Below are 101,651 nucleotides of genomic sequence, written 5' to 3' on the forward strand. Positions count from 1 at the left end.
GTGCAGAGCGCCTATCTGCTGGCCGAAGAGCACGACTTGGCGGGCTGCGCCTGTGCAGGGCTGCCCCGCACCGAAGAGATCCGGGAACTGGGCTCAGTGGTGCGCCGGGCCGCCCGGTGTGCTGGCGGGGTCGTCGCCCGCGGCGGCGGCCTCTTCGCTGTAGATGTCCGGTTCCAGGTAGACCACGCGGGCGATGGGGACCGCCGCGCGGATCCGGGACTCGGCGGCGTCGATCGCGCGGGCGACCTCGACGGCGGTGGCCTCGCGCGGCACCGCGATCTTGGCGGCGACCAGCAGTTCCTCGGGGCCGAGGTGCAGCGTGCGCATGTGGATGACGCGGGTCACGGACTCGCCGTCGACGGCGGCGGTGCGGATCCGGGCGACCTGCTCGGGGCCGGCGGCCTCGCCGAGCAGCAGCGACTTGGTCTCGGCGGCCAGGACCAGGGCGATCAGGACGAGCAGGGCGCCGATGCACAGCGTTCCGACGCCGTCCCAGAGGCCGTCCCCGGTGGCCATCGTCAGCAGCACGCCGCCGAGCGCGAGCACCAAGCCGACGAGGGCGCCGAGGTCTTCGAGGAGGACGACGGGCAGCTCGGGGGCCTTGGCCGTGCGGATGAAGGAGCCCCAGGACTGCTTGCCGCGCAGGGCGTTGGACTCCTTGATGGCCGTGCGGAAGGAGAAGCTCTCGGCGATGATCGCGAAGGCGAGCACGCCGACCGGCCAGTACCAGTTGTCCAGTTCGTGCGGGTGCTTGATCTTCTCGTAGCCCTCGTAGAGGGCGAAGACGCCACCGATGGTGAACAGGACGATGGAGACGAGGAACCCGTAGATGTAGCGCTCGCGGCCGTAGCCGAAGGGGTGTTCCTCGCTCGCCTTCTTCTGCGCCTTCTTGCCGCCGAGCAGGAGCAGCGCCTGGTTGCCGGAGTCGGCGACCGAGTGCACCCCTTCGGCGAGCATCGACGACGAGCCGCTGAACGCGAACGCGACGAATTTCGCCACGGCGATGGCCAGATTCGCGCCGAGCGCGGCGACGATGGCCTTGGTTCCGCCTGATGCACTCATATGTGCGTGTTGTCCCTTCCGCCCCTGGAGTTGCTTTGCATTTCCTTTACGGCGGGACATTGTTGCAGCCGTCGGGCCGGGCCGCGCGTCAGGTCGCAACCGTGGCGCGGAAGACCGTGGCGCCCTCCCCGGTGAGCTCCACCCGCTCGTCGGCGCGGACGAACGCGGACTCGCCCTGGTGGAGCGGGAGCTCGGTGCCGTCGGGGGCGTGCACGAGAGCGGTGCCCGCGGTGCACAGGAGGATCTGCGGAGCGCCCGCCTCCAGGGTGACCGGGGCTTCGGCGGGGGCGAGGGCGTACCGCGAGAGGCGGAACTCGTCGATGGGGGCCGGGTAGACCTCCTCGCCGCCGGCGTCGGCCTCCGGGCGCAGGACGGCCGGGGCGGTGCTCTCGAAGCGGACGACGCGCAGCAGTTCGGGGACGTCGATGTGCTTCGGCGTCAGGCCGCAGCGCAGGACGTTGTCGGAGGTGGCCATGATTTCGACGCCGAGGCCGTCGAGGTAGGCGTGGGGGACGCCGGCGCCCAGGTACAGGGCCTCGCCGGGGAGGAGGCGCACGTGGTTGAGCAGCATGGCGGCGATGACGCCGGGGTCGCCCGGGTAGTGGCGGGCGATGTCGGCGTAGGCGGCGTACGCGGCCCGGTGCGGCCCCTCCTCGGCGGCGAGGCGCTCCGCGGCGGCGGAGGCGGCGGCGACGGTCTCGGCCATCGCGCCGTGGTCGGCCGTCAGGACCGCGGTGAGGACCTCGCGCAGGGCGTCCGCTTCGGGCTGGGCGTGCAGGAGGTCGACGTAGGGCTTGAGGGAGTCCACGTCGAGTGCGGCGAGCAGGTCGGCGGTGGCGGCGGGGGCGCGGAAGCCGCAGAGGCCGTCGAAGGGGGTGAGGGCGCAGATCAGTTCGGGCTTGTGGTTGGGGTCCTTGTACGTGCGGTGCGGGGCGTCGGCGGGGACGCCGCGCCGCTCCTCGTCGGCGAAGCCCGCCTCCGCCTGGGCGCGGTCGGGGTGGACCTGGAGGGAGAGGGGGGAGGCGGCGGCGAGGAGCTTGAGCAGGAACGGCAGCCGGGGGCCGAAGCGGCGGACGGCCTCGGTGCCGAGCTCGCCCTCGGGGTCGGCGGCGATGGCCTCGGACAGGGGGCGCGGGCCGGAGCCGCGGTCCACGTGGGACGGGGCGCCGGGGTGGGCGCCCAGCCACAGTTCGGCCTGCGGCTCGCCGGTGGGGGCGGTGCCGAGCAGCTCGGGGATCGCGGTGGTGGAGCCCCAGGCGTAGGGGCGCACGGTGTTGGCGAGGCGGTCCATGGGCGCTGTGGTTCCTGACTGTTCGGACGGAGGGGTTCCGGTTCGCGGCCGGGACGGTGTTTCCGCTCTGTGCTGCTCTGTGCTGTGCTGCGTTTCTCGCGGTGCGGCGCTGTCGCGCCACCCGTTCTACGGGGTGGAGGCGAGCGCCAGGTAGACGGCGGCGAAATCCGTGATGGCGAGGAGCTCCGCGGCGGTTTCCAGGGGCGTGTCGCCCTCGGCGGGCTCCAGCTCGCTGATGGGCGTCTCGCGTTGCAGGGCGAGCTCGCGGGCGGCGGGGCCCGGTGAGGTGATACCCGGCTCCTGCTCGCGGAGGAGGACGATCCGGGCGTGCAGCGCCTCCGGTTCCTCGACGCGGTCGCGGAAGAACTCCTCGGGGTCGGCCCCGGCCGCGAAGGCACCGGAGAGCAGGGTGCCGTGGGCGGTGAGCGCCTCGGGGAGCTCGGCGGCGAGCGCGGGGCGCCCGGCGAGGGCGGGCAGGACCATCGCGAAGTGACGGCCGGCCGCGGCGGCGAGCTCGCCCTCGGTCCAGATGAGCGGGAGGGTGTCCGCCAGCTCGGCCGCCAGGGTCTTGGCGGGGTTGCTGTAGGTGGCGACGGCGGGCCCGCAGCGCTCGGCGACCTGGTCCAGGCGGTCGGCGAGGGCGTCAACCGCGGCGGCGTCCGCGCTGAGCAGGCCGATGCGGTCGGCGAGGGCCAGCAGCGGGGTGAGCAGCGACCAGAGGGTGCCGGGGCCGACGGGGAGCGCCGCGCGGGCTTCCGCCGGGGCCTCGCCCGGTGTCCGGGGCTCGCTCGGGGAGTCGGTCAGCGGGATCGCGAGGCCGCGGGCCTGGGTGGTGGCGTCGGCCAGGGGCGAGCCGGCCGGAGTGACACAGACGACGGAGCAGCCCCGGCGGTACGCCTGTTCGAGGAGGATGGCCAGGCCGGGTTCGGTGCCGTCCGGGGTGGCGACGAGGAGCAGGTCCAGGGGGCCCGTCCAGCCGGGGAGCGTCCACGTCAGGGCGCCGGGGGCGGGGGCCACGCCGGTCGGCCGGATCAGGCTGACCGGGGCGGTGCCGGTGGCCAGCGCCGCGAGGAGGTCCGCGACGCAGCCGGCGGCGGGGCCGGGGCCCGCGACGAGGACCGCCCGGGGGCGGCCGTCGGGCCGCAGGCCGTCGACGCCCGCCTCGGCGGTGTTGCGGGCGGCCGTGCGGACCCGTGCGCCGGACTCCGCGGCGCCCCGGAGCAGGCCGTGGACGTCGGCGCGGGACAGGGCGTCGGGGTCATCGAGGAGTGACTCGTCGAACACCGTGGATCAGCCTCCGATCGCCGTGGCGTAACGCCGTGCGGGGTGCCTGGCCGGGCCGGCGGTGACGGGCCAGGCGGGCGGGGTCAGGCGGGGCGCCGGGCCTCGTCCACGAGCAGGACGGGGATGTCGTCACGGACGGGGTAGGCCAGGCCGCAGCTCCGGCTCTCGCACACCAGCTCGGGAGTCTCCTCGGAGGCGTTCTCCTCACGGAGGGGCGCGTGGCACGCCGGGCAGGCGAGGATCTCCAGGAGACCGGCTTCGAGCGGCATGGGGGTTCCCTTTCGGCGTGTGTGATGCTGTCGGGCCAGCCTAGTCGCTCGCGCTGGGCGGTGGTGGGGATGTGGGGGTGCCGCTGCGCGGCGGGCGGCCTGCCGGCGCCTCGGTGGCACAGCCGCGGCGGGCGGGCCCGAACCCGGCCGGGAGACGAGAGGGCGCACACCCGTCAGAGCCCCGCCGCTCCGCCGCAGGCGGCACGCGGCACGCGTAGGGCGGAGATGTGGGGCCGCCTGCCGGCAGGCGACAGGGTGCCGGGCTCCGGGCCCGGCAGCCCGCGCGGAACAGCTGCGGCCGGTCCCCGGCCCTGCCGGGTAGCTCCGGGCGCCTCGGAGCCCCAGCCAGGGCAGGAAGACCCGCGCCCGTCGAAGCCTCACCGCCCCACCGCACGCAGCACTCGAAGGGGCAGGGATGTGCGGATGCCGCCGCACGGCAGGCGGCCTGCCGGCCGGAGGCCCGGCCCTGCCGGTGGCAGAAGGGCCCCACCCGTCAGAGCCCCACCGCCGCGGCACGCGTGCAGCGGGGATGCCGCCGCGCGGCGCGCGGCCTGCCCGCCGGCGGTGCGGTACCCGGGCCCCGGCCCGGGAGCTCGCGGAACAGCCGCGGCCGCGCGCCTCCGGCGCCCCGGCCGGCAGGCCCGGCCTGCCGGGGCAGGAGGGCACCCCCGCCCGTCAGACCCTCACCGCCCCGCCGCAGGCGTCACGCGCGGACGATCGCCAAAACCTCGTCGCGGACGCGCCGCACCGTCGCCTCGTCCCGCGCCTCGACGTTCAGGCGCAGGAGCGGTTCGGTGTTGGAGGCCCGGAGGTTGAACCACCAGTCCGGGGTGGTGACCGTCAGGCCGTCGAGGTCGTCCAGCTCGGCGTTCTCCAGGCCCTCGTAGGCGGCTCTGACGGCGGCGGCCCTGCCCGCCTGGTCGGCGACCGTGCTGTTGATCTCGCCGGAGGCCGCGTAGCGGTCGTACTGGGCGACCAGCTCCGAGAGCGGGCCGTCCTGGCCGCCGAGGGCCGCGAGGACGTGCATGGCCGCGAGCATGCCCGTGTCGGCGTTCCAGAAGTCGCGGAAGTAGTAGTGCGCGGAGTGCTCGCCGCCGAAGATCGCGCCGGTGGTGGCCATCTCCTGCTTGATGAAGGAGTGCCCCACGCGCGTGCGGACCGCTTCGCCGCCGTTCTCCTTGACGACCTCCGGCACCGACCAGGAGGTGATCAGGTTGTGGATGACGGTGCCGCCGGGGTGCTTGGCCAGCTCGCGGGCCGCGACCAGGGCGGTGATCGCGGACGGGGAGACCGGGTCGCCGTTGCCGTCGACGACGAAGCAGCGGTCCGCGTCGCCGTCGAAGGCCAGCCCGATGTCGGCGCCGACCTCGCGCACCCGCGCCTGCAGGTCGACGAGGTTCTTCGGGTCGAGGGGGTTGGCCTCGTGGTTGGGGAAGGTGCCGTCCAACTCGAAGTACAGCGCGTCGAGTTCGACGGGCAGGCCGTCGAGCACGGTGGGGACGGTGTGGCCGCCCATGCCGTTGCCCGCGTCGACCACGACCTTCAGCGGCCGGATGCCGGACAGGTCGACCAGGCTCCGCAGGTGCGCCGCGTAGCCGCCGAGGACGTCCCGCTGGGTGATCGTGCCCGCGCTCGCCGCCGGCTCGGGGGCCCCGGCCTCCAGCCAGCCCTCCACGAGGGCCCGGATGTCGGCGAGACCGCTGTCCTGGCCGACCGGTGCCGCGCCGGCCCGGCACATCTTGATGCCGTTGTACTGGGCGGGGTTGTGGGAGGCCGTGAACATGGCGCCGGGCAGCCCGAGGGCTCCGCTGGCGTAGTACAGCTCGTCGGTGGAACACAGCCCGATCTCCGTGACGTCCACGCCACGCGCCGCGGCGCCTTCCGCGAACGCGCGGGACAGGCCGGGCGACGACGGGCGCATGTCGTGCCCGACCACGATCGCGTCCGCGGCCGTCACCTGGGCGAAGGCCGCGCCGAACAGCCGGGCCATCGGCTCGTCCCACTGGTCCGGGACGACGCCACGCACGTCGTACGCCTTCACGATCTGCGACAGATCAGCCACGGCCAACCCCCTCCTGGAGTCCTGTACGGGAAGACAAACCTACCCGGCACCACCGACAACGCGGCCACGGGAGGAGTGACGGACGGGACCGCCGTTGACGGCGGACGGGGCCCACCAGGGCTCGGGGCGTCAGGAGTCGGGTGAGCGGAGCACCCTGAGGTGGCCTCGGCGGGCGACCTCCATCGGATCGGCCTCGCGGCCGTTGGGCCCGACGGCGCCGGGGGTGCCGCCGCCCTGGCCCGCGAGACGTTCCTGCGGCCGGGCCGCCTCGCGCACCGCGTTGGCGAGCGCTTCGAGGTCGTCGCCGCTGGGCCGGGCGGGGCCCGTGTCGACGGCGAGACGGACGACGTCCCACCCGCGCGGCGCGGTCAGCCGCTCGGAGTGCGGGGCGCACAGGTCATAGCAATGGGGTTCGGCGTAGGTGGCGAGCGGGCCGAGAACGGCGGTCGAATCGGCGTAGACGTACGTCAGCGTCGCGACGGCCGGGCGGCCGCACGCGGTGCGCGAACAGCGACGTACAGGGCTCACGAGGTTGGACGGTACCGCACTCTTGAGCGGTCCGCGACGACTCACCCCCGGCTCACCCCTCCGTGTCGTCCCGGTTCAGCCCGCGAAACGGCCTCCGTACCGCCTCGTTGACCTGCGCGGAGGCGTCGGAAGAAGGTACGGACGGGGAGCAAATCTGTCACCAACCTGCCCGCACCATGTCATTCACCCTGGGTCATCCCGTCCTGGACATGGCCGTAATCGATCGCATAGGCGGCAGGAACGTTCATCGAGCGACATGCGGTGGTTGTGCGATCACTAGGTGCGCACGGCCGGCCGGCGGATACCCTCGGGAGTGATGGACAGCCCCGTACCTCCTCGTCACACCGGCCCGCGACCACGCCACCGGGACCGCCACGGGCGCGGCATGCGCGGACCGATCGCCCCGCCCCAAGTACCGCTGTCGGTCAGCCGCGGCGAGGCGTTCATCGATCTGGTGCACGACTCGGCGGAGCGGCTGGAGCGGCGCTGGCCGCAGCTGTCCGCGGTCGACTTCGTCGTCCGCGAGGTGCCGGTCACCAGCCGCGACGCGCCGAGCCCGGTGGGCGATCCGGAGGGCCTGGACTCCTTCGACTTCGACGGCGACTCCGTGCCGCTGGGCCGGTACGTGGCCGCGCACGGCGACGCCCCCGACCGGATCGTGATCTACCGCCGGCCGGTGGAGATCCGCACGAAGAGCCGCGACGAGCGGGCCCTGCTCGTCCACGAGGTCGTGGTCGAACAGGTCGCCGAACTTCTCGGGCTCGCACCGGAGTCGGTCGACCCCCGCTACGGGCAGGACTGAGCACGGCCGGCAGGGCCTGCCGGCCGGCGTCAGCGGTTCAGCATGGACAGGTCCTGTTCGGCCTCCGGGACGGCCACGGTGGAACGGTCGTCCGGAAGCGGCTGGATCGTGAACATGGGAACGCCGTCCTTGGGCAGGGCGAGCATCCGGGACGCGTGCACCGGGCCCCCCGAGACCTTCTCCACGGTCACCGCGTACGTCCCCTTGAGCCCCGCCGGCTGCGGCGGCTCGACCGTCGTGGTGGTGCCCGCCTTGACCGTGTACGTCTTGCTGACGGGAGTGCCGCCCTCGCTGCCCGCCGAGGAGGTGACCTTCACCCGGGCCGCCTCCTTGCCGGGGGCGACCAGGGCGAGGGTGCTGCCCTTGGGGCGGTTGTCGGCGGCGGTGCCCCGCCCTTCGACGCGCGGCGTCCCGGGGATGAACGCCGTCTCCTGCTTGTCGTCCTTGCCCCGTGTGATCCGCAGCCCGGCGACGACCGGCGCGCTCTTGCCGTCGGCGGTCAGCAGGAGCGAGCCGGCCTCGCCCTTGGCGACGTCACCCAGGTCGGCGGACGCCGTCATGCCGCTCTTGACGTGAAGGGTCTCGTGGCCGGCCGGGGTGATCGAACCCGTCGGGCCGGCGAAGCGCAGCTTGAGGTCGGCGTCGTCCGCCCCGGGTGCGAAGGCGACGAGCCGCACGGAGGTCGCGTCGGCCGGGATGCCCGGGAGGACCACGTCGTGGGACGGCTCGGCGGACGGCGGCAGCCAGTCGCCGCCCAGCTTCTCGTCGGCCGCCTGAAGGCCGGCGCCCACCCGGCCCGAGCGGGCCGCCACATGGAGCGTCACATCGTCCGCGGGGGCGTCCGTGAGGGTCGACAGGAGCACCGGCACGGTGGAGCGCGGCGGGAGATTGACGCCCTCTCCGGCGGCGGCCTTGATGCGGCCGTCCTTGCCGTAGAGCTCCAGATCGACGACCGCGGCCGCGGTGTCGGGGTTGGTCAGGTGGATGTAGTCCTGACGGCTCTTGGCGGTGCTCGCGCCCGGGAACCAGAAGGACGCGCCGGGGGCCGCACAGGTCAGCCCGTGCAGTCCGCGGCCGCTGCCCGCGCTGACGACGGTGCTCTGCTGCACGGTCCAGCCGGGGGCGAGCGCGCCGTCCGCGGTGCCGATGAGGGCGGGGGCGTCGGAGCGGCCGGTGGTGGCCGTGACCGGCTTGCCGGGCTCCTTGGCGGAGAGCACCGGGGTGCCGGGCGCGACCGCGCCCTTGCCGTCCGGCTTCTTCTCCGTGCCGCTCTTGTCGCCCTTGGCGCCCTGTTCGCCCTTGGCGTCGTTCTTCGCGGCGCCCGGCGTCTGTCCGGCGGCCGCCAGGAGGTCCGCGGCGGCCTTCCGGCCCGCCGGGGCGCCGGTGCCGCCCGCTGGGGTGAACGCCGTGTAGGCCGTCTCCCCCACGTCCGAGGAGGTGGGCGCCGGGCAGAGGGCCATGGAGCGCTGCACGGGCAGCCGGGCGGGTGCCTTCGCGGCCGTTCCAGCGGTGCCCTCGGGCGCCTGGAGGGTGGCGAGCCCGGCGATCGCGGCGAGGGCCGCGACGGCACCGGACAGGGACAGGGTGGTGCGCTTCACTGCTGCTCGCTCCCGTCGCGGTGGGGCCGGTGCGGGCCGCCGTCGCCGTACGTCGTGTCATAGGGCCGCTGCGGGTCGTCCGTGCCCTGCCGGCCGTAGCTGTACGGGTCGTAGGCGCCCCCGTCCTGCGGGTAGGCCGCCTGGTACGGAGCCTGCTGCTGATAGCCGCCGTTCCCGTACGGGTCCTGCTGCGGGTAGGAGCCGTCGTAGGTCCCGGCGTAGGGGTCCGCCTCGTAGGGCTGCTGTCCGTAGGGCGGGTAGCCCTGCTGGTCGCTCCCCCAGCCGTCGCCCTGCGGCGTGCTCTGCCCGTACTGCTGCTGGTGCGGCACCGCGGCGTACGGGTCGGCCGTCTGCGGGCCGTACGGGTCCTCCAGGGGCTCCGCGGCCGGCGTCTCGGGTGCCGCCGGCCCGGCCGGCTGCCCGGCCGGCTGCGCGGCTTCGGCGGCGGCCCGCAGCCTGCGGGCCCGGCGGCCCTCTCCCGCGGCGGGCTGCGCCGGTACGGACGGTGCCGCGGGAGCGGCCGCGGCGGCGGAGGGCGGGCTGCCCGGCTCCGGCAGGTCGTCGTCGACCTCGCGCCGGCGGCCCGGCAGGGCGAGCACCACCAGGACGGCCGCGAGCAGCCCCTGGGTCCACATCCACGCCGTGTGCGGCAGGGGTGTGGCGTACGTCAGGACGAGCTTTCCGCCGCTCGCCGGGAGGGTGAAGCCCTGGGCCCAGCCGTCGACCGTGGTGCCCTTGAGCGGCTTGCCGTTCACGGTGGCCTGCCAGCCGGGCGCGGCCTTGTCGGCGATCCGCAGCACGCGGCCCTCGGGGCCGCCGGGGATCGTGGCGCGGGCCCCGACGGGCCCGGCCGCGACGGCGGCCGGCGCGGCGTTCCGCGCGCCGCCCGTGACGGTGATGCGGGCGACCTCCCGGTCGACCCGCCACAGCGAGCTGCGGTCCTGCCGGCTCAGCCGGGTGAGGCCCGGCGTGGTGTCCAGGACGCGGGCCATGTCCTTCGGCGCGCTGTCGCGGACGAGCACGTAGCCGACGGCGTAGCCGCCGAGGAGGCCCGCCTGGTCGGCGCCGGAGCCCGCGACGAGCCCGGCGACGACGGAGTCGAGCTTGGTGTCGCGGCCCGCGGCGGCGGCCTGTTCGGCGTCGCCGAGCCGCGCGCCCGAGCCGCGGACGAGGGTGTAGGTGACGCGGCCGGTGTCCCCGTCGAGGACGAGAGTGCGGGCCCGGTCGCGGGTGGCGGCCTCCTCCGCGACGAACGCGGGGACCTGGTCCGGGGAGCGGCGCGCGAGCGGCCCGTCCGCGCCGTCGGCCGCCCAGGCGGCGACGGCGGCCAGCGGGGCCACGGCCGCCGCCACGGCGATGAGGGCGGCGACGGGCTGCCGCCAGCCGAAGCTGAGCGCCGCGACGCGCTCCCGCGCGCCCTCGGCGCCCACGGCGGCGGCGGCGATGAGGGCCAGGCCGTAGACGAGGGTGGCGGGCCCGGCCCAGCCCGAGGTGTTGGCGAACACCGCGCACAGCAGGGCGCCCAGGGCCACCGTCCAGGCCGCGCGGACCGCGAGCTGCCGGTCGGCGCGCAGCAGGGCGGCCAGCGCGGCCAGGACGACGCCGGTGAACAGCAGCCCGCCGAAGGTCTTGGGGCCGCCGGGGTCGCCCGCCAGCAGGTGCAGCGCGGAGGTCCCGCCGTGCCCGTAGTCGATCCCGGCCTCTTGGAGGAAGCGGGAGGGGTGCGCGAACAGCCCGAGCGACCAGGGGGCGAGGACCGCGACGGGGGTGAGGACGACCGCGAGGAACCGCGGCCCGTGGACGGCCGCCTGTCCGCCGCCGCCCCGCGCGCAGTGCAGGGCCAGCACCCCGAGGCCCAGGACGGCGGCGAGCGGCCACACGACGGGGGTGAAGGCGGTGATGACGGTGAGCAGGAGGGCGTAGGCCCAGGAGGCGCGCCAGGAGGGCCGTGCGCCGGGGGCGCGGAGTCCCGCCGCCGCGACGGCCGCGCGGGCGGTCAGCGGCAGCAGGACCGCCAGGACGGCGGTGCCCAGCCTGCCGGTGGCGAGGGCGCCGGTCGCGGCGGGCAGGAAGGCGTAGGCGACGCTCGCCCAGGCGCGCAGCAGGCGGGAGGAGACCAGCGGCCGGGAGGCGAAGTAGGCGGTGAGTCCGGCCAGGGGCACCGAGCAGACCAGCAGCAGGGTGAGGGTGAAGCCCGTGGAGCCGAGGAAGAGCGTCGACAGGGCGGCGAGGACCGCCAGGTACGGCGGTGCGCTGCCGGTGTTGCCGACGCCGACCGGGTGCCAGCCGTCGGTGTAGCGGGCCCAGAGGTCGGAGGCCCCCTCGGGGGCGGGCAGCAGGGCGCCGCCGGAGAGGGAACCGCCGCCGAACAGGGAGCGGCAGGCGACGACCGAGACGAGCAGCAGGAGGGCGAACAGGACGGGGGCAGGTTTTCGAGCGATGCGCTTGAGTCGCGCAAACTGTTCGATTTCCAGGAAGTCCGCGTCGTCGCCGCCGGGTCCGGACTCGACGGCACCGTGGCGTCCGGCGGAGGAGAGTTCGGCGTCGGAGCGGCCGCCGAGGCTGCTCGCCAGTTGCTCGACGGTGGCCCGGAGCGTGGCGCCGGGCGGTGGGAACAGCGGCCGCAGTTCGCTCGCGGCGACGGCGGGTGCGCCGCGTCTCTTGCGGGCGGCCCGCAGCCGGCCGGGGCGCAGCAGGGTGCCGAAGAGGCCGGTGATTTCGTCCAGGGCCTGTGCGGGCGCCTTGCCGAGGAGGTAGCCGGCGGTGCGCAGGAGGGTGCCGACGACGAGCCGGAGCATGACGTACGGCAGGAGCGCGCCGCGGGTGTTGGCGAGGAGGGTGTAGACGGCGCCGGCCTTGTCGACGCGGTGCGGGTTGACGGAGGAGCGGCCCGCGCAGTCGACGGGGCGGCGTTCGCGGGCGGCGGCCTCGGCGTGGCGCAGTACGGCGTCGGGGGCGACGAGGACGCGGTGGCCGGCGGCGTGGGCGCGCCAGCACAGGTCGACGTCGTCGCGCATGAGGGGCAGCCGGGGGTCGAAGCCGCCGAGCTGTTCGTAGACGTCGCGGCGCACCAGCATGCCGGCGGTGGACACGGACAGCACGGAGCGGATCTGGTCGTGCTGGCCCTGGTCCTGTTCGCGGCGTTCCAGGCCGGTCCAGCGGCGGCCGCTGCGGGCGATGGACACACCGGTTTCCAGCAGTTGCCTGCGGTCGTACCAGCTGCGCAGCTTGGGGCCGATGACGGCGGCGTCGGGCTCGGCGTCGGCGACGCGCAGGAGTTCGTGCAGGGCGCCGGGCTCGGGGGCGCAGTCGTCGTGGAGCAGCCACAGCCACTGGACGGGGTCGAGCTGCCCGTGGCCCCTGCTGGACTGCCCGGGCTGCCCGGGCTGGTCCTGCTGGTCGTAAGGGTCCTCGCTCCAGGTGCGGCTGACGGGGTCCCAGCCGCTGGAGCGCTGGAGGTACGGCAGGGTCTCGGGGTCCGGGGCGGGGGCGGCGCGGACGGCCTCGTCGACGGCGGCGCCGAAGCCGGCGCGGCGGGCGAGGTGGAGGACCCGGTCGTCGCCGAGGGCCTCGGCGAGGAGCCGGGCGGAGTCGTCGGTGCTGCTGGTGTCGGCGCCCACGGCGTTCTGCACGGGCCGTTCCTGGCCGAGGAGGCCGGCGAGGGCCTCGGGCAGCCAGCGCGCGCCGTCGTGGGTGACGAGCACGGCGGTGACGACGTGGCGGGGGAAGGCCGGGGGGACGGCGGGGTCGAACGTCGCAGAGGTGGCCGGGTAGTGGGCCGCCGTATTGCTGTGCACGGACATCGAGGTACGGGCCCTCCGGCCGGGGTCCGGGGCGGCACCCCGGAAGACTGCTGGACTGCGTCGGACGGTGCGCGCCCTTCGGGGGCGGGCGGTGCGTCGCGGACGGGCCCCCACACTAGTGGCTGTGCACACAGCGGTCCGCCTCCTGTGGGCGGTACCCCGGAGACGGACCGGTCGTCATGGGTGAAGTCATTTCAGGGACGTGGGCCGGTGGCGCCCTTCGGTTCCCTCGGGTCTTCAGTTACCCGGGCCGGTCTTCCATAAGACCGTTCATCAGATCCCCAGGATCTGTGTGACCTATCTGATCTGTCTGATTCGTCAGACCAATCGACCTATCAGACCGCGGCCTTTTTGAGGCGGCGGCGCTCACGCTCGGACAAACCTCCCCAGATGCCGAAGCGTTCGTCATTGGCAAGGGCATATTCAAGGCACTCCGAGCGGACCTCGCAGGCGAGGCAGACCTTCTTCGCCTCACGCGTGGACCCGCCCTTTTCGGGGAAGAAGGACTCGGGATCGGTCTGGGCGCACAGCGCGCGCTCCTGCCAGCCGAGCTCCTCGTCCGCCTCCTCGACCAGCAGTTGCTGAAACAGCTCGGTCATGTGCGCCCCTCGTCTGTCAATTGCGTCCCCGTGATGCCTTCATCAAAGCGGCAGAACGACACGGGTGAAATTACAAGTGTGCCGATCCGGGCCAGTCAAGCCGAGGTCTGCTATTGGGCCCCTTATTCACTCTGCGGAACCAAAGCTAAGCAGAAAGTGCCCAAAACATTACAAGTCTGGACACATCCATACGCCCGCCACGCCAGTCCCGCTCCTCTCCGTAAGGAGGAGGACGCCGCACGCGCCCGTCCCGTTGCACCGTCCGGCCGAACGATGTTTACGGTCCCGGCTGGAGCGCCACCTGTCCGCGACCCCCTACAGACAAACCTTTCAGCACCCACAGTAACCGGATGAGGTGAAAGATTACCCCCAAATCGGACACGAGGTTGACAGAGCGCGGTCGCGCCCGCCACCTTGGTCACATGCCAGCAACCGCCGCCCTCAGCCTGACCCGCTCCTACGGGTCCCGCTGCGCCGTGCAGGCACGCTGTCGCTGTTCCAGCTGTTGATGCCCCCGCGCTCCAGCTGAATTTCTCCGCTCCAGAACGCTCCGCCCCGCTTTGCCCGCAGAGCCCGCGCTTTTCGCGCGCGTCGACGCGCATTCCGTGTCACCGCTCTGTCCGCCACTGCGCCCCCAGCACTCCTGCCGAGGAAACCCCGCACATGAACAGCGATGTCCAGATCGCCGGCGACCCGCTCGCCGTCCCGCACCTGATGCCGCCGGTGCCCGCCCACCCCGCCACCGTCGCCGAGTTCGCCGGCCTGGCCCGCGCCGTCGCCGCCGACCGCTCGTCCTGGGCGCACCTCGTCCGCTACGACGCCGCCAGCCGCTGGTACCACCGGCTGCGCACCGGCCCGGGCTACGAGGTGTGGCTGCTCAGCTGGGTGCCCGGCCAGGGCAGCGGGCCGCACGACCACGGCCCGTCCTCCGGCGTGCTGACCGTCCTGGCGGGTGAACTGACCGAGATCGCCGGCAGCACCGGCTCGCCGGGCGGCGCGCGGCGCACGCTCCGCGCCGGTGCCCAGCGCGTCTTCGCGCCCGGCTACGCCCACGAGGTCGTCAACGACTCCCTGGCCCCGGCCGTCAGCCTGCACATCTACTCCCCCGGCCTGACCGAGATGCCGATGCACCGGCCGCGGCAGGTCTCCGCCGCCCTGCCGCCCGCCACCCGGAGTGTCGTACCCGGCTGAGAGACTGCGCCCATGCAGCGCATTGTGGTTCTGGCCGGCGGGATCGGGGGCGCCCGCTTCCTCCGCGGCCTCAAGTCAGCAGTCCCCGACGCGGACATCACCGTCATCGGGAACACCGGAGACGACATCCACCTGTTCGGGCTCAAGGTCTGCCCCGACCTCGACACCGTGATGTACACGCTCGGCGGAGGCATCCACGAGGAGCAGGGGTGGGGCAGATCCGACGAGTCCTTCGCGGTGAAGGAGGAGTTGGCGGCGTACGGCGTGGGGCCCGAGTGGTTCGGGCTCGGCGACCGTGATTTCGCCACCCACATCGTCCGCACCCAGATGATCGCCGCCGGCTTCCCGCTGAGCGCGGTCACCGAGGCGCTCTGCCGGCGCTGGCAGCCCGGGGTGCGTCTGCTGCCGATGAGTGACGACCGCGTCGAGACGCACGTCCTGATCGACGACCCCGACGGAGAGGGCCGCAAGGCCGTCCACTTCCAGGAGTACTGGGTGCGGCTGCGCGCGGCCGCCGCCGCGCACGCGATCGTGCCCGTCGGCGCGGAGCAGGCCAAGCCCGCGCCCGGGGTGCTGGAGGCCCTCGCCGAGGCGGACGTCATCCTCTTCCCGCCGTCCAACCCCGTCGTCAGCGTCGGCACGATCCTCGCCGTCCCGGGCATCCGCGAGGCCGTCGCCGATGCCGGGGTGCCGGTCGTGGGCCTGTCCCCCATCGTCGGGGACGCGCCGGTGCGCGGCATGGCCGACAAGGTCCTGGCCGCCGTCGGCGTCGAGTCCACGGCCGCCGCCGTCGCCCGGCACTACGGCTCCGGCCTCCTCGACGGCTGGCTGGTCGACACGGTGGACGCCGGGCGGGTCGGCGAGGTCGAGGCCGCGGGCATCCGCTGCCGGGCGGTGCCGCTGATGATGACCGACACCGAGGCCACGGCCCGGATGGCCGCCGAGGCGCTCCGGCTCGCCGAGGAGGTGCGCGGATGAGCACGCCGCCCGGGTACCGCGTCTGGGCCCTGCCCGGCATCCCCGAGGTGCGGCCGGGGGACGACCTCGTGAAGCTGCTGTCGGCCGCGGCCACCGCGGACGGGACGCCGGGGCTCGCCGACGGCGACATCCTGCTCGTCACCTCCAAGATCGTCAGCAAGGCCGAGGGCCGGATCCTCCGGGCCGCGGACCGCGAGGCCGCCATAGACGCCGAGGCCGTCCGGGTCGTGGCCCGGCGCGGCGGGCTGCGCATCGTCCAGAACCGGCTCGGGCTGGTCATGGCCGCGGCCGGGGTCGACGCCTCCAACACCGAGGCCGGCACGGTGCTGCTGCTGCCCGAGGATCCGGACGCCTCCGCCCGCGCGCTGCGCGCGGGGCTGCGGGAGACGCTCGGCGTGGACGTCGGCGTCGTCATCACCGACACCTTCGGGCGCCCCTGGCGCAGCGGGCTGACGGACGTCGCGATCGGGGCGGCCGGGGTGCGCGTCCTGGACGACCTGCGGGGCGGCGAGGACACGCACGGCAATCCCCTCAGTGTCACGGTCGTGGCCACCGGTGACGAACTGGCCGCCGCGGGCGACCTGGTCAAGGGCAAGACCGGGGGGCTGCCGGTCGCCGTCGTGCGGGGGCTCGCCCACGCGGTGACGGGCGGGGCCGCCGGTGCAGCCGCGGGCGAGGACGGCCCGGGGGCGCGGGCGCTGGTGCGGAGCGCCGAGGACGACATGTTCCGCCTGGGGACGTCCGAGGCCGTGCGGGAAGCCGTCTCGCTGCGGCGCACGGTCCGGGAGTTCACGGACGCCCCCGTCGACGGGGGCGCCGTGCGGCGGGCCGTCGAGGCGGCCGTCACCGCCCCGGCACCGCATCACACGACGCCGTGGCGGTTCGTCCTGCTGGAGTCGGAGGAGTCGCGGACGCGGCTGCTCGACGCCATGCGGGACGCGTGGATCGCCGACCTGCGCGGGGACGGCTTCAGCGAGGAGAGCATCGCCAAGCGGATCCGGCGGGGGGACGTGCTGCGCAAGGCGCCCTACCTGGTGGTGCCGTGCCTGGTCATGGACGGCTCGCACACGTACCCGGACGCGCGGCGCAACGCCGCCGAGCGGGAGATGTTCGTCGTCGCGGCGGGGGCGGGCGTACAGAACTTCCTCGTCGCGCTGGCCGGCGAGCGGCTGGGCTCGGCATGGGTGTCCTCGACGATGTTCTGCGCCGACGTCGTGCGGGACGTGCTGGACCTGCCGCGGGAGTGGGACCCGATGGGGGCGGTGGCGGTGGGTCACGCGGCCGCACCGCCGAAGCCGCGGGCGGCCCGGGGGGCCGACGCGTTCATCTCGGTGCGCTAGCCCCTCCGGGGCGGGTTTCGTTGTCACCGCGGCGCCGCCGCACGGGCGGCGGGGCCGTGGTGACCGCCGTGCGGCTCCTGTTCGCCGGGTATCGGGGCCGCCTGGCCCCGCCGACGCCCACGGCCACGGCGGTGAGGCGGGCAGCCCGCGGCCCCGGTGGCCGCGCGCCTGACCCCCGCCGACACCTGCGGGCACGTCCGTGGGGCGGGCGGCCTGCGGCCCCGGCGGCCTCCGCGCCGCTCCCGCACACCCGGTTCCGGACATCTGTCGCCGATGCCGACGGCCAGGGCCGTGAGGCGGGCATCTCAATGCCGCTCCCGTACGCCGGTTTCGGGCCCGATTGTTCCCCGCCGACACCAGTGGCCAGAGCCGTGAGGCGGGCGGCCTGCGGCCCCGGCGGCCTCCGTGCCGTTCCTTACGCCGGGTTTCAGGCGCCCGTCCCCACCGACGCCGACGGCAAGACGAACGGCCTGCCGCCCTCGTCACCCCGCGCCGTTCCCGCCCCGGGTCTCACCACCCCCTGATGTCGTTCACCGAGAACCGCGGCGCCCTGCGGGGCTGCGGGCGGGACGTCAGGAGGATCAGGCGGCACGCCCGGTGGCGCTGGCCCGCGTACGGGGTCAGGAGCGTCAGCATGCCCGCGTCGTCCGTGCCGCGGGTGCCCGTGAGGGCGTAGCCGACGGTCTTGGGCAGGTGGAGGTCGCCCACCGTCACCGCGTCCGCCGCGCCGTTGCTGCGCTGGAGGGTCTCGGCCGCGGTCCACGGGCCGATGCCCGGCACCGCCCGGAGGCGGGCCGCGGCCGCCGTCTCCTCCATCGCGGCCGCCTCCTCCAGTCGGGCCGCCACCCGGGCCGCGCGGACGATCGTCGCCGAGCGCTTGCCGTCGACGCCCGCCCGGTGCCACTCCCAGGAGGGGATCAGGGCCCAGCCCCGGGCGTCCGGCATGACCCGCATCCGGGTGGCCGGGCCGGTGCCCGGGCCCGGGGCGGGCTCGCCGTGCCGCTGGAGGAGCAGGCGCCAGGCCCGGTACGCCTCGTCGGCGGTGACCTTCTGTTCCAGGATCGAGGGGATCAGCGACTCCAGGACCAGCCCGGTGCGGGCGAGCCGGAGGCCGGGGTGGCGGCGGTGCGCCTCGTGCAGGAGGCGGTGGCGCGGGGTGAAGGCGGCGGGGTCGTCCCGTTCCCCGAGGAGCTCCGGGAGGTGTTCGAGCAGCCACTCGCCGCCCGGGCCCCACGCCTCGGCCCGGACGCGGCCCTCCGCCGCCCGCAGGTGCAGGGTGCCGGGGCCCTCGGGGGTCCGGCTGGCCCGCCAGAACGAGCCGTCCCCCGGGGCCTGGAAGGCCGGGTCGCCGGGGCCGCGCGCGAGGACGCCGAGCGTGCGCCCCAGGTCGTACGGGCCCGGCGGGGCCCATGTGCGCGTCGCCATCCGGCCAGGGTACGTCCGGACAGTGACAACCGGAGGGACTCGTTCCGGAGCTCGGCCCCCGATGACGGGAGGGCCGCACCCGTCCGGATATTTCACCCGGACGGGTGAGCCGGCCCTACTGGTCCGAGGAGAACCGGATCGACTTCGGCGGGAGCTCCGCGCCGCACCAGATGCGGGCACCGCCCCGCAGTTCGTTGTCGGCCCCGACCCGGGCCGCGTCACCGATGACCGCGCCGTCGAGGACCGTGCGGGCCCCGATCACCGCTCCCGCGCCCACGAGCGAGTCGCGGATGTCGGCGCCCGCCTCGATGACCGCGCCGTCCAGGACGGTGCTGCCGTCGATCCGCGCGCCCGCCGCCACCCGCGCGCCCGCGCCGATGACCGTGCCGCCCGTGAGCTTGGCGTCCGGGGCGACCTCCGCGGTGTCCAGGACCAGCCGGTCGCCGCAGCGGCCGGGCACGGCCGGGGACGGGGCACGGCCCAGCACCAGGTCCGCCGAGCCGCGGACGAACGCCTGCGGGGTGCCGAGGTCGAGCCAGTAGGTGGAGTCGACCATGCCCTGGAGGTGGGCCCCGGAGGCGAGGAGTCCGGGGAACGTCTCACGTTCGACGGAGACGGGGCGGCCCGCGGGGATGGAGTCGATCACCGAGCGGTTGAAGACGTACGCGCCCGCGTTGATCTGGTCGGTGACGATCTCCTCGGGCGTCTGCGGCTTCTCCAGGAAGGCCGTGACCCGCCCGTCGGGGTCCGTGGGCACCAGACCGAACGCCCGGGGGTCCTCGACCCGGGTGAGGTGCAGGGAGACGTCCGCGCCCGCCGAGCGGTGGGTGTCGACCAGCGCCTCGATGTCGAGGCCGGTGAGGATGTCCCCGTTGAAGATCAGCACGGGGTCGTCCGGGCCGGAGCGCAGCTTCTCGGCGACGTTGCGGATGGCTCCGCCGGTGCCCAGCGGCTCAACCTCGGTGACGTACTCCAGGTGCAGACCCAGGGCCGAACCGTCGCCGAAGTACGGCTCGAAGACCTCGGCCAGGTACGACGTGGCGAGCACGATGTGTTCGACCCCTGCCGCTCGTGCCCGCGCCAGCTGGTGCGTGAGGAACGGGACGCCGGCCGCCGGAACCATGGGTTTGGGCGTGTGCACCGTGAGCGGGCGCAGCCTCGTCCCCTTGCCACCGACCAGGAGGATCGCTTCAGTCACCTTGTCGTCTCTGCTTCCTGCTGGGGCCGGGCCGTAATCGGCGGCCAGTGTATGCAGACCGGCGGGGCCTCCGTTGCCCGGTCAGCGGCCCTGGAGGCGGGCGGCGGCCGTGCGGGCGGCGCCGAGCCTGCCGTAGAGCCGGTCGCCGGGGCACTCCGTGGCGTAGCCGTCACGGTGTCCGGAGATGACCTTGAGCTTGACGGAGGTCCCCTTCTTGAACAAATTGCCGCCGGCGGACACCAGGGTGGTCGTGCCGAGCGGGTTGGCGCCGAAGAGGCCGAGCTTCCATGCGGTGAGGGAGGCCAGGGCCTTCACGGTCGCGGCGGGCGGGTTGGTCGTTCCGAATGATCCGAGGACGGCGATGCCCATGCTGTTGCTGTTGAAACCGAGGGTGTGGGCGCCCAAGACGGCCTTGGCCACGCCACCTGCGCGACCCTCGTAGATCGACCCGCACTTGTCCAGGAGGAAGTTGTAGCCGAGGTCCCGCCAACCGCTGCTCACGACGTGGTAGCGGTAGATACCTCGGATGACCGAGGACGACTGCGCACAGGTGTAGCGGTTGCCGGAGGCCGTGTGGTGGACGAAGGCGGCCCGCACCCGCTTGGTGTAGGAGAAGCCCTTCTCGCGCAGCGACTCGTCGGCGCCCCAGCCGGCGCGGGTGACGATACGCGGGCGCGGGCCGACGTAGCGGCCCCCGGCGGCCACGGAATCGTCCTGCGGATCGGCTCCCTCCGCGCTGTCGGCGGCCTCTTCGACGAGGTCGGTGACCCGCGGAATGGTGAGCTCCCCGAGGTCGGGGATGTCGGAGAGGCCACCGGTGCCCGTGGTGTCCGTGGTGTCCGTGGTCTCGGCGGGGTCGTCGGTCCGCCGCCCCCCGGTTCCGGCGGCGGCGATGTCGGCCTCGGAGGCGGGCTTGTCGAGCGCCGGGATCTCCGTCGCGCCCAGCGGCGCGAGCGGGAGATTGGCCGTGGAGCTGGCCAGTTCCTCCTCGGTGAGGTCCGGGGGCGCGGCGGCGCGCGCGCCCCGCGCCGGGGCGGGGTCCACGCCGGGGTCGACGAGCTCCAGGCGCAGGCCGGCGGGCAGGGACCGGCCTTCGGGCGTCCGGTCCGCCAGGGCGTCGGGGCGGACCCGGACCTGGATGGCGTCGGAGGCGCCGACCCACAGCGGTGCGGTGGAGCCGCGCAGGCGTCCACCGCGTGCCTCGGGCGAGCCGAGGTCGGGGCGGTCGTCGTCGTGGGTCTGCACGTCCTGCCAGCCCGACCAGGCGCCGCTGCCCACCGCGCGCGTGCGCACCTGGGCGCGGCCGCGGAGTTCGGCGGTCGCGTCGTCCCAGACGATGCCGACGAGCGAGAAGGGTTCGACCTCCTGCTGCGGCAGGCCCTGCTCCTTGGCCGGCCCGCCGACCCGCGCCCGGTCCGCGGTGCCGAGCGTCACCAGGGGCAGCGACTGCGTCGAGCCGGGCACGGACACGGGGCGGAGGGCCGCCGGCACGGAGCCCCGCGCGCCGGGGCGCTCGGGGGAGGTGGCGGGAGAGGCGGGGGAGCTGGCGAGGAACGGCAGGGTGAGGGCGGCGGCGCAGGCGGTCACGGTCGAAGAGACGAGGATTCCACGCATGAGACGATCCTGGTCATATCGTCTCAACTCTGTCCATTCTCAACATGACGGCCTGTCGGTCGCCCCACCCGTCCGGCCCCGCCGCCCGGACGGCCCGTCAAGGCCCTTCCGGCGCCTCCCCGCGTACCCTGAGGCCGATGAACGCCACCGATCGCACCCCCGCCGACCTGCTGCGTTCCGCGCTCGCCGCGGACCCGGCCCGCCCGCTCGTGACCTTCTACGACGACGCCACGGGCGAGCGCGTGGAATTGTCCGTGGCCACCTTCGCCAATTGGGTGGCGAAGACCGCCAATCTGCTCCAGGGTGACCTCGCCTCCGGGCCCGGGGACCGCCTCGCGCTGCACCTTCCCGCCCACTGGCAGACCGCCGTCTGGCTGCTCGCCTGCTCCTCGGTCGGCGTGGTGGCCGAGGTCGGCGGCGATGCGGCCGACGCCGATGTGGTCGTCAGCGGTCCGGACACCCTGGAGCAGGCGCGCGCCTGCTCCGGAGAGCGCGTGGCGCTCGCCCTGCGCCCCCTGGGTGGCCGGTTCCCCCAGTTGCCGGAGGGCTTCGCGGACTACGCCGTCGAGGTACCGAGCCAGGGTGACCGCTTCGCCCCCTTCGCCCCGGTGGACCCGGACGCCCCCGCCCTCACCGTCGGCGGACTGGAGCTGACGGGCGCGCAACTGGTCGAGCGCGCCCGCACGGACGCCTTCCAGCACGGTCTCGGGGCCGGCTCGCGGATGCTCTCCGGCCTGCCGTACGACACCTGGGACGGGCTCTCCGCCGGGCTGTTCGCCCCGCTCGCCGCGGGCGGGTCCGTCGTGCTGTGCCGCAACCTCGACCGGCTCTCCCAAGGCGGGCTGGAGAAGCGCCGGGAGAGTGAGCGCGTCACCGTGACGGCCCTCTGACGCTGCCGCATCGCCCCGACCGCGCGATGATCGGGGGATCAGGCCGATCCCCGGCACAGCAGAGCAGGCAGCGCGCGGCGCACACCGCGCGGACCAGGCCCCTACGGAGGCACGTACCACCCGGTGAGGGAGGGCGCAGCCGTGAACCAGACCTTCGACGCGCTCTCCACCGCGCCGCGCCCGCCCCGGCGCCGCCGGCTGCGCTGGCTGGCGCTGGGGCTCGCGGTGCTGCTGGTCGCGGCCCTCGCGGTGGGGTGGGTGCTGTACCAGCGGCTCGACAGCAACATCACCACCGACACCGCCACGGCGAACGAGCTGGCGCGCTACGAGAAGGAGCGCCCCACCGCGCTGGTGGCGGGCGCCCAGAACGTCCTGATCATCGGCTCCGACACCCGTGGCGGCCCCGGCAACGGCGCGTACGGCGAGGACAGCGGCACCCAGCGCTCGGACACCACGATCCTGCTGCACGTGGCCGCCGACCGGCGCAGCGCGACCGCCGTCAGCCTCCCGCGCGATCTGATGGCGAAGATCCCGGCCTGCCGGCGGCCGGACGGCACCGAGACCAGCGAGCGGTTCGCCCAGTTCAACTGGGCGTACGAGCTGGCGGGGGCGGCCTGCACGATCCGGACGGTCGAGAACATCAGTGGCATCCGCGTCAACCACCACGTGATCGTCGACTTCAACGGCTTCAAGCGGCTGGTGGACGCGGTCGACGGGGTCGAGGTGTGCCTGGAGCAGCCCATGGACGACCCGGAGGCCCGGCTGAAGCTGCCCGGGGGCCGGCAGGTGCTGCACGGGGAGCAGGCGCTGGGGTACGTCCGGGCCCGGTACAGCCTGGGCAACGGCAGCGACACCGAGCGGATGGGCCGACAGCAGGCGTTCCTGGGCGGGCTGTTCAAGGAGATGCAGAGCAACGGGGTGCTGCTGAACCCCGCCCGGCTCTATCCGGTGCTCGACGCGGCGACCTCCTCGCTGACCACCGACGCCGGGCTGGACACGCTGCGGAAGATGTACGACCTGGTGCGCACCGTGCGGGGCATCCCCAGTGAGCGCGTGCAGTTCCTGACGGTGCCGCGGCGCCCCTACGAGCACAACCCGGACCGCGACGAGCTCGTGCAGCCGGACGCGGACCAGCTCTTCAAGCAACTCCGTGAGGACCGGCCGGTGTCGGTCAGCAAGCACGTCAGGGCGGCGGGCGACAAGCCGGGGGGCGCGGGTCCACGGGGGCTGAGGTCCGAGGACGAGCCCGCAGAGCCCGTCGAGCCGGAGGCGACAGAAGTGACGGAGGGGGGCGAAGCGTCCACCGAGCCGGGCGCCTCACCGTCCCCGCCGGCCTCGCCGCTGCCCACCACGCCCCCCACGTACGAGGGAACCACCGCCGCACACGGCAACTGCGGATGAACCGCCCGAACCGTATGATCAGGTTTTTCGGCGCGGCGAAAGGATTGGGCAGATTGCCCAGTTGTAGGGGAGTGCAATTTGTCACCGGCGTCGCTCGACGCTGAACTGGGCGGATAGTGTGAGCGATCCGGTGCGCACGGCCGGCAGACCGCGCACTGCAAAACGACGTGACCGAGCGCCTCATGGGGGGTAGGCGCCGCGTGGCACCGACGGAGGATTCAAGCGACCGTGGACGCGCAAGGCCGTGGGCGGGCGGGCGGCATCGACCCCGCCGACCAGTGGGTCTTCGACCCTGAAACCGGCAGCTACCAGCTGCGTCTCGAGCAAGCCGAGGAGTCGGAGAAAGCCCCCGGGGCAAGCTCATCCACCACTGCCGCACCGGCCGCTCCCGCTCCGCGACGACGGGTCACGGAGGCCGAGCCCGGCCGCCGTGCCGTGCCCGGACAGCGCGGCGGCGGCCGCCGCTCGGGGGCCAGGCCGACCACGGGCCGGCGCAAGCCGAAGCCGAAGCAGACCGCCAAGAAGAAGGTCATGCTGTGGACGGGCGGCACCCTCGCCTTCGTCCTGGTCGGCGGCTCGGTGGGCGCGTACCTGCTCTACCAGCACTTCAACAACAACCTGAACAAGATCGACGTCGGGGTGGACAACGCCGCCGTCACCAAGGGCCCGGTCAACATCCTCGTCATCGGCACCGACAAACGTGACGGCAAGGGCAACCAGGGCTACGGCGACGAGGGCAGCGTCGGCCACGCGGACACCACGCTGCTCTTCCACGTCTCCGAGGACCGGTCCAACGCCACCGCGCTCTCCATCCCGCGCGACATGATCACCGACATTCCGGACTGCCCGACCAAGAAGGACGGCACCACCCGGACCATCCCCGGCTCCAAGGGCGTCCGCTTCAACGAGAGCCTGGGCCAGGAGGAGCGGGACCCGGGCTGCACCTGGCGGACCGTCGAGCAGCTCACCGGCCTGAAGGTCAGTCACTTCATGATGGCCGACTTCAACGCCGTCAAGCAGATGTCGTCGGCGGTGGGCGGTGTCGAGGTGTGCCTGGCCAAGGACATCGACGACCCCAAGTCGCACCTCAAGCTCGGCAAGGGCCGGCACAAGATCGAGGGCGAGGACGCGCTCGCGTTCGTCCGCACCCGGCACAGCGTCGGCTTCGAGAGCGACCTGGACCGCATCAAGCTCCAGCAGCAGTTCCTGAGCTCGATGATCCGGGAGATGAAGTCCGACGACACCTTCACCAACCCCAAGAAGCTCTACAAGCTCGGTGACGCGGCGACCAAGTCGCTGACGGTGGACACCGGAATAGGGTCCGTCAGCAACCTGACGAAGCTGGCGAAGGACCTCAGCCGGGTCAACCTCAAGAACATCTCCTTCGTGACCGTGCCCGTCATCGACAACCCCGTCGAGGGCAAGAACCACCGGACGGTCGTGCTCGACAAGGCGAAGGCCGAGCCCCTCTTCGCCATGGTCCGCAAGGACGTCTCCCTCACCGAGGTGAAGGAGAAGGAGAAGAAGGCCCAGGAGAAGCAGGACGCCGAGCAGGAGGCGCTGCTCAAGGGCCCGAAGGCCGCGGCCGCCACGGTGCGCGCCAAGGTGCGCAACGGCAGCGGTCGCATCGGTGCCGCGCAGGAGGCCGTCGCCTGGATGCAGAACTCCCAGGGGATGCGGCTGACGAGCAACGGCGGCAACGCGCCCGGCGGCAGGAAGCTGGACAAGACGGTCCTGGAGTTCGCCCCCAACCAGGCCGATCAGGCGCGCAAGCTCGCCGAGGCCATGGGGCTGCCCGTCGAGGCCCTCAAGCAGGGCTCGGCGGACGCCGCCCCGACGGTGGAGATGACGCTGACGCTCGGCGCCGACTTCAAGGCCGCGGGCACCCCGATTTCGGTGCCGACGCCGGAAAAGGCGCCGGAAGGCATTCAAAAGGTCGAAGCGGACGACAAGAACATCTGCGCCAAGTGAACCTCGCCCCCGTCCGGACGCATCTCACTATCGGACGGGCGGCCGCGTGAGCGCGGCACGGCCGCGCCGTCCGCACCCAGCCATCCGTCGGTACCGCGCTACGAGTTTCGACACGCCTGCCCATCGGGCCGGACGCACCAGTTAGGGGAGGCCCGATGCGGCAGAGCAGTGTGCGGGGGCCGCGGGCGCGCGGCCGCGTCCCGGGGGCCCGTGGGGGCCAGGACGGCAGCACACCGGAGAAGGGCGCGAAGCCGGAGGCGGCCGGAGGCGACGGCGCCGGGAAAGGCAAGGGCGGGGGCAAGGGGCCCGGGGGCGGCAAGCCGTCCGGCCGGCGCTCGCGCGCCGCCCGAATAGCCCGCTGGGCCGCCCTCTGCCTGGCCTTTCTGATCCTGGGCACGGCGGCCGCGGGGTACTTCTACTACGAGCACCTCAACAGCAACCTCAAGAAGGACCCCCTCAACCTCGGCGACAAGAAGCTCGACCGGAGCGCCGCCAACGCCGCCGGGCAGCGCCCCCTGAACATCCTCCTCCTGGGGTCCGACAGCCGGAACTCCGCGGAGAACGTCGCCCTCGGCGGCGCCCGAGAGGACGCCGGGCGCAAGCCGCTCGCCGATGTGCAGATGCTGGTGCACGTCTCGGCCGACCGCAGCAACATGTCGGTGATCAGCGTGCCGCGCGACACCCGGGTGACGATCCCCAAGTGCACCGACCCGGAGGACGGCAAGGTCTACCGGGAGACCAGCAGCCAGATCATCAACACCAGCCTGATGAACGGCGGGCCCGGCTGCACGGTCGCCACCTGGGAGGCGCTCACCGGCATCCCCGTCGACCACTTCATGATGATCGACTTCTCGGGCGTGGTGAGCATGGCCGACGCCGTCGGCGGCGTCCCGGTCTGCGTGGACGGCAACGTCTACGACAAGCTGTCCGGGCTGCGGCTGGAGAAGGGCGAGCACAAGGTCAAGGGCGAGCAGGCCCTGCAGTGGCTGCGCACCCGCCACGGCTTCGAGGACGGCAGCGACATCGGCCGGACCCACGCCCAGCACATGTACATGAACTCGATGGTCCGCCAGCTGAAGTCCGGCTCCAAGCTCAGCGACCCGGGCCAGTTGACCAGCCTGGCGGACGCCGCGACCAAGGCGCTGACCGTGGACAAGGACCTGGGGTCGGTCAAGAAGCTCTACGACCTCGCCAACGACATCAAGCGGGTGCCGTCCGGCCGGATCACCATGTCGACGATGCCGTGGGTGTCCGACCCGCAGAACCCCGACGCCCACGTCGTCCCGAAGCCGGGCGACGCGGACAAGCTGTTCTCGCTCGTCCGCAACGACATCGCGCTCGACGGCAAGGACAAGAAGAAGGACCCCAAGACGCTGCCGTCGGCGTCGGCCGCCCCCAAGAAGGACATCGCGGTGACCGTCTTCAACGGCACCGGCACCGTCACCCGCCCCACGGTCACCGGCCGGGGCTCCACCGTCGCCGCCTACCTCGTCGAGCAGGGCTTCACGAAGGCCACGTCGGACTCCACCCCCCGGGCGCAGGCCGATACGACGCTCAGCTACCCGAAGGCGTCCCAGCGCGGTGACGCCGAGGCCCTGGCCAAGGCCCTGGGGCTGCCGGACAGCGCGCTGCGCATGTCCACGGCCGTCGAGGAGATGACGCTGGTCATCGGCGGGGACTGGCGTTCGGGGACGACCTACCCGAAGGCCGGGGCCGGAGCGAAGGACGACCCGGGCACCGAGGGCGGGAAGAAGAAGGACGGCGGGAAGAACGACGAGGACCCCAAGGACGCCAAGGACGGCTGGGGCGACAAGAAGGACGACGACAAGGCGCCCGAGAGCGCGGATCCGCTCAACGGCAACGACACGTCGGCCTGCATGAAGGTCAACTCGCTGAATCGTTTCTGAAGCCGGTCTCGGAGCCGCCGGCGTTTCCGAGCCGGTCTCTGAGCCGCCGGCCGCCGTACGGGCCCCTCCCCCCGGGGGCCCGTACGGCCGGCGTGCGCTACTGCTTGACGGCCGGCCTGCGGCTGGCGATGACCTTGCGGGCCAGCGAGCGCGGGCTGGTCAGGAAGCCGAACCCCCACGACATGTGCATGGTCACCAGCGCCACCGGGATCTGCGCCCGCGCCGCGAGCGGCAGGCCCTTGCCCGCGGGCAGGGAGCCTGCCGTGATGGCGGCCAGGTACCCCGCCGGCACGACCAGGCCCCAGGGCGTGACGGCCGCGCCGACGACGACACCCGCGGCGATGGCCACGACGGCCGTCGGCGCGGCGAGGTAGCGCAGGTTGATCGAGCCCTGGTGGTAGCGGGCGACGACGTGCCGCCAGCGGCCGTAGTTCTTGTACTGCTTGGCGAGCGCCCGGACGCTCGGGCGGGGCCGGTAGGAGACCTTGAGCTCCGGCGAGAACCAGATCAGCCCGCCCGCCTCACGGATGCGGAAGTTCAGCTCCCAGTCCTGGGCGCGGATGAACTCCTCGTTGTACCCGCCCTGCTGCTCCAGCACCTCACGCCGGAAGACACCCAGATACACGGTTTCGGCGGGACCGGCCGCGCCGCCCGTGTGGAAGGCCGCGTTGCCCACGCCGATCTTCGAGGTCATGGCGGCGGCGACGGCCCGCTCCCAGTCGTTCTCCCCCTCGGCGTGCATGATGCCGCCGACGTTCTGCGCGCCGGTCTCCTCAAGGAGCCGCACGGCCGTCGCGATGTAGTCCGGCGAGAGCATGCCGTGCCCGTCGACGCGGACGACGATCGGGTGGCGGGACGCCTTGATCGCGGCGTTGAGGGCGGCGGGCGTCCGGCCGGTCGGGTTGGGCACGGTGTGGACGCGCGGGTCCTCCCGGACGAGCTCGGCGGCGATCTCGTCCGTGCGGTCCGCCGAGGGGCCGAGGGCGATCACGACCTCCAGCTCCCCTGCGTACTCCTGCTCCAGGATGTGCCGCACGGAGGTGCGCAGATGCCGCTCCTCGTTGAGCACCGGCATGATCACGGAAACGGCGGGCGGCTGCTGTTCGGGCATGGTTCCTCGGGGGTACGGGGGTCACCCACCCGGCTGGACCGGGGTCGGCGGAATCGTCGGTCACGTTACCGCTAATGGCGGACGGCTCGCCCTCCCGGCCGGGTGGCGGGCCCGCCCCGGACGGCGTGGGGGCGCGGTCCGCTGATCGTATTGACCTACCGTGACCCGTCCTGGCCCGTTCCGGGCCCGGCCCTTTGGTCCCGTCCGTCGCGGAGGTCTCGATATGACCGCACCGGCCCGCAGCCCGCGCCGCGCCCGCCACGGCGCCCCCCGCCGTCCGCGCTGGGGCCTGCGGATCGCCGCGTGCGCGGCCCTCGGGGTGCTGGCGGCCGCGGGCATCGGGCACGCGGTGGTCAGCGGGATCGACCACCGCATCGGCCGGGTCGACGTCTTCCGGGGGATGAAGAACCGGCCCGTGACCAGCCAGGGGATGAACGTCCTCCTCGTCGGCACGGACAGCCGGGAAAAGATCACCAAGGAGGAGCGGGACCGCTACCACCTGGGCGGCGCGCCCTGTCACTGCGCCGACACGCTGATGCTCGTACACCTGTCCGCCGGGCACGACCGGGCCACGGTCGTCAGCCTCCCCCGGGACACCTACACCGAGATCCCCGAACACACCGACGAAAAGGGCAAGCGTCACCCCGCCCACCCGCAGAAGCTCAACGCCGCCTACGCCGAGGGCGGGCCCGCGCTGACCGTGCGGACGGTGGAGCAGCTCACCGGCGTGCACGTCGATCACTACCTGGAGGTCGACTTCACCAGCTTCATGAAGACCGTCGACGTGGTCGGCGGCGTCCGCGTCTGCACGGCGCGCCCGCTCCAGGACCGCTACAGCGGACTCAACCTCCCCGTCGGCACCAGCACCCTCAACGGCGGGCAGGCGCTCCAGTACGTGCGCGCCCGCCACCTGGACGGGGCCGCCGACCTGGGCCGGATGCAGCGGCAGCAGCGCTTCCTGGCCTCCCTGCTCCAGCAGGCGACCAGCAGCGGCGTCCTGCTGAATCCGGTGACCTTCCAGCAGCTCGTCACCTCCCTCCTCGGCTCGGTCCGCGCCGACCGGGGCTTCGGCAGCGGCGAGCTCGTCAAGCTGGGCCGGGCGACGAGGAGCCTCACCCCGGCCTCCGCCGAGTTCGTCTCGGTGCCGGTCGGCGTCACGAACTTCCCCGTGCCGCGCCTCGGCTCCACGGTGAAGTGGGACGAGGCGGCGGCCGGCAAGCTCTTCCAGGCGCTGCGCGACGACCGCCCGATCGCGCCGCGCGTCCCGGGCGGGCCGCACGACGGCAACGCCACGTGGTCGGCACGGCCCGGCACGCCCGTGGAGGTGGCCCCGGCGCAGATCCGGATCCAGGTGTACAACGGCAGCGGCCGCGCCGGTCTCGCCCGCGCCACGGACCAGGCACTGCGCGCGACGGGATTCGGTACGACCGGCCAGCCGGCCGACGCGCCCCAGCCGGCGCCGCAGCCGCGCACGGTGATCACCTACGACCCGCGCTGGGACCGCTCGGTCCGCTCGGTCGCGGCCGCCCTGCCGAACGCGGAGCTGCGCCCGGCACGCGGGCAGGGCCCGGTGATCAAAGTGACGCTGGGCACGGACTTCAAGGAGGTCCACCCGGTGTGGGCGCAGACCGCGCCGCAGCCGGGGCGGTCCGGGGCGGTCACGGGGGACGAGGTGGTCTGCCCGGGGAGCCGCTAGGCGAGCCGCGCCCGTGCGGTCAGCACCGGCACGGGAGGTTTCCGGACTCGGTGGCGCGGGCGGTGCGCAGCTCGAACCAGACCCGTTTGGACACGGCGCGGCGGCCTTCGGCATATGCCGCATCACCCCTTGGGTGTCCGACTAATGGCACGCCAAGCTCTAGCCGTCGAGCCCCGACGCCGCCCGCAGCTCGTGGAGTTCCCTCTGGTGCCGTCCGCGGGGCGGCAACGTGGCAGGGCGGGGCGAGCCCTAGCCGGACGGTGTGCGCGTACGCCACCTCACCCGGGCGGTGAGGCGGATCACAGGCGGGGGATTATGCACATCGATCGCGGTCAGTAGATGATCTTCGACGGGTCCGCCGGGGGACATATGCCATTTCGACCCCCATCTGAAGGAATTCGCCCGGCCGCCCGCGAAGGCGATTCGGCAGGCGAGTCGCCGGTCTCACCCACAGAACGGACACGTGAAGTGAAGTTCCCGACCATGCGCAACAAGGTCGCGGCATCTGTCGGCGCCATTGCCCTGACCGCGGTCTGCGGCGTCATGACGGCCTCCCCCGCCCAAGCCGCCAACCCGGGCTACCGCTGCAGCAACTGGAAGTCGACCAACCACGGCTGGACCGCCGACTGCCGCGTGACCAGTGGCAAGGCGCGCGCGATGGTGGGGTGCTGGGACGGCACGTCGCACTTCGGACGATGGATGGGGCGCGGCAGCTGGAAGTTCGGCATGAGCTGCGGCAAGAGCAAGATGGGCGAGAGCGGCGTGGAGTGGAAGCCGTAACACCCTCGCACGCCCTGCGGTACCGGCGCTCTGCGGCACCGCACTCGCGGGCCGGATGCGGTGGTCAATCACGCCGACGTGATCGTCACCGGCGGGCAGGCCCTGCTCGTCGACCGGGCACGGGCCACCCGCGGCGCCCCCGTGGCTCGACGCCGGGTGCCGGATCATCCGGCTCACCGCGGGCGGACGCTAGCCGTCGAGCCCGTCCGCGGCCCGCTGCTCGCGCAGTTCCATGATCGCGCGGCGCCGGGCGAGCCGGTGCGTGCGGCGGATCTGTGCCTCCTGGAAGCGCCGCTTGTCCTTCTCCGTCTCCGGGAGCACCGGCGGGACGCGCCGCGGCTTGCCGTCCTCGTCGACGGCGGCGAAGACCAGGTACGCGCTGCCGACCTGGGTGGCGGGCGTCGACTCGTTCCAGCGCTCGGCGAGGACGCGGACACCGACCTCCATGGAGGAGCGGCCCGTCCAGTTGCACTGCGCACGGACGTGCACGAGGTCTCCTACACGGACGGGGGCCAGGAAGGCCATCTCGTCCATGGAAGCCGTGACCGCCGGGCCCCCGGAGTGGCGCCCGGCCACCGCTCCCGCCGCGTCGTCGACAAGCTTCATGATCACGCCGCCGTGCACCGTGCCCAGCAGGTTCGTGTCGCTCGCCGTCATGATGTGGCTCAGCGTCGTACGCGACGCGGAAGTCGGCTTGCCGGGTATCTCCGGCTCCGGGCCGGAGTCCTGAATGGTCATGTCCACCACTGTATGCCGAACCCGGCCGGGCGGCCGGTTTGCATCAGCTCTGCAACAGCACTGCCCCGATCACGTAGCCGCCTGCCGGGCGACTGGCAAAAACGGGCACACTCGTCCCATGAGTGAGTGGCCCGATGGGCGGACCAGCGAACGGCAGGGCCGGTACGGGCGCGGTGGCGCCGCGGCCGAGCCGGAGGGCGTGCGCGCCATGCCGCACGTGAGGCGCGGCACCCCGCCGCGGCAGTACCAGCCGCCCCAGGGCTATGACGACCGCCCCGGCGGGCACGCGGCCGCCGGCCGCCGCGACGACGGTTACAACACCGGACAGGTCTACGGCCACGGCGGCCCGGTGGGCCCCGGCCGGGGCGGCGGCAGCGGTGGCGACGGGCCGCACGGCCACGGCGGCGGCCCGCGGACCAGCCGGCCGAACTGGCGCCGGCGCATCACCATCGGCCTGGTCGCCTTCGTCGTGGTGTTGCTCGCCGTCTCCGTCAGCACCTACTTCTGGGCGGACTCCAAGCTGCGCCGCGAGGTCGACCTCGGCAAGGTCGCCGACCGCCCCCCGAAGGGCGAGGGCACCAATTACCTGATCGTCGGTTCCGACAGCCGCGAGGGCCTGTCCGACCAGGACAAGAAGGACCTCCACACCGGGTCGGCCGACGGCAAGCGCACCGACTCGATGATGATCCTCCACACCGGTGACAACGGCAGCACCATGCTGAGCCTGCCGCGCGACTCCTACGTCACCATCCCGGCCTTCACCGGGCAGAAGTCGGGCAAGAAGATCGCCGCCTCCACCCACAAGCTCAACCAGGCGTACGCGGACGGCGGGCCGGAGCTGCTGGCGCAGACCATCGAGTTCAACACGGGGCTGCGCATCGACCACTACGCGGAGATCGGCTTCGGCGGCTTCCGCAACCTGGTCGACGCGCTGGGCGGTGTGGAGATGTGCCTGGACAAGCCGCTGAAGGACCGGGACTCGGGCGCGGACTTCAAGGCGGGCTGCCAGGAGCTCGACGGCGCCCAGTCGCTGGCCTTCGTGCGCCAGCGCCACCAGGAGGCCGACCAGGACCTGGGGCGCATGCGCAACCAGCAGAAGTTCCTGAACACCCTCGCCAAGCAGGCGGCCTCGCCGTCGACGATCCTCAACCCCTTCCGCCTCTACCCGGTCATCGGCTCGGGCCTCGACACGGTCATCGTCGACAACGACATGGAGCTGTGGGACCTGACGTCCATGTTCTGGGCGATGAAGGGGGTCACCGGCGGCGACGGCAAGCAGCTGACCGTGCCGATCGCCTCGGCCAATTACCCGACGCCCAACGACGGCCTCGCGGTGAAGTGGGACACGGCCAAGGCCAAGCAGCTCTTCGACCAGCTCAAGAAGGACCAGAAGGTCACCGTCTCCGACAAGTGACGCCCGGACCCACCAGGGGCCCGTACCGCCGCCGGCGGTGCGGGCCCCGGCGCTTTCTCAGCCGGACGCGGGCGGCGAGGCGTTGATGACGGCGAACATGCCGCCCTGCGGGTCCTGGACCACGGCCATCCGCCCGGCGATCATGTCGAACGGCGGCTTGAGGACCGAGCCCCCGGCGCGGACGAGGGCGTCGACGGTGCTGTCGGTGTCGTCCACCGCGAAGTACGTCAGCCAGTGCGAGGGCGTGCCGGGCGGCAGGCCGTCGATGCCGCCGAGCCCCTGCATGCCGCCGACCGCCCGTCCGTCCACCTCCAGGGCGAAGTACCCTTCCGCGCCCTCCATGGGGGCGGTCTTGACGCCCAGCGACTTGGCGTAGAAGCCCGTCACGGCGTCGGGGTCGCTGGTGTTCAGCTCGCTCCAGATGACCGCGCCGGGCTCGTTGACGACGGCCGCGCCCGCGAAGTCGCGGGACTGCCACAGGCCGAACAACGCGCCCGAGGGGTCGGCGACGACCGCCATCCGGCCGAGGGTGAGCACGTCCATGGCGGGCATCACCACCGTGCCGCCGCTGCTGGAGACCGCCGACTGGGTGGCGTCCAGGTCGTCCGTGGCCAGGTAGGTGGTCCACACGCTCGGCAGGGGCGGGTCGGGTACCTCCCCGTCGGGCGTCATCGCGGTCATGATGCCCGCCACGGGCTTGCCGCCCAGCGAGCAGACCGCGTACCCGCCGGTCTCCGGGGGCCCGACTTCGCCCTGCCAGCCGAACAGGTCGCGGTAGAAGTCGAGCGCCGCCTGCTGGTCGGGGACCATGAGGTCGACCCAGCAGGGGGTGCCGGGCTGGTACGGAGCGGAAACGTCGGGCATGGTGTCGCGCCTCCAGGCAGTAGGCCCCCACGGCCACCACCTTCGGCGCCCGGGTGCGATACCGCCACCGGCGTTCGCCCGTACGCGCCCGAGGGCCCCCGGCGGCCTGTCGCAGGCTGCCGGGGGCCCTGGGAGGCGGGCACGCCGCCGGGGTTACTTCGGGAGGTTGCGCGCCATGACGATGCGCTGGACCTGGTTCGTGCCCTCGTAGATCTGCGTGATCTTCGCGTCGCGCATCATGCGCTCCACCGGGTAGTCACGGGTGTAGCCGTAGCCGCCGAGGAGCTGCACGGCGTCCGTGGTGATCTCCATGGCGGCGTCGGAGGCGTAGCACTTGGCGGCGGCGCCGAAGAACGTCAGGTCGCCGTCGAGGCGCTCGGACTTCGCGGCCGCCGCGTAGGTGAGCTGCCGCGCGGCCTCCAGCTTCATCGCCATGTCGGCCAGCATGAACTGGACGCCCTGGAAGTCGGCGATCGGCTTGCCGAACTGCTTGCGCTCCTGGACGTAGCCCTTGGCGTAGTCGAGGGCGCCCTGGGCGATGCCCAGCGCCTGGGCCGCGATGGTGATGCGGGTGTGGTCGAGGGTCTTCATCGCCGTCGCGAAGCCGGTGCCCTCCTCGCCGATCATGCGGTCGGCGGGGATCCGGACGTTGTCCAGGTAGATCTCCCGGGTCGGGGAGCCCTTGATGCCGAGCTTGCGCTCCGGGGCGCCGAAGGACACGCCCGCGTCGGACTTCTCCACGACGAAGGCGGAGATGCCCTTGGAGCGCTTCTCCGGGTCGGTGACGGCCATCACCGTGTAGTACTCGCTGACGCCGGCGTTGGTGATCCAGCGCTTGACGCCGTTGAGGACGTAGTGGTCGCCGTCGCGCACGGCCTTGGTCTTCATGCCGGCCGCGTCGGAGCCGGCGTCGGGCTCGGAGAGGGCGTACGAGAACATCGCGTCGCCCTTGGCGAGCGGGCTCAGGTAGCGCTTCTTCAGGTCGTCGGAGCCGGAGAGGACGACCGGCAGCGAGCCGAGCTTGTTGACCGCGGGGATCAGGGAGGAGGAGGCGCAGACGCGCGCGATCTCCTCGATGACGATGACGGTGGCCAGCGCGTCGGCGCCGGCGCCCCCGAACTCCTCGGGGACGTGCACGGCGTGCAGGTCGGCGGCGACGAGCGCGTCGAGGGCCTCCTGCGGGAAGCGGCCCTCCTCGTCCACCTCGGCCGCGTGCGGAGCGATCTTCGCCTCGGCGAGCGAGCGCACGACCTTGCGGAGCTCGTCGTGCTCCTCGTTGGGCCGGTACAGGTCGAAGTCCTTTGATCCCGCCAAGGCGTGCTCCCCTGAAAATTCGCTACCGATGAGTAACCTGATTCTAGGGCGGCTCCCGGACCAGGTATACGTGAGCTTGCTGACAGCGCCTCGGGACGACCGCCACGGGGGCGGATCTTCCCGCCGTCTTCCCCGGGTCCTTCCCCCGGCCGCCCCCGACTATGCTCGGGGCGCAGTCCAGCCCGTCAGCACATGGAGCACGCATGGCCCCCAGGATCACCGTGATCGGTACCGGCTACCTCGGTGCCACGCATGCCGCGGCCATGGCCGAGCTCGGCTTCGAGGTACTGGGCCTGGACGTGGTCCCCGAGAAGATCGAGATGCTCGCGCGCGGCACGGTGCCCATGTACGAGCCCGGTCTGGAGGAGCTGCTGCGCCGCCACGCCGCCGGGATCGAGGGGTCGACGGGCCGGCTGCGCTTCACGACCTCCTGGGAGGAGGTCGGCGAGTTCGGCGACGTCCACTTCGTCTGCGTGAACACCCCGCAGAAGCACGGCGAGTACGCCTGCGACATGTCCTACGTCGAGGCGGCCGTCTCCTCCCTGGCCCGGGTGCTGCACCGGCCGGCGCTCGTCGTCGGCAAGTCCACCGTGCCGGTCGGCAGCGCGGCGCGCCTCGCGAAGCTGCTCGCGGAGCTGGCTCCGGCGGGCGCGGACGTGGAGCTGGCCTGGAACCCGGAGTTCCTGCGCGAGGGCTTCGCCGTCCAGGACACCCTGCACCCGGACCGGATCGTCGTCGGCGTCGCCGGTGAGCGCGGCGAGAAGCTGCTGCGCGAGGTGTACGCGACCCCGATCGGCGAGGGCTCGCCGTTCGTCGTCGCGGACTACCCGACGGCCGAGCTGGTCAAGACCGCCGCGAACTCCTTCCTCGCCACGAAGATCTCCTTCATCAACGCGATGGCGGAGATCTGCGAGGCGGCCGGCGGTGACGTGGTGAAGCTGGCCGAGGCCATCGGCCACGACGAGCGGATCGGCAAGAAGTTCCTGCGGGCCGGCATCGGCTTCGGCGGCGGCTGCCTGCCCAAGGACATCCGCGCCTTCATGGCCCGCGCCGGTGAGCTGGGCGTCGACCAGGCGCTGACCTTCCTCCGCGAGGTCGACTCCATCAACATGCGCCGCCGCGGCCACATGGTGGAGCTGGCCCGCGAGACGGTGGGCGGCAGCTTCCTCGGGCAGCGGGTCGCGGTGCTCGGCGCCACGTTCAAGCCGGACTCCGACGACGTGCGGGACTCCCCCGCGCTGAACGTCGCCGGACAGATCCACCTGCAGGGCGGCCAGGTCACGGTCTACGACCCCAAGGGCATGGACAACGCCCGCCGGCTCTTCCCCACCCTCGCCTACGCGCCGACCGCGCTGGAGGCGTGTCGCGGCGCCCAGGTGGTGCTGCACCTCACCGAGTGGGGCGAGTTCCGCGAGCTGGACCCGGCGGCGCTGGCCACGGTCGTGGCGGAGCGGCGGGTGCTGGACGGGCGCAACGCGCTGGACGCCGGCGCCTGGCGTCAGGCCGGGTGGGTCTTCCGGGCCATGGGCCGGCCGCAGGCTTAGCCGGAGGCGGTCCCGCCGGAATGCGGGGCGCGGCACGCGTCCGCCGGTGGTCACCATTCAAAGAGGACGGGAAGGGTGACGCGGGCAGCCGTTCCCGGCCCCACCGGGCCGGGAACGGCGTGGGAAGGGCCGAGCTCTACTTCAGCGCCGAGTCCACCGTGCTGGAGGCACCCGCCGTCGCCGACTGCGCCGTGGAGTTGGCCGTGTCCTTCAGCGCGGAGACCGGGCCCGGCTCGGGGGCGGGCGGCGGGGTGGAGCCGGGGGGCGGCGGGGGCTGCTCCTCCGAGGACGAGCCGCCCTTGGCGTCGTACTGGTAGGTGTCGGTGATCTTGCGCTCCTTGGTGATCTTCCCCGGCGCCGGGGAGACGATCGCCACGGGCAGCGGGCCCAGGCCGTGGCCGCGGTGGTCGTCCGCCGTCGCCGTGCCGGCCTGGCTCAGCACCATGCCGCCTGCCATCGCCGCCAGCAACACACCAGCAACACGGGTACGCATCGACATCAAGAGAACTCCTTACGGAAAGGGGAGCAGGACGCCTCCCGCAGCGAGTGCGGCGCGGATGCGCGGTCGGGGCAGGTCTTGGGGGCGGGGCGGAGCCGGTATCGCGGAGAACGGCTGGAGCGGTACGGACCCTGCCGGCCGGAAGACAGCCCCGGACGAGGTAGGCAGAGAACTACCGGCGCGATCACCGGACAGTCAAAAGATCTGACGAGAAACCGGCCCTCGCCCCCGCACACCTCATCGAGTGGCGAACGCAATGCGGCATGAGAGAGCCCGCGGAGGGGGCCCGGACAACGCCGGACGTCACCTCAAACCCGCACGGCATCCCCTGTTGGGGCGAACAACGCGCCCTCCTCCTGATACCTGCCACCCGACCCGGGCATCACATCCGGCCTTCGCCTCGTGCACCCCTACGGGATCACCGCGGCGCCACGACGTTGACCGGCCCGTTCCGCTCCTCGCCGCCACGCCGCCGTGACCTCAGCCGTCCAGCTGCTCGATCGTCGCGATCGACGGGCCCCGCTCGCCCTGGAGCCGGCGCGCGACATCCTCCGCCGCGCGCAGGACGCGGACCGCGTTCTGCCAGGTGAGCTTCGCCAGGTCCGCGTCGGACCAGCCGCGGTGCAGCAGCTCCGCGATCAGGTTCGGATAGCCCGCCACGTCCGCGAGGTCCCGCGGGGTGAACGGGGTGCCGTCGAAGTCGCCGCCGATGCCGAGGTGATCGACGCCGGCGACCTCCCGCATGTGGTCGAGGTGGTCGGCGACCGTCGCCGCCGTGGCGACCGGGCGGGGGTGCGCGGCCTCGAAGGCGCGCTGCACGGCCATGCCGGCGGCCGTGGTGTCCAGCGGGTGGAGACCGTTGGCACGCATGTTCTCGTCGGCCCGCAGGGTCCACTCGACGGCGGCCGGGAGGACGAACTTCGGTACGAACGTCACCATGGCCACGCCCCCGTTGGCGGCGAGCGAGGCCAGCACGTCGTCGGGGATGTTGCGCGGGTGGTCGCAGACGGCGCGCGCGGAGGAGTGCGAGAAGATCACCGGCGCCTCGGTGACCCGGAGCGCGTCGCGCATCGTGTCGGCGGAGACGTGCGAGAGGTCGACGAGCATGCCCACGCGGTTCATCTCGCGGACGACCTCCTCGCCGAAGCGGGTCAGGCCGTGCGCCCGCGGCTCGTCGGTCGCCGAGTCCGCCCACGGGATGTTGTCGTTGTGAGTCAGGGTCAGGTAGCGCACGCCGAGCCGGTGGAGGGCGCGGAGCGTGGCGAGGGAGGAGTTGATGCTGTGGCCGCCCTCGGCGCCCATGAGGGAGGCGATCCTGCCCTCGGCCCGGGCGGTCTCCATGTCCTCGGCGCTGAACGCGAGCCGCAGATCGGCGGGGTAGCGGTCGGCCAGGGCGCGGACGACGTCGATCTGTTCGAGCGTGGCGCTGACCGCTTCGTCGCCCGCCATGTCGGAGCGCACGTACACGGACCAGAACTGTGCCCCCACGCCGCCGGCCCGCAGCCGGGGCAGGTCGGTGTGGAGGTCGGCGCTCTGGTCGGTGGCGATGTCGCGCCGGTCGAGGTCGTAGCGGACCTGCTGGCGCAGGGCCCAGGGCAGGTCGTTGTGACCGTCGACGACGGGGTGGGCCGTGAGGAGTTCGCGGGCGCGGCCCAGGTGGGCGGCGGCGTCGCTCACGGCGCTCACTTCCCGAAGCCGAAGCCGGCGGTGCCCTCGGCCTTCGCGCGCAGCCGCTTGCCCTTCTCGGTCGCCTGTTCGTTCAGCTCGGCCTGGAAGCGGGTCATCCGCTCCAGCAGGGCGGGGTCGTGCGCGGCGAGCATCCGGACGGCGAGCAGGCCGGCGTTGCGGGCGCCCGCGACCGAGACGGTGGCGACGGGCACGCCGGCCGGCATCTGCACGATGGACAGCAGGGAGTCCATGCCGTCGAGGTACTTCAGGGGCACGGGCACCCCGATGACGGGCAGCGGGGTGACGGAGGCCAGCATGCCGGGCAGGTGGGCGGCGCCGCCCGCGCCGGCGATGACCGCCTTCAGCCCGCGGTCGGCGGCCTGCTCTCCGTACGCGATCATCTCGCGCGGCATGCGGTGCGCGGAGACGACGTCGACCTCGTAGGGGATCTCGAATTCGTCGAGGGCCTTGGCGGCGGCCTCCATGACGGGCCAGTCGGAGTCGGAGCCCATGACGATGCCGACCAGGGGGGATCCAGTCATTCCGTGATCGTTCCTCGCAGGTATCCGGCGGCGTGGCTCGCGCGCTCGCGCACATCCGCCAGGTCGTCGCCGTAGGTGTTGACGTGTCCGACCTTGCGGCCGGGTTTGACGTCCTTGCCGTACATATGGATCTTCAGCCCCGGGTCCCGTGCCATGCAATGGAGGTAGGCGGAATACATGTCGGGGTAGTCGCCGCCGAGGACGTTGGCCATGACCGTCCACGGGGCGCGCGGGCGCGGGTCGCCGAGGGGGAGGTCGAGGACGGCCCGGACGTGGTTGGCGAACTGCGAGGTGATCGCGCCGTCCTGGGTCCAGTGTCCGGAGTTGTGCGGGCGCATGGCGAGCTCGTTGACGAGGACGCGGCCGTCGGCGGTCTCGAAGAGCTCCACCGCGAGGTGGCCCACGACGCCCAGCTCCTTGGCGATCTTCAGGGCGAGCTGCTGCGCGTGGGCGGAGAGCTCCTCGGAGAGGCCGGGCGCGGGCGCGATGACGGTGTCGCAGACGCCGTCGACCTGGATGGACTCGACCACGGGGTAGGAGACGGCCTGGCCGTGCGGCGAGCGCACGACGTTGGCGGCGAGCTCGCGGACGAAGGCGACCTTCTCCTCGGCGAGGACGGGCACCCCGGCGCGGAAGGGTTCGGCCGCCTCCCGCGGGCCGCGGACGATCCACACGCCCTTTCCGTCGTAGCCGCCGCGCACCGTCTTCAGGACGACGGGAAAGCCCTCGCCCTCGGCCGCAAAGCGCTCGACGTCTGTGGGGTCCGCCACGATCCGGTGCCGCGGACAGGGCACCCCGATCTCCAGGAGCTTCGCCCGCATCACGCCCTTGTCCTGGGCGTGCACCAATGCGGCGGGCCCCGGGCGGACGGGAATTCCGTCGGCTTCCAGGGCCCGTAGGTGCTCGGTCGGAACGTGCTCGTGATCAAAGGTGATCACGTCACACCCTTGTGCGAAAGCACGAAGGGTCTCCAGGTCGCGGTAGTCGCCGATGACGACATCGCTGACCGCCTGGGCCGCCGAGTCCTGCGGGGAGTCACTGAGCAGCTTGAACTTGATGCCGAGGGGGATGCCCGCCTCGTGGGTCATGCGGGCGAGCTGACCGCCGCCGACCATGCCGACTACCGGAAACGTCACGCCCTCAGGGTATCCGTACGAGCGAACCGGCCCCGACCGCGTTTAGAGGATCATCCGAATTGAAGGGGGCTCCGGTGATGGCTGATATCGGCCGCGTTCGCCTCGCGTTCATCCGACTCCGCCGGTGGGCGGCGGGCGCCGCTGGATAGCATGAATGCTGCCCCACGCCCTCCACCGCCCAGTATCGGAGCCTGACGATCGCTATGAGTCAACGTCGTACAGTGCGTTCCCGGCTGGAGCGGCTGGCCCGCGAGATCGCGAAATTCGGTGCGGTCGGCGCCATCGGATTCGTGGTCAATTTCATCGTCTTCAACATCTGTGTGCACGGCTTCGATCTCGCGGTGGTGCGCTCGGGCGTCATCGCCACGGCCGTCGCCATCGGCACCAATTACATCGGCAACCGCCACTGGACGTACCGCGACTGCGACCGGAAGCGGCGCAGCCGGGAGCTGTCGCTGTTCCTGTTGTTCAGCGGCGCCGGCCTGGTGATCGAGAACGGGATCCTGGCGCTCTCGCACTACGGCTTCGGCTTCACCTCGCCGCTGGCGGACAACCTCGCGAAGAACGTGGTCGGTCTCGGGATAGGGACGGTCTTCCGCTTCTGGTCCTACCGCACCTGGGTGTTCCAGGCGCTGCCCGCGCGTGTGGCCGTGGAGACTGCTGAATCGTTCCTGGCGGCGGAGTCGCGCCGGACGGACGCCCCGCCGCGGGTCGACGCGCAGCCGTAGGGCCGCGGCCGTCGGCCGGGCGGGCCCGGCAGCCCTGGGGGCGTCAGCCCTGGGCGTGCCCGTCGGACTCACGGCTGAGGAAGAGCGCGAAGACGGGCGGGTTGCCCTGGAGGAGCTCCAGGCGCCCGCCGTCCGCCTCGGCCAGATCGCGGGCGACGGCGAGCCCCAGGCCGGTGGAGTTGCGGCCGCTGACCGTCCGCTCGAAGACCCGGGCCCCCAGGTCCGGGGGGACGCCGGGGCCCTCGTCGGTGACCTCCACGACGGCCTGGTTGCCGGTGACGCGGGTCCGCAGGGCGACCGTTCCGTCGCCGTGCATCAGCGAGTTCTCGATGAGCGTCGCGAGCACCTGGGAGACCGCGCCCGGGGTGCCGACGGCCCGCAGCCCCGGCTTGCCCGAGTGCACGATGGCCCGGCCCTCGCTGCGGGTGGTGGGCCGCCACTCCTCGATCTGCTGCTTGACGACCTCGTCGAGGTCGAAGGTGACGGCCGAGCCGGCCTTGGGGTCGCGGCTGTTGGTCAGCAGCCGCTGGACGACGTCGGTGAGCCGCTCGACCTGGGCGAGGGCGATCGCCGCCTCCTCCTTGGCCGTCCCCGGGTCGTCGGTGAGCGTGATCTCCTCCAGCCGCATGGACAGCGCGGTCAGCGGGGTCCGCAGCTGGTGCGAGGCGTCCGCGGCGAGCCGCCGCTCTGCGGTGAGCATCCGGGCGATCCGCTCGGCGCTGTTGTCCAGGACGTCCGCCACCCGGTCCAGCTCCGGTACGCCGTAGCGGCGGTGGCGGGGCCGGGGGTCGCCGGAGCCGAGGCGCTCGGCGGTCTCGGCGAGGTCGGTGAGCGGGGCGGTGAGCCGGTTCGCCTGCCGGACGGCGAGGAACACGGCGGCGACGACGGCCAGCAGGGCCACGGCGAGGATCACCAGCAGGGTCCGGCCGAGCTCCCGGCTGACCGTGGCGCGCGACTCCTCCACGCGGACGGTCTCGCCCTGTTCGCCCTTCTCCGTGGCGGCGATGACACCGCCGCCGGGCCGGGTGCCGATCTCGATGGGCGGCCGGCCGGGGATGTCGATCCGGGCGTACCGGTCGGGGGTGATCTGCTCGCGCAGCACGCCCGACTCCACCCGCTCCGCGCTGATCAGCCGGCTGTCGACGATGCTCACCAGGCGCACGGCCTCGGACTTGACGCTTTCCTCGGCGCTGCTCTCGATCGTGCGCGTCTCGACGATGACGAGCGAGATCCCGAACACCGCGATCACGACGAGCACGACGGCGAGCGTGGAGTTGATCAGTCGACGGCGCACGGTGCCCTCCGGGCGGGTGGTACGGGAGCGGCCCGGCGGGGCGCGGTCAGCTCTTCTCGAAGCGGAAGCCGACACCGCGGACGGTGGCGATGTAGCGCGGGTTGCCAGCGTCGTCCCCGAGCTTCTTGCGGAGCCAGGAGATGTGCATGTCGAGGGTCTTGGTCGAGGACCACCAGGTGGTGTCCCAGACCTCGCGCATGAGCTGGTCGCGGGTGACGACCCGGCCGGCGTCGCGCACCAGGACCCGCAGCAGGTCGAATTCCTTCGCGGTGAGCTGGAGTTCCTCCTCGCCCATCCAGGCGCGGTGCGACTCCACGTCGATCCGGACGCCGTGGGTGGCGGGCGGCTGCTGGTGGGACTCGACGGTGCCGCGGCGCAGCAGGGCCCGGACCCGGGCCAGCAGCTCGGCGAGCCGGAAGGGCTTGGTGACGTAGTCGTCGGCGCCGGCGTCCAGGCCGACGACGGTGTCCACCTCGTCGGCGCGGGCGGTGAGGACGAGGACCGGGAAGCCGTGGCCCTCGGTGCGCAGCCGGCGGCAGACCTCCAGTCCGTCCATGCCGGGCAGCCCGAGGTCGAGGACGAGCAGGTCAACCCCTCCCTTGAGCCCGGCGTCGAGCGCCGTGGGACCGTCTTCGCGCACCTCCACCTCGTACCCTTCGCGGCGCAGGGCGCGCGCGAGAGGCTCCGAGATGGACGCGTCATCCTCGGCGAGCAGTACTCGGGTCATGGGGTGATGGTAGTCCGCTCGGGCGCACGTCAGAGGTGCACTCAGAGCTACCTAGGGCAACACTTCCCCTCGGCCAAACCCACCTTCGAAAGTGTGCGAATGGTTCCGCACAACCCTGTGATCCGCGTCTCAACGCCTTCCGTATCGGGGCGGGGTGTGACGTATGGTGACCAGAAGTCTGTAGCACCACTGGGGGACCTTCGGATCGTTCGACGCGCCGAAGGTCTCTGTTGTGCCCGGGGCTGTTTAGGCAGCCTTGTTTCATATTGAATGACCTGTCGGCCGGGCTGCGCGCGAGGATGCGCGGGGCGTGGATCCCGGAGAACCGGCTGCTCTGCCGCCCTCTCAGCCGAGGGGGCGAACCCCTTGGGCGTGGGGGCGGGCGGTGCGGTACCGGTGCCGGCCTACCCCCACCCGGGCGCGCAGCAGCTCCACCGCGCGTCCCGAGCACTCAAGGATCGACCATGGCGTCCAGCCTGACGAAGGACACCGCCGTCCAGGGGAACTCCCCTGTGCCGGGCGGGAAGACCTTCTTCGGCCACCCCCGCGGCCTGGCCCCCCTCTTCCTCACGGAGATGTGGGAGCGCTTCAGCTATTACGGCATGCGCGCTCTCCTCGTCGTCTACCTGATCGCAGGCGGCCCCGACGCGAAGCCCGACAGCCAGGGCGGCGGTCTGGCCATGCCCGAGGCCAGCTCGGTGGCCATCTACTCCGCCTACGTCGGAATGGTCTACCTCCTGGCCATGCCCGGCGGCTGGTTCGGCGACCGCGTCTGGGGACCGCGCAAGACGGTCGCTATCGCGGCGGGCATCATCATGGCCGGTCACCTGGCCCTGGCCGTCCCGGGCAAGCCGACCTTCTTCGCCGGTCTCGCCCTGGTGGCGATCGGCTCGGGTCTGCTGAAGGCCAACATCTCCACGATGGTCGGCCACCTCTACGACGGGCCGCAGGACCCCCGCCGTGACGGCGGCTTCACGATCTTCTACATAGGCGTCAACGTCGGCGCCTTCGCCGCACCGCTCGTCATCGGCACGGTCGGCCAGAAGGTCAACTGGCACCTGGGCTTCTCCATCGCCGCGCTCGGCATGGGCCTCGGTCTGATCATCTTCCTGCTGGGCACGCGTCACCTCAGCCCCGTCAGCAGCGTCGTTCCGAAGCCGCTGACGGCCGAGGAGCGCAAGTCGACGCTGGTGAAGGCCCTGCTGTGGTTCGCCGTCGCCGCCGCCTTCTACGGCGTCGTCGCGGGCACCGGCCACTTCACGCAGAAGTGGGCCACCATCCCGCTCGCCCTGCTCGGCGTGGCCATCCCGATCGCGGTCCTGACGCGCATCAAGCGCGACAAGGAGCTGACCGCGGGCGAGCAGACCAAGGTCAGCGGCTACATCTGGTTCTTCGTCGCCGCCGCCGTGTTCTGGATGATCTTCGACCAGGCCGGCTCGACGATGTCGACCTTCGCCGAGAAGAAGACCGCGGACAACGTCTTCGGCATCGACTTCCCGTCGACCTGGTTCCAGTCGGTCAACCCGCTGTGGGTCATGGCCATCGCGCCGATCTTCGCGTCGATGTGGCTGTGGCTGGCCCGCCGCGACCGCGAGCCCAGCACCACGGTGAAGTTCTCGATGGCCATGGTCGGCATCGGCGCCTCGTTCTTCGTCTTCGCCATCCCGATGTCGATGGCCTCGGACGGCACGAAGGTGACCCCCGCCTGGCTGCTGATGATCTACATGATCCAGACGATGGGTGAGCTGTGCCTCTCCCCCGTCGGCCTGTCGCTCACCACGAAGATGGCGCCGCAGAAGTACGCGAGCCAGATGATGGGTGTCTGGTTCCTCGCGGTGACCGCGGGCGACTGCACGATGACCCTGCTGACGGAGGGCGGCGTCGACCTGAACGGCACCGGCGTGATCCTCGCGCAGGCGGCGGCCGCCACGCTGGCCGGTTTCGCGGTGTGGATGTATCGCAAGCGCATCGAAGGTCTGATGGGCGACGTGCGCTGACGCGCTCGACGCAGCGGTTCGAGAGTGCCCCCGGCGCGACAGCGCGCCGGGGGCACTCTCGCGTTCATCAGGGGCGGCACGCTCCGGCGAGGACGGGCGGGCGGGCGGCCGCAGGCGGCGCTGCCGCGGTCACCCGGGCCCGTCGTCGGACCCGCCCCGGCCGGCAGGCCCCGGCCCCGCGCCGGGGGCGAACCAGGGCAGAGCGCCCTTTCGCGCCGCGGCCTCCGGCTCGGCCGGGGCCGTGCGGCGGCTCCACGGCCGCGTGGGCGGCCTCCGGCGGCGTGCCGGGCCCCGGCTCCCCGAAAGGTTCCGCGGCGTCCTGACGGGCTTCCTGGCGGCGGGGGGCCGGAGGCGGTCCACGATCGCCATCCCGGCCCGGAAGAGCGCCGCCGGGACCACCGCGCACAGCAGGATCCAGAAGAGCGTCATCCCCCAGGGCCTCGGCACGTCCCAGGGCTCCTCGGCCAGCACCTTGCCGCCGTACTTCAGCGAGATCAGGTAGTCACCGTGCGCGCCCGCCGGGAGCTCCACGTCCAAGGGCACCCTGGCCCGTTCCCCGGCGGCGATCGTGCCCCGCCACCGCCGCTCCTCCCAGGAGGGGGCGAGCACGCCGTGCGCGGTACCGACCCGGAAGACCGGATCCTTCGCGGGGGCGGTGCCGAGATTGCCCACGGTGACGACGAGCCGGCGGGACGGGGGCGCCCCGAACCACGTCAGCAGTCCGCTGTCGCCCTCCAGGCGCACCGCGAGGACGCCCAGGCGCTCCCCGCCGGCCTGCGGAGGCAGCGGCGCGACGGGGTGTCCGGCCACCCGGAAGGGGGCGTCCGCGGCCTTCGCGCCGCCCGAGACCGTCGCCACGTGGACGACGCACGGGCAGGGCTTGGGGGGCTCGGCGACCGGGATCTTCCTGCGGAACGCGCCGTCGGGGCCGGTGGTGACGGTGCGGCCGTCGGCGTTGGCACAGGCGTTGGTGCCGCCGATCATGTTCTGCCCGCAGATCAGCAGCGTGAGCAGACTCCGTTCCGGCCATCCCGAGCCGCTCACGGTGATGCTGCCGCCCTTGCCCGCCTCGGTTCTGTCGAGGGTGACGGCGGGCGTGACGGCAGGGGTGACGGCGGCGGCCGGGCGGCCGGGCAGGAGAAGAAGCACGGGGGCGAGGAGCAGCGCGAGGAGGGCGATGCGCGCCCCGAGGGGGCTCTGGGCGCCCTTCACGTCTCCGCCCCCGCGCGGCCCCGGCGGCGCCGTACCGCCAGGCCCGCCGCGACGAGGGCGACCGCGGCACCGCCCAGAGTGGGCAGGATCCACGGCAGCGGGGTGTACGAGCCGGACGCCGTGGCGCGGGCGGCGCCGGGGGCGGTCGCGGTGACGTGGACGCGCACCGCGTCCAGGCGCGGGGCGTCCGGCCACTTCTCCGTCAGCCGTACGCTCCGGCCGGGCGCCAGCTCGGCGGGAGCGCCGCTCCCGGGGCGGCGCAGGACCTCGCCGAAGAGGCCGTCGGCCCGGATCGTCAGCCGGGGGGCGAGCGCGGTGTTGCCCCGGTTGACCAGGGCGTAGCGGATGACGGCCCCTCCCCCGGCACCGCTGACCCGGACGTTCTCGACCGCGAGGGCGGGCAGTGCGGGTCCGCCGGTGACGCGCAGCGCCACCGGCAGCCGGACGTCGCGGCCCTCGCCGGTGACGACGACCGCGCCGGAGTGCCCGCCGGGCCGCGCGCCGTCCGGGACGGTGACCGTGAAGGGCATGTCCGCGCGGGTGCGCGGCGGGACCGTCACCCGCCGGGTGGCCAGGGCGAGCCACGGGCCCACGGCCCGCAGGCCGAGGGTGCGTGGCCGGTCGGCCGGGTTGACGACCGTCAGCTTGTCCTCCAGGACGGTGCCCGCCCGGCCCTCCAGGTAGAACGCCGACCGGTCGTCCGCGCCGGGTGCCTCCTTGCCCGGGGGTGCGGGCGCCGCCGACCACGGCTTCGCGTCCGCGAAGGCCGCCGGGGCGGACAGCAGGGCCGCGGCGGCGGTCAGCGCGGCCAGGTGACGCGGGGATCGGCGGGTGCGGTGCGGCGACGTCATCGGCGGCTCCCCTGTGCGTACGCGGACGGCCCGGGAGGTGTGCGGGCGTACGGGCTCGGGCGGTCAGCCGGCGGTGGTGCGACGGCGGCGGGTGAGCCAGAGGGTGCCGGCGACGCCGGTGAGGAGCACGGTGCCGCCGAGAGTGCCGAGGGCAACGGCGGAGTCGGCGGGCCCGGTCTGCGGCAGTTGACCACCACCGGTGGAACCGGAACCTCCGGTACTCGCCGACCCGCCCGTGGCGCCGGAACCGCCCGTGGAACCCGTGGTGCCGGTGCTGCCCGTGGTGCCGGTGCTGCCCGACGTACCGGAAGTGGATCCACCCGAGGACGACGACGAACCGCCGGTGGACGAACCGCCCGTAGACGAACCGCCCGTGGAGGACCCTCCTGACGTCGAGTCACCCCCCGGCCCCTTGACGTCGAGGGTCAGCGAGGGCTTGGGGTTGTTCGAGGGCGTGCAGGTGGTCGTGGTGCCCAGCGCCAGGATGGTGAGCGTGGACGCCGTGAAGGTGACCGTGCCCGTCTTCTTCGGCGTGTAGGTACCCGACAAGTCATTGATCTTGATGGGGGTGTTGGCGGGGATCTCCTGCTCGTTGGCGGGGCCCGAGACCGCCACCGTCCCGCTCTCCGCGCCGCCCAGCTTGATCACGGCACTCGGCTTCATCGCGCCCTTGCCGAGCGGGACCGGGCTGGAGGAGACGCCCTTGCCGAAGGACATGGTGAGTTTGTACGAACTGCCGCTCGCCACGCCCTTGATGTCGATGGGCGAGACGGCGCTCTTGTCCCCGATCGGGGTCTTGCACTGGTAGTCGACGTCGATGGAGACGGCCCGCGCGGCCGGTGCGGCCAGCAGCACCGTCCCGCCGGCCAGGGACGCGGCGATCGCCAGGGCACCGGAACGGCGCGCGGCGCGGTGTGGGAAGTGGGACACCTCGGGTTCCCCTCTCGTCCGGTGCCGCCGCCGGAACTTACTGACGACACATCAGATCGGGCGCCGACAGTACGCCGGGGAGCCTGCCGAGGGAAGACACAGAACACGCCGCTGTCGGCCGACAGCGGCGTCCGTGGTGCGGGTGGCGGGGCCCCGGCTAGGCGGGCGCGGCGAGCTCGGCCCAGACCGTCTTGCCGGCACCGTCGGCGTTCCGTACGACTCCCCAGTCCAGGCAGAGCCGCTGCACGATAAACATGCCGTGGCCGCCCGGACGGCCCGCGCGGTGCGGGTTCCGGGGGGCGGGCGTGCCCGCGCCGAGATCGACGACCTCCAGCCGCAGCACCTTGCCCGTGCAGCTCACCCGGAGCTCCTCGGGGCCGTCCGCGTGCAGGCAGGCGTTGGTGACCAGCTCGGAGACGACCAGCAGGACGTCCTCGGCGGCGGCCCGGTGGTCGGCCGTGACCGCGGGCAGCCAGCCCCAGTCGTGCAGCGCCTCACGGGTGAAGTCACGGGCCCGGGGCACGGCGCCGCTGACCTCCACGAGACGGAGCCGGCGGGCCTGGCCGGAGGGCGGCGGAGCGAGGGCGGAGGGCGGCGGAGTGAGGGCGGAGGCGGCGCCTTCCGCCTCCCGGCCGGGCTCGCCCGGCGGCGGATACGGCCGGGTGGTGCTCATCAGCGCTTCACCTCACCGATTCACCGATACAGACATGATGGTCACCTGGCACATAGAACAGATTCAGCAGACTCCTGCCCGACCGAACGAGGGGAACACCCATCTTCTTCGGTCCGGGCCCTGTGACGCGAGTAACGCGTGAGAAATACACAGGTGGCGGCGGCGCCGCCGGAGTCAATCGGCGATGGCCGCGTCGAGCGTGTCATGCACGGTGAAGACGGCTTCGGCACCGGTGATCTCGAAGACCCGGGCCACCACGGGCCGCATCGCGGCCAGGTGAACGGCCCCGCCCGCCGCCTCGGCGGTCAGCCGGGCACCGAGGAGCACATTGAGCCCGGTGGAGTCGCAGAACTCCAGCTCCGAGCAGTCCACGACCACGCGTGTGGCGCCTTGGGCGACGCAGCGCTCCAGGGGCTCGCGGAGGAGCTCCGCCGTGTGGTGATCGAGCTCACCCGTCGGCGTCACGATCGCGCTCGCCCCGTGGCGCCGGACCTCTACATTCAGCCGGCCCCTGCTCGCACTGCCGACCATCCCGCGGTCCATGCGCATCCTTTCCGACGTGCCTGCCTGGCCACCCCGAACACTACGCCTTCGATACGGCGTCCGGTAGCCGAACATCCGTCATTTACCCACAAAAGCGGACAACACGCACTTGCCATGCGGTGGTGAAGACCGGTAGGGCTAGTAGTCGACATCCACCACGGACGGCTTTGGAGGCGCCGCTACACCGCAGCACGACGCAACGGCTTCGGCAGCCATATGCCGAGAAACGATGGAGGAGACCCATGTCACCCCGGCTCGACGATCCGCGTACCGAATACTCTCGGGAGACCGCCTCGTCGACAACCCCGCCCGAGCATATGGAGCCCGCGCCCGCCGGGCTCCCCACGATCCCGCCGTTCGACGAGGTGGGAGCGCTCGACGCACGGGCACTGTCCAAGACGCTCTTCGCCCGCCTCGCGGAACTCGAAGAGGGCACAGGCGAATACGCGTACGTCCGCAACACCCTGGTCGAACTGAACCTGGCGCTCGTGAAGTTCGCCGCCTCCCGGTTCCGCTCCCGCAGCGAGCCGATGGAGGACATCGTCCAGGTCGGCACCATCGGCCTGATCAAGGCCATCGACCGCTTCGAGCTCAGCCGCGGCGTGGAGTTCCCCACCTTCGCGATGCCGACGATCATCGGCGAGATCAAGCGCTTCTTCCGTGACACCAGCTGGTCGGTCCGCGTCCCGCGGCGCCTGCAGGAGCTCCGCCTCGACCTGGCCAGGGCCGGCGACGAGATGGCCCAGCAGCTCGACCGCGCCCCCACCGTCGGCGAGCTGGCCGAGCGGCTCGGCATCACCGAGGACGAGGTCGTCGAGGGGATGTCCGCGAGCAACGCGTACACCGCCACCTCCCTGGACGCCCAGCCCGGTGACGACGACTCCGAGAGCGCGCTGTCCGCCCGCATCGGCTACGAGGACCACAGCCTCGAAGGCATCGAGTACGTCGAGTCGCTCAAGCCCCTGATCGCCGGGCTCCGCCCGCGCGACCGGCAGATCCTCTCCCTGCGCTTCGTCGCCAACATGACGCAGTCGGAGATCGGCGAAGAGCTCGGCATCTCCCAGATGCACGTCTCCCGTCTCCTCTCCCGCACGCTGGTGCGCCTGCGCAAGGGGCTGACGGTTGAGGAGTGACCCGGGGCGTCCCTCATCCGCCTGCGCGCCGCACGGAAACACCGTGCGGCGCGCGGCGTTGTGGGCGCGCCGCGTCTGAGCGGCCGCGCTCGCCGGGCACTTCACGCCCCGTCAGGCCGCCGTGCGCTCCGTCGAGGCCACCAGGGCCGCCAGGGATGCGCGTGTCTCCTGGAGGGCGGCGATACGGCCGTCCAGGCCGTCCAGCTGCGCGCGCAGGTGCTCGCTCACGCACGGGTCGAGGCCCGCGCCCCGGACGCACGGCAGGACGTCGCGGATGACGCGCGTGGGCAGACCGGCGGCGAGCAGGACGCGGATGCGGCGCACCGTCTCCGGGGCGTCCGCCCCGTAGCGGCGGTGGCCGCTGGGGAGTCGCCGGGAGGCGAGGAGGCCCTGCTCCTCGTAGTAGCGCAGGAGCCGGATGCTCACACCGGTCTCGCGCGCCAGCTCACCGATCTTCATGTGCCCTGCCTCACACGGGGTTGCATCTCACACGGGTGTGAGAATTTAGCGTGGCGTTCATGACGCACACAACAGCCGCCGCAGGGACCGCACGACCCGGGACCAGCCGGTCCGACACCAGCCGGCCCAACAACAGCAACCCCTTCAACGTGCGGGTCATCGAGGAGTTCCGGGCCAACGCGGGCGTGGTCGGCGGTCAGTTCGCCGGCACTCGGCTGCTGCTGCTCACCACGCGCGGCGCCCGCACCGGACTGCTCCGCACCACGCCGCTGGTGCACCTCCCCCACGGCGGGCGGCCGGTCGTCTTCGCGTCGAACGGCGGGGCGCCCACCGCGCCGGGGTGGTTCCACAACCTGCTGGCGGACCCGGAGGCGACCGTCGAGGTGGGCCGGGAGCGCTACCCGGTGCGGGCCCTCCTGCTGGAGCCCGCCGAGCACGACGCCGTATGGGCGCGACAGATCGCCGTGGACCCCGCCTTCGCGGAATTCCGGGAGCGGGCGCTGCGGGCCGGGCGGGCGATTCCGCTCGTCGCCCTGGAGCGGGTGGCTCAGACCTCCCGCACGCCGGCGCGCCAGACCGCCGAGACCAGCGGGACGCCCGGCCGGTAGGCGAGGTGGACGTGGCTGGGGGCGTCGAGGAGTGCGAGGTCGGCACGGGTGCCGGGGGTGAGGTGGCCGATGTCGGTGCGGCGCAGGGCGGCGGCGCCGCCGGCGGTCGCCGACCAGAGGGCCTCGTCCGGTGTCATCCCCATGTCGCGCACGGCCAGGGCGATGCAGAACGGCATCGAGCTGGTGAAGGACGAGCCGGGGTTGCAGTCGGTGGACAGCGCCACGGTGGCGCCCGCGTCGAGCAGGCGGCGCGCGTCCGGCCACTGGGCGCGGGTGGAGAACTCCGCGCCGGGCAGGAGCGTCGCCACGGTGCGGCCGTTCGCCAGGGCGTCGACGTCGGCGTCGGTGAGGTGCGTGCAGTGGTCGGCGGAGGCCGCGCCGAGTTCCACGGCGAGCTGCACGCCGGGGCCGTGGGAGAGCTGGTTGGCGTGGATGCGGGGGATCAGGCCGCGGGCGGCGCCGGCGGTGAGGATCGCCCGGGCCTGGTCGCCGTCGAAGGCGCCCTTCTCGCAGAAGACGTCGACCCAGCGGGCGTGCGGGGCGCAGGCGTCGAGCATGGGGCCGGTGACGAGACCGACGTAGCCGGCGGGGTCGTCGGCGTAGTCGGGGGAGACGATGTGGGCGCCGAGGTAGGTGACCTCGTCGGTGTGGGCGGCGGCGACGCGCAGGGCGCGGGCCTCGTCCTCGACCGTGAGGCCGTAGCCGGACTTGGTCTCCTGGGTGGTGGTGCCCTGCCGCAGGGCCTCGCGGAGGTAGCGCAGGAGGTTGGCCTCCAGCGCGGCGTCGGTCGCGGCGCGGGTGGCGGCGACGGTCGTGCGGATGCCGCCCGCGCTGTAGCTCTGCCCGGACATCCGGGCGTTGAACTCGGCGGTGCGGTCGCCCGCGAAGACGAGGTGGGAGTGGGAGTCGACGAAGCCGGGGATCGCGGCCCGGCCCTCGGCGTCGACGCGATTGTCAGTGGCGGGTGCTTTGCTGGTGTCACCGACCCAGGCGACGCGGTCGCCGTCGATGACGACCGCCGCGTCCCGGATCAGACCGAGGGTGCCTTCACCGAGGGAGGGGTCATTGGTGACGAGACTGCTGATGTTGGTGATGACCGTGGTCGCCATGGGCGGGCGGTTCTCCTTCGGGTTTCAGGTCGGCTGCCCGGGACTCGGCGCGGGGCTCGGCGCGGGCCTCAGCCGCGCAGGGCGGCGATGGCGTCAGCCAGGGCCGCCCCCACGTCCGGTACGAGCTGGTGGGCGCCCTCCCGCACGATGTGCCGGCCGCCGACGACGGTGTCCCGGACATCGGCGTTGGTCGCCGCGAATACCGCCGTCTCCAGGGCGAGTTCGGGCGGCGGGCCCGCGGTGCGCACCGAGTCCAGCGCGATCGAGGTGAAGTCGGCGAGGGCGCCCGCCTCGATGCGGCCCGCGTCGGCCCAGCCGAGCGCGGCGTGGCCGTCGGCGGTGGCGGCGGTCAGCAGCTCGGTGGCGCTCCAGTGGCCGCGGGTGCGGGTGTGCAGCCGCTCGTCCAGCTCCATCGCCCGCGCCTCTTCAAGGAGGTCGATCACGGCGTGGCTGTCGCTGCCCAGGGACAGCGGCGAGCCGGAGCGCTGGAGCTTGTGGGCCGGGCCGATGCCGTCGGCCAGGTCGCGCTCGGTGGTGGGGCACATGCAGACGCCCGTGCCGGAGTGGCCGAGGAGGCGGATGTCGCCGGGTGTGAGGTGGGTGGCGTGGACGGCGGTGGTGCGCGGGCCCAGCACCCCGTGGTCGGCGAGCAGGGTCGTCGGGGTGAAGCCGTGGGCCTCGACGCAGGCGTCGTTCTCGGCGGTCTGCTCGGAGAGGTGGACGTGCAGGGGCGCCTCCCGCTCGTCCGCCCAGCCGGCGACGGTGGCCAGCTGGTCGACGGGCACGGCGCGCACGGAGTGGACGGCGGCGCCGATCCGGGTGTGGGCGTCGCCCTTGAGGGCGGCGGCCCGCTCGGCCCAGCGCTCGGCGGTGCCGTCGCTGAAGCGGAGCTGGTGCTGGTTGGGCTCCGCGCCGAAGCCGGAGGAGAGGTAGCAGGTGTCGAGCAGGGTGATGCGGATGCCGGCCTCGGCCGCCGCCGCGATCAGGGCCTCGCCCATGGCGTTGGGGTTGTCGTAGCGGCCGCCGCCGGGGGCGTGGTGGAGGTAGTGGAACTCACCGACGCTGGTGATGCCCGCGAGCGCCATCTCGGCGTACGTCGCACGGGCGAGCGAGAAGTAGCTTTCGGGGGTGAGGCGGTCGGCGATGCCGTACATGACGTCGCGCCAGGTCCAGAAGGTGCCCTCGCCCGCCTGGACGGTGCCGCGCAAGGCCCTGTGGAACGCATGCGAATGGCCGTTGCACAATCCCGGCAGCGTGATCCCCCGCAGGGTCACCGCTCCCGAGGGCGGGGCCGTGACGCCCTTGCGTACGGACGTGATGCGGCCGTCCGGGCCGGTCCGGATGACGACACCGGCCTCGACCCCGGTGCCGAGCCAGGCGTGTTCCGCCCAGTAAGTCTGTGCCGTCAGCGACACGCCAGGCCCTCCAGTACGTCGGTGAGTGCGATCACCCCGGCCAGGCAGTCGTCCTCGGCCGCCGTTTCGGCGGGCGAGTGGGAGACGCCCGTGGGGTTGCGTACGAACAGCATGGCGGTCGGGACGTCTCCGGAGAGGATTCCGGCGTCGTGTCCCGCTCCCGTGCCCAGGACGGGGACGTCCCCGCCGAGGAGGCGGCCGAGCTCGTCGCGCAGGGCGTGCCCGAATTCCACGACGGGCGTGAAGGACTCACGGGTGACGCGGACGTCGACGCCGTCGCGCTCGCCGCGCTCGACGGCGGCCTTCTCGATCTCGGCGATCACGAGGTCGAGGGTCGTCTGGTCGGGGGCGCGGGAGTCCAGCCAGCCGCGGACGAGGGAGGGGATGGCGTTGACGCCGTTCGGCTCCACGGCGACCTTGCCGAAGGTGGCGAGGGCGCCGGTGAGGCGGGCCTTCTTCCGGGCGGCGAGGACGGTGGTGGCGTAGGTGAGCATCGGGTCGCGGCGGTCCTGGAGGCGGGTGGTCCCGGCGTGGTTGGCCTCGCCGTGGAAGTCGAAGCGCCAGCGGCCGTGCGGCCAGATCGAGGAGGCGATGCCGACGGCCTGCGGGGTGTCGGCGAGGGCCCGGCCCTGTTCGACGTGGAGCTCCACGAACGCGCCGATGCGGGCGAGGCGCTCGGGGTCGGCGCCGATGGCCTCCGGGTCGTAGCCGGCGCGCTCCATGGCCTGCGGCAGGGACACGCCGTCGGCGTCGCGCAGCCGCGCCGCCTTGTCCGGGGTGAGCTGCCCGGCGGCCAGCCGGGAGCCGACGCAGGCGAGGCCGAAGCGGGCGCCTTCCTCGTCGCCGAAGTTGACGATCGCCAGGGGCCGGGTGGGCCGCGCGCCGCGCGCGCGGAGCCCGTCGAGGGCGGCGAAGGACGACACGACGCCGAGGGGCCCGTCGAAGGCGCCGCCGTCGGGGACGGAGTCCAGGTGGGAGCCGGTGACGACGGCGTCACCGGCGGTGGGGTCGCCCAGCCAGGCCCATTGGTTGCCGTTGCGGTCGAGCTCGTAGGTCAGGCCGCGGCTCTCCGCCTGCGCGCGGAACCACGCGCGGCAGTCGGCGTCGGCGCCGGTCCAGGCGAAGCGGCGGTAACCGCCGGAGGCCGCGTCGCGGCCGATGGGCAGCAGATCGCGCCACATCTCGTGGAACGACGGTGTGTGCGCGGGTGCGGCTCCGTGGTCCGGTTGGGCCCGCCCGTTCCGCCCTGCGGAACGAGAGCCCACCGCCGGGTTGTCGGCCTCGGTCACGACGCGTCGCCCTCGCGCATCGGGATGCGGACGTCCCGCTCCGCCGCGACCGACTCCGCGATGTCGTACCCCGCGTCCACGTGCCGGATCACGCCCATGCCCGGGTCATTCGTCAGCACGCGGCGGATCTTCTCGCCCGCGAGCGCCGTGCCGTCGGCGACCGTCACCTGGCCGGCGTGGATCGAGCGGCCCATGCCGACGCCGCCGCCGTGGTGGAGGGAGACCCAGGAGGCGCCGGAGGCGACGTTGACCATGGCGTTCAGGAGCGGCCAGTCGGCGATGGCGTCGGAGCCGTCGAGCATGGCCTCCGTCTCGCGGTAGGGCGAGGCGACGGAGCCGCAGTCGAGGTGGTCGCGGCCGATGACGACGGGGGCGGACAGCTCGCCGGAGGCGACCATGTCGTTGAAGCGCTCGCCCGCCTTGTCGCGCTCGCCGTAGCCGAGCCAGCAGATGCGGGCCGGCAGGCCCTGGAAGTGGACCCGCTCGCCCGCCATCTTCATCCAGCGCGCGAGGGACTCGTTCTCCGGGAAGAGGTCGAGGATCGCCTTGTCGGTGGTGTGGATGTCCTTGGGGTCGCCGGAGAGGGCCGCCCAGCGGAAGGGGCCCTTGCCCTCGCAGAAGAGGGGGCGGATGTAGGCGGGGACGAAGCCGGGGAAGTCGAAGGCGCGGGTGTACCCGGCGAGCTGGGCCTCGCCGCGGATGGAGTTGCCGTAGTCGAAGACCTCCGCGCCGGCGTCCAGGAAGCCGACCATGGCCTCGACGTGCCGGGCCATCGACTCCCGGGCCCGCTGGGTGAAGTCGGCCGGCTTCTCGGCCGCGTAGGAGGCCATCTCGTCGAAGCCGATGCCCACCGGCAGGTAGGAGAGCGGGTCGTGGGCGCTCGTCTGGTCGGTGACGATGTCGATGGGGGCGTTCATCGCGAGGAGCTGCGGAACGAGCTCGGCGGCGTTGCCGAGGACGCCGATGGACAGCGGGCGGCGGGCGTCGCGGGCCTCCGTGGCCAGCTGGAGGGCGTGGTCGAGCGAGTCGGCCTTCACGTCCAGGTAGCGGTGCTCGATGCGCCGGTCGATCGCGCGCGGGTCGCAGTCGATACAGATGGCGACGCCGTCGTTCATGGTGACGGCCAGCGGCTGGGCGCCGCCCATGCCGCCGAGGCCGGCGGTGAGGGTGATGGTCCCGGCGAGGGTGCCGCCAAACTTCTTGGCGGCGACGGCGGCGAAGGTCTCGTAGGTGCCCTGGAGGATGCCTTGGGTGCCGATGTAGATCCAGGAACCGGCCGTCATCTGCCCGTACATGGTGAGGCCGAGGGCCTCCAGACGGCGGAACTCCTCCCAGTTGGCCCAGTCGCCGACGAGGTTGGAGTTGGCGATCAGGACGCGCGGCGCCCACTCGTGGGTCTGCATCACGCCGACCGGGCGGCCGGACTGGACGAGCATCGTCTCGTCCTGCTTGAGCGTCTGCAGGGTGCGGACCATGGCGTCGAACGAGCGCCAGTCGCGGGCGGCCTTGCCGGTGCCGCCGTAGACGACGAGCTTGTCCGGGTGCTCGGCGACCTCCGGGTCGAGGTTGTTCTGCAGCATGCGCAGGGCGGCCTCCTGCTGCCACCCCTGGGCGCTCAGACGGTTGCCTCGCGGTGCTCGCACGGGTCGCGGTCCTGACATGAGCCCTGCCTCCCTGACGCTCTGACCTGGCGTCCTGGAGATCCCCCAGGCCAGCCCCTGAATAGAACACTTCACATCTTGTGGCAGTGAATAGCACCAGTCAACAGGTGCGGCCCGGTGGAAACGGATCGTCCGGATCGAGCGGGCCGGTCGCGGTGGCGCCCGGTCGGCCGCGGAACGCTCCCCGGGGCGGCGGGCCGCGTGGTGGAGTGGTGCCATGAGCCTCGGAAGCGCACACGACAGGCGACAGGCCGCCGTGCGGGCGGCGGTCGGCCGCGGGATCGTCGGCGATCGGCACCCCGTGGCCGGGCTGCTGGACGTCCGCGGCATCCGGGCGGCGGCCACCGCCCTGCGCACGGCGTTCGAGGAGGTGGGCGCGCCCGGCACGGAGGTGCTGCACGCGTTCGCCGTGAAGGCGTCGTCCCTGGTGCCGGTCCTGCGGCTGCTGGCGGACGAGGGGCTGGGCTGCGAGGTGGCCGGCCCGGGCGAGCTGGCCCTGGCCCGCGCGGCGGGCGTGCCGCCGGAGCGCACGGTGCTGGACTCCCCGGCGAAGACCGAGGCGGAGCTGCGGGAGGCGCTCGCGCTGGGCATCGCGGTGAACGCGGACAACCGCGCCGAACTGGCCCGGCTGGACCGGCTGGTGGCGTCGGCGCCGACGTCCTCGGCCCTGGGGGTGCGCGTCAATCCGCAGATCGGCGGCGGCAGCATCGGCGCGATGAGCACGGCCACGGCGACGTCGAAGTTCGGGGTGGCGCTGCGGGACGAGGGGGCGCGGTCCTGGCTGGTGCGCGCCTATCAGGAGCGGCCCTGGCTGACCCGGATGCACGCCCACGTGGGCTCGCAGGGCTGCCCGCCGGCGCTGATGGCGGAGGGCGTGCGGGTCGCGTACGAGCTGGCGGAGGAGATCAACGAGGTGGTGGGGCGGCAGCAGGTGGTGACGATGGACATCGGCGGCGGCCTGCCCGTCAACTTCGCCTCGGACGTGGTCGAGCCGTCCTACCGCGACTACGCGCGCCTGCTGGCCGCGACCGTGCCGGGGCTGTTCGACGGCCGGTACGGGCTGGTCACGGAGTTCGGCCGGTCGCTGCTGGCGAAGAGCGGGTGCGTCCTGGCGCGCGTGGAGTACACGAAGTCGGCGGGCGGGCGGCGGATCGCGGTGACGCACGCGGGGGCCCAGGTGGCCACGCGGACGGTGTTCGCGCCCGCGTCGTGGCCCCTGCGGGTGCTGGCCTTCGACGGGGCGGGGCGGCCCCTTCCGGACGGCGACCCGGTGCGGCAGGACGTCGCGGGGCCGTGCTGCTTCGCGGGCGACCTGGTCGCGGTGGACCGGCCGCTGCCGCCGCTGGAGTCCGGTGACCACGTGGCGCTGCTCGACACCGGCGCGTACTACTTCTCGAACCACTTCGCGTACAACTCGCTGCCCCGCCCGGGGGTCTACGGCTACGTGCCCGCGGAGGACGAGAGCGACGGCATCCGGTTCGCCACGGTGCGCACGCCGCAGACGCTCGACGAGCTGGTGGCGGAGAGCGGGGCCGCCCACGCGGCGGACCTGGGCGCGCTGCGCTGAGGCCTCCGGCCGGGCTCCCTGGAACCGGCTGACCCCGGGGCGAGCGCCCACCGGACGGCGCGGCCCTCGGTCCGGCACTGCCGCAGGGCCCGCTCGGCCCCGTTCCGGCGTCCGCACCGGTGGCACGGCACCTGCCACAGGCGACCGGTCAACGTCCAGCCGACCCGGCCCGTCGGAGCGCTCGCCACGGGCGCCCCGGACACCGCGCCGGCGGTACGGAACCCGCCGCAAGCGACCGGTCGGGGGGGCGGCCGACCGGGCCGACCGGCTCCACCGGGACACCGACCGGATCACAGGTCACCCCGCGAGCCGACGCCGCCCGCCGCGGCACCGTCACGCCGGCCAACCCTCGGTCCGGCGCCCCGGCCCCGCTCCGGCACCCGCACCGGTGGCACGGCATCCGCCACAGGCGACCGCCGGCCTGCGGCTCACCGGCCCGCCGGCGCGTCGCCATAGATGCCTGGGTCAAGGCCGGGCAGGCAGCCGCGGCAGCGGCACAGCCTCCGCCGCCCGCCCCACCGGGCCCCCGGCTCCGCCGAGAGTACCGACCGGACCGCACGTCACCCCCGCGAGCCGGCACACCCACTGGGCCCGACGGAGCGCTTTCACGGATGCTCCGGGGTCCCGCGCCGGCGGCACGGAACCCGCCGCAAGCGACCCGTCAACCCCGCCGCCCACCGGGCCCGCCGGAACGCCACCACGAACGCCCCGGGCCCCGCGCCGGCGGCACGGCCCGGCACCCGCCGCAGGCGCCAGCGGCACGGCACTCCACTCCACCCACCGCGAGCGACAGGTCGGCGTGCGACACACCAGGCCCACCGAAGCGTCCACCACGGACGCCCCGGGCCCTGGCCGGCAACAGCACAGCGCCCGCCGCGGGCGACCGATCAGCCGCTACCCCACCGGGCCCGCCGAAGCATCACCACGAACGCCCTGGGCTCACGCGCCCGGCAGGCCCCGCGCCAGCTGCACGGCCCGGCACCCGCCGCCGGCGCCCCCTCAGCCCGCCGCGCCCGCCGTTCGGCCCGGCGCCGGGCGGCCCGTTCGGCGGCGGGCGCCGCCCGGGGCCGCGTCGCCCGCCGCGAGGCCCGTCGTGAGGTAGCCGCGTACCGGACCGGCCGCCGGGCTGCTGCGGGCCCGTTCGGCGCGTACCCACAGCAGGGTCTCGGCCGAGCGTTCCAGGCCGCCCAGCCACAGGGACTTGGCCCACAGGCCCGCGCCGGCGCCCGCCATGGCCAGGCCGGCGGCGGCGGGTACCGCGAAGGAGGAGGCGACGCAGGCGAGGAAGGCGAGCAGCAGCCACCAGCGGCGGGCGCGCCGCCAGTTGCGCAGGGTCACCGCCCGGTCCTGGAGGAACACGGACCGCCCGGCCCGCGTCGCTCCCCGCGCCAGCTCCGCGTACCTGCGGCGCCGGGCGGCGAAGACGCCGCCCGCGGTGAGCAGGAAGAGCGCCGCCCCGGCGAGCAGCCCGATCCGCCGCCCGGTGAGCCCGGGCACGAGGGCACCGATGCCCGCGCCGACCAGGCCCGCCCACCACAGCCATCCGGCGGGTGCCCTGACGACCACCGCCACCCGCGCCAACGCGTACGATCCGCGCCCCACGTCGGACCTCCTCCATGTCCTCGCCGGTCTCCGCCGGTACCACGTGCTCGTTCGGACTCCGGTGCGACCGGAACCCCGCGGCAGGTTAGCCAACGATTATGAGCACCGGCTGAGAAGTGCCCGGCGCGCGGGCGGCGCATACGTCATACCGGGGTAGCACGCGCGTGTTGGCTCCGCCGTATGACGCTTCCGGGCCCCGCCCGTCCCTAGAGTCGGCGCACCGGCCGATGGGGAGGAGCGCAGGATGGTGGCGTACGAACGTGGTCTTCGGCGGCGTGCCGTGGTGGCGGCGGGGGTGCTGGCCGTCACGGCGGTCCTGGGCGGGACGGTCTCCGGAGCGGAGGCGCGCGGTGCGGCCGGTCCGGCCCTCCCGCACGCGGACCTGCCGGCGCCCACGGGCCCGTACCCGGTCGGTACGACGGCCCGCCACCTGGTGGACCGGTCCCGCACCGACCCGTGGGAGCCGCGGCGGCACCGCGAGCTCATGGTGAGCTTCTGGTACCCGGCGGAGCCCGGGGCGCCCGGCGAACCGGCGCTCTACATGGACCGGGACTCCGCGGCCCACTTCGGTTCGGCCGCGGGGGCCGGGCACGCCCACGGGGTTCCGGCCGGTGCCGTCGACTGGTCGGCCACGCGCACGCACGCGCGCGTGGACGTCCCGGTGGCGCGCGGCGTCCGGTCCCTGCCGGTCGTGCTGTACTCGGCGGGCCTGGGCGACCCCCGCACCTGGGGCACGCACCTCGTGGCGGATCTGGCGTCGCGCGGCTACGTGGTCGTCACGGTCGATCACCCCTACGACGCGTCCGAGGTGCGTTTCCCGGACGGGCGGCTGGTGGAGTCGGTGCTGCCGTCCCTGGCGGGCAAGCCGGGCACCGATGTCGGCGCCGTGCTGCGCAAGGCGGTGCGGGCCCGGGTCGACGACACCCGCTCCGTGCTCGACGCGCTGGCGGGCCCGGCGCTGCGGCGGGGCCTGCCGCACGGTCTGGCGCAGGCCATGGACCTGCGGCGCGTCGGCATGGCGGGGCACTCCGCGGGGGGGTTCACGGCCGCGCAGGCCATGCACGACGACCGGCGGATCCGGGCCGGGGTCAACCTGGACGGCACCATGGACTTCCCCGGCCCCGACGGCACGGGCCACCACTTGAGCAGCGTCGCGCGGGACGGCCTGGACGGGCCGTTCCTGCTGATGGGCTCGGACGGCGCGAATGACAATGCGCCGTCGTGGTCGGCCTTCCGGAAGAACACGCGCGGCCGGCAGGCGGAGCTGCTCATGACCGGCTCGCGCCACGGCGCGTACTCCGACGCCCCGGCCCTGCTGCCGGAGCTCGTCCGGCAGGGCGCGGTGCCCCGGGCGGCGCTGGAGGGGAACGTCGGGACGGTGCGGCCGGAGCGCGCGGTCGCGGCGGTCCGGGCGTACGTGGCGTCGTTCTTCGACCGCTTCCTGAAGGGCCGTGACGACCACCTGCTGGACGGTCCGTCCGATCGTTACCCGGAGCTGCGCCACAAGAGCTGACGCGCCGGCGGGCTACTCCACGAACAGGCCCCGCGCCGCGGCCTTCGCGTCGAACTCCTCCAGGTGGGCCTGCGCGTCCGGCAGGGCGTCGCACATCGCCTCCAGCAGGACGCGCCCGAGCAGCATCGGGGCGCACGCGGTGTCGAAGGCGAGGCCGGTGCCGACGGCGGCGGGGAGCAGGAGGTCGCTGTGGCGGGCGACGGGGGCGAAGGTGGAGTCGGCGACGGTGACGACGGTCAGGCCCGCTCCGCGCGCGTACTCCAGCGCCTCGACGACCTCGCGCGGGTGGCGCGGCAGCGCGAAGCACAGCAGGGCGCTCGCCCCGGCCCGGACGGAGGCGTCGATGCGGTCGGCGAGGAGGGTGCCGCCCTCGTCCAGGAGGCGGACGTCGGGGTGGACCTTGCGGGCGAAGTAGGTGAAGCCCGCGGCCTGGGCGGTGGCGGCGCGCAGGCCGAGCACGGGCAGCGGCCGGGAGCCGGCGAGCAGGTGTCCGGCGCGGGTGACGGGCGTGGGGTCGGCGAGCAGCGAGGCGAGGTGGCGGAGGTTGTCGATCTCGGCCTCGACCGCCTGCTGGTACTCGTTGGGGGCGCCCTCGCCCCCGCCGGCCGTGGCGGGGGCGACGTCGCGCAGGTGGCGGCGGAGCGCGGGGTAGCCGTCGAAGCCGAGGGCGACGGCGAAGCGGGTCACGGACGGCTGGCTGACGCCGGCCAGCTCGGCGAGTTCGACGCTGGAGAGGAACGGCGCGTCGGCGGCGCGGCGCACCATGCAGTGGGCGATGCGGCGCTGGGTGGGGGTCAGCCGGTGTCCTTCGAAGAGCTTCTGCAGCCGTGCGGTGGCCTCCGGCTCGCCTCCGTTGTCGCTCATCGGCCCTCCAGATCGTCTCGACACGGCGTCCCCGGCGCGTCTGCTCGGTGCGGCCATGCGCCGTCGGCGGGCGCGTCGCGGCCACCGGCGGCCCCCGCAACCATTCAAGCGGACCTGACCCTGCATGGAATTATGCAGGGTCGGCCCGGCGTCCGCCTCACACCGGTGGGAGCAGCTTCTTCTGGGGCTTGCCCATGGCGTTGCGCGGCAGCGCCTCCAGGAAGCGGACGCGTCGCGGCCGCTTGTGGACGGACAGGTGTCCGGCCACGAAGTCGATCAGCGCCCGCTCGCTCACCCCGTCGGCGACGACATACGCGACGATCTCCTGCCCGAGGTCCTCGTGGGGCGCCCCGACGACGGCCGCCTCCCGCACCGCCGGGTGGTCCAGCAGGGCGTTCTCCACCTCGCCCGCGCCGACGCGGTAGCCGCCGGACTTGATCAGGTCGGTCGAGGCGCGGCCCACGATGCGGTGCATGCCGTCCGCCCCGACGGTCGCGATGTCGCCCGTGCGGAACCAGCCGTCGGCCGTGTGCGCCTCCGCGGTGGCCTCCGGACGGCTCAGATAGCCGGAGAACAGCGTCGGCCCGGACACCTCCAGCTCGCCGATGCCCCCTTCCTCGGCCACCACCCGGGTGCGGACGCCCGGCAGCGGGAGCCCCACCGAGCCCGGGCGGCGTTCGCCGTCGGCGCGGGTGGTGAGGGTGATCAGGGTCTCGGTCATGCCGTAGCGCTCGATGGGCCGCTGCCCGGTGAGGGCCTCCAGGTCGCGGAAGACGGGCGCGGGCAGGGCCGCGCTGCCCGACACCAGCAGCCGGGCCGCGCGCAGCGCCCGGGCCGCGTCCGGCTCGCGGACGACGCGGGACCACACGGTCGGCACCCCGAAGTACAGGCTGCCGCCCGCCGCCGCGTACGCCTGCGGGGTCGGCCGGCCGGTGTGCACGAGCCGGCAGCCGGTGCGCAGGGCCCCCAGCACGCCGAGGACGAGGCCGTGCACGTGGAAGAGCGGCAGCCCGTGCACGAGGGTGTCCTCGGCCGTCCACTGCCACGCCTCGGCCAGCCCGTCCAGGCCCGCGGCGACGGCGCCGCGCGAGATCAGGGCGCCCTTGGGCGCGCCGGTGGTGCCGGAGGTGTAGAGGATCAGCGCGGTCGTGGCGGGGTTCTCGTCGGGGGCCGACCAGTCGGCGCGTTTGCGCAGGTCGACCGGCAGGTCCCCGCCGGGTCCCAGGACCAGCGCGGCGCCGGAGTCCTTGAGGATGTGGTCGCGCTCGGCGGGCCCTGCGTCCGGCGGCAGGGGCACGACGGGCACCCCGGCCAGCAGTCCGCCCACGACGGCCACGGCGGTCTCCGGCGTCGCCTCCGCCCGCACGGCCACGGACGGCGAGCCGGCGATCTCGGCCGCCACCGCGCCCGCGGCGCCCAGCAGTTCCTCCCGCGAGAGGGTGCGCCCGGCGACGGTGAGGGCGTCCGGCCGGTCGGCGCCGGCGGCCCGGTCGGTGAGGGCCGTCAACAGGGGTTCGGTCGGTTCGTGCACGGAGTTGCTCCTTCCACGGGGGCCGCGCGGCCGTCCCCCACTGCGGATACAGGTGCCCGCCGCACAGACGCGGGGCCGTCCGTGACGGTACCGCCGCGGGCGCGCCGGTCCGGGGCCCGGGCGGAACTCAGCCGGAAAAGAAACGGCCCCGGCCTGCCGCCCCGTCAGGAAACGGGGTGGCGGACCGGGGACCGGATCCGGGGTGTGGATGCGCGGGAGGCCGCCGCACCCCGGCCGGAGCCGGGGTCGGGACGACGGCGACCCCCCGCGGGGACACGGTCCGGCCGGGCCGGAACGTCCGCGTCCGGACGGCTGTGGAGTCCGGGAGCCGCTCCGGAGGTTCCTGCCGCCGCACTGGGTGCCGGCCGGGGCCGTGGCCCTGCCGACACCCCCAATATGCCGGACCGTTGTTAAGCCCGTGCTGCGAGCGCGTGACACATACGCACCTTTTACGGGTCGCTTGCGCGTCGCCTTCTCCGCCGGCCAGGCGGTTACTTGGCGGAGCCCGCCGCGTCCTCGGCGAGGAAAGCCAGCAGGTCCTGACGGCTCACCACACCGGTGGGCTTGCCCTCGACGAGGACGATCGCCGCGTCCGCCCGGCCGAGCACGGCCATCAGGTCCGCGAGCGGCTCACCGGAGCCGACCTGCGGCAGCGGCGGGCACATGTGCTTCTCCAGCGGGTCGGAGAGCGAGGCGCGCTGGGCGAACAGGGCGTCCAGCAGCTCCCGCTCCACGACCGAGCCGATGACCTCGGCGGCCATCACATCGGGGTGCCCCGCGCCCGGCTTGACGATGGGCATCTGCGAGACGCCGTACTCGCGGAGCACCTCGATGGCCTCGCCGACCGTCTCCTCGGGGTGCATGTGCACCAGCGAGGGGAGGCCGCCGTCCTTGCGCTGGAGGACGTCGCCGACGCGGGCGGCGTCCCCGGCCTCCTCCAGGAAGCCGTAGTCCGCCATCCACTCGTCGTTGAAGATCTTGCTGAGGTAGCCGCGGCCGCTGTCCGGCAGCAGGACGACGACGACGTCGTCCGGGCCGAGGCTCTCGGCCGCCCGCAGGGCGCTGACGACCGCCATGCCGCAGGAGCCGCCGACGAGCAGCCCCTCTTCCTTGGCGAGGCGGCGGGTCATCTGGAAGGCGTCCTTGTCGGAGACCGCGATGATCTCGTCGGTCACCGTGCCGTCGTAAGCGGACGGCCAGAAGTCCTCACCGACGCCCTCGATCAGGTACGGGCGGCCGGAGCCGCCGCTGTAGACCGAGCCTTCGGGGTCCGAGCCGATGACCTTGACCCGGCCGTCGCTGACCTCCTTGAGGTAGCGGCCGGTGCCGCTGATGGTGCCGCCGGTGCCCACGCCCGCCACAAAGTGCGTGATCTTGCCCTCGGTCTGCTCCCACAGCTCGGGGCCGGTGGAGTAGTAGTGCGAGAGGGGGTTGTTGGGGTTGCTGTACTGGTCGGGCTTCCAGGCGTTCGGGGTCTCCCGCACGAGGCGGTCCGAGACGTTGTAGTAGGAATCCGGGTGCTCGGGGTCGACGGCGGTCGGGCAGACCACGACCTCGGCGCCGTAGGCGCGCAGCACATTGATCTTGTCGTTGGAGACCTTGTCAGGGCACACGAAGATGCACTTGTAGCCCTTCTGCTGGGCCACGATGGCCAGGCCCACACCCGTGTTCCCGGACGTCGGCTCCACGATCGTCCCGCCCGGCTTGAGCTCCCCGGACTTCTCCGCGGCCTCGATCATCCGCACGGCGATGCGGTCCTTCACCGAACCGCCGGGGTTGAAGTACTCGACCTTGGCGAGGACGGTGGCCCGGATGCCTTCGGTCACGCTGTTGAGCTTCACGAGCGGGGTGTTGCCGACGAGCTCAATCATCGAATCGTGATACTGCACGGTGATCTCCGCGGTCAGGGGCACTAGCGGTCGTCGCGTACCCGTATGTCCAGCCTATTGCGCCGCCGAGTGCACTAGCGGCGCGTTGTGCGAGGGAGCGCTCGGGGCAACAACCTGTTAGCACGGTGAGCAAGCGTGCACAGCAGCGGAGCCGGACGGCAAGCAGGGAGGTGATCTCGACCCCATGACGATGTCGAGGGCGAGAGTCGCACGGCGGATCGCGGCCGCGGCGGCCTACGGGGGCGGCGGGATCGGCCTGCTGGGCGCCACGGCCGTCGGTGTCCTGCTCACGGAGGCCCGGCTGGCCAAGCGGGTGGTCGGCGGGAACCATGACGCGGTGCCGCGCGCGGACGGCCGGTACGGCTCCGCGTTCGTCCACCGGCTGGGCCGGGAGCCGCTGCTCCTGGGGGTCCTCGGGGACTCCACGGCCGCGGGTCAGGGCGTGCACCGCCCCCGCCAGACGCCGGGGGCCCTGCTGGCCTCGGGGCTGGCGGCGGTGGCCGAGCGGCCCGTGGAGCTGCGGAACGTGGCCCTCTCGGGCGCCCAGTCCCACGACCTGGACCGGCAGGTCACCCTGCTGCTCGGCGACGGTGACGGCGGCGAGGACGACGTGGGGGCGCGCCCGCCCGATGTGTGCGTGATCATGATCGGCGCGAACGATGTGACGCACGGCATGCCCGCCGCCCGCTCCGTCCGGCTGCTCTCCGACGCGGTGCGCCGGCTGCGGGACGCGGGCAGTGAGGTGGTGGTGGGCACCTGCCCCGACCTCGGCACCATCGAGCCCGTGTACCAGCCGCTGCGCTGGGTGGCCCGGCGGCTGAGCCGCCAGCTCGCGGCGGCCCAGACGATAGGGGTGATCGAGGCGGGCGGGCGGACGGTCTCGCTGGGTGCCCTGCTGGGCCCCGAGTTCGAGGAGAACCCCCGCGAACTGTTCGGACCCGACAATTACCACCCGTCCGCCGAGGGCTACGCCACGGCGGCCATGGCCGTGCTGCCGACCCTGTGCGCGGCGCTGGGCCTGTGGCCGCAGGACGAGGAGCGCCCGGACGCGGCGCGCCGCGAGGGCATCCTCCCGGTGGCCCGGGCGGCCGCGCAGGCGGCGGCCGAGGGCGGCACGGAGGTCACGGCGGCCCGCGGCCGCTGGGCCCTGCTCAAGCACCGCAAGCGGCGCCGCCTGCCGTCTCCCACGGAAGCGACGCCTCACCATGTGTGGCTACGAGTCGGCCGCGGCGGCTGACCGGGACGCGGTGCGGCTCGCCGGGACGCCGTGCGGCTCGCCGCCGGGGCGGGGTGGCCGCCCCTTGGACCACGCCGCGCCTCGGGGCGCGGCGCCCCGGGGCTCCGGCCTCCGACCTGCGGCGGCGGCCTGTCACCGGGAGCGCCGCCCACGGCCGCAGGGCCCAGGACCGGGCCTGGCCATGCCGGCCTGCCGTCGCGGTGCCCCCGGGGGGCGCTGCCCGAATGCCGCAGCCCGGCCGAAGCCGCCCGGCTCCCGCCCGGAAACTGCATGCCGACCGCCACCGTGCGAGAACCCCGGCCGAACCCGGCCGCGAGCCGCCCCGGGGGCGCTGCCCGAATGCCGCAGCCCGGCGGGGGCCGGTCCCCGCCACGAACACCGCACCGCCCACCGCAGCGGGTGAGCCACCGCCGCCGCGATGGCCCGCCGCCCCGGGCCGGACCCGGCCGCGAGCCGCCTCTGGCACCTCGGATGCCGACGCCCGGCAAGACGCCACCCGGCTCCGCCAGGAACACCGCACCGCCCGCCGCCACGGGCCGAATCTCCGCCGCGAGGACCCCGACCCCGGCCGGAACCCGACCGCAAGCCGCCCCCGGGGGCGCACCATGGATGCCGAAGCCCCGGCGGGACGCCACCCGGCGGTGCCGAACTTCCGGAATCACGAAGCCGGGGCCCCGCGGCCCTGAGCGTCCGCTTAGAAAAGAGGCCCGCATCACAGTGACCACCCCGTGACCCGCGCCCTACGGGCGGGTAACTTCCACCCAGTCCAGCCTTCTCGCGCCCCTTGGAGCCGTGATGCCCGAAGCCGTGATCGTCTCAACCGCCCGTTCCCCCATCGGTCGCGCCTTCAAGGGCTCCCTGAAGGAGATGCGGGCCGACGACCTGACCGCGACGATCATCGGGGCCGCGCTGGCGAAGGTCCCCGAGCTCGACCCGCGCGACATCGACGACCTGATGCTCGGCTGCGGCCTCCCCGGCGGCGAGCAGGGCCACAACCTGGGCCGGATCGTGGCCGTGCAGATGGGCATGGACCACCTGCCGGGCTGCACGATCACCCGCTACTGCTCGTCGTCGCTGCAGACCTCCCGGATGGCGCTGCACGCGATCAAGGCGGGCGAGGGCGACGTCTTCATCTCGGCGGGCGTCGAGACGGTCTCCCGCACGGTCAACGGCTCGTCCGACGGCATGCCGGGCAGCCACAACCCGTTCTTCGCCGAGGCCGAGGCCCGCACGGCCGCCCGTGCGGAGCAGGGTTCGGACGAGTGGCACGACCCCCGCGAGGACGGCCTCGTGCCGGACGCGTACATCGCGATGGGGCAGACCGCCGAGAACCTGTCCCGGCTGAAGGGCATCACCCGCGAGGAGATGGACGAGTTCGGCGTCCGTTCGCAGAACCTCGCCGAGGAGGCCATCAAGAAGGGCTTCTGGGCGCGGGAGATCACGCCGGTCACCACCCCGGACGGCACGGTCGTCTCGCAGGACGACGGCCCGCGCGCGGGAGTGACCATGGAGGGTGTCCGCGGCCTCAAGCCGTCCTTCCGCCCCGACGGTCTGATCACGCCGGGCAACTGCTGCCCGCTCAACGACGGCGCCGCCGCCCTGGTGATCATGTCGGACACGAAGGCGCGCGAGCTGGGCCTGACCCCGCTCGCCCGGATCGTCTCCACCGGCGTCTCCGCCCTGTCCCCCGAGATCATGGGCTTCGGCCCGGTCGAGGCGAGCAAGCAGGCGCTGCGGCGGGCCGGCCTGGGCATCGGCGACATCGACCTGATCGAGATCAACGAGGCGTTCGCCGCGCAGGTCATCCCGTCGTACCGGGCGCTGGGCGCGGACCTGGACAAGGTCAACGTCAACGGCGGTGCGATCGCGGTGGGCCACCCCTTCGGCATGACGGGCGCCCGGATCACCGGCACGCTGATCAACTCGCTCCAGTGGCACGACAAGCAGTTCGGCCTGGAGACGATGTGCGTGGGCGGCGGCCAGGGCATGGCGATGGTGATCGAGCGGCTGAGCTGAGCTGGAGCGCAGCGGAAGCGAAGGGAAGCCGCGCATGGGTCCGGAGCGGCTGAGCTGAGCTGGAGCGCAGCGGAAGCGAAGGGAAGACGCGCATACGGCGAGAGCGGCTGAGCTGAAGCGCAGCGGAAGCGAAGGGAAGCCGCGCAGGGAGCCGGTGCGGCTGAGCCGGAGCGCACAGTCTTGCGCCCGCGATCCGCTCTCAAACAGATACACGGTGCCTCTTGCGGGACCGTGACCCAATCGCCTCCAGGATGTGACCAACGTCCTGGAGGCGATTCGTTTCCGCAGGTCAGAGATGTTGAAGGGACAACGTCCAAGCCCTAAGTCCCGTCCATTTCATGACGTTTTGCACTGTGGGCGATGGGCAGGGCGCGTCAAGCTGAGGTAGGAATCTGGGGGATCCATAGCAACCGGGAGTACGTCAGTGAGCGCCATGTCCCTTGCCCTGCTGCTTGCCGCTGCCACCGCGACGGCCGCCGGCGCCGCCGCCCTGTACAGCACGCGCGGCCTGCGGCGGCAGATCGCCGCCCTGCGCGCCGACCTCGTGGCGGCCGCCGCCGCGCCCCGGGCGCACGCCCCCGTGCCCGCCGCCCGGCCCGCCCCGGCCGCGGCGGAGATCGCGGAGATACGGGCGGCCGTCGCCGACGCGCTGGCCGAGGAGCGGGAGCGGGAGCTGGCCGAGGCCCGGGCGTTCTGGGCCGCCCAGGAGGCCCGTGACCTGGCCGCCGACGCCCCGTCGCTGCTGGGTGGCCTGCCGGGCCCGGGGGACGACCTGACGGGCCCCGAGGGCCCTTACAGCGGCCTCTACCTGCCGCGCCAGGCGGACCTCGTCGGCCTGGAGCCCCTCTCGGAAGCCGCCGCCGAGGCCGAGGAGTCCCCGGAGCTGGCCGCGGCACGCCGCCGCCACCCCTCCCACCCCGACTTCACCCCGGCGCCGCTCGTGGGCGACCACGAGAGCACCGTCGAGCGGCTCGCCGAGCTGACGGACACCCGGATCCCGCTCATCGACGTGCGCCCCGGCCCGCTCGGCACCCTGGACGTGTACGTCTTCGCCGACGGCACCACCCTGTGCATGACCCCCGGCCACCGGGAGACCGCCGAGCGCCTGGCGGACGCGCTGCGCGCCGGTGACGAGCCCGTCCTGCTGGGCGGCTCCGGGGTGGCCGGCGCCTACTCCCTGACGTTCGGCTGCGCGGCGGAGAAGATCTACGTCCTCGCCGACCGCGTCATCGCCTCGCTGTAGCCGCGTAGCCGCGCCCGCGCGGTCGGGCCCTTCAGAGCCCGCACCGCCGGGCCGCGGCCTCGATGAGCGCGACGGCCCCGGCCGCCCCGACCCCCTCGGGCAGCGGCTTTCCGCCGACCGCCGCGAGGGCTTCGGCCAAATCGTGACCGGCCACGGCCACTTGGTCGGCGGCGGCGAACATCCCCGCCTCGGGCATTTCCCGCTCCCCGGCGGCCTCCGGTTCCTCGATCCGCCGGGTCCACGCGGCCAACTCACGGGCCAGGGTCAGCGCTTCCGCCGCGGCCCCCCTGCTCAGACGGGACTGCGGCAGCGTACGCAGCCGGTCGGCGAAGGCGTCCACGGCGGCCAGAAGAGGCGTCACATCATCCACGGTGCGAGCCTATGCGCCGCCGACGGACTGTTGCCAATGGATGAACACTCAGGCACGGTGACAGGAAGGACCATCATCCGACGCGTCCGGAGGCGCCGATGTCCCACGTCTTCTCCGACGAGACCCACCGGAATTTGCTCTCCCGCATCCCCCATTGCACCGGCCGCGAAGTCGCCGACTGGCTGCGCACGGTCGAGGAAGGCCCCTCTCTCTTCCGCTTCGAGGAGAAGGTCAGCTGGCTGCGCGGAGAGCACGATCTCGCCTATGGCCACGCCAAGGCGATCGTCCACGAGTACGACCTCCGGCGGGCCGCGCGAAAGCTCCGGTAGCGGGCGCGCCGCACACCCGCTCACCTAACGAAACCAGGCGCACAACGGGGCGGACAACGGGGCAGACAACGGCGAAGGGCCCGGGAAGACGTCTTCCCGGGCCCTTCGTCAGGAGTTACTGATCAGCGGTCGCCGACCGGCGCCGACCGCTAGTCGTTGCCGTTCAGCAGGGAGACCAGGCGGAGCATCTCCAGGTAGATCCACACCAGCGACAGCGTCAGACCGAAGGCCGCCATCCAGGCGATCTCCCGGGGGGCGCCGTAGTGGACGCCGTCCTCGATCTGCTTGAAGTCCATCGCGAGGAACGCCGCGCCGAGCAGCACGCCGATGACGCCGACGCCGATGCCCAGCCAGCCGCTGCGCAGGCCGAGGCCGTCGCCGCCGCCGGCGAGGGCGGCCACCATGTTGACCACCATCAGCAGCAGGAAGCCGATGGCGGCGGCCATCACGAAGCGGTAGAAGCGCCGGTCGACCCGGATCAGCCGGGTCTTGTAGGCGATGAGCACACCGGCCGAGACGGCCATCGTGCCCAGCACCGCCTGCATCGGGGCGCCGTCCGCGTAGTGGTTGTACGCCTTGCTGATCACGCCGAGGAAGAGGCCCTCGAACGCGGCGTACGCCAGGATCAGCGCGGGGACCGGCTTGGCCTTGAACGACTGGACCAGGCCGAGCACCATCGCGATGAGCGCTGCGCCGAAGCCGAGCCCGACCGGAAGGTCGGCGACCCAGGCCAGGACGGCCGTGACCACGACCGTGCCGAGCGTCATGCCGGTACGGGCGACGACGTCGTCCATCGTCATGACGCCCGGGCGGGCGGGGGCCTGCGGGGGCGCGCCCTGCTGCAGGTCCGGGCCGCCCTGGGCGTAGGGGTTCGCGGCGTAGGGGTTGGTGGGCTGGGCGTAGGGGTTGCCGGCGGTGCCCGCGTAGGGGTTGCCCTGGGCCGCGGTCCCGGCCTGCGGCGTCGCGTTGAACCCCGCGTAGCCGTTGTCGCGGAACCGTCGCGAGAAGACCGGGTTGCTGCTCCTCATCTCACTCCTCCATGGCCACCCTGCGCGGCCTTAGCGCTCAAGGGTAATAGGTAGGCAAAGGAATAGCCCTCGTGCTTGGGGACGATCTTTTCCCCGCTGTCCCTCATGCCCTCTCCATCCCTCCCAACGCTATCCCGCCACGGTGGGTTCCGTGGCGGGGAGCACAGCCGGGCGTGGGAGCCCCGCTCAGCCGCGGGGTGCGTTGACGCGGACCGCCATGTTGCCCGAGGGGTGCTTGTTCTCGTGCATGAGCTGGTGGGCCCGGCCGGTGTCCTCGAATTCGCCGACCCAGGACAGGCAGGGGTCGAGCTTCTTGCTCGCGGCCAGTTCGATCACCTGGCGGCACTGCTTGATGTTCGCGAAGTGCGACCCCTGGAGACGCTTCTGCCGCATCCACAGGAAGCGCAGGTCCACGTCGCCGTTGTAGCCGGTGGTGCCGCCGCAGATGACGACCATGCCCGCGGTGTCGCACAGGTACATGGACGTGGGGATGGTGGCCTGGCCGCTGTGCTCCAGGACGATCTTCGGCGCCCGGCGCTCGCCGAGGATGCTCCAGAATTTGCTGCCGAAGGCGCGGACGCCCTTCATCCACTTCGCCATGGCCTCGGTGTCCGAGGTGTCGGGCAGCCGGCCCCAGTGGTCGAAGTCGTTGCGGTTGATGTAGCCCTCGGCGCCGAGCTCCAGGCAGAACTTGCCGCGCTCGTCGTCGGAGACCACGGCGATCGGGATGCCGCCGCGGATGCGGGTGATCTGGATGGCCATCGAGCCGAGGCCGCCGGCCCCGCCCCAGATGAGCACCGGGTCCCCGGGCTCCACCGTGTTCGGGGCCCAGCCGCACAGCTGCCGGTACGCGGTGGCGCCCGTCAGCAGGAAGCAGGCGGCCTCCTCCCAGGACAGGTTGGCGGGCTTGGGGTGGCACTGGTAGTCGGCGACCAGCGCGTACTGGGCGAAGGAGCCGTAGTTCGTCTCGTAGCCCCAGGCGTTCGTGGTGACCGACGTCATGGGGTCGGCGCCCATGCGGATGTCGGGGGCGGTCTCGTCCCAGGTGCAGCCGGAGAGCATCACCTCGTCACCCACCTTCACGGAGGTGACGCCCTCGCCGACGGCCCAGACGATGCCCGAGCCCTCGGAGCCGCCGATGTGGAAGTCCTCGGGCTCCCCGCGCTTCTGCCGGCCGGCTATGACGTCGTAGGGATAGCCGAGCGACGCCCAGACGTTGTTGTAGTTGATCCCGGCGGCCATCACGTAGACCAGGACCTGGCCGCGGCCGGCCCGCGGCACGTCGACGACCTCCATGGCGAAGCCCTGCTCCGGCGGGCCGTAGCGCTCCGGACGGATGACCGCGGCGTGCATCCGCTCGGGCACCTCGCCCAGCGGGGGCATCTCACCGATGTCATACAGGTTCTTGGTCAACTCTTCTCCTCCACCTTGCGGAATCGCGATCACTGCTGTGTCGAGCCGTACTGCTTGGTCTGGGGCGGCCGGGCGGGCGTCAGGCGGTGGCCTGCGCCTCGATCTCCTTGGCCAGGGCCACGGTGGTGACGCCGCGCGCCAGCTTGGCGACGGACAGGGAGACGCCCAGCTCCTTCTCCAGCCGCTTGCGGAGCTCGGTCGCCATGAGCGAGTCCATGCCGAGCCGGTTGAAGGGCTTGTTCACGTCGAGCTTGGCCACGCGCATCTTCAGGACCGCCGCGACGTGCTCCGCCACGCGCTCGGTCATGGGGCGGTCGTCCGGGGCCGCGGGCGCGGCCGGTGCGGCGGGTGCGGGTTCGGCCGCCGCCGGGGCGGGCGCGGCCACCGCCACCGGGACCTGCGCCGGAGCGGGGGCGGGCGCCGGGGCCTGCGCCGGGGCGGCCTGGGCGGGGGCGGGGGCCGCCGCGGGGTCCCGGGAGATGCGCAGGGAGCCGCGCAGCTCGATGGAGAAGCCGGTGGCCGGGTCGGTCAGCCGCAGCTCGCCCGTCAGCTCGATGCCCGTGTCCGCGCTCTGCCGCGCCGCGGGCGCCGCGTGGGCCGCGGGCTCGGCCGCCATGGTCGTGTTCACGTTGTCTTCCCCGGTCCCCTCGGCCTGTCCGGCCTGTTCGGTCTGTGCTCCGCCCGGACCCCGCTGGTCACGGATCGGCATTCCCTCGGCCTCGGCGATGACCCGCTGCTCCCCGTCGAGGAGGGCGATGTCCAGGACCGGGCGGCCGTCGGCGTCCCGCCTGACGCGGCAGGTGCTCCACAGGGCGTCCGTCGCCGTCCCGGTCACCGCGAACCGCTCCAGGCGCGGGGTGAGGCCCGACGCGTCGGGCAGCAGCGCCAGGGCCGGCTGGTAGGCCGACCGCACGAGCTCGGGGTGGACCGGGTGGCCGGGGCGGGCCTCCAGCGAGACGGGGCGGCGCAGCCGGGCCACGGCCTCGCCCTGCCCGAACCACACCTCGTCCAGGACCCGGCGGAGCCGGTCGGCCTGGGGGGCGCGGCGGTAGAAGGTGTCGGCGTCCCAGCGTTCGGGGCAGCGGCCCAGGAGCGCGTCGAGCGGCTCCGGCGCGGTGGCCGGTGTCCCGTCGGTGACGGTGACGGTGCCGCGGCTGCGCGGCGTCCAGTCGCCCTCGCCGGCGGCGGGCCGGCTCGTGACCTCGAAGGCCCAGCTCTCCCCGGGCTCGACGGGGGTGAGGGTGACCCGCAGCAGCGGGGCCTCTCCCGGGCGGACCAGGACGGCGTCCTCGATGTCGACGCCGGTCAGGAGCACGGCGTCGGTGCCGGCGGTCCGGACGGCCGCCGCGCGGGCGGCCTCCAGGAACTCGGGCCCGTGCACGACGGCCGGCCCCTCGGCCGGGATGTCGGCCAGCAGCGGCGACCCCGGGACGAGGGGGAAGTCGTGGATCCGCGGCAGTTCGTCGAGGTCCTCCACCCAGTAGCTCTCCCGCTGCCAGGGGTAGGCGGGCAGCGGCACGTTGCGGCCGGCCCCGTAGAGGCGGTCCCAGTCGACGGGCGCGCCGGTCTGGTAGACCTTGCCGAGGTGGGCCAGGAGGGTCTCCCGCTCCGGCTCGTCGCGGACGAGGGAGCCGACGGCGGTGCCGGGCAGCCCGGCGTCCGCCAGGGAGTCCTGCACGGCGCTGGAGAGGACGGGGTGCGGGCTCATCTCGACGAAGACCGTGGGGGCCTCGGCGGCGGTGCTGAGGACGGCCTCGTGGAAGTGCACGCGGCCGCGGAGGTTGCGGGTCCAGTAGGCGGCGTCGAGGCCGGTGCCGTCCAGGAGTTCGCCGGTGACGGTGGAGCGCACGGGGGTCCGGCCGGCGCGCGGCTCCAGGCCCTTCAGCTCCTCGGCCAGTTCGGCCAGGACGGGGTCCATCTGGGAGCAGTGGGAGGCCGCCTCGGCCTTCATGACGCGGCAGAAGACGTCGCGGGCGTCCAGCTCGGCCTTGATCTTCTCGATGCCCTCGACCTCGCCCGCGAGGACGGTGGTGCGGGGCCCGTTGCTGGCCGCGACGGAGACCTCGACCGCGAGCTCCCCGATGAGCTTCTCGGCCTCGGCGGCGGTCAGCGCGGCCACCGACATGGTGCCCTTGCCCGCGACCCGGTCGCGGATGAGGCGGCTGCGGCGGCAGACGACCCTCGCGGCGTCGGCGAGGCTGAGCGCGCCCGAGACGGCGGCCGCGGCGGACTCGCCCATGCTGTGGCCGATGACGACGTCCGGCTCGACGCCCCAGGCCCGCCAGGTCTCGGCGAGCGCCACCTGCACCGCCCACAGGACGGGGTGCACGATGGCCACCGTCTCGTTGACCAGGTCGCTGCCGTCGCTGAGCCGGTCGATGACCGACCAGCCGGTCTCGGCGCGGACGGCCTCGTCGCAGCGGATCAGCGCGGCGCTGAACGCGGGCGAGGCGTCCATGAGTTCGCGGCCCATGCCGATCCACTGGGAGCCGTGGCCGGAGAAGACGAACGCGACCCGGGGGCGGTCCGCGTAGCCGGGCTCCACGCCCTCCGCCAGGGCGTCCCGGAGCCGGGCGGCCAGGGCCTCGTGGCTGTCGCCGACGACGGCGAGCCGGTAGTCGTGGTGGGCGCGGCGGGCGGCGGCGGTGTGGCAGATGTCCGCGAGGTCCGCGTCGTGGGCCGGGCCGCCGGGGGCGAGGTGGTCCGCGAGGTCCCGGGCGCGCTGCCGCAGGGCCTCGGGGGACGCCCCGGAGAGGGTCAGCAGGTGGGCGCTTCCGGTTTCCTCGGAGGCGGTGGCGGGGCGGCGGGTGCCGTTGCCGTCCGCTTCGGCCTCGGTGAGGACGACGTGGACGTTGGTGCCGGAGACGCCGAAGGCGCTGACCCCGGCCGTCAGGGGCCGGTCCTGGGCCGTCAGGGCCCGGGGGGCGCGGGGGATGTCCATGCCCGCGGCGTCCCAGTCGATCACCGTGGTGCGTTCGGTGAGGTGGAGGCTGCTCGGGACGGTGCGGTGCTGGAGGGAGAGCACCACCTTGATCAGCCCGAGGACGCCGGCGGCTGACCCGGTGTGCCCGATGTTGGTCTTCACCGAGCCGACGAGCAGCGGCGGCCCGTCCGGGCGGGCGCCGCCGAGGACGGAGGCGATGGCGCCGAGCTCCACGGGGTCGCCCGCCCGGGTGCCGGTGCCGTGCGCCTCGACGTAGTCCACGTCGGCGGGGGCGATGCCGGCGTGCGCGTAGGCCGTGCGCAACATCTGCTGCTGGCCGCTGAGCGCGGGCGTGATCATGTTAGTGGCGCCGGCGCCGTCGTTGTTCATGCCCCAGCCGCGGATGACGGCCCGGATCGGGTCGCCGTCGGCGAGGGCGCGCGCCAGCGGCTTGAGGAGGACGGCGCCGACGCCCTCGCTGAAGACGAAGCCGTCGGCCGCGGCGTCACCGAAGCGGCAGTTGTCGGAGAACACCGCGGCGTCCACGAACCCGTGGTTCTCGGTGTTGGTCAGCAGCAGCTGCGAGCCGCCGGCGACGGCCAGCTCGGACTCGCCGGCCTGCAGGCTCTGGCAGGCGAGCGCGATGGCCGTCAGGGACGAGGAGCAGGCGGTGTCCACCGAGAGGCCGGGGCCGGTGACGTCCAGGGCGAAGGAGAGCCGTCCGGTGGTGGTGGACCGGGACCCGGCGCCGAGGGAGGCGTGGATGTCGGGGTGGCCGGCGGCCTGCTGGAGCTCCCAGTAGTGCACGTTGGTGGTGCCCACGTAGACGCCGGTGCGGGTCCCCGCCAGCTTCGCGGTGTCCTGGCCTGCGTCCTCCAGAGCCTCCCAGGCGGTCTCCAGGAACAGGCGCGTCTGGGGGTCCATGCCCGCGGCCTCGCGCGGGGAGATGCCGAAGAACTCCGCGTCGAAGCGGTCCACATCGTCGAGGAGGGCCGACCGGATGCCCGCGCCGGGAATGTCGTAGGGCTTGCCGAAGCGGATCGGCGGCACCTCGGTGACCGCGCAGACCTCGTCCATCAGCAAATTCCAGAAACCGGTCGGGCCGTCAGCACCGGGAACACGGCAGCCAATTCCCACGACCGCGATCGGGGCGGGCCGCACAGGGTCGTATTCGCCCATGGTGTCGGTGACTTCCTTACTCACGAGGAGAGATCGCGCGGCAGTCGGCTGCGCGGGGACCGGTTCGACTCTGGGAGATGTGCTGGGGATGTTCAACGGGGCAGTCCGGAAGCTGTCAATCGGTCGCCGGGAAACCGCCGGTAAGACCGGGCGGTCGGCTCACGGTGACACGTTGTTGTCACCGTGTGACAGGGATTACACAGCGCGGACTCCTCCTGGCAACAATCCGATGCCAGAGGCGTGGACGCCCGCCTGAAATCGGGATCGGGCGCCCAGCAGACGCATGATGTCGGCGACCCGGCGGCGGTAGGTGCGCACGGAGATGTCGAGTTCGCGCGCGGCGGCCTCATCGGTATAGCCCTCGCCGAGGAGGCGCAGTATCTCCATTCCGGAGTCGCGGCGCAGGCGGTCGCGCAGTTGCTGGTACCGGGTGAGGGGGACGGCCTTGACCCAGACCGTCGTCATCATGTCGTGCAGCGCCTGGACGACGGCGGGCGCGCGGATGAGGGACGCCTGGACTCCGGTGGCCGACGTGCCCGGGCGCACGAGCGCGACCTGCTGGTCCACGACGACGGCCCCGTGCCGGACCCCCGCGGCCAGCCGGACCTCCACGCCCGGGGCGAGCGTGGCCAGGCCGTTGAGGCCGCAGCCCGCGGCCATCTCCGGGGTGGAGAGGATGCGGATCCGGCCGTCCTGCGGCCAGCGTCCGGCGAGTTGGCGCAGCGCGGAATCCACGGCGCGTAATCCGCCCCGGGTCGTCGGGAGAAGCACGGCGACCGAGCGTTTCGCCTGGCGCACCAGACTGTTCAGTGCGTGGACGGCGGCTTCGACGTCACCGATGTCCGCGAGGGTCGACTCCGCGAGGGCCCGGATATGGGTGTTGTTGACCACGGATTCGATCAGCGGGCGCATCTCGAGGAGAACTCGATCGATATCGCACTCCGGCACGTCACCGCCGGCCCGGGGGTGGGTCAGAATGGCCCGGTCGTCGGCATCGAGTGCGTAAGTGGATTCGGGATTATGCATACGCTCCCCAGTGATTCCACTGCGCCGCGGCGAAATACCGGTCGGCGGACGCAACGACGAGGGAGCGGCAGCCCGGGGCGGTGTGCAAGCCCTGCCGACATTCACGCCTCCCCGCTTTCACCACGCTACTGACAAGTAACGCTACATCGCACAGCGTAACCCGGTCAACGCGCCTTGGATGGCGTACGCATTGACATCCGGCCAACACCTCCGCCGGTGTTCCGGTGACGTGAATCACAGGGCGCCGTGCGGCCGACGCGGCGTCAGCTGCGGGTGCCCAGTGCGGACTTGCCCGATACGCAATTTTGCGCGGCCCGCAACTTCTGTAGCCTGGCTTCATGGGCACCGCACGCCAGGACACCGCCAACCCAGGACTGCGCGAACGCAAGAAGCAGGCCACGCGCACCGCGCTGAGCCGGGCCGCGCTGCGCCTGGCCGCCGAGCGCGGCTGGGAGAGCGTGCGCGTCGAGGACATCGCCGCCGGCGCCGGGGTCTCGGCCCGGACGTTCAACAACTACTTCTCCAGCAAGGAGGAGGCCGTGATGGCCACGGGCGCCGACCGGGCCGAGCGCATCCGCGTGGAGCTGCGCGCGCGGCCCGCCGGGGAGCCGCTGTGGGACGCCCTCACGCACGCGTTCGTCAGCGCCCTGGCGGACGAGAGAGCCGCCCTGGAACCCGCCGCCGTCCTGCGCGCCCGGCTGGCCCTGTCCCACGCTCAGCTGGCGGCCGAACAGCTGCGCTTCGAGGCGAGACTGGCGGCCACGCTGGCGTCCGAGATCGCCCGGCGCACCGGCACCGAGCCCGAGCGCGACCTCTACCCGCGGCTCGCCGCCACCCTCGCCATCACCACGGCCCGGCTGACCTTCGAGCACTGGGTGGCCGGCCCCTGCGACACCCCCGTCCTGGACGCCGTACGGGAGGCGCTCGGGCGGGTCCGGGTCGATCCGTGACGTCCGCCTCCGCGAGCCCGCCGCCCGGGCCCCCACGCCACCCCCACCGACGCCCGTCCGCACAGAGAGAGACAACCGCCGTGTCCCAGACGCCCGCCCGTACCGACTCGCCCCCTGCCGCGAGCTGGCGCAAGGTCCCGACATTAGTCGTCGGCCTCGTCCTGCTGCTCGTCGCCATGCTCACCGCCTTCGCCCTCCCCGCCATCAACTCCGGCCCCCACAAGGTGCCGATCGCCGTCGCCGGTCCCGGGCCGGCCGCCGAGCGGATCGCCGCGCAGCTGGAGAAGGCCGCGCCCGGCGCCTTCGACGTCAGGACGCTGCCGGACGCCGACGCCGCCCGCGCGAAGATCGACGACCGGGACATCTACGGCGCGGTCGTCGCCGGCACCGGCGAGGGGGCCAAGCCCGAGGTCCTGATCGCCACCGTCGCCAGCCCGACGATCGCCGCGTCCCTGCGCAACCTCGCGCGCTCCCTGGACCCCGCGACCGCCAAGTCCGCCGTCGAGGTGCACGACCTGCACCCGCCCACGGCCGACGACCCCAACGGCGTCGGGCTCACGGCCGGCGCCCTGCCGCTGGTCCTGGGCGGCTACCTCGCGGCCATGCTCATCGTGACCCTGCTCCGCGACCCGGCCCAGCGCGCCGTCACCGCCTTCGGCTTCTCCCTCATCGGCGGCTTCGCCCTGGCCGCGCTGCTCCAGTACGCCTTCGGCGTGACCCGCGGCAACTACGGCCTGACCTCCCTGGCCATCGCCTTCAGCACCGCCGCCACCTGCTGGGCGATCATGGGCCTGCGCGCCCTGCTGGGCGGCGCCGGACTCGGCCTGGGCGCGGCGATGATGATCCTCCTGGGCAACCCGCTGTCCGGCCTCGCGGGCGGCCCGGAGTGGCTGCCCGCCGGCTGGGGCACCTTCGGCCAGTACCTCCCGCCGGGCGCGGGCGGCACGCTGCTGCGCTCGGTCGCGTTCTTCGACGGCTCCGGCAGCGTCCACGCCACCGCCGTCCTGGCCTGCTGGCTGGTGGGCGGGCTGGCGCTCTTCGTGTACGGCTCGCGCCGTGACGCGGCGAAGGAGGCGGCCGCGCAGGCCGCTCCGGCCGGGGAGAAGCAGCCTCAGGCCACCACCGTCGCGGCCTCCTGACCGCACGGCGCGCACGGACCCGGGGAAGCGGAGATCCGTGCGCGCCGCCGCGGCCCGCCCGACCCGGGCCGCCGGTCCTTCCTGCCGGTCCTGCTGTTCGGTCCCGGAGGCCGTTCGGTTCCGCAGACCGTTCAGCCCCGGAAGCCGTTCGGTCCCGCAGACCGTTCAGTCCCGGAGGCCGTTCAGTCCCGCAGGAAGGCGACGGCCCGCGCGGGCGCCGCGCTCGTGCCCGTGAGCTTCAGCGGGAAGAACCCGACCATGAAGCCCGCGGGCGGCAGCGCGCCGAGGTTCACCAGCTGCTGGACGATCAGCGCCTCCTTGTCCTGGATCGCGTAGTGCCCGTCCCAGATGTGCCCGGCGTCGCCGCTCTCCTGGAACGCCTTGCGCATCGCGGGGATCGGCCGGTCCCAGCCCACGGCGTCCGTGCCCAGGACCGTGGCGCCCAGGCCGGTGAGGAAGCGGGTGCCCTCCCCCGACATGCCGGGGTAGTTCAGGTACTCCGGCTCGCCCAGGGAGTACCGCTCCTGCCCGGTCCTGATCAGGACCGCGTCGCCCTCCTCGATGTCCCGGCCCGTGGCCTTGATCGCCTCCCGCAGCCCCTCCACGGGGATGGCCTCCCCGGGCCGCGCCCACGGGCGGACGTCCAGGACCATGCCCGGGCGGTAGAGCTCCTCCAGGCCGATGTCGCTCATGGTCCGCGCCGGACGGCCCTCGCAGAGGCTCCCGCTGTGCAGCGGCGCGTCGACGTGCGTCCCGCAGTGGGTGCTGATCTCGCGCAGGACCTCCCCCGCGGGGCCCTCGCGCCGGGGCAGGTCGTCGGGGTCGCAGCCGAAGGACGTGACCATGAAGTCCAGTCCCCAGGCGTCGTGCGTGTGGTAGTCGATCTTCGGGGCGATCACCAGGGCGAGGTCGGGCATGCTCTCGGGCACGAAGTCGAGGTCACGCGGGTCGATGGGGGAAGTGAGGTCGACGATGCGGCTCATCTGGTCTCGTTTTCCCTGAGGTTCTCCGAGTCGCTCGGATCCCTCAGCCTGTGCGATCCGGCGGGGACTGGCCGACCAGCCCCCGTAGTTCGGTCTTCAGCACCTTTCCGTAGGAGTTCTTGGGCAGCGCCGGCACGAAACGGAATTGTCGCGGCCGCTTGTAGCGCGCCATGTGCGCGAGGCAGTGGCGCTCCAGCTCCTCCGCCCGTTTGCCGCGCCCCTCGCGCGCGCCGTCACCGTCCCGGAGAACGACGAACGCGACCGGCAGCTCACCCCACTCGGGGTCGGCCGCGCCGACGACGGCGGCCTCGGCGACCGAGGCGTGGCGCAGCAGCACTTCCTCCACCTCGCGGGGGTAGATGTTGGACCCCCCGGAGATGATCAGGTCCTTGGCCCGGTCGACGAGCGTGAGCAGGCCGTCCGCGTCGAGCCGGCCGAGGTCGCCCGTGTGCAGCCGACCGCCCCGCAGCGCCCGCGCGGTGGCCTCGGGGTCGTTCCAGTAGCCCGCCATCACCGTGGCTCCGCTGACGGTCACCTCGCCCACGGTCCCCGCCGGGACCTCCCGCCCGCTCTCGTCCACGACGCGCACCTCGACACCGGTGCGCGCCCGGCCCACGCTCTCCAGCCGCCGCCCCAGCGCCACCGGGTCCTCGCCCCGGTGGTCCTCCGGCCGCAGGTGCGTGATCGTGCCGGGGGACTCGCCCTGCCCGTACCCCTGCCAGAGGCGCTCGGGACCGAACCGGGCGATGACCTTCTTCAGGTCCTCGGCGTACATCGGCGCGCCGCCGTAGAGGATGCGGTGCACGTGCCCGGCGGCCTCGTCCGGCAGCAGCGCGGGGTCGAGCAGCCGGCGCAGGATCGTCGGCACGGCGAAGAACGACGTGGGGCCGAAGGCCCGCAGCCCCTCGCCGAGCGTCACGGCGTCCACGACGCCGTCCCGGGGGAAGACCTGGGCCCGCGAGCGGGCCACGAAGGCCAGCCCGAACAGCCCGCCGGCGTGCGACAGGGGTGCGATGTGGAGCAGGGAGGCGTCCACGCCGGAGCCGAGGTCGGCGAGGGCGCTGTCCGTGGCCGCCCGCAGATTGCCGTGGGTGAGGGTGGCGCCCTTGGGGCGGCCGGTCGTGCCGCTCGTGTAGAACAGCCACGCCGGGTCGCCGGGCGCGGCCGGTGCGGGAGGCCGGATTCCGGCGCGCCCGGCCGTCTCCACCAGTTCGGCCGCGCCGGTCAGCGCGGTGGCGCCCAGGCCCTGTGCCGCCAGGGGCCCGGTGAGGTCGTCGGTGGCCACGCAGACCCGGGCCGCGCAGTCCTCAATAAGGGCCGCGAACTCCTCGGGGTGGAGGCGGGCGTTCATCGGGGTCACGACGAGACCGGCCCACCACGCACCGAAGAGGATCTCCCAGTAGTGCGGCGTGTTGCGCATGGCCAGGGCGATCCGGTCGCCGGGGCGCGCACCGTGCCGGTGGACCAGCGCGTCGCCGACGGCCCGGGCGCGCTCGGCCAGTTCGCGGTAGTCGCGCAGCACGCTGTCGCCCTCGCACACGGCCGGGGCGCCGGGGCTCCGGGCGGCCGCTTCGTACAGCAGGGTCGCGATGTTCACGGCCGCCTCCCCGCGGTGCCGGGCGCCTCCAGGACGACGACCGCGGCGGCCGCCTCCTCGTATCCCAGGAACCCGCCGCCGTTCTCGGCCAGCGCGACGCGGGCGCCGGGCACCTGCCGGGCCCCGGCCTCGCCGCGCAACTGGCCGACCAGCTCGTGCACCTGGCCGATGCCGGTGGCCCCGACGGGGTGGCCGTTGCACTCCAGGCCGCCGGAGGTGTTCACCGGGAGCCGCCCGCCCAGGGCCGTCTCCCCGCGCTCGGCCGCCGCCGCGCCGTCCCCGGCGGGGACGAGCCCGAGGGCTTCGAGCTGGAGCACCTCGCCGATCGCGGTCGCGTCGTGGACCTCAGCGAGGGAGATGTCCGCGGGGCCCAGCCCGGCGCGCTCGTAGGCGGTGGCCGAGGCGCGGCGGGTGATCTGCCGCGCGTCGTCGTCGAGGGTGCGGCCGGAGCCGGAGGCGACGACGCTCGCGCGGATCCGCACGGCCCGGCGGGCGCCGAGCCGGCGGGCCGCGGCCGGGGAGCAGACGAGGGCGGCGGCCGCGCCGTCGCCGATGGGCGCGCACATGGGCAGGGTCAGCGGTGGCACGATCTCCCGCGCGGCGAGCACCTCGTCGAGGGTGAGCGGGGTGCGGTGGGTCGCGAGGGGGTTGAGGGAGCCGTGCCGGCGGTTCTTGACGGTGACCGCGGCGAGCCGGCGGGCCGTGCAGGAGGGGTGGCGCCGCATGTAGTGCGCGGCGAGCGCGGCGTAGACGTCCATGAACACCGAGCGGCGCCCCTCGGCGGGCACCGCGGCGCCCGCCGCGTCCCGCAGCGCCTTGAGCTCGCTCTCCCAGCGGGCGACGTCCATGCCGCCGTGGAACGCCTCGCGGGTGCGCGCCGCGTCGGCGCCGTGCATCTTCTCGGCGCCCAGGGCGAGGGCGAGGTCCGTCTCCCCGGCCCGGACGGCGGTGGCCGCGAGGTGGAGGGCGGTGGCCCCGCTCGCGCAGGCGTTCTCGACGTTGAAGACGGGGACGCCCGTGATGCCGCCCGCCCGCAGCGCGATCTGTCCGCGGATCAGGTGCTGTCCTTCCAGGGCCCCTTGGGTGGCGTTGGCGAAGAACACCGCGCCGATGTCGCGGGGTGCCACGCCGGCGTCGGCGAGGCACAGGCCGAGCGCCTCGCCGGCGAGCGCGCCGACGCTCCGGTCGGGGAACCTGCCGTACGCGGTGCGGCCCACGCCGAGCACGTAGGCATCGCTCATGAGCTGCCCCGGGCGGGCACCCGCACCCGGTTGCGGAGAATGCCGATCCGCTCGACCTCCAGCTCGACGACGTCGCCGTCCGCCAGGCTCTTCGCGAGGTCGAACCCCGTACCGGAGGGGACAGTTCCGGAGCCGATGACGTCCCCGGCGTACACCGCGCGGTCCCGGCTGAGCTGCACGACGGCGTCCTCGAAGCTGTGCTGCATGCCGTCGGTGCGGCCGCGCGACCACTCCTCGCCGTTGACCCGGGCGGTCATCGTCAGGGAGTAGGGGTCGGTGAGCTCGTCCCGGGTGACGATGCACGGCCCGAGCGTGTTCGAACCTTCGAAGTCCTTGCCCTCGCACGGTCCCACGCCCGCCCGCATCAGGACGGCCTGGAGGTCGCGCGCGCTCCAGTCGTTGAAGACCGTGTAGCCGAAGATGTGCTCACGCGCCGCGTCCGGCTCGACGCCCCGCGCCGTGCGCCCCACCACGGCGGCGAACTCCAGCTCGAAGTCGAGCTCGCCGGACCCGGTGGGCGCCGTGATCTCGTCCTCGGGCCCGCTCACGGACAGGTGGTCGGCCGTGTAGTACATAACCCGTTCGAGGAAGAGCGGGTTGAGGTCGAACCTGCCGCTGGCCATGAGCTTCTCGAACTCGGCGGCGGGGTCGTCGGCCCCGGCCGCCGTGCGCCGGGCCAGCTCGCGCAGCCCGGCCTTGAGGTGGGCGATGAACAGCCCGCAGTCCCGGAGCCGGGCGGGGCGCGGCAGGGGCGCGCGCAGCCGGACATCGGCGCGCTCCAGCAGGGCCGCGCCGGGGCGCGTCTCGCACAGCCGCCGTGCGCGGTCGAGGCCGCGGTCCCCCGCGTCGATCAGGGCCTGCATGGATCCGAGCGCCGCTTCACCGGGGGCGGCGGCGGTGAGGTCGAGGACGACCGCGTCGTCGTCGAGCAGCGCCCCGAGGCGCTCCCGGCCCTCCCTGCCTTCCCGGTCCTCACGGTGCGGCCGGCCCTTGGGCCGGTGTTCGAACGTGATCAGGCGCATGGCATCTCCCATCGTGCTGTCGACGGCTGGGACGTGCTGAAGACGGGCGGGGCGTGCTGAAGACGGGCGGAGCAAGGAGCGCCCGCGAGCCCGGACACCCGGCTCCCGGGCTCCGCCGACACTCACTGGACGATGGTCCAATCGTTGAACGCCCCTCATAGGCAGGTCAAGAGGTGTGCACATGATCAGGTTTTCGGGTGCGACCCCGGTGCGATCAGGCACCCCTGTGGAAGAATCGCCCGCATGGTCGCTCGTCGTCGCGAGGAGTCCGCCCGGGAGAGCCGCCGCCTGCTGCTGGAGGCCGCGACGGGGCTGGTGGCCGAGGCGGGCCCCCGGGCCGCTTCGGTGCAGGCCGTGGCCGACCGGGCCGGCATCAGCCGCGGTTCGGTGGCCTGGCACTTCGGCTCGAAGGACGGGCTGATCGTCGAAGTGATCGAGCACGCCTTCCACCGGGCCTGCGAGGAGTACCGGCTGCGGCTGCCCGAGACGGGCCCGCTCACCTTCGACCTGCTCATCGACACCCACCTCGCGGTGATCGACGCCCCCTGCGGCCGGGTGTTCGTGACGGTGCTGCCGGAGGTGATGCGCGGCGAGGGCCCGCTGCGCGACGCGTACGTGAGCGGCTACGAGCGCACCCGGGGGCTGTGGGTGGGCTATCTGGAGCGGCTCGTGGCGCAGCACCCCGCCCTGCCGGACGCGAAGGACCTGGCGACGGTCGTCTTCGGCAGCGGCGTCGGGATGAACACCCTGCACAGCCTCGACGGGCTGGTGGACCGGAAGGGCGCCTTCACGGCGCTCAAGCGGCTGTTCGAACTGGCCGGTGACACCGCGGAACACCGGCCGTCCTGAAACGTGCGCTCATCCACGGGCACGACGAGCGGGACGTGCCCGGAGCCGGACTTGAACCGGCACGGCCCGAGGGCCAGCGAGGTTTAAGCTCGCCGTGTCTGCATTCCACCATCCGGGCAGGGCTCTCGGGGCGTACGGGCATGAAAGGCGCGCGCCTTCCATACAGGGAGAGCAGGACGAGCCTAGCCGGGGAGCGCCCCCCAATCAGCGGAACGTCGACCCGAGGTTGTCTTATTTTATGGGCAACTGAGGGCGCATCAGGGTAGTGATGTAGCCAAAGGCACATGCCACGGGCCGATACCCCCTCCTCACCACCCCGCCCCGCCCGCGACAGGGAATTGTCGCAATCTCGATGTCGCCTTTCCGGTCCCCCGGCCGGTTTTCTTTCCGGCCGGCAAGCCGGTTTCTTTTCCGGTCGGGTGGCCGGTTTTTTCTCCGGCCGGGTGGCCGGTTTCCTCGGGGTTCACCGTCATACCCAAGGAGGAGAAGATCCCGCCCGGATACCTCCCGAGTCTGCCCCGGGAACGGGAGCAGGGGCTGACCTCACGGCCCTTCCGGCGGCGGACGATGGGTACAGCCCCGAAACCGCGTCCGACAGGAGTGCTCCACCGTGTCCGTCATCCCTGGTACCCCCGGCTCCCTCTTCGGAGCCCAGACCGCCGCCCGCCCCACCGCGGTGGCGGCCCGCGCGACGGACCTCACCAAGGTCTACGGCCAGGGCGAGACGCAGGTGGTCGCCCTGGACGCCGTCTCGGTGGAGTTCCGGCAGGCCGAGTTCACCGCGATCATGGGCCCGTCCGGCTCCGGCAAGTCGACCCTCATGCACTGCATGGCCGGTCTCGACTCCGTCTCCGGCGGCTCGGCCCGCATCGGCGACGTCGAGCTGACCGGCCTGAACGACAAGAAGCTCACCCGGCTGCGCCGCGACAAGATCGGCTTCATCTTCCAGGCGTTCAACCTGCTGCCGACCCTGACCGCGCTGGAGAACATCACGCTCCCCATGGACATCGCCGGCCGCAAGCCCGACAAGCAGTGGCTGGACATGGTCGTCGACACCGTCGGCCTCTCCGGGCGCCTGAAGCACCGGCCCAACCAGCTCTCCGGCGGCCAGCAGCAGCGCGTCGCCGTGGCCCGCGCCCTGGCCGGCAAGCCCGAGATCATGTTCGCCGACGAGCCCACCGGAAACCTCGACTCCCGCTCCGGCGCCGAGGTCCTGGGCTTCCTGCGCAACTCCGTCCGCGAGCTCGGCCAGACCGTCGTCATGGTCACCCACGACCCCGTCGCCGCCTCCTACGCGGACCGCGTCGTCTTCCTCGCGGACGGCCGGATCGTCGACGAGCTCCGGCAGCCCACCGCCGACGCCGTCCTCGACCGGATGAAGCGCTTCGACGCCAAGGGCCGCACGAGCTGATCCCCGCCGGACTCGAACTTCAGGACTGACCTCAATGTTCCGCACCGCCCTGCGCAATGTGCTCGCGCACAAGGCCAGGCTGCTGATGACCGTGCTCGCCGTCATGCTCGGCGTCGCCTTCGTCTCCGGCACCCTGGTCTTCACCTCGACCATCTCCGACGCCTACCAGAAGAGCTCCGAGAAGGGTTACGACCGCGTCGACGTCGCCATCCAGCCCGATCGCAAGGACAGCGACAGCGGCAACCCCGGCGAGGCCCCCAAGCTCCCCCAGAGCCTGCTCGACCAGGCGGCCAAGGCCCCCGGCGCAGCCTCCGCGACCGGCTCCGTCAGCGGCTTCGCCGCCATCGCCGGCAAGAACGGCAAGCTCATAGGCGAAGGCTTCTCCTCCTCCGGCGCCAACTACTACCCCGGCACCGGCGGCAAGGACGCCCGCTACCCGATGAAGTCCGGCCGCGCGCCCCAGGGCGCCGGTGAGATCGCCCTCGACGCCAAGACCGCCGACCGCGCGGGCTACAAGGTCGGCGACACCGTCCGGATCTCCGTCGACGGCCCCGTCCTCAAGCAGCGGATCAGCGGCATTTTCACCACCGACGACGGCGGTGTCGCCGCCGGTGGCAGCCTCGCCCTCTTCGACACCCCCACCGCGCAGCGGCTCTACGCCAAGCCCGGTGAGTTCAGCCAGATCGACGTGAAGGCCGCGCCCGGCACCTCCCAGACCGCGCTGAAGGCCGCGATCGACAAGATCCTGCCCAAGGACGCCGAGGCCACCACCGGCAAGAAGCTCGCCGACGACGAAGCCAAGATCATCGCTCAGGGCATGGACGGCATGAAGACCAGCCTCCTGGTCTTCGCCGGCATCTCCCTCTTCGTCGGCATCTTCATCATCGCCAACACCTTCACCATGCTGGTGGCCCAGCGCACCAAGGAGCTGGCACTGATGCGCGCGGTCGGCGCCAGCCGCCGTCAGGTCACCCGCTCGGTGCTCATCGAAGCGTTCGTCGTGGGCTCCGTCGCCGGCGTCGTCGGTCTGCTCGCCGGCATCGGCATCGGCGCCGGACTGCGCGCCGTGATGAACAGCGCGGGCGCGACTGTCCCCGACGGCCCGCTCGTCATCTCCCCGACCACGATCCTCACCTCGCTGGGCGTCGGCATCGTCGTGACCATGCTCGCCGCCTGGCTGCCCGGCCGCCGCGCCGCGAAGATCCCGCCGGTCGCCGCGATGAACAGCGTCCACGCCGTGGCCACCACCCGCTCCCTGGTCGTGCGCAACTCCATCGGCGGCGTCCTGGCCGCCGCCGGCACCGTCCTCGCCGTCACCGGCGGGAGCGAGTCGATGCTGGGCCTGGGCGCGGGCCTGCTGGTGATCGGGGTCTTCGTGCTGACCCCGCTGCTCTCGCGCCCGCTGATCGCCGCCACCGCGCCCGTGCTGCGCCTGTTCGGGATGCCCGGCACACTCGCCCGGCAGAACGCGGTCCGCAACCCGCGCCGCACCGCCGCGACCGCCTCCGCGCTGATGATCGGCCTCACCCTGATCACCGGTCTGACGGTCATCGCGGGCAGCGTGCAGAAGGCCGTCGACAAGATGGCCACCGACGCCATGAAGGCCGACTACGTGGTCTCCATGGCGAGCATGACCCCGCTCTCCCCCGAGGTGGGCAAGAAGCTCTCCTCGCTGGACCAGGTCACGGCGGCCAGCCCGTTCCGCGCCTCGGGGTCCCGCATCGACGGCGACTACCAGTCCCTGACGGGCGTCAACGGCAAGACCATCGGCAAGCTGACGAAGCTGGACTTCACGGCCGGCTCGTTCGCCGGGCTGGCCGGCGACAAGGTTGTCGTCGACGACAAGACCGCCAAGAGCCATGGCTGGAAGCTCGGCTCGGCCTTCCCCGTGACCTTCGAGGACGGCAAGCAGGGCCGGCTGACCGTTTCGGGCCTCTACAAGGGCAACGAGATGATCAAGGGCATCATGGTCGACGCCGCGACCCTGGAACCCCATCAGAGCGACGTCGCCGACATGCAGGTGATGGTCAAGACCAAGGACGGGGTGAGCACCGCCACCGAGGAGTCGCTGCGCAAGGCCCTGGGTGACAACCCCGCCATCCAGATCCAGGACAAGAAGGACATCTCCGAGTCCATCGCCAAGTTCATCGACCTGATGCTGAACATGCTCTACGGGCTGCTGGCCATGGCCGTGATCGTCGCGGTGCTCGGCGTCGTCAACACCCTCGCGATGTCCGTCTTCGAGCGTCAGCAGGAGATCGGGATGCTGCGGGCCATCGGCCTGGACCGCAAGGGCATCAAGCGGATGGTACGGCTGGAGTCGCTGGTCATCTCGCTCTTCGGCGGGGTGCTCGGCATCGGCCTCGGCGTGTTCTTCGGCTGGGCGGCCGGTGAGCAGATCGCCGCGAGCATGGCCACCTACGAGCTGGTGCTCCCCTGGGGCCGGATGGGCGTCTTCCTGCTGCTGGCCGCCCTGGTCGGCGTGCTGGCCGCGCTGTGGCCCGCCCGCCGGGCCGCGAAGCTCAACATGCTCTCGGCCATCAAGGCCGAGTAGCGCCTCCCCGCTCGGAAACGAAGGGGCCCGGTCCGTTGCCGACCGGGCCCCTTCGCGCTGCTCAGCGCCAGTCGCGGGAGCGCAGCGGCATGCCCGAGGCGCCCGATCCGGGCGTACGGACGGCCAGGACCTGGTTGACGCCGATCCGGTTGCGCTCGAAGGACAGCGCGGACGCGGCCATGTAGAGCCGCCAGACCCGGGCCCGGCCCGGCGACGTCAGCCGCACGGCCTCGTCCCAGTGCGCCTCCAGGTTGGCCACCCACCGGCGCAGGGTCAGCGCGTAGTGCTCGCGCAGCGCCTCGACGTCCCGGACCTCGAACCCGGCGTCCTCCAGCTGCGCGACCGTCCGCCCCACGGGTGCCAGCTCGCCGTCGGGGAAGACGTAGCGGTCGATGAACTCGTCCACCTCGTAGGCTTCTTCGTCCCGCAGCGGGCGGCGGCTGATCTGGTGGTTGAGCAGCCGGCCGCCGGGCTTGAGGAGCCCGTGCAGGTCGGCGGCGTACTCGGCGTAGCGCGCGGAGCCGACGTGCTCGGCCATGCCGATGGAGGAGATGGCGTCGAAGGGCCCGTCGGCGACCTTGCGGTAGTCCTGCACCCTGATCTCCACCCGGTCCGTCAGCCCGGCCTCGGCGACGCGCTTGCGGGCGTAGGCGGCCTGTTCCTCGGAGAGGGTGATGCCGACGGCGCTCACGCCGTACGTGCGGGCCGCGTGGAGCACCATCGAGCCCCAGCCGCAGCCGACGTCGAGGAGGCGCTGGCCGGGCGCGAGGGCGAGCTTGCGGCAGACGATGTCGAGCTTGGCGGCCTGGGCGTCCTCCAGGGTGGACTCCGGGCTCTCCCAGTAGGCGCAGGAGTAGACCATGGACGGGCCGAGGACGCGCTCGTAGAAGGTGTTGCCGACGTCGTAGTGGTGGCTGACGGACTGTTTGTCGCGGCGGAGCGTGTGCAGCCCGCCGCCGCGCCGGAGCGCCTCCTCGCGGGGCGGCCTGGGGGGCAGCCCGGGCCCGGCCAGCGCGATCAGCTCGCGGCCCGCCTCCCGCAGCCGGGGATCGCGCAGCGCCGCGAGGAGCGCGGCGGGGCCGGTGGGCCGGCCGGGGTCCTCGTCACGCTCCCACACCGAACCGGCGAGCAGGCCGAGGGCTTCGTAGAGGTCGCCCTCGACGTCCAGATCGCCGGCGACCCAGCCGCGGGCGAGGCCGAGCTCACCGGGCTTCCACAGCAGGCGGCGCAGGGCGCGGCGGTGGCGGATGACGAGGACCGGGGTGCCCGGGGGGCCGTACTCGCTGCGGTCCCAGGCGCGGATCCGTACCGGGAGCGGAATGCCCAATACCTGTTCCGCGAGCGCGGTGAGCCGTCGAGCGGCGTCGGCCATGTCGCACACCTCCATGATGCAAGGTCAGGAGAAACGTTCAACTGACACGTAAACACCAAGGGTCGGCCCCGGTCATCCCAATTCCGTCAGAGTAGATCAACTACCCGGGCCCGGACATGCGAAAAGGCGCCCACCCCACGGATGGTGGACGCCTTTTGGCTACGTTGACCGCTGTAGGGCGGGGTCCGCTAGGAGGCCTTGGCCTTCTGCGCGGGGGTGTCGGACTTGGCGGCCTGCGGGGCCGGCTTGGCGGCCTCGTAGAACTCCTCGCGGGGGTTCTCCATGGCGCCGAGCGAGACGACCTCGCGCTTGAGGAACATGCCCAGGGTCCAGTCCGCGAAGACGCGGATCTTACGGTTCCAGGTCGGCATGGCCATGCCGTGGTAGCCGCGGTGCATGTACCAGGCGAGGCGGCCCTTGAGCTTGATCTTCATCTTGCCCATGACGATCATCGCGACGCCCTTGTGGAGGCCGAGGCCCGCCACCGCACCCTTGTTGGCGTGCTCGTACGTCTTCTGCGGGAAGCCCCGCATGCCCGAGACGACGTTGTCGCCGAGGACCTTGGCCTGGCGCAGCGCGTGCTGGGCGTTCGGCGGGCACCAGGCGTTCGGGTTGCCGGCCTTGCGGCCGATCATGTCCGGAACCTGGGCGTTGTCGCCCGCGGCCCAGATGTAGTCGGTGCCCTGGACCTGGAGGGTCTCGGAGGTGTCGACGTGGCCGCGCGGGCCCAGCGGCAGGCCGAAGCGGGCCAGCGCCGGGTTGGGCTTGACGCCCGCGGTCCACACGATCGTGTTGGAGTCGACCTCCAGGCCGTTCTTCAGCACGACGTGGCCGTCGATGCAGGAGTCCATCGAGGTGGAGAGGTGGATCTCGACCCCACGGCTCTCCAGGTGCTCCTTGCCGTACGCGCCGAGCTTCGGCCCGACCTCGGGAAGGATCTTGTCCGCGGCGTCGACCAGAACGAAGCGCATGTCCTCGCGCTTGACGTTCGGGTAGTACTTGGCGGCGTCGCGGGCCATGTCCTCGACCTCGCCGACCGTCTCCGCGCCGGCGAAGCCGCCGCCGATGAAGACGAAGGTGAGCGCCTTGCGGCGGATCTCCTCGTCGGTGGTCGAGTCGGCCTTGTCGAGCTGCTCGAGGACGTGGTTGCGCAGGCCGATGGCCTCCTCGATGCCCTTCATGCCGATGCCGTTCTCGGCCAGGCCGGGGATCGGGAAGGTGCGGGAGACCGCGCCGAGCGCGATGACCAGGTAGTCGAAGGGCAGCTCGTAGGCCTCGCCGACGAGCGGCGCGACCGTGGCGACCTTGCGGTCCTGATCGATGGTGGTGACGCGGCCGGTGAGGACCTCCGCCTTGGGCAGCACGCGCCGCAGCGGCACCACGACGTGGCGGGGGGAGATGCTGCCGGCAGCTGCTTCGGGCAGGAAGGGCTGGTAGGTCATGTACGAGCGCGGGTCGACGACCGTGACGGTCGCCTCCGCGTAGCGCATCTTCTTGAGGATGCGACGCGCCGCGTACAGGCCGACGTACCCACCGCCTACTACGAGGATCCGTGGACGCTCCGTGGTGCTCATGTTTCGAGTATCCAGCACTCTGGGCGGGGTTGCTCGTGCGCCCCTTCACAAGGTGTGCGGGGGTATCTGCTACACTCCCCCGCCTTCGTGACCCATGCCATAGTCCCGTGGGGGAACCACGGATCGCCCGGGGACGTTGGATACCCGCGCTGAACTGGGCTTGTGGTCGGTCCGGCGACTGGACCACTGCCGTGCACCGGGCTGCATAAACGTTTCCTTAACCCGACCGAAACCGGCCTCTTTGCCATGGCCGGGGGCAGCGGAACCGACAAAGAGGACCCAAAGGGCCCCTTGCGCGCCGGGCAGGCTGTTTTTTCATGTGAAGGATTTCACGAACTTTCTTCGGCGGCGGGCCGCGGGCGGCGCTCCAGGGGCCCCAAAGCGGGGCTCAACGGCCTTGACGGGCACCGCGGGAGCCCGCCCGACAGCACGTCGGGCGGGCCCGTTCCCCATGCCGGGCCTAGGCGGCGCCCTCCGCCGCCTTCCAGGCGATACCGTCCAAAATGTCGTGTTCGCTCACGATCACCTCACGGGCCCCGGTGCGCTCCATGACGCACTGGAGGACCAGCGCCCCGGCACCGATCACGTCGACGCGGCCCGGGTGCATCACCGGGATCGCCGCGCGCTGCTCGTGCGTGGCCATCAGCAGCTCGCCGGTGATCTCCTGGACGCGCTCCAGGGAGATCCGCGCGTGGTGGATGACCGAGGAGTCGTACTCGGGCAGGCCGAGGGCGATCGCCGCGACCGTGGTGACCGAGCCGGCCAGACCGACGAGCGTCCGGGCCTCGCGCAGCGGAACGGTTTCTTCCGCGAGGTCCAGCGCCGCCTCGATGTCGGCCTTGACCGCGGTGAGCTGCCCGAAGGTCGGCGGGTCGGTGATCTCGCCGTCCACGACGAGGTGACGCTCCGTCATCCGCACACAGCCGACGTCCACGCTGCGGGCGGCCCGGACGTGGGTGTCGCCGACGACGAACTCGGTGGAGCCCCCGCCGATGTCCACGACCAGGAACGGCTTGTCCAGGTCCGTGCGGCCGGCCAGTTCCTTCGTCGCTCCGGTGAAGGAGAACTCGGCCTCCTGATCACCGCTGATCACCTCGGGCTCCACGCCCAGGATCTCCACGACCCCGCGGACGAAATCCTCGCGGTTCTCGGCGTCGCGGGACGCGGAGGTGGCGACGAAGCGCGTGCGCTCGGCCTTCAGGTCCCGGATGACGTCCGCGTACTCGCGGCACGCGGCGAACGTCCGCTCCAGCGCCTCGTCGGCCAGTCGTCCGGTGCGGTCCACGCCCTGGCCCAGGCGCACGATCCGCATCCGCCGGTCGAGCTCGGTGAACTCCCCGGTGGCGGGGTCGAGATCGGCGACGAGGAGGCGGATCGAATTGGTGCCGCAGTCGATCGCGGCGACGCGGGTCACTGCTCGTCACCGCCGCAGGCCCCGGCGCCCACGCACGGGCCCTTGCGCCACCACTCGGGCAGCATCGCGATGGCCTCGTCGCCCAGCGGGTTCACCCCGGGGCCGGCGGCCAGGGAGTGGCCCACGAGCACGTGCAGGCACTTCACGCGGTCCGGCATGCCGCCGGCGCTCGGGAAGCCCTCCAGGACCTCGATGGCGTCGCGGCGCGTGAGGTAGTCCTCGTGCGCGGCGCGGTAGGCGGCGGCCAGCTCGGGGTCGGTCTGCAGACGGGCCGTCATCTCCTTCATGACGCCGTCCGCCTCCAGCGTGCCGATCGCGGAGGCCGCGCGCGGGCAGGTCAGGTAGTACAGCGTCGGGAACGGCGTGCCGTCCTCCAGCCGGGGCTGGGTCTCGACGACGTCGGGGTTGCCGCAGGGGCAGCGGTGGGCGATGGCGCGCAGGCCGCGCGGCGGCCGGCCGAGCTGCTCCTTGAACGCCGCGATGTCGGCGTCGGTGGGCTCGGTGGGCTCGGTCTTCGGAGGAGGGGTGTCCATGTCTCGCTCGTACTCGCTCGTGCTCGGTCTTCGGATCGGGGTCGGTACGGGCCTACGGGGAGGCGGTGGTGCCGGGCGCGGGCGCGGGGGCCGTGGCGTCCGCCGCGTCCACCCCGTCCCAGAGGTTGCTGTACCAGGGCCGGTCGGCGGCCCCCTGGTCCCTGGGCCGCCGGGCGTCGCCGCTGCCGTCGATCACGCTGTAGCCGGTCTCACCGGGGCGCAGGTAGTGCAGGTGTTCGCGGGCCTGCTGCTCGACGTAGGCGGGGTCCTCCAGGCGCGCCTTCTCCTCCAGGAGCCGCTTCACGTGCTCGCGGGCCTGCTCGGACTGGCGCCGCTGGTCGGCGATGTCCGAGCGCTGGGTGACCCACTGGCGCATGGGGTAGGCGAGGGCGACGACCAGGGAGCAGACGACCAGCGCGAGGAGCGCGGCGCGGCCGGTGAGCCGGCTGCGGCGGGGCGGCCTGGCGCGGTACGCCCGGCCGCCGCGGGCCGCCGGGCGCTGCGCGAGCACCGTTCCGAGAGCCTTGAGCCTGGTTGCGGTGGAGGAGCGTTCCGCCGCCACATCGCCTCCCCGTGGGGTCTCCTGGCGCCCGCAGCCTCGCTACGAACGTACGTCCCCGGCCACGGTACGGGACCGTGGCCGGGGACGTAGTGAGGCTGCTGTCTGTCCCGGGGGGATTTTCAGCCCTTGGGGATCGCTCAGCCCTTGGGGGTCGCTCAGCCCTTGAAGCGCGGGAACGCGCTGCGGCCGGCGTACACCGCGGCGTCGTCGAGGATCTCCTCGATGCGCAGCAGCTGGTTGTACTTGGCGACGCGCTCGGAGCGGGCCGGGGCACCGGTCTTGATCTGGCCGCAGTTGGTGGCGACGGCCAGGTCGGCGATGGTGACGTCCTCGGTCTCGCCGGAGCGGTGGGACATCATGCACTTGAAGCCGTTGCGCTGGGCCAGCTCGACGGCGTCGAGGGTCTCGGTCAGCGAGCCGATCTGGTTGACCTTGACCAGCAGGGCGTTGGCGGCGCCCTCCTCGATGCCGCGGCCGAGGCGCTCGGGGTTGGTGACGAAGAGGTCGTCGCCGACGATCTGCACCTGGTCGCCGAGGCGCTCGGTGAGGATCTTCCAGCCGTCCCAGTCGTCCTCGAACAGCGGGTCCTCGATGGAGACCAGCGGGTACGCGGCGACGAGCTCGGCGTAGTAGTCCGTCATCTCGGCGGCCGAGCGGGACTTGCCCTCGAAGTTGTACGAGCCGTCCTTGTAGAACTCGGAGGCGGCGACGTCCAGGGCGAGCGCGATGTCCTGGCCGGGGGTGTAACCGGCCTGCTTGATGGCCTCGAGGATGAGGTCGAGGGCCTCGCGGTTGGAGCCCAGGTTGGGGGCGAAGCCGCCCTCGTCGCCGAGACCGGTGGACAGGCCCTTGGTCTTCAGGACGGACTTGAGGGTGTGGTAGACCTCGGCGCCCCAGCGCAGGGCCTCGGAGAAGGACTCCGCGCCGATCGGCGCGATCATGAACTCCTGGATGTCGACGTTGGAGTCGGCGTGCGACCCACCGTTGAGGATGTTCATCATCGGAACGGGCAGCAGGTGCGCGTTCGGGCCGCCCAGGTAGCGGAAGAGCGGGAGGTCGCTGGCCTCGGACGCGGCGTGCGCGACGGCGAGGGAGACGCCCAGGATGGCGTTGGCGCCGAGCGAGCCCTTGTTGTCGGTGGCGTCCAGGTCGAACATCGCCTGGTCGATCAGGCGCTGCTCGGTGGCGTCGTAGCCGACGAGCTCCGGGCCGATCTGCTCGATGACGGCGAGGACGGCCTTCTCGACGCCCTTGCCGAGGTAACGGTTCTTGTCACCGTCACGCAGCTCGATGGCTTCGAAGGCACCGGTGGAGGCGCCGGACGGCACGGCGGCACGGCCCGTGGAGCCGTCGTCGAGGCCGACCTCGACCTCGACCGTGGGGTTGCCTCGCGAGTCGAGGATCTCGCGAGCTACGACGACGTCGATGGACGGCACGAGGGTCTCCTTCGTGGGTGTCTGGAGTTCTGCAGCACGAGCCTAACGGGCGCCGGAGGCTGCGCCTGCCCACGGACCGCCTCCCGGGCCGAAAAACCGCACAAATGCCGAGATCACCGGACGAATGACCGGGGTGTTCGCTGAGCGGGAACGGGTCCGGGCCGGCGCCGGGGGCCGGCGGGAGGGCCCGGGAACGGCGGAGCCCCGCCCCGGCACGCCTCGGGGAGAGGCGTGCCGGGGCGGGGCCGTCCCGCTGTGGGCCCGTCATGGGCGAGGGGGGCGCGGTGCTCCACCGCGCCCGCCGGATCAGCTGAGGTGCAGCATCTGACCGGGGAAGATCAGGTCGGCGTTCTCGACGACGTCCTTGTTGAGGTCGTGCAGCTTCTCCCAGCCGCCCTGGACCTTCTTGGCGTCGGCGATCTTGCCGAGGGTGTCGCCGGCCTTGACCTCGTACTCGCCGTCGCCCTTCTTGAAGGACTGCGGGGCGGCGTGCTTGGGCGCGGCCTGCTTCGGGGCCGGGGCCTCCTCGGCCTGCTCGGCCTTCGGCTGCGGGGCGGCGTGCTTGGGCGCGGCCTGCTTCGGCGCGGCCTGGCGCTCGCTGCGGTCGGCGTGGGACTTCGTCGACGTGGTGCCGCGGTCGGCCTTCTTGGCCACCGAACCGGAACCGGAGGTGTCGACGTTGGCCTTCGGGCCGCCGGCGCTCAGGCCGGTACCGGGAGCGCAGCTCCAGGCACCCGGGCCCTGCATGGCGAGCAGCTTCTCGGCGACGGCGATCTGCTGGCTCTTGGAAGCCTGGTGCGGGTACGCGGCGTACTTGCCGCCACCCGCGGCGTCCCAGGAGCTCTTGGAGAACTGCAGGCCGCCGTAGTAGCCGTTGCCGCTGTTGATGGACCAGTTACCCGTGGACTCGCACTGGGCGACCTTGTCCCAGGTGGAGACGGAAGCGGCGTTCGCGGAGGTGGCGATCATCAGCGGAGCGGCGACGGCCGCGCCGGTGACACCGGCGAGCGTGACGATACGGACGGCCTTGGACGGACGGCGGTGCTTGCCCTTGGACATGAGTCGTTTCCTCACCGACGCCTACGAGGTGAGCTGTCGGGTTCGGGCTGTGAGTTCGCCCGGCCTCGTGTGCGAGCACACTCGGCTTCACCCCAAGCCGCTCCGGTTCCCGCCGGTCACCGACCGACGGCCCATCACGGCGCCTACCTTGGTTCCCCCGCTCCTGCCTACGGCGCTTAACGCGACGACTCCGCCGGTCGTCGGCAGGATTCGGCGTGACGACCGTGGTGCCCGCGGTGGCGAGCGGTCTCGACGGTAAACACAGTCGGCCCGAGGGTTCAAACCCCTCTTTCCGGCCACAGTTGCCCCGCGTTACCCCGAGGAACCGATCATTTCCGCAGGTGGGAGCGGGTGTCGAAACTTTGGGAAGGGGCCGTTCCAGCAAAAGTCAACGAGACCCATGTCTCACTTTCGACTGGAACGGACATTCCCCCCGAACTCTCGCACTATTTACCGATCTCAAGCTTCTGACCTGGATGGATCAAATCCGGATCGCTTCCGACAGCTTTCTCGTTGCGCTCGTACAGAGACTGCCAACCGCCCGTAACGGAGTGCTTTTCCGCGATGACTGACAGATTGTCACCATCTCGCACGGTGTAGTCCCCGGTGGCCGGTACGCCCGGACGGGCGTCCGCGCCGCCGCGCGAGGGCCGCCCGTCGTCCGAACGCGGGGGCTGCGCACGGTGCTTGCCGGTGCCGTCCGTGCCGGTGGCGGGGTCGCCGGGGGCGTCCGGGCCGGGCGTGCCGGAGGGAATCCCGGAGGGTGCGTCGGCGGACGGGGCGGGGGCGGTGGGGATCTCGGTGGGGTCGTCGGCCGGACCGCCCTTGCGGTGCCGCCCGTCCTGCTCCCCGGCCGCGGGGGCCGACGGCGTGCTCTCCGGCGTGCCGGGCCGGTGCTCCGACGGGGACGGGGAGACCGGGGCCGACGGCCCGCCCGGGGTCGCGGAGGGCTCCGCGGACGGCACCGCGGGCGAGGAGGGCGCCGAAGGCGAGGCCGAGGGCGGTGCGGACGGGGTGGCCGGTGAGGAGGGTGCGGCCGGAGAGGAAGGTGAAGCAGGCGACGAGGGCTCGGGTTCCGGCGTGCGCGGGGTGGTCGCCGACGGCTTGGGGTCCACGGTGCTGCCCGGGTTCACCTCCGGTGCCTTGCCGCCCTTGTCGAGGCCCGAAGTCGCCGCGCAGCCCTGCCAGGCGCCGGTTCCGCTGCTGCCGAGGATCTTCTCGGCGACGGCGATCTGCTGCGAGCGGCTGGCCAGATCGGGGCGCGGGGCGTACGCCCGGCCGCCGTTCTGCTCCCAGAGCTCCTGGGTGAGCTGCAGCCCGCCGTAGGAGCCGTTGCCCTTGTTGGCGCTCCACAGGCCCCCGCTCTCGCACTGGGCGACGCGGTCCCACGTGGGGGCGTCCGCGGCACTCGCCCCGGTGGCGGCCAGCAGCGGCATGGCCAGGGCGGATCCCGTCACCCCCGCCGCGACCACGATGGCGGGTACCTGGCGGGGTCTGCGATGTCGACCGTTCCCGGAGCGCATGTGAGGGCCTCTCATGTGGCGGCGAATATGGTCGTCGAACATAGCGACGGGCCCCGGGAGTCACAAGCTGATGTAGCGGAGGTCACGCGAAGGTCACGTGAGTTGACCTAGGGTCATTTGGTACAGGCCGTGAACTCCACCGGCAGGGTCCGCAGTCCGCGCATGATGAGCCCGCCGCGCCAGCGCAGCTCCTCCGGATCGGCGGCCAGCCGCAGATCGGGCAGGCGGCGCAGCAGGGTCGCGAGCGCGGTCTGCCCCTCCAGGCGGGCGAGCGGCGCGCCCAGGCAGTAGTGGATGCCGTGCCCGTAGCCGAGGTGCTGATTGTCACTGCGGGCGAGGTCCAGGGTGTCCGGTTCCGTGAACCTTTCCGGGTCGCGGTCGGCTGCCGCGAGGACGACGAGCACGGGGTCGCCCTCGGCGATGCGCTGCCCGCCCAGGGTCAGGTCCTGGGTGGCGAAGCGCCAGGTCGCCATCTCCACGGGGCCGTCGTAGCGGAGCAGTTCCTCGACGCCCGTGGCGAGGAGGCCCTCGTCGCCCTCGGCGAGGGCGCGCTGCAGGCGCTCGCGCTGCCCGGGGTTGCGCAGCAGCGCGTAGGTGCCGTTGCCGATGAGGTTGACGGTCGTCTCGAAGCCGGCGAAGAGCAGGATGAAGGCCATGGCGGCGGCCTCGTTCTCGGTGAGGTGCTCGCCGTGGTCGCTGGCCCGGATGAGGCCGGAGATGAGGTCCTCGCCGGGGTTCTCCCGCTTTCGGTGGATCAGTTCCGCCAGGTACGTCCGCATCTTCTTCACCGCCCGGGCGACCCCGCCGCGGGGGCCGCCGCCGTGGCGGATCATCATGCCCGCCCAGTCGCGGAAGTCGTCCTGGTCCTCGGGCGGTACGCCGAGCAGGTCGCAGATGGCGTAGATGGGGAGGGGGAAGGCGAAGTCGTGGATGAGGTCCGCCTCCCCCTTCGCGCAGAAGTCGTCGATGAGCTGGTCGGTCAGCTCCTGCACGCGGGGCGCGAACTCGGCGACGCGCCGGGGGGTGAACGCCTTGGAGACCAGGCGCCGCAGCCGGGTGTGGTCCGGCGGGTCGATGTTCAGCAGGTGCGTCATCAGGTTGGCGCTGCGCTCGCCGGGGATGCCGACCTTGCCCTTGCCGTGAGCGGACTCGGAGTGGTGCCCGGGGTTCTTCGAGAGCCGCTGGTCGGCGAGGGCCTGGCGGGCGTCGGCGTACCGGGTGACCAGCCACGCCTCGACCCCGCTGGGCAGCGCCGTGCGGTGCACAGGAGCGTGCTCGCGCAGCCAGGCGTACGCCGGGTAGGGGTCGGCGGCGAATTCCCAGGTGAACAGGGCCGGGGCGGGCGAGGCGTTCTTGTCGTGCACGGCTCGACGCTACTAGGGCCTCCGGCGGGGCCCGGGGGCGCTCCACCGCTGCGCGGCGGTGTCCTGCCGGACGGGCTGCTGTGCCCTGTCCTCAAACGCCGGACGGGCTGATGTGCTGTGTCCTCAAACGCCGGACGGGCTTTCCAGCCCGTCCGGCGGGGGTGGGCGCGCCCCCACGGCGCGCACCGCC

Annotated in this window: 81 protein-coding genes, 1 tRNA gene and 1 riboswitch; of the genes, 27 read left to right on the forward strand and 55 right to left on the reverse strand. The window is 73.1% G+C overall.

What is annotated here, in order from left to right; genetic code table 11:
• Positions 1 to 93 precede the first annotated feature (93 nt).
• From ABZ951_RS11625 to ABZ951_RS11650, 6 genes are all read right to left on the reverse strand, one after another.
• On the reverse strand, positions 94 to 1,062 hold the full coding sequence (locus ABZ951_RS11625; RefSeq protein WP_344097325.1) for a cation diffusion facilitator family transporter: 969 nt from the start codon (positions 1,060 to 1,062) through the stop codon (positions 94 to 96).
• 88 nt (positions 1,063 to 1,150) lie between these two features.
• Positions 1,151 to 2,353 (reverse strand): mannose-6-phosphate isomerase, class I, encoded by a 1,203-nt coding sequence (gene manA / locus ABZ951_RS11630; RefSeq protein ID WP_344097323.1) that lies wholly within the window; start codon positions 2,351 to 2,353, stop codon positions 1,151 to 1,153.
• A gap of 126 nt (positions 2,354 to 2,479) precedes the next feature.
• Entirely contained in the window at positions 2,480 to 3,637 is a 1,158-nt protein-coding gene (locus ABZ951_RS11635; RefSeq protein WP_361279717.1) for an SIS domain-containing protein, read from the reverse strand.
• Positions 3,638 to 3,720: 83 nt separating this feature from the next.
• On the reverse strand, positions 3,721 to 3,906 hold the full coding sequence (locus ABZ951_RS11640) for a Trm112 family protein (protein ID WP_344097319.1): 186 nt from the start codon (positions 3,904 to 3,906) through the stop codon (positions 3,721 to 3,723).
• Positions 3,907 to 4,609: 703 nt separating this feature from the next.
• On the reverse strand, positions 4,610 to 5,968 hold the full coding sequence (locus ABZ951_RS11645) for a phosphomannomutase/phosphoglucomutase (RefSeq protein WP_344097317.1): 1,359 nt from the start codon (positions 5,966 to 5,968) through the stop codon (positions 4,610 to 4,612).
• Positions 5,969 to 6,097: 129 nt separating this feature from the next.
• Positions 6,098 to 6,541 carry a DUF3499 domain-containing protein gene (locus ABZ951_RS11650; RefSeq protein ID WP_344097315.1) on the reverse strand — a complete coding sequence of 148 codons (444 nt, stop codon included), beginning with the start codon at positions 6,539 to 6,541 and terminating at the stop codon, positions 6,098 to 6,100.
• Between the two features lie 271 nt (positions 6,542 to 6,812).
• Here ABZ951_RS11650 and ABZ951_RS11655 point away from each other — a divergent pair, with 271 nt between their 5' ends.
• On the forward strand, positions 6,813 to 7,298 hold the full coding sequence (locus tag ABZ951_RS11655) for a metallopeptidase family protein (RefSeq protein WP_344097313.1): 486 nt from the start codon (positions 6,813 to 6,815) through the stop codon (positions 7,296 to 7,298).
• A gap of 29 nt (positions 7,299 to 7,327) precedes the next feature.
• On the opposite strand, the gene ABZ951_RS11660 is transcribed toward ABZ951_RS11655, so the two are convergent.
• From ABZ951_RS11660 to ABZ951_RS11670, 3 genes are all read right to left on the reverse strand, one after another.
• Positions 7,328 to 8,896 (reverse strand): DUF5719 family protein, encoded by a 1,569-nt coding sequence (locus tag ABZ951_RS11660; protein WP_344097311.1) that lies wholly within the window; start codon positions 8,894 to 8,896, stop codon positions 7,328 to 7,330.
• Complete coding sequence (locus ABZ951_RS11665) at positions 8,893 to 12,699, reverse strand: glycosyltransferase (RefSeq protein WP_361279721.1); 3,807 nt, start codon at positions 12,697 to 12,699, stop codon at positions 8,893 to 8,895. Before ABZ951_RS11665 ends, ABZ951_RS11660 begins: the two co-directional genes overlap by 4 nt.
• Before the next feature lie 335 nt (positions 12,700 to 13,034).
• Positions 13,035 to 13,298: a WhiB family transcriptional regulator gene (locus ABZ951_RS11670; protein ID WP_004952403.1), complete on the reverse strand. Its 264-nt coding sequence runs from the start codon at positions 13,296 to 13,298 to the stop codon at positions 13,035 to 13,037.
• A 663-nt stretch (positions 13,299 to 13,961) separates the two neighbouring features.
• Here ABZ951_RS11670 and ABZ951_RS11675 point away from each other — a divergent pair.
• Genes ABZ951_RS11675 through ABZ951_RS11685 form a run of 3 tightly spaced genes read left to right on the forward strand, consistent with a single transcriptional unit; the run spans position 13,962 to position 16,807 of the window.
• A complete protein-coding gene (locus tag ABZ951_RS11675) occupies positions 13,962 to 14,489 on the forward strand; it encodes a cysteine dioxygenase family protein (RefSeq protein WP_344093074.1) in 528 nt (175 codons plus the stop codon).
• A gap of 12 nt (positions 14,490 to 14,501) precedes the next feature.
• Positions 14,502 to 15,467: a 2-phospho-L-lactate transferase gene (gene cofD / locus ABZ951_RS11680; protein WP_344093076.1), complete on the forward strand. Its 966-nt coding sequence runs from the start codon at positions 14,502 to 14,504 to the stop codon at positions 15,465 to 15,467.
• On the forward strand, positions 15,464 to 16,807 hold the full coding sequence (locus tag ABZ951_RS11685; RefSeq protein ID WP_344093078.1) for a coenzyme F420-0:L-glutamate ligase: 1,344 nt from the start codon (positions 15,464 to 15,466) through the stop codon (positions 16,805 to 16,807). The genes cofD and ABZ951_RS11685 overlap by 4 nt, the downstream gene beginning before the upstream one ends.
• A gap of 510 nt (positions 16,808 to 17,317) precedes the next feature.
• On the opposite strand, the gene ABZ951_RS11690 is transcribed toward ABZ951_RS11685, so the two are convergent.
• The 3 genes from ABZ951_RS11690 to ABZ951_RS11700 all read right to left on the reverse strand — a co-directional run bounded on the left by ABZ951_RS11690 (position 17,318) and on the right by ABZ951_RS11700 (position 21,044).
• Positions 17,318 to 18,232, reverse strand: coding sequence for a DNA-3-methyladenine glycosylase 2 family protein (locus ABZ951_RS11690; protein ID WP_344093080.1), 915 nt, complete (start codon positions 18,230 to 18,232; stop codon positions 17,318 to 17,320).
• Positions 18,233 to 18,347: 115 nt separating this feature from the next.
• Positions 18,348 to 19,430, reverse strand: coding sequence for an NDP-sugar synthase (locus tag ABZ951_RS11695; protein WP_344093082.1), 1,083 nt, complete (start codon positions 19,428 to 19,430; stop codon positions 18,348 to 18,350).
• 81 nt (positions 19,431 to 19,511) lie between these two features.
• Positions 19,512 to 21,044 carry a peptidoglycan recognition protein gene (locus ABZ951_RS11700; protein ID WP_344093084.1) on the reverse strand — a complete coding sequence of 511 codons (1,533 nt, stop codon included), beginning with the start codon at positions 21,042 to 21,044 and terminating at the stop codon, positions 19,512 to 19,514.
• Positions 21,045 to 21,181: 137 nt separating this feature from the next.
• Between ABZ951_RS11700 and ABZ951_RS11705 the strand changes: the two genes are divergently transcribed.
• The 4 genes from ABZ951_RS11705 (at position 21,182) to ABZ951_RS11720 (ending at position 27,213) form a co-directional block, all read left to right on the forward strand.
• Positions 21,182 to 21,934: a TIGR03089 family protein gene (locus tag ABZ951_RS11705; protein WP_344093086.1), complete on the forward strand. Its 753-nt coding sequence runs from the start codon at positions 21,182 to 21,184 to the stop codon at positions 21,932 to 21,934.
• Positions 21,935 to 22,075: 141 nt separating this feature from the next.
• Positions 22,076 to 23,335, forward strand: a complete 1,260-nt coding sequence (locus ABZ951_RS11710; RefSeq protein WP_344093088.1) for an LCP family protein — start codon at positions 22,076 to 22,078, stop codon at positions 23,333 to 23,335.
• A 228-nt stretch (positions 23,336 to 23,563) separates the two neighbouring features.
• Positions 23,564 to 25,306 carry an LCP family protein gene (locus ABZ951_RS11715; protein ID WP_344093090.1) on the forward strand — a complete coding sequence of 581 codons (1,743 nt, stop codon included), beginning with the start codon at positions 23,564 to 23,566 and terminating at the stop codon, positions 25,304 to 25,306.
• Positions 25,307 to 25,461: 155 nt separating this feature from the next.
• Positions 25,462 to 27,213, forward strand: coding sequence for an LCP family protein (locus tag ABZ951_RS11720; protein WP_344093093.1), 1,752 nt, complete (start codon positions 25,462 to 25,464; stop codon positions 27,211 to 27,213).
• A gap of 97 nt (positions 27,214 to 27,310) precedes the next feature.
• Here the strand turns inward: ABZ951_RS11720 and ABZ951_RS11725 are convergent, their stop codons facing one another.
• The gene (locus ABZ951_RS11725) at positions 27,311 to 28,324 is read right to left on the reverse strand and encodes a glycosyltransferase family 2 protein (RefSeq protein WP_344093095.1); all 1,014 of its coding nucleotides are present in this window, start codon (positions 28,322 to 28,324) and stop codon (positions 27,311 to 27,313) included.
• 223 nt (positions 28,325 to 28,547) lie between these two features.
• Between ABZ951_RS11725 and ABZ951_RS11730 the strand changes: the two genes are divergently transcribed.
• Positions 28,548 to 30,020, forward strand: a complete 1,473-nt coding sequence (locus tag ABZ951_RS11730) for an LCP family protein (RefSeq protein ID WP_344093096.1) — start codon at positions 28,548 to 28,550, stop codon at positions 30,018 to 30,020.
• 483 nt (positions 30,021 to 30,503) lie between these two features.
• Positions 30,504 to 30,800 (forward strand): hypothetical protein, encoded by a 297-nt coding sequence (locus ABZ951_RS11735; protein ID WP_344093098.1) that lies wholly within the window; start codon positions 30,504 to 30,506, stop codon positions 30,798 to 30,800.
• 189 nt (positions 30,801 to 30,989) lie between these two features.
• On the opposite strand, the gene ABZ951_RS11740 is transcribed toward ABZ951_RS11735, so the two are convergent.
• Positions 30,990 to 31,538, reverse strand: a complete 549-nt coding sequence (locus ABZ951_RS11740) for an acyl-CoA thioesterase (RefSeq protein WP_344093101.1) — start codon at positions 31,536 to 31,538, stop codon at positions 30,990 to 30,992.
• Positions 31,539 to 31,656: 118 nt separating this feature from the next.
• Between ABZ951_RS11740 and ABZ951_RS11745 the strand changes: the two genes are divergently transcribed.
• Positions 31,657 to 32,952, forward strand: coding sequence for an LCP family protein (locus ABZ951_RS11745; RefSeq protein WP_344093103.1), 1,296 nt, complete (start codon positions 31,657 to 31,659; stop codon positions 32,950 to 32,952).
• Between the two features lie 57 nt (positions 32,953 to 33,009).
• Here the strand turns inward: ABZ951_RS11745 and ABZ951_RS11750 are convergent, their stop codons facing one another.
• Together ABZ951_RS11750 and ABZ951_RS11755 are read right to left on the reverse strand one after the other, a co-directional pair.
• Positions 33,010 to 33,816 carry a VOC family protein gene (locus tag ABZ951_RS11750; protein ID WP_344093105.1) on the reverse strand — a complete coding sequence of 269 codons (807 nt, stop codon included), beginning with the start codon at positions 33,814 to 33,816 and terminating at the stop codon, positions 33,010 to 33,012.
• A gap of 153 nt (positions 33,817 to 33,969) precedes the next feature.
• Positions 33,970 to 35,130, reverse strand: a complete 1,161-nt coding sequence (locus ABZ951_RS11755) for an acyl-CoA dehydrogenase family protein (RefSeq protein WP_344093108.1) — start codon at positions 35,128 to 35,130, stop codon at positions 33,970 to 33,972.
• A gap of 203 nt (positions 35,131 to 35,333) precedes the next feature.
• Between ABZ951_RS11755 and ABZ951_RS11760 the strand changes: the two genes are divergently transcribed.
• A complete protein-coding gene (locus tag ABZ951_RS11760) occupies positions 35,334 to 36,674 on the forward strand; it encodes a UDP-glucose/GDP-mannose dehydrogenase family protein (protein WP_344093110.1) in 1,341 nt (446 codons plus the stop codon).
• Positions 36,675 to 36,810: 136 nt separating this feature from the next.
• Here the strand turns inward: ABZ951_RS11760 and ABZ951_RS11765 are convergent, their stop codons facing one another.
• The 4 genes from ABZ951_RS11765 to ABZ951_RS11780 all read right to left on the reverse strand — a co-directional run bounded on the left by ABZ951_RS11765 (position 36,811) and on the right by ABZ951_RS11780 (position 40,498).
• Positions 36,811 to 37,173 (reverse strand): hypothetical protein, encoded by a 363-nt coding sequence (locus tag ABZ951_RS11765; protein ID WP_344093112.1) that lies wholly within the window; start codon positions 37,171 to 37,173, stop codon positions 36,811 to 36,813.
• 480 nt (positions 37,174 to 37,653) lie between these two features.
• Positions 37,654 to 38,850, reverse strand: a complete 1,197-nt coding sequence (locus ABZ951_RS11770; protein WP_344093114.1) for a dipeptidase — start codon at positions 38,848 to 38,850, stop codon at positions 37,654 to 37,656.
• Between the two features lie 5 nt (positions 38,851 to 38,855).
• Positions 38,856 to 39,383: a 5-(carboxyamino)imidazole ribonucleotide mutase gene (purE, locus tag ABZ951_RS11775; protein ID WP_344093116.1), complete on the reverse strand. Its 528-nt coding sequence runs from the start codon at positions 39,381 to 39,383 to the stop codon at positions 38,856 to 38,858.
• Positions 39,380 to 40,498: a 5-(carboxyamino)imidazole ribonucleotide synthase gene (locus ABZ951_RS11780; protein ID WP_344093151.1), complete on the reverse strand. Its 1,119-nt coding sequence runs from the start codon at positions 40,496 to 40,498 to the stop codon at positions 39,380 to 39,382. Before ABZ951_RS11780 ends, purE begins: the two co-directional genes overlap by 4 nt.
• 224 nt (positions 40,499 to 40,722) lie before the next feature.
• Between ABZ951_RS11780 and ABZ951_RS11785 the strand changes: the two genes are divergently transcribed.
• On the forward strand, positions 40,723 to 41,247 hold the full coding sequence (locus ABZ951_RS11785) for a GtrA family protein (protein ID WP_344093118.1): 525 nt from the start codon (positions 40,723 to 40,725) through the stop codon (positions 41,245 to 41,247).
• Positions 41,248 to 41,290: 43 nt separating this feature from the next.
• Here the strand turns inward: ABZ951_RS11785 and ABZ951_RS11790 are convergent, their stop codons facing one another.
• Both ABZ951_RS11790 and ABZ951_RS11795 read right to left on the reverse strand, forming a co-directional pair.
• Positions 41,291 to 42,541: an ATP-binding protein gene (locus ABZ951_RS11790; RefSeq protein ID WP_344093121.1), complete on the reverse strand. Its 1,251-nt coding sequence runs from the start codon at positions 42,539 to 42,541 to the stop codon at positions 41,291 to 41,293.
• A gap of 46 nt (positions 42,542 to 42,587) precedes the next feature.
• The gene (locus tag ABZ951_RS11795) at positions 42,588 to 43,268 is read right to left on the reverse strand and encodes a response regulator transcription factor (protein ID WP_344093123.1); all 681 of its coding nucleotides are present in this window, start codon (positions 43,266 to 43,268) and stop codon (positions 42,588 to 42,590) included.
• 464 nt (positions 43,269 to 43,732) lie between these two features.
• On the opposite strand from ABZ951_RS11795, the gene ABZ951_RS11800 reads away from it, so the two are divergent.
• Complete coding sequence (locus ABZ951_RS11800; RefSeq protein ID WP_344093125.1) at positions 43,733 to 45,265, forward strand: oligopeptide:H+ symporter; 1,533 nt, start codon at positions 43,733 to 43,735, stop codon at positions 45,263 to 45,265.
• Positions 45,266 to 45,394: 129 nt separating this feature from the next.
• Here ABZ951_RS11800 and ABZ951_RS11805 read toward each other — a convergent pair whose 3' ends face one another.
• The 5 genes from ABZ951_RS11805 to ABZ951_RS11825 all read right to left on the reverse strand — a co-directional run bounded on the left by ABZ951_RS11805 (position 45,395) and on the right by ABZ951_RS11825 (position 49,474).
• Positions 45,395 to 46,477: a hypothetical protein gene (locus tag ABZ951_RS11805; protein WP_344093127.1), complete on the reverse strand. Its 1,083-nt coding sequence runs from the start codon at positions 46,475 to 46,477 to the stop codon at positions 45,395 to 45,397.
• The gene (locus ABZ951_RS11810) at positions 46,474 to 47,328 is read right to left on the reverse strand and encodes a hypothetical protein (RefSeq protein WP_344093129.1); all 855 of its coding nucleotides are present in this window, start codon (positions 47,326 to 47,328) and stop codon (positions 46,474 to 46,476) included. The genes ABZ951_RS11805 and ABZ951_RS11810 overlap by 4 nt, the downstream gene beginning before the upstream one ends.
• A gap of 63 nt (positions 47,329 to 47,391) precedes the next feature.
• Positions 47,392 to 48,258, reverse strand: a complete 867-nt coding sequence (locus tag ABZ951_RS11815; protein WP_344093131.1) for an LPXTG cell wall anchor domain-containing protein — start codon at positions 48,256 to 48,258, stop codon at positions 47,392 to 47,394.
• A gap of 157 nt (positions 48,259 to 48,415) precedes the next feature.
• The gene (locus ABZ951_RS11820; RefSeq protein ID WP_344093134.1) at positions 48,416 to 48,931 is read right to left on the reverse strand and encodes an ATP-binding protein; all 516 of its coding nucleotides are present in this window, start codon (positions 48,929 to 48,931) and stop codon (positions 48,416 to 48,418) included.
• Between the two features lie 174 nt (positions 48,932 to 49,105).
• Positions 49,106 to 49,474 (reverse strand): STAS domain-containing protein, encoded by a 369-nt coding sequence (locus tag ABZ951_RS11825; RefSeq protein ID WP_344093137.1) that lies wholly within the window; start codon positions 49,472 to 49,474, stop codon positions 49,106 to 49,108.
• 242 nt (positions 49,475 to 49,716) lie between these two features.
• Here ABZ951_RS11825 and ABZ951_RS11830 point away from each other — a divergent pair, with 242 nt between their 5' ends.
• Positions 49,717 to 50,607, forward strand: a complete 891-nt coding sequence (locus tag ABZ951_RS11830; protein ID WP_344093139.1) for an RNA polymerase sigma factor SigF — start codon at positions 49,717 to 49,719, stop codon at positions 50,605 to 50,607.
• A 111-nt stretch (positions 50,608 to 50,718) separates the two neighbouring features.
• On the opposite strand, the gene ABZ951_RS11835 is transcribed toward ABZ951_RS11830, so the two are convergent.
• Positions 50,719 to 51,066 carry a MerR family transcriptional regulator gene (locus tag ABZ951_RS11835; protein ID WP_344093141.1) on the reverse strand — a complete coding sequence of 116 codons (348 nt, stop codon included), beginning with the start codon at positions 51,064 to 51,066 and terminating at the stop codon, positions 50,719 to 50,721.
• A gap of 59 nt (positions 51,067 to 51,125) precedes the next feature.
• Between ABZ951_RS11835 and ABZ951_RS11840 the strand changes: the two genes are divergently transcribed.
• Positions 51,126 to 51,674 (forward strand): nitroreductase/quinone reductase family protein, encoded by a 549-nt coding sequence (locus ABZ951_RS11840; RefSeq protein WP_344093143.1) that lies wholly within the window; start codon positions 51,126 to 51,128, stop codon positions 51,672 to 51,674.
• Here the strand turns inward: ABZ951_RS11840 and hutI are convergent.
• From hutI to hutU, 4 genes are all read right to left on the reverse strand, one after another.
• Positions 51,614 to 52,783, reverse strand: a complete 1,170-nt coding sequence (gene hutI / locus ABZ951_RS11845) for an imidazolonepropionase (protein ID WP_344093145.1) — start codon at positions 52,781 to 52,783, stop codon at positions 51,614 to 51,616. The two genes, ABZ951_RS11840 and hutI, sit on opposite strands and share 61 nt — an antisense overlap.
• 68 nt (positions 52,784 to 52,851) lie before the next feature.
• Entirely contained in the window at positions 52,852 to 54,192 is a 1,341-nt protein-coding gene (locus ABZ951_RS11850; RefSeq protein WP_344093153.1) for a formimidoylglutamate deiminase, read from the reverse strand.
• Positions 54,189 to 55,379, reverse strand: coding sequence for an allantoate amidohydrolase (locus ABZ951_RS11855; RefSeq protein WP_344093155.1), 1,191 nt, complete (start codon positions 55,377 to 55,379; stop codon positions 54,189 to 54,191). Before ABZ951_RS11855 ends, ABZ951_RS11850 begins: the two co-directional genes overlap by 4 nt.
• A gap of 104 nt (positions 55,380 to 55,483) precedes the next feature.
• Positions 55,484 to 57,148: a urocanate hydratase gene (gene hutU, locus ABZ951_RS11860; RefSeq protein WP_344093147.1), complete on the reverse strand. Its 1,665-nt coding sequence runs from the start codon at positions 57,146 to 57,148 to the stop codon at positions 55,484 to 55,486.
• A 217-nt stretch (positions 57,149 to 57,365) separates the two neighbouring features.
• Between hutU and ABZ951_RS11865 the strand changes: the two genes are divergently transcribed.
• A complete protein-coding gene (locus ABZ951_RS11865) occupies positions 57,366 to 58,715 on the forward strand; it encodes a diaminopimelate decarboxylase (RefSeq protein ID WP_344093149.1) in 1,350 nt (449 codons plus the stop codon).
• A gap of 999 nt (positions 58,716 to 59,714) precedes the next feature.
• Here the strand turns inward: ABZ951_RS11865 and ABZ951_RS11870 are convergent.
• On the reverse strand, positions 59,715 to 60,317 hold the full coding sequence (locus tag ABZ951_RS11870) for a hypothetical protein (RefSeq protein ID WP_361279733.1): 603 nt from the start codon (positions 60,315 to 60,317) through the stop codon (positions 59,715 to 59,717).
• A 244-nt stretch (positions 60,318 to 60,561) separates the two neighbouring features.
• Between ABZ951_RS11870 and ABZ951_RS11875 the strand changes: the two genes are divergently transcribed.
• Positions 60,562 to 61,830, forward strand: a complete 1,269-nt coding sequence (locus ABZ951_RS11875; RefSeq protein WP_344097473.1) for an esterase — start codon at positions 60,562 to 60,564, stop codon at positions 61,828 to 61,830.
• Positions 61,831 to 61,842: 12 nt separating this feature from the next.
• Here ABZ951_RS11875 and ABZ951_RS11880 read toward each other — a convergent pair whose 3' ends face one another.
• From ABZ951_RS11880 to ABZ951_RS11890, 3 genes are all read right to left on the reverse strand, one after another.
• On the reverse strand, positions 61,843 to 62,694 hold the full coding sequence (locus tag ABZ951_RS11880) for a MurR/RpiR family transcriptional regulator (RefSeq protein ID WP_344097470.1): 852 nt from the start codon (positions 62,692 to 62,694) through the stop codon (positions 61,843 to 61,845).
• Between the two features lie 157 nt (positions 62,695 to 62,851).
• A complete protein-coding gene (locus ABZ951_RS11885) occupies positions 62,852 to 64,225 on the reverse strand; it encodes an acyl-CoA synthetase (RefSeq protein ID WP_344097468.1) in 1,374 nt (457 codons plus the stop codon).
• Between the two features lie 491 nt (positions 64,226 to 64,716).
• A complete protein-coding gene (locus ABZ951_RS11890; protein WP_344097466.1) occupies positions 64,717 to 66,114 on the reverse strand; it encodes a cystathionine beta-synthase in 1,398 nt (465 codons plus the stop codon).
• A gap of 184 nt (positions 66,115 to 66,298) precedes the next feature.
• Here ABZ951_RS11890 and ABZ951_RS11895 point away from each other — a divergent pair, with 184 nt between their 5' ends.
• The 3 genes from ABZ951_RS11895 (at position 66,299) to ABZ951_RS11905 (ending at position 70,610) form a co-directional block, all read left to right on the forward strand.
• The gene (locus ABZ951_RS11895; RefSeq protein ID WP_344097463.1) at positions 66,299 to 67,351 is read left to right on the forward strand and encodes an SGNH/GDSL hydrolase family protein; all 1,053 of its coding nucleotides are present in this window, start codon (positions 66,299 to 66,301) and stop codon (positions 67,349 to 67,351) included.
• A 795-nt stretch (positions 67,352 to 68,146) separates the two neighbouring features.
• Positions 68,147 to 69,367: an acetyl-CoA C-acetyltransferase gene (locus ABZ951_RS11900; protein ID WP_344097461.1), complete on the forward strand. Its 1,221-nt coding sequence runs from the start codon at positions 68,147 to 68,149 to the stop codon at positions 69,365 to 69,367.
• A gap of 424 nt (positions 69,368 to 69,791) precedes the next feature.
• Positions 69,792 to 70,610, forward strand: coding sequence for a hypothetical protein (locus ABZ951_RS11905; RefSeq protein ID WP_361279737.1), 819 nt, complete (start codon positions 69,792 to 69,794; stop codon positions 70,608 to 70,610).
• A 31-nt stretch (positions 70,611 to 70,641) separates the two neighbouring features.
• On the opposite strand, the gene ABZ951_RS11910 is transcribed toward ABZ951_RS11905, so the two are convergent.
• Positions 70,642 to 70,980, reverse strand: a complete 339-nt coding sequence (locus tag ABZ951_RS11910) for a hypothetical protein (RefSeq protein ID WP_344097457.1) — start codon at positions 70,978 to 70,980, stop codon at positions 70,642 to 70,644.
• A 98-nt stretch (positions 70,981 to 71,078) separates the two neighbouring features.
• On the opposite strand from ABZ951_RS11910, the gene ABZ951_RS11915 reads away from it, so the two are divergent.
• Complete coding sequence (locus tag ABZ951_RS11915; RefSeq protein WP_095581739.1) at positions 71,079 to 71,309, forward strand: DUF4287 domain-containing protein; 231 nt, start codon at positions 71,079 to 71,081, stop codon at positions 71,307 to 71,309.
• Between the two features lie 149 nt (positions 71,310 to 71,458).
• On the opposite strand, the gene ABZ951_RS11920 is transcribed toward ABZ951_RS11915, so the two are convergent.
• The 4 genes from ABZ951_RS11920 to ABZ951_RS11935 form a co-directional block, all read right to left on the reverse strand.
• A complete protein-coding gene (locus tag ABZ951_RS11920) occupies positions 71,459 to 72,337 on the reverse strand; it encodes a Bax inhibitor-1/YccA family protein (RefSeq protein WP_344097452.1) in 879 nt (292 codons plus the stop codon).
• Positions 72,338 to 72,523: 186 nt separating this feature from the next.
• Entirely contained in the window at positions 72,524 to 73,750 is a 1,227-nt protein-coding gene (gene ccrA / locus ABZ951_RS11925) for a crotonyl-CoA carboxylase/reductase (RefSeq protein ID WP_344097449.1), read from the reverse strand.
• 79 nt (positions 73,751 to 73,829) lie between these two features.
• Positions 73,830 to 77,876, reverse strand: a complete 4,047-nt coding sequence (locus ABZ951_RS11930) for an acyltransferase domain-containing protein (RefSeq protein WP_361279740.1) — start codon at positions 77,874 to 77,876, stop codon at positions 73,830 to 73,832.
• A 171-nt stretch (positions 77,877 to 78,047) separates the two neighbouring features.
• The gene (locus ABZ951_RS11935; protein ID WP_344086136.1) at positions 78,048 to 78,878 is read right to left on the reverse strand and encodes a helix-turn-helix transcriptional regulator; all 831 of its coding nucleotides are present in this window, start codon (positions 78,876 to 78,878) and stop codon (positions 78,048 to 78,050) included.
• Positions 78,879 to 79,216: 338 nt separating this feature from the next.
• Between ABZ951_RS11935 and ABZ951_RS11940 the strand changes: the two genes are divergently transcribed.
• Positions 79,217 to 79,828 carry a TetR family transcriptional regulator gene (locus tag ABZ951_RS11940; RefSeq protein WP_344086138.1) on the forward strand — a complete coding sequence of 204 codons (612 nt, stop codon included), beginning with the start codon at positions 79,217 to 79,219 and terminating at the stop codon, positions 79,826 to 79,828.
• 80 nt (positions 79,829 to 79,908) lie between these two features.
• Positions 79,909 to 80,967: a hypothetical protein gene (locus ABZ951_RS11945; RefSeq protein ID WP_344086140.1), complete on the forward strand. Its 1,059-nt coding sequence runs from the start codon at positions 79,909 to 79,911 to the stop codon at positions 80,965 to 80,967.
• Positions 80,968 to 81,149: 182 nt separating this feature from the next.
• Here ABZ951_RS11945 and ABZ951_RS11950 read toward each other — a convergent pair whose 3' ends face one another.
• Genes ABZ951_RS11950 through ABZ951_RS11965 form a run of 4 tightly spaced genes read right to left on the reverse strand, consistent with a single transcriptional unit; the run spans position 81,150 to position 85,810 of the window.
• The gene (locus ABZ951_RS11950) at positions 81,150 to 81,950 is read right to left on the reverse strand and encodes a cyclase family protein (protein WP_344086143.1); all 801 of its coding nucleotides are present in this window, start codon (positions 81,948 to 81,950) and stop codon (positions 81,150 to 81,152) included.
• A gap of 43 nt (positions 81,951 to 81,993) precedes the next feature.
• Positions 81,994 to 83,547 carry an AMP-binding protein gene (locus ABZ951_RS11955; protein ID WP_344086146.1) on the reverse strand — a complete coding sequence of 518 codons (1,554 nt, stop codon included), beginning with the start codon at positions 83,545 to 83,547 and terminating at the stop codon, positions 81,994 to 81,996.
• On the reverse strand, positions 83,544 to 84,788 hold the full coding sequence (locus ABZ951_RS11960; RefSeq protein WP_344086149.1) for a thiolase family protein: 1,245 nt from the start codon (positions 84,786 to 84,788) through the stop codon (positions 83,544 to 83,546). The genes ABZ951_RS11955 and ABZ951_RS11960 overlap by 4 nt, the downstream gene beginning before the upstream one ends.
• Positions 84,785 to 85,810, reverse strand: coding sequence for a fumarylacetoacetate hydrolase family protein (locus tag ABZ951_RS11965; protein ID WP_344086151.1), 1,026 nt, complete (start codon positions 85,808 to 85,810; stop codon positions 84,785 to 84,787). The genes ABZ951_RS11960 and ABZ951_RS11965 overlap by 4 nt, the downstream gene beginning before the upstream one ends.
• Before the next feature lie 243 nt (positions 85,811 to 86,053).
• Between ABZ951_RS11965 and ABZ951_RS11970 the strand changes: the two genes are divergently transcribed.
• Positions 86,054 to 86,659 carry a TetR/AcrR family transcriptional regulator gene (locus ABZ951_RS11970; RefSeq protein WP_344086154.1) on the forward strand — a complete coding sequence of 202 codons (606 nt, stop codon included), beginning with the start codon at positions 86,054 to 86,056 and terminating at the stop codon, positions 86,657 to 86,659.
• A gap of 36 nt (positions 86,660 to 86,695) precedes the next feature.
• Here ABZ951_RS11970 and ABZ951_RS11975 read toward each other — a convergent pair.
• Positions 86,696 to 86,777 (reverse strand) — tRNA-Leu (locus tag ABZ951_RS11975).
• Positions 86,778 to 87,278: 501 nt separating this feature from the next.
• Here ABZ951_RS11975 and ABZ951_RS11980 point away from each other — a divergent pair.
• Both ABZ951_RS11980 and ABZ951_RS11985 read left to right on the forward strand, forming a co-directional pair.
• Positions 87,279 to 88,070 (forward strand): ABC transporter ATP-binding protein, encoded by a 792-nt coding sequence (locus ABZ951_RS11980; RefSeq protein WP_344086424.1) that lies wholly within the window; start codon positions 87,279 to 87,281, stop codon positions 88,068 to 88,070.
• Between the two features lie 34 nt (positions 88,071 to 88,104).
• Entirely contained in the window at positions 88,105 to 90,624 is a 2,520-nt protein-coding gene (locus ABZ951_RS11985) for an FtsX-like permease family protein (protein WP_344086156.1), read from the forward strand.
• Positions 90,625 to 90,685: 61 nt separating this feature from the next.
• Here the strand turns inward: ABZ951_RS11985 and ABZ951_RS11990 are convergent, their stop codons facing one another.
• From ABZ951_RS11990 to ABZ951_RS12030, 9 genes are all read right to left on the reverse strand, one after another.
• Positions 90,686 to 91,996 (reverse strand): cyclopropane-fatty-acyl-phospholipid synthase family protein, encoded by a 1,311-nt coding sequence (locus ABZ951_RS11990; protein ID WP_344086159.1) that lies wholly within the window; start codon positions 91,994 to 91,996, stop codon positions 90,686 to 90,688.
• A gap of 188 nt (positions 91,997 to 92,184) precedes the next feature.
• On the reverse strand, positions 92,185 to 93,570 hold the full coding sequence (locus ABZ951_RS11995; protein ID WP_344086161.1) for an NAD(P)/FAD-dependent oxidoreductase: 1,386 nt from the start codon (positions 93,568 to 93,570) through the stop codon (positions 92,185 to 92,187).
• Between the two features lie 460 nt (positions 93,571 to 94,030).
• Entirely contained in the window at positions 94,031 to 94,984 is a 954-nt protein-coding gene (locus tag ABZ951_RS12000; protein WP_344086164.1) for a Ppx/GppA phosphatase family protein, read from the reverse strand.
• Positions 94,981 to 95,517 (reverse strand): DUF501 domain-containing protein, encoded by a 537-nt coding sequence (locus ABZ951_RS12005; protein WP_344086167.1) that lies wholly within the window; start codon positions 95,515 to 95,517, stop codon positions 94,981 to 94,983. Before ABZ951_RS12005 ends, ABZ951_RS12000 begins: the two co-directional genes overlap by 4 nt.
• Positions 95,518 to 95,569: 52 nt before the next feature.
• Entirely contained in the window at positions 95,570 to 96,079 is a 510-nt protein-coding gene (locus ABZ951_RS12010; RefSeq protein ID WP_344086170.1) for a septum formation initiator family protein, read from the reverse strand.
• 155 nt (positions 96,080 to 96,234) lie between these two features.
• A complete protein-coding gene (gene eno, locus ABZ951_RS12015; RefSeq protein ID WP_344086172.1) occupies positions 96,235 to 97,515 on the reverse strand; it encodes a phosphopyruvate hydratase in 1,281 nt (426 codons plus the stop codon).
• A gap of 306 nt (positions 97,516 to 97,821) precedes the next feature.
• A complete protein-coding gene (locus ABZ951_RS12020) occupies positions 97,822 to 98,574 on the reverse strand; it encodes a transglycosylase family protein (RefSeq protein ID WP_344086174.1) in 753 nt (250 codons plus the stop codon).
• A gap of 3 nt (positions 98,575 to 98,577) precedes the next feature.
• A riboswitch (cyclic di-AMP (ydaO/yuaA leader) is annotated at positions 98,578 to 98,759 on the reverse strand.
• A 261-nt stretch (positions 98,760 to 99,020) separates the two neighbouring features.
• Positions 99,021 to 100,031, reverse strand: coding sequence for a transglycosylase family protein (locus ABZ951_RS12025; RefSeq protein WP_344086178.1), 1,011 nt, complete (start codon positions 100,029 to 100,031; stop codon positions 99,021 to 99,023).
• A 179-nt stretch (positions 100,032 to 100,210) separates the two neighbouring features.
• Positions 100,211 to 101,461 carry a cytochrome P450 gene (locus ABZ951_RS12030; RefSeq protein ID WP_344086181.1) on the reverse strand — a complete coding sequence of 417 codons (1,251 nt, stop codon included), beginning with the start codon at positions 101,459 to 101,461 and terminating at the stop codon, positions 100,211 to 100,213.
• Between the last annotated feature and the right edge of the window lie 190 nt (positions 101,462 to 101,651).

It is taken from the genome of Streptomyces sp. NPDC046215, from assembly GCF_040646215.1.
GTDB classification, from domain to species: Bacteria; Actinomycetota; Actinomycetes; order Streptomycetales; family Streptomycetaceae; genus Streptomyces; species Streptomyces stramineus.

What these genes read in the sequence shown, in the direction of transcription:
- ABZ951_RS11940 (WP_344086138.1), top strand. Translation starts at nt 79,217, where the DNA reads ATGGGCACCGCACGCCAGGACACCGCCAACCCAGGACTGCGCGAACGC.
- ABZ951_RS11765 (WP_344093112.1), bottom strand. Translation starts at nt 37,173, where the DNA reads ATGTCGATGCGTACCCGTGTTGCTGGTGTGTTGCTGGCGGCGATGGCA.
- ABZ951_RS11670 (WP_004952403.1), bottom strand. Translation starts at nt 13,298, where the DNA reads ATGACCGAGCTGTTTCAGCAACTGCTGGTCGAGGAGGCGGACGAGGAG.
- ABZ951_RS11725 (WP_344093095.1), bottom strand. Translation starts at nt 28,324, where the DNA reads ATGCCCGAACAGCAGCCGCCCGCCGTTTCCGTGATCATGCCGGTGCTC.
- ABZ951_RS11735 (WP_344093098.1), top strand. Translation starts at nt 30,504, where the DNA reads ATGCGCAACAAGGTCGCGGCATCTGTCGGCGCCATTGCCCTGACCGCG.
- ABZ951_RS11895 (WP_344097463.1), top strand. Translation starts at nt 66,299, where the DNA reads ATGACGATGTCGAGGGCGAGAGTCGCACGGCGGATCGCGGCCGCGGCG.
- ABZ951_RS11920 (WP_344097452.1), bottom strand. Translation starts at nt 72,337, where the DNA reads ATGAGGAGCAGCAACCCGGTCTTCTCGCGACGGTTCCGCGACAACGGC.
- ABZ951_RS11800 (WP_344093125.1), top strand. Translation starts at nt 43,733, where the DNA reads ATGGCGTCCAGCCTGACGAAGGACACCGCCGTCCAGGGGAACTCCCCT.
- ABZ951_RS11970 (WP_344086154.1), top strand. Translation starts at nt 86,054, where the DNA reads ATGGTCGCTCGTCGTCGCGAGGAGTCCGCCCGGGAGAGCCGCCGCCTG.
- ABZ951_RS11625 (WP_344097325.1), bottom strand. Translation starts at nt 1,062, where the DNA reads ATGAGTGCATCAGGCGGAACCAAGGCCATCGTCGCCGCGCTCGGCGCG.
- ABZ951_RS11685 (WP_344093078.1), top strand. Translation starts at nt 15,464, where the DNA reads ATGAGCACGCCGCCCGGGTACCGCGTCTGGGCCCTGCCCGGCATCCCC.
- ABZ951_RS11760 (WP_344093110.1), top strand. Translation starts at nt 35,334, where the DNA reads ATGGCCCCCAGGATCACCGTGATCGGTACCGGCTACCTCGGTGCCACG.
- ABZ951_RS12020 (WP_344086174.1), bottom strand. Translation starts at nt 98,574, where the DNA reads ATGTCCAAGGGCAAGCACCGCCGTCCGTCCAAGGCCGTCCGTATCGTC.
- ABZ951_RS11865 (WP_344093149.1), top strand. Translation starts at nt 57,366, where the DNA reads ATGAGCCTCGGAAGCGCACACGACAGGCGACAGGCCGCCGTGCGGGCG.
- ABZ951_RS11960 (WP_344086149.1), bottom strand. Translation starts at nt 84,788, where the DNA reads ATGAGCGATGCCTACGTGCTCGGCGTGGGCCGCACCGCGTACGGCAGG.
- ABZ951_RS11820 (WP_344093134.1), bottom strand. Translation starts at nt 48,931, where the DNA reads ATGAGCACCACCCGGCCGTATCCGCCGCCGGGCGAGCCCGGCCGGGAG.
- ABZ951_RS11830 (WP_344093139.1), top strand. Translation starts at nt 49,717, where the DNA reads ATGTCACCCCGGCTCGACGATCCGCGTACCGAATACTCTCGGGAGACC.
- ABZ951_RS11730 (WP_344093096.1), top strand. Translation starts at nt 28,548, where the DNA reads ATGACCGCACCGGCCCGCAGCCCGCGCCGCGCCCGCCACGGCGCCCCC.
- ABZ951_RS11875 (WP_344097473.1), top strand. Translation starts at nt 60,562, where the DNA reads ATGGTGGCGTACGAACGTGGTCTTCGGCGGCGTGCCGTGGTGGCGGCG.
- ABZ951_RS11965 (WP_344086151.1), bottom strand. Translation starts at nt 85,810, where the DNA reads ATGCGCCTGATCACGTTCGAACACCGGCCCAAGGGCCGGCCGCACCGT.
- ABZ951_RS11745 (WP_344093103.1), top strand. Translation starts at nt 31,657, where the DNA reads ATGAGTGAGTGGCCCGATGGGCGGACCAGCGAACGGCAGGGCCGGTAC.
- ABZ951_RS11950 (WP_344086143.1), bottom strand. Translation starts at nt 81,950, where the DNA reads ATGAGCCGCATCGTCGACCTCACTTCCCCCATCGACCCGCGTGACCTC.
- ABZ951_RS11990 (WP_344086159.1), bottom strand. Translation starts at nt 91,996, where the DNA reads ATGGCCGACGCCGCTCGACGGCTCACCGCGCTCGCGGAACAGGTATTG.
- manA (WP_344097323.1), bottom strand. Translation starts at nt 2,353, where the DNA reads ATGGACCGCCTCGCCAACACCGTGCGCCCCTACGCCTGGGGCTCCACC.
- ABZ951_RS11995 (WP_344086161.1), bottom strand. Translation starts at nt 93,570, where the DNA reads ATGAGCACCACGGAGCGTCCACGGATCCTCGTAGTAGGCGGTGGGTAC.
- ABZ951_RS11810 (WP_344093129.1), bottom strand. Translation starts at nt 47,328, where the DNA reads ATGACGTCGCCGCACCGCACCCGCCGATCCCCGCGTCACCTGGCCGCG.
- ABZ951_RS11690 (WP_344093080.1), bottom strand. Translation starts at nt 18,232, where the DNA reads ATGGCGACGCGCACATGGGCCCCGCCGGGCCCGTACGACCTGGGGCGC.
- ABZ951_RS11675 (WP_344093074.1), top strand. Translation starts at nt 13,962, where the DNA reads ATGAACAGCGATGTCCAGATCGCCGGCGACCCGCTCGCCGTCCCGCAC.
- ABZ951_RS11835 (WP_344093141.1), bottom strand. Translation starts at nt 51,066, where the DNA reads ATGAAGATCGGTGAGCTGGCGCGCGAGACCGGTGTGAGCATCCGGCTC.
- ABZ951_RS11720 (WP_344093093.1), top strand. Translation starts at nt 25,462, where the DNA reads ATGCGGCAGAGCAGTGTGCGGGGGCCGCGGGCGCGCGGCCGCGTCCCG.
- ABZ951_RS11880 (WP_344097470.1), bottom strand. Translation starts at nt 62,694, where the DNA reads ATGAGCGACAACGGAGGCGAGCCGGAGGCCACCGCACGGCTGCAGAAG.
- ABZ951_RS11795 (WP_344093123.1), bottom strand. Translation starts at nt 43,268, where the DNA reads ATGACCCGAGTACTGCTCGCCGAGGATGACGCGTCCATCTCGGAGCCT.
- ABZ951_RS11780 (WP_344093151.1), bottom strand. Translation starts at nt 40,498, where the DNA reads ATGGTCGGCGGCGGTCAGCTCGCCCGCATGACCCACGAGGCGGGCATC.
- hutU (WP_344093147.1), bottom strand. Translation starts at nt 57,148, where the DNA reads ATGTCAGGACCGCGACCCGTGCGAGCACCGCGAGGCAACCGTCTGAGC.
- ABZ951_RS11855 (WP_344093155.1), bottom strand. Translation starts at nt 55,379, where the DNA reads ATGTGGCGCGATCTGCTGCCCATCGGCCGCGACGCGGCCTCCGGCGGT.
- ABZ951_RS11935 (WP_344086136.1), bottom strand. Translation starts at nt 78,878, where the DNA reads ATGCATAATCCCGAATCCACTTACGCACTCGATGCCGACGACCGGGCC.
- ABZ951_RS11640 (WP_344097319.1), bottom strand. Translation starts at nt 3,906, where the DNA reads ATGCCGCTCGAAGCCGGTCTCCTGGAGATCCTCGCCTGCCCGGCGTGC.
- ABZ951_RS11655 (WP_344097313.1), top strand. Translation starts at nt 6,813, where the DNA reads ATGGACAGCCCCGTACCTCCTCGTCACACCGGCCCGCGACCACGCCAC.
- ABZ951_RS11705 (WP_344093086.1), top strand. Translation starts at nt 21,182, where the DNA reads ATGAACGCCACCGATCGCACCCCCGCCGACCTGCTGCGTTCCGCGCTC.
- ABZ951_RS11825 (WP_344093137.1), bottom strand. Translation starts at nt 49,474, where the DNA reads ATGGACCGCGGGATGGTCGGCAGTGCGAGCAGGGGCCGGCTGAATGTA.
- ABZ951_RS11985 (WP_344086156.1), top strand. Translation starts at nt 88,105, where the DNA reads ATGTTCCGCACCGCCCTGCGCAATGTGCTCGCGCACAAGGCCAGGCTG.
- ABZ951_RS11700 (WP_344093084.1), bottom strand. Translation starts at nt 21,044, where the DNA reads ATGCGTGGAATCCTCGTCTCTTCGACCGTGACCGCCTGCGCCGCCGCC.
- ABZ951_RS11840 (WP_344093143.1), top strand. Translation starts at nt 51,126, where the DNA reads ATGACGCACACAACAGCCGCCGCAGGGACCGCACGACCCGGGACCAGC.
- purE (WP_344093116.1), bottom strand. Translation starts at nt 39,383, where the DNA reads ATGACTGGATCCCCCCTGGTCGGCATCGTCATGGGCTCCGACTCCGAC.
- ABZ951_RS11915 (WP_095581739.1), top strand. Translation starts at nt 71,079, where the DNA reads ATGTCCCACGTCTTCTCCGACGAGACCCACCGGAATTTGCTCTCCCGC.
- cofD (WP_344093076.1), top strand. Translation starts at nt 14,502, where the DNA reads ATGCAGCGCATTGTGGTTCTGGCCGGCGGGATCGGGGGCGCCCGCTTC.
- ABZ951_RS12005 (WP_344086167.1), bottom strand. Translation starts at nt 95,517, where the DNA reads ATGGACACCCCTCCTCCGAAGACCGAGCCCACCGAGCCCACCGACGCC.
- hutI (WP_344093145.1), bottom strand. Translation starts at nt 52,783, where the DNA reads ATGGCGACCACGGTCATCACCAACATCAGCAGTCTCGTCACCAATGAC.
- ABZ951_RS11785 (WP_344093118.1), top strand. Translation starts at nt 40,723, where the DNA reads ATGAGTCAACGTCGTACAGTGCGTTCCCGGCTGGAGCGGCTGGCCCGC.
- ABZ951_RS11900 (WP_344097461.1), top strand. Translation starts at nt 68,147, where the DNA reads ATGCCCGAAGCCGTGATCGTCTCAACCGCCCGTTCCCCCATCGGTCGC.
- ABZ951_RS11740 (WP_344093101.1), bottom strand. Translation starts at nt 31,538, where the DNA reads ATGACCATTCAGGACTCCGGCCCGGAGCCGGAGATACCCGGCAAGCCG.
- ABZ951_RS11750 (WP_344093105.1), bottom strand. Translation starts at nt 33,816, where the DNA reads ATGCCCGACGTTTCCGCTCCGTACCAGCCCGGCACCCCCTGCTGGGTC.
- ABZ951_RS11665 (WP_361279721.1), bottom strand. Translation starts at nt 12,699, where the DNA reads ATGTCCGTGCACAGCAATACGGCGGCCCACTACCCGGCCACCTCTGCG.